General features: G+C 33.1%; 70 protein-coding genes and 1 tRNA gene (1 of these 71 running past the window's edge). 39 read left to right on the top strand and 32 right to left on the bottom strand.

Features of this window, described 5'->3' with window-relative positions; genetic code table 11:
* Nucleotides 1-1,542: T9SS type A sorting domain-containing protein (locus tag IW18_RS23085; protein WP_131676012.1), on the top strand; the 1,542-nt coding region annotated here is incomplete at its 5' end.
* Nucleotides 1,543-1,646: 104 nt separating this feature from the next.
* Here the strand turns inward: IW18_RS23085 and IW18_RS22520 are convergent.
* Entirely contained in the window at nt 1,647-3,770 is a 2,124-nt protein-coding gene (locus tag IW18_RS22520) for a Tex family protein (RefSeq protein ID WP_041520456.1), read from the bottom strand.
* 115 nt (nt 3,771-3,885) lie between these two features.
* Between IW18_RS22520 and IW18_RS22515 the strand changes: the two genes are divergently transcribed.
* Nucleotides 3,886-4,155 carry a DUF1294 domain-containing protein gene (locus tag IW18_RS22515; RefSeq protein ID WP_041520455.1) on the top strand — a complete coding sequence of 90 codons (270 nt, stop codon included), beginning with the start codon at nt 3,886-3,888 and terminating at the stop codon, nt 4,153-4,155.
* A gap of 139 nt (nt 4,156-4,294) precedes the next feature.
* Here IW18_RS22515 and rpiB read toward each other — a convergent pair whose 3' ends face one another.
* On the bottom strand, nt 4,295-4,726 hold the full coding sequence (gene rpiB, locus IW18_RS22510) for a ribose 5-phosphate isomerase B (protein WP_041520454.1): 432 nt from the start codon (nt 4,724-4,726) through the stop codon (nt 4,295-4,297).
* A gap of 907 nt (nt 4,727-5,633) precedes the next feature.
* The gene (locus tag IW18_RS22505; protein WP_041520453.1) at nt 5,634-5,867 is read right to left on the bottom strand and encodes a putative signal transducing protein; all 234 of its coding nucleotides are present in this window, start codon (nt 5,865-5,867) and stop codon (nt 5,634-5,636) included.
* Between the two features lie 198 nt (nt 5,868-6,065).
* On the opposite strand from IW18_RS22505, the gene rnr reads away from it, so the two are divergent.
* From rnr to IW18_RS22485, 4 genes are read left to right on the top strand one after another with little or no spacing between them, the layout of a single operon-like run.
* Entirely contained in the window at nt 6,066-8,246 is a 2,181-nt protein-coding gene (rnr, locus tag IW18_RS22500; protein ID WP_041520452.1) for a ribonuclease R, read from the top strand.
* A 24-nt stretch (nt 8,247-8,270) separates the two neighbouring features.
* Nucleotides 8,271-8,939: a head GIN domain-containing protein gene (locus tag IW18_RS22495; RefSeq protein WP_041520451.1), complete on the top strand. Its 669-nt coding sequence runs from the start codon at nt 8,271-8,273 to the stop codon at nt 8,937-8,939.
* 14 nt (nt 8,940-8,953) lie between these two features.
* Nucleotides 8,954-9,631: a LysE family translocator gene (locus tag IW18_RS22490; RefSeq protein WP_041520450.1), complete on the top strand. Its 678-nt coding sequence runs from the start codon at nt 8,954-8,956 to the stop codon at nt 9,629-9,631.
* A gap of 14 nt (nt 9,632-9,645) precedes the next feature.
* A complete protein-coding gene (locus IW18_RS22485; protein WP_041520449.1) occupies nt 9,646-10,221 on the top strand; it encodes a hypothetical protein in 576 nt (191 codons plus the stop codon).
* A 369-nt stretch (nt 10,222-10,590) separates the two neighbouring features.
* On the opposite strand, the gene IW18_RS23275 is transcribed toward IW18_RS22485, so the two are convergent.
* A tRNA-Cys gene (locus IW18_RS23275) sits at nt 10,591-10,661 on the bottom strand.
* A 94-nt stretch (nt 10,662-10,755) separates the two neighbouring features.
* Nucleotides 10,756-11,115, bottom strand: a complete 360-nt coding sequence (gene folB, locus IW18_RS22480) for a dihydroneopterin aldolase (protein WP_041520448.1) — start codon at nt 11,113-11,115, stop codon at nt 10,756-10,758.
* Nucleotides 11,116-11,233: 118 nt separating this feature from the next.
* Here folB and IW18_RS22475 point away from each other — a divergent pair, with 118 nt between their 5' ends.
* The 5 genes from IW18_RS22475 (at nt 11,234) to IW18_RS22455 (ending at nt 15,898) form a co-directional block, all read left to right on the top strand.
* Nucleotides 11,234-13,351, top strand: coding sequence for a glutamine--tRNA ligase/YqeY domain fusion protein (locus tag IW18_RS22475; protein ID WP_041520447.1), 2,118 nt, complete (start codon nt 11,234-11,236; stop codon nt 13,349-13,351).
* Between the two features lie 908 nt (nt 13,352-14,259).
* The gene (locus IW18_RS22470; RefSeq protein WP_041520446.1) at nt 14,260-14,739 is read left to right on the top strand and encodes a hypothetical protein; all 480 of its coding nucleotides are present in this window, start codon (nt 14,260-14,262) and stop codon (nt 14,737-14,739) included.
* 91 nt (nt 14,740-14,830) lie between these two features.
* Nucleotides 14,831-15,157, top strand: a complete 327-nt coding sequence (locus IW18_RS22465) for a YtxH domain-containing protein (RefSeq protein ID WP_041520445.1) — start codon at nt 14,831-14,833, stop codon at nt 15,155-15,157.
* A gap of 133 nt (nt 15,158-15,290) precedes the next feature.
* Nucleotides 15,291-15,641: a hypothetical protein gene (locus tag IW18_RS22460; protein WP_041520444.1), complete on the top strand. Its 351-nt coding sequence runs from the start codon at nt 15,291-15,293 to the stop codon at nt 15,639-15,641.
* Between the two features lie 2 nt (nt 15,642-15,643).
* A complete protein-coding gene (locus tag IW18_RS22455; RefSeq protein WP_041520443.1) occupies nt 15,644-15,898 on the top strand; it encodes a DUF6327 family protein in 255 nt (84 codons plus the stop codon).
* Nucleotides 15,899-15,918: 20 nt separating this feature from the next.
* On the opposite strand, the gene IW18_RS22450 is transcribed toward IW18_RS22455, so the two are convergent.
* Together IW18_RS22450 and gltX are read right to left on the bottom strand one after the other, a co-directional pair.
* Nucleotides 15,919-16,902 carry an SPFH domain-containing protein gene (locus IW18_RS22450; protein WP_041520442.1) on the bottom strand — a complete coding sequence of 328 codons (984 nt, stop codon included), beginning with the start codon at nt 16,900-16,902 and terminating at the stop codon, nt 15,919-15,921.
* Nucleotides 16,903-17,037: 135 nt separating this feature from the next.
* Nucleotides 17,038-18,543, bottom strand: a complete 1,506-nt coding sequence (gltX, locus tag IW18_RS22445; RefSeq protein ID WP_041520441.1) for a glutamate--tRNA ligase — start codon at nt 18,541-18,543, stop codon at nt 17,038-17,040.
* 284 nt (nt 18,544-18,827) lie between these two features.
* On the opposite strand from gltX, the gene IW18_RS22440 reads away from it, so the two are divergent.
* The 8 genes from IW18_RS22440 (at nt 18,828) to IW18_RS22405 (ending at nt 30,779) form a co-directional block, all read left to right on the top strand.
* On the top strand, nt 18,828-22,214 hold the full coding sequence (locus IW18_RS22440; protein WP_041520440.1) for an O-antigen polymerase: 3,387 nt from the start codon (nt 18,828-18,830) through the stop codon (nt 22,212-22,214).
* A complete protein-coding gene (gene ybeY / locus IW18_RS22435) occupies nt 22,211-22,630 on the top strand; it encodes an rRNA maturation RNase YbeY (RefSeq protein ID WP_041520439.1) in 420 nt (139 codons plus the stop codon). Before IW18_RS22440 ends, ybeY begins: the two co-directional genes overlap by 4 nt.
* A gap of 434 nt (nt 22,631-23,064) precedes the next feature.
* Nucleotides 23,065-24,936, top strand: coding sequence for a tRNA uridine-5-carboxymethylaminomethyl(34) synthesis enzyme MnmG (gene mnmG / locus IW18_RS22430; RefSeq protein WP_041520438.1), 1,872 nt, complete (start codon nt 23,065-23,067; stop codon nt 24,934-24,936).
* A gap of 213 nt (nt 24,937-25,149) precedes the next feature.
* Nucleotides 25,150-25,617, top strand: a complete 468-nt coding sequence (locus IW18_RS22425; protein ID WP_041520437.1) for a hypothetical protein — start codon at nt 25,150-25,152, stop codon at nt 25,615-25,617.
* 88 nt (nt 25,618-25,705) lie between these two features.
* On the top strand, nt 25,706-26,554 hold the full coding sequence (locus IW18_RS22420; protein ID WP_041520436.1) for a class I SAM-dependent methyltransferase: 849 nt from the start codon (nt 25,706-25,708) through the stop codon (nt 26,552-26,554).
* Between the two features lie 245 nt (nt 26,555-26,799).
* The gene (locus tag IW18_RS22415; protein ID WP_041520435.1) at nt 26,800-27,381 is read left to right on the top strand and encodes an OmpH family outer membrane protein; all 582 of its coding nucleotides are present in this window, start codon (nt 26,800-26,802) and stop codon (nt 27,379-27,381) included.
* A 99-nt stretch (nt 27,382-27,480) separates the two neighbouring features.
* A complete protein-coding gene (locus IW18_RS22410) occupies nt 27,481-29,760 on the top strand; it encodes a helix-turn-helix domain-containing protein (protein WP_041520434.1) in 2,280 nt (759 codons plus the stop codon).
* 257 nt (nt 29,761-30,017) lie between these two features.
* Nucleotides 30,018-30,779 carry a hypothetical protein gene (locus IW18_RS22405; RefSeq protein WP_041520433.1) on the top strand — a complete coding sequence of 254 codons (762 nt, stop codon included), beginning with the start codon at nt 30,018-30,020 and terminating at the stop codon, nt 30,777-30,779.
* 44 nt (nt 30,780-30,823) lie between these two features.
* Here IW18_RS22405 and IW18_RS22400 read toward each other — a convergent pair whose 3' ends face one another.
* Entirely contained in the window at nt 30,824-31,789 is a 966-nt protein-coding gene (locus IW18_RS22400) for an HU domain-containing protein (RefSeq protein ID WP_041520432.1), read from the bottom strand.
* A 238-nt stretch (nt 31,790-32,027) separates the two neighbouring features.
* On the opposite strand from IW18_RS22400, the gene dprA reads away from it, so the two are divergent.
* On the top strand, nt 32,028-33,128 hold the full coding sequence (dprA, locus tag IW18_RS22395) for a DNA-processing protein DprA (protein WP_041520431.1): 1,101 nt from the start codon (nt 32,028-32,030) through the stop codon (nt 33,126-33,128).
* A gap of 481 nt (nt 33,129-33,609) precedes the next feature.
* Here dprA and trpS read toward each other — a convergent pair whose 3' ends face one another.
* Nucleotides 33,610-34,584, bottom strand: coding sequence for a tryptophan--tRNA ligase (trpS, locus tag IW18_RS22385; RefSeq protein WP_041520429.1), 975 nt, complete (start codon nt 34,582-34,584; stop codon nt 33,610-33,612).
* Nucleotides 34,585-34,863: 279 nt separating this feature from the next.
* Here trpS and IW18_RS22380 point away from each other — a divergent pair, with 279 nt between their 5' ends.
* Nucleotides 34,864-35,610, top strand: coding sequence for a lysophospholipid acyltransferase family protein (locus IW18_RS22380; protein WP_041520428.1), 747 nt, complete (start codon nt 34,864-34,866; stop codon nt 35,608-35,610).
* Between the two features lie 562 nt (nt 35,611-36,172).
* On the opposite strand, the gene recA is transcribed toward IW18_RS22380, so the two are convergent.
* The 4 genes from recA to IW18_RS22360 form a co-directional block, all read right to left on the bottom strand.
* Entirely contained in the window at nt 36,173-37,180 is a 1,008-nt protein-coding gene (recA, locus tag IW18_RS22375; RefSeq protein WP_089081940.1) for a recombinase RecA, read from the bottom strand.
* Between the two features lie 171 nt (nt 37,181-37,351).
* A complete protein-coding gene (locus tag IW18_RS22370; protein ID WP_041520426.1) occupies nt 37,352-37,861 on the bottom strand; it encodes an acyl-CoA thioesterase in 510 nt (169 codons plus the stop codon).
* Between the two features lie 117 nt (nt 37,862-37,978).
* A complete protein-coding gene (locus IW18_RS22365; RefSeq protein ID WP_041520425.1) occupies nt 37,979-38,362 on the bottom strand; it encodes a hypothetical protein in 384 nt (127 codons plus the stop codon).
* A gap of 8 nt (nt 38,363-38,370) precedes the next feature.
* On the bottom strand, nt 38,371-39,519 hold the full coding sequence (locus IW18_RS22360) for a DNA polymerase III subunit (RefSeq protein WP_041520424.1): 1,149 nt from the start codon (nt 39,517-39,519) through the stop codon (nt 38,371-38,373).
* Between the two features lie 434 nt (nt 39,520-39,953).
* On the opposite strand from IW18_RS22360, the gene IW18_RS22355 reads away from it, so the two are divergent.
* From IW18_RS22355 to IW18_RS22305, 11 genes are all read left to right on the top strand, one after another.
* Complete coding sequence (locus tag IW18_RS22355; RefSeq protein WP_041520423.1) at nt 39,954-40,406, top strand: hypothetical protein; 453 nt, start codon at nt 39,954-39,956, stop codon at nt 40,404-40,406.
* 202 nt (nt 40,407-40,608) lie between these two features.
* Complete coding sequence (locus IW18_RS22350) at nt 40,609-41,901, top strand: hypothetical protein (RefSeq protein ID WP_041520422.1); 1,293 nt, start codon at nt 40,609-40,611, stop codon at nt 41,899-41,901.
* 103 nt (nt 41,902-42,004) lie between these two features.
* On the top strand, nt 42,005-42,409 hold the full coding sequence (locus IW18_RS22345; protein ID WP_041520421.1) for a hypothetical protein: 405 nt from the start codon (nt 42,005-42,007) through the stop codon (nt 42,407-42,409).
* Nucleotides 42,406-43,842, top strand: coding sequence for a gliding motility protein SprC (gene sprC, locus IW18_RS22340; protein ID WP_041520420.1), 1,437 nt, complete (start codon nt 42,406-42,408; stop codon nt 43,840-43,842). The genes IW18_RS22345 and sprC overlap by 4 nt, the downstream gene beginning before the upstream one ends.
* Before the next feature lies 1 nt (nt 43,843).
* Nucleotides 43,844-47,713 (top strand): PorP/SprF family type IX secretion system membrane protein, encoded by a 3,870-nt coding sequence (locus IW18_RS22335; RefSeq protein ID WP_041520419.1) that lies wholly within the window; start codon nt 43,844-43,846, stop codon nt 47,711-47,713.
* Between the two features lie 125 nt (nt 47,714-47,838).
* Entirely contained in the window at nt 47,839-64,488 is a 16,650-nt protein-coding gene (locus tag IW18_RS22330) for a T9SS type B sorting domain-containing protein (RefSeq protein WP_041520418.1), read from the top strand.
* A gap of 43 nt (nt 64,489-64,531) precedes the next feature.
* Complete coding sequence (locus IW18_RS22325; protein ID WP_041520465.1) at nt 64,532-65,506, top strand: PorP/SprF family type IX secretion system membrane protein; 975 nt, start codon at nt 64,532-64,534, stop codon at nt 65,504-65,506.
* 159 nt (nt 65,507-65,665) lie between these two features.
* On the top strand, nt 65,666-66,853 hold the full coding sequence (locus IW18_RS22320) for a phosphoglycerate kinase (protein WP_041520417.1): 1,188 nt from the start codon (nt 65,666-65,668) through the stop codon (nt 66,851-66,853).
* Between the two features lie 111 nt (nt 66,854-66,964).
* On the top strand, nt 66,965-68,809 hold the full coding sequence (locus IW18_RS22315) for a LysM peptidoglycan-binding domain-containing protein (protein ID WP_041520416.1): 1,845 nt from the start codon (nt 66,965-66,967) through the stop codon (nt 68,807-68,809).
* A gap of 46 nt (nt 68,810-68,855) precedes the next feature.
* Entirely contained in the window at nt 68,856-69,824 is a 969-nt protein-coding gene (locus IW18_RS22310) for a DUF4837 family protein (RefSeq protein ID WP_041520415.1), read from the top strand.
* Between the two features lie 24 nt (nt 69,825-69,848).
* Nucleotides 69,849-70,295, top strand: a complete 447-nt coding sequence (locus IW18_RS22305; protein WP_041520414.1) for a GNAT family N-acetyltransferase — start codon at nt 69,849-69,851, stop codon at nt 70,293-70,295.
* A 108-nt stretch (nt 70,296-70,403) separates the two neighbouring features.
* On the opposite strand, the gene IW18_RS22300 is transcribed toward IW18_RS22305, so the two are convergent.
* The 3 genes from IW18_RS22300 to rnpA all read right to left on the bottom strand — a co-directional run bounded on the left by IW18_RS22300 (nt 70,404) and on the right by rnpA (nt 73,333).
* Entirely contained in the window at nt 70,404-72,041 is a 1,638-nt protein-coding gene (locus IW18_RS22300; protein WP_041520413.1) for a S41 family peptidase, read from the bottom strand.
* Nucleotides 72,042-72,043: 2 nt separating this feature from the next.
* Nucleotides 72,044-72,847 (bottom strand): DUF4349 domain-containing protein, encoded by an 804-nt coding sequence (locus tag IW18_RS22295; protein WP_041520412.1) that lies wholly within the window; start codon nt 72,845-72,847, stop codon nt 72,044-72,046.
* Between the two features lie 81 nt (nt 72,848-72,928).
* Complete coding sequence (gene rnpA / locus IW18_RS22290; RefSeq protein WP_041520411.1) at nt 72,929-73,333, bottom strand: ribonuclease P protein component; 405 nt, start codon at nt 73,331-73,333, stop codon at nt 72,929-72,931.
* A 125-nt stretch (nt 73,334-73,458) separates the two neighbouring features.
* Here rnpA and IW18_RS22285 point away from each other — a divergent pair, with 125 nt between their 5' ends.
* The 3 genes from IW18_RS22285 to IW18_RS22275 all read left to right on the top strand — a co-directional run bounded on the left by IW18_RS22285 (nt 73,459) and on the right by IW18_RS22275 (nt 76,116).
* Nucleotides 73,459-74,199 carry a lysophospholipid acyltransferase family protein gene (locus IW18_RS22285; RefSeq protein WP_041520410.1) on the top strand — a complete coding sequence of 247 codons (741 nt, stop codon included), beginning with the start codon at nt 73,459-73,461 and terminating at the stop codon, nt 74,197-74,199.
* Between the two features lie 52 nt (nt 74,200-74,251).
* The gene (locus tag IW18_RS22280) at nt 74,252-75,244 is read left to right on the top strand and encodes an acyl-ACP desaturase (protein ID WP_041520409.1); all 993 of its coding nucleotides are present in this window, start codon (nt 74,252-74,254) and stop codon (nt 75,242-75,244) included.
* A gap of 218 nt (nt 75,245-75,462) precedes the next feature.
* Complete coding sequence (locus IW18_RS22275; RefSeq protein WP_041520408.1) at nt 75,463-76,116, top strand: HD domain-containing protein; 654 nt, start codon at nt 75,463-75,465, stop codon at nt 76,114-76,116.
* A 173-nt stretch (nt 76,117-76,289) separates the two neighbouring features.
* Here IW18_RS22275 and IW18_RS23020 read toward each other — a convergent pair whose 3' ends face one another.
* The 4 genes from IW18_RS23020 to IW18_RS22260 form a co-directional block, all read right to left on the bottom strand.
* Entirely contained in the window at nt 76,290-76,412 is a 123-nt protein-coding gene (locus IW18_RS23020; RefSeq protein WP_084608008.1) for a FeoB-associated Cys-rich membrane protein, read from the bottom strand.
* Nucleotides 76,413-76,418: 6 nt separating this feature from the next.
* Nucleotides 76,419-78,518, bottom strand: coding sequence for a ferrous iron transport protein B (gene feoB / locus IW18_RS22270; protein ID WP_041520407.1), 2,100 nt, complete (start codon nt 78,516-78,518; stop codon nt 76,419-76,421).
* Entirely contained in the window at nt 78,518-78,757 is a 240-nt protein-coding gene (locus tag IW18_RS22265) for a FeoA family protein (RefSeq protein WP_017495803.1), read from the bottom strand. Before IW18_RS22265 ends, feoB begins: the two co-directional genes overlap by 1 nt.
* Nucleotides 78,758-78,861: 104 nt before the next feature.
* Nucleotides 78,862-79,527 (bottom strand): SCO family protein, encoded by a 666-nt coding sequence (locus IW18_RS22260; RefSeq protein ID WP_041520406.1) that lies wholly within the window; start codon nt 79,525-79,527, stop codon nt 78,862-78,864.
* A gap of 354 nt (nt 79,528-79,881) precedes the next feature.
* Here IW18_RS22260 and IW18_RS22255 point away from each other — a divergent pair, with 354 nt between their 5' ends.
* Both IW18_RS22255 and IW18_RS22250 read left to right on the top strand, forming a co-directional pair.
* Entirely contained in the window at nt 79,882-81,942 is a 2,061-nt protein-coding gene (locus tag IW18_RS22255; protein WP_041520405.1) for a M13 family metallopeptidase, read from the top strand.
* Between the two features lie 188 nt (nt 81,943-82,130).
* On the top strand, nt 82,131-84,191 hold the full coding sequence (locus IW18_RS22250) for a M13 family metallopeptidase (protein ID WP_041520404.1): 2,061 nt from the start codon (nt 82,131-82,133) through the stop codon (nt 84,189-84,191).
* A gap of 45 nt (nt 84,192-84,236) precedes the next feature.
* On the opposite strand, the gene IW18_RS22245 is transcribed toward IW18_RS22250, so the two are convergent.
* From IW18_RS22245 to hemA, 12 genes are all read right to left on the bottom strand, one after another.
* The gene (locus tag IW18_RS22245; RefSeq protein ID WP_041520403.1) at nt 84,237-84,689 is read right to left on the bottom strand and encodes a GyrI-like domain-containing protein; all 453 of its coding nucleotides are present in this window, start codon (nt 84,687-84,689) and stop codon (nt 84,237-84,239) included.
* A gap of 92 nt (nt 84,690-84,781) precedes the next feature.
* Nucleotides 84,782-85,192, bottom strand: coding sequence for a c-type cytochrome (locus IW18_RS22240; protein WP_041520402.1), 411 nt, complete (start codon nt 85,190-85,192; stop codon nt 84,782-84,784).
* A 1-nt stretch (nt 85,193) separates the two neighbouring features.
* Entirely contained in the window at nt 85,194-86,186 is a 993-nt protein-coding gene (gene hemB, locus IW18_RS22235; RefSeq protein WP_041520401.1) for a porphobilinogen synthase, read from the bottom strand.
* Nucleotides 86,187-86,306: 120 nt separating this feature from the next.
* Nucleotides 86,307-87,209, bottom strand: a complete 903-nt coding sequence (locus tag IW18_RS22230) for a fructose bisphosphate aldolase (protein WP_041520400.1) — start codon at nt 87,207-87,209, stop codon at nt 86,307-86,309.
* Nucleotides 87,210-87,294: 85 nt separating this feature from the next.
* Nucleotides 87,295-88,221 carry a DUF4421 family protein gene (locus IW18_RS22225; protein WP_240475594.1) on the bottom strand — a complete coding sequence of 309 codons (927 nt, stop codon included), beginning with the start codon at nt 88,219-88,221 and terminating at the stop codon, nt 87,295-87,297.
* 124 nt (nt 88,222-88,345) lie between these two features.
* Nucleotides 88,346-89,254, bottom strand: a complete 909-nt coding sequence (gene hemF, locus IW18_RS22220) for an oxygen-dependent coproporphyrinogen oxidase (RefSeq protein WP_041520399.1) — start codon at nt 89,252-89,254, stop codon at nt 88,346-88,348.
* Nucleotides 89,244-89,795, bottom strand: coding sequence for a GNAT family N-acetyltransferase (locus IW18_RS22215; RefSeq protein ID WP_041520398.1), 552 nt, complete (start codon nt 89,793-89,795; stop codon nt 89,244-89,246). Before IW18_RS22215 ends, hemF begins: the two co-directional genes overlap by 11 nt.
* A gap of 2 nt (nt 89,796-89,797) precedes the next feature.
* Complete coding sequence (locus tag IW18_RS22210) at nt 89,798-90,175, bottom strand: hypothetical protein (RefSeq protein ID WP_041520397.1); 378 nt, start codon at nt 90,173-90,175, stop codon at nt 89,798-89,800.
* A gap of 78 nt (nt 90,176-90,253) precedes the next feature.
* On the bottom strand, nt 90,254-91,279 hold the full coding sequence (gene hemE / locus IW18_RS22205; RefSeq protein ID WP_041520396.1) for a uroporphyrinogen decarboxylase: 1,026 nt from the start codon (nt 91,277-91,279) through the stop codon (nt 90,254-90,256).
* A 58-nt stretch (nt 91,280-91,337) separates the two neighbouring features.
* Nucleotides 91,338-92,003: a uroporphyrinogen-III synthase gene (locus IW18_RS22200; RefSeq protein ID WP_041520395.1), complete on the bottom strand. Its 666-nt coding sequence runs from the start codon at nt 92,001-92,003 to the stop codon at nt 91,338-91,340.
* Nucleotides 92,003-92,926 (bottom strand): hydroxymethylbilane synthase, encoded by a 924-nt coding sequence (hemC, locus tag IW18_RS22195; protein WP_041520394.1) that lies wholly within the window; start codon nt 92,924-92,926, stop codon nt 92,003-92,005. Before hemC ends, IW18_RS22200 begins: the two co-directional genes overlap by 1 nt.
* Nucleotides 92,927-93,039: 113 nt before the next feature.
* Nucleotides 93,040-94,290, bottom strand: a complete 1,251-nt coding sequence (hemA, locus tag IW18_RS22190) for a glutamyl-tRNA reductase (protein ID WP_041520393.1) — start codon at nt 94,288-94,290, stop codon at nt 93,040-93,042.
* Nucleotides 94,291-94,518: 228 nt separating this feature from the next.
* On the opposite strand from hemA, the gene IW18_RS22185 reads away from it, so the two are divergent.
* Both IW18_RS22185 and hemH read left to right on the top strand, forming a co-directional pair.
* The gene (locus IW18_RS22185; protein WP_041520392.1) at nt 94,519-95,391 is read left to right on the top strand and encodes an AraC family transcriptional regulator; all 873 of its coding nucleotides are present in this window, start codon (nt 94,519-94,521) and stop codon (nt 95,389-95,391) included.
* 226 nt (nt 95,392-95,617) lie between these two features.
* Nucleotides 95,618-95,698: the beginning of a ferrochelatase gene (hemH, locus tag IW18_RS22180; RefSeq protein ID WP_041520391.1), read on the top strand. It continues 933 nt past the right edge of the window; 81 of the gene's 1,014 nt are visible here — the first part of the coding sequence; the start codon lies at nt 95,618-95,620; its stop codon lies off the right edge, out of view.

Below are 95,698 nucleotides of genomic sequence, written 5' to 3'. Positions count from 1 at the left end.
GCTTGCGGAAGTTATAAGTGGGCTGCAAATGGAATTACTTATACTAGTTCTGGAACTTATCCTTACACTGTAGGATGTGATACGAAAACTTTAGATTTAACCATTACTCCAATCACAACATCTACGCAAACGGAAACAGCTTGCGGAAGTTATAAGTGGGCTGCAAATGGAATTACTTATACTAGTTCTGGAACTTATCTTTACACCGTAGGATGTGATACGAAAACTTTAAATTTAACGATTACTCCAATCACAACATCTACGCAAACTGAAACGGCATGCGGAAGTTATAAATGGTCAGCAAATGGAATTACTTATACTAATTCTGGAATTTATCCTTATACCGTAGGTTGTGATACAAAGACTTTAGATTTAACTATTACTCCAATAACTTCTTCTATACAAACAGAAACGGCTTGTGGAAGTTATAAATGGTCTGTAAATAACATTACCTATACAAGTTCTGGAATTTACCCTTATACTGTAGGTTGTGATACGAAAACTTTAGATTTAACCATTACACCAATAACTTCATCAACACAAACTGAAACGGCGTGCGGAAGTTATAAATGGTCAGTAAATAACATTACCTATACAAGTTCTGGAATTTACCCTTATACTGTGGGATGTAATACCAAGACTTTAGATTTAACCATTACTCCAATAACTTCTTCTACTCAAACAGAAATGGCTTGCGGAAGTTTTAAATGGTTAGTAAATAACATTACCTATACAAATTCTGGAATTTATCCTTACACTGTAGGATGTGATACAAAAACTTTAGATTTAACTATTACACCAATAACTTCTTCTACTCAAACAGAAACGGCATGTGGAAGTTATAAATGGTCTGTAAATGGTAATACTTATACAAGTTCTGGAATTTATCCTTACACTGTAGGATGTGATACAAAAACTTTAAATCTAACTATTACTCCTATAACTTCTTCTTCTCAAACAGAAACAGCTTGTAATAGCTATTATTGGCCAATTAATGGTACAACCTATACTACTTCAGGAACTTATTATAATACTGTAGGTTGTGATACGAAAACTTTAAATCTAACAATAAACAATTCTTCTAGTATTAACAATACTGTAAGCTTAAATTCAGGTTTATTAACATCAAATCATTCGGGTGCTACTTACCAATGGTATAAATGTCCAAATACTTTACTTAGCAATGAAACAAATCAATCTTATACTCCACTAGAAGCTGGAGATTACAAAGTAGAAGTTTCTATAGGAGATTGCAAAGTCATGTCTGATTGTATTACAATAAGTCGCTTGGGTATTAATGAGCCAAACAAAACTGAGTTTAAAATTTACCCTAATCCAAGTAAAGGAATAATTAATGTTGTGACTGCCAATAAAGGTAATTATAGCATAATCGATCAATCTGGAAAAACTATAAAATCGATTCACCTTACTGAAGATGTAATCAATACAATAAATTTAGAAAATTTATCAGATGGTATGTATTTTATAAAAAGCACCAGCGATAATAAGGTAAAAGTTCAAAAGTTTATAATCAAGAAGTAATTCTTTAAAAAAACAAAACTCCCAAATTACAAATGTAGTTTGGGAGTTTTTTTATTTAATAATTCCAGCAATTTTGGAATTTGGAATTTATTTTTTTTGAATTTTTATAAAACCATCGTCAACTGGATTCTCTTTCGATCTTCGTCAACCTCAGTAACTTTTACATCAACATGCTGATGAAGTTTTACAACCTCATTTACATCGCTCACAAAACCGGCTTTTAGTTGAGAAATGTGAACCAATCCGCTTTCTTTGATTCCAATATCAACAAAACAACCAAAATTGGTGATGTTATTAACAATTCCTGGCAAAATCATTCCAGTTTTCAAATCTTTGATAGATTTTACATTCGCATCAAATTCAAAAACCTTAGCCGACTTTCTTGGGTCTAATCCAGGCTTTTCAAGCTCTTTTATGATATCTTTTAAGGTTAGTAAACCAATTTCAGGTGTAATATAATTTTCGGCCTTAATTAAGGCTGTTTTCTCTTTGTTAGCAATTAAGTCGTTTACCGAAAGTTTTAAATCTTTAGCCATCTTTTCAACAACCGGATATGCTTCTGGGTGTACAGCCGAATTATCTAATGGATTTTTTGCATTCGAAATTCTAATAAAAGCCGCACCTTGCTGATATGCTTTCTCGCCTAAGCGAGGCACTTTTTTTAGCTGCTTTCGATCTTCAAACGGACCATTTTCAGATCGGTATTGAACAATGTTTTCCGCCAGCTTCTCTCCTATTCCACTCACATAACTTAATAAATGTTTACTGGCAGTGTTAATATTAATTCCAACCGAGTTCACACAACGAATTACCGTATTATCAAGTTCTTCTTTAAGTTTTGTTTGATCAACATCATGTTGGTATTGTCCTACTCCAATCGCTTTTGGGTCAATTTTTACCAACTCAGCCAAAGGATCTGAAAGTCGTCTTCCAATAGAAACTGAACCACGAACCGTTACATCATAATTTGGAAATTCTTCTCTCGCTATTTTTGAAGCCGAATAAACCGACGCTCCAGCCTCCGAAACTATAAAAACCTGCAAAGGCTTATCAAATGCTATTTTTTTGATAAAAAATTCCGTTTCTCTCGAAGCAGTTCCATTTCCAATAGAAATCGCATCAATTTGATACGCATTTACCATCGAACGAATTTTTTTGATCGCCATAGTTTCCTCGTTTTGAGGTGCGTGCGGATAAATGGTTTCGTTATATAATAAATCTCCTTTTTCGTCAAGACAAACTACTTTACAACCACTTCTAAATCCTGGATCAATTGCCAAAATTCTTTTTTCACCCAAAGGTGGCGCTAATAATAACTGACCTAAATTGTTAGCAAATACTTGAATAGAATTGGCATCAGCCTTAGCTTTTGCTTCTTGCAAAGTTTCGTTTCCAATTGCCGGATTCAACAATCGTTTATAACTGTCTTCGATCGCTAATTGTAAATGTGCCGTTGTACTATTTTGTTTTTTAATGACTATTTCATCAATAATATCGTAAGCCTCATCAATATCAACATCAACTTTCATTTTAACAAAACCTTCATTTTCAGCACGAAGCATTGCCAATAATCTATGTGAAGGTGCTTTTGTTAAAGGTTCTTCCCAATCAAAATACTGACTGAATTTTTGAGCTCCTTCTTCTTCCGCTTTCTTTTTTACAACCTTAGTCCCAATAGTTGCTTTTCGTTGATACAATCTACGCAGTTGTTTACGAACATAAATATTCTCGTTAATCCACTCAGCAACAATATCTCTTGCGCCTTGCATGGCAGCTTCTTCGTTAATAACATTTTCATTAAGATATTGTGTTGAAACAAAATCTACATCAACATCATTTTCAGACATAATAATTTTTGCCAATGGCTCTAAACCAAATTCGCGTGCAACATCTGCCTTTGTTTTTTTCTTCTTTTTGTACGGAAGATAAAAATCTTCAATTTCTTGCAAATCAAAACTCTGTTCAATTTTCTGTTTCAATTCTGGCGTAAGTGCTTTTTGCTCTTCAATTGATTTAAGAACTGCATCTTTACGTTTTACAATTGCTTCATAATCTTTTTGAAGTTTTGCAATTTGCTCAATCTGAACTTCATCCAGATTTCCTGTAGTATCTTTTCGGTAACGTGAAATAAACGGAATCGTACAATCTTCCTCTAATAATTTTACCGTATTTTGAATGTTAATTGCTGCTGTTTGAACAGTTTTAGCAATAAATTGAATATTAGTCATACTTTTAATGAAATAATTTCTTGATTACAAAATGAGATAATTTGTCTTTTAAAACCGTAGACAGATTAATCAATCACTCCGCTAAAATAATATCTTTGTTTTTAATTTTAAGCCAATGGAAGTTTTATTACTGTATTTTTTATTTGTAAATATCATCGTTTTTTTTCTTGCCGGATATGATAAATATCAAGCCCGAAAAAATAAACAAAGGATTCCTGAAAACACCTTATTTTTTCTAGAAGCAATTGGCGGAACAGTAGGTTTGTTATTGGCAATGTTACTTTTTAGACATAAAACGAGTAAAACTTCATTTATTGTCAAGTTCACTCTTATTTTTTTAATTCAGATAGTATTGGTTTATCTCAAAATGACTCATAAAGTTTAAAACAATTACATTGTTAACAACTCTATAAATACCTATTTACCAAACAATTAAAAGTAATATTTTTAAACAATAAGCCGGATGAATTTTAAAAATTCATCCGGCTTATTTATATTATATTGGTGCGAAGCACCTGTAATTTTTATTGACAAGCAATTTTATTCACTCTATTTTGGTGTCTTCCACCTTCAAAAGCAGTTGTTAAAAATGTTTCAACAATTTCAACAGCTTGAGGAATAGATGTAAAACGCGCTGGAATACTCACAATATTTGCATCATTATGTAAACGTGTTAAATACGCAATTTCTTTAGTCCAACATAAACCTGCTCTTACTTTTGGGTGTTTATTAACCGTCATTGCAATTCCGTTTCCGCTTCCGCAGATAACAATTCCAAAATCAGCCTTTCCCTCAGATACATCATTCGCCACAGGATGTCCATAATCTGGATAATCAACAGAATCTTCAGAATCTGTCCCGTAATTAGTTACCTCATATCCTTTTGCTTTAAGCATCGCTACGATTGCTTTTTTATAATCTGGTCCTGCGTGGTCGTTTCCTATCGAAATTTTCATTGTAATACTATTAAGTTGTGTACTGCAAATTTAATTAAACAATTTCTTAGCAACACACGAAAACTAAAAAACTTAGCTATGAATTTTAAAACGTTTCAAACGGCTTAAATTCTGCAACATAAAATTGATAAAAATCACCAATTCAGGTAATTAAAACTAATGAACATTCTATGCTGAAAAAACGCTAATAACAAACACTTCTATTCAATTGATGTACATTACAAATCTTCTACTTTTGAAATAAAAATTAGTCTCGTTTTATTCATTTTAATACCTAAAATGCGGTTAATTATAACTCGCTTTATATCAAAAAGTTAACGTTATTAACAATTTTAATATCTATATAAATAGCTGAATATCAATAAATAATAATCATAGATTTTGTTAAAATTTTATATTGTTAATAGCAAAACCTAATTCGTTGATATTCAATTAACTTTAAGTTAACATTATTTGTTAATAAGTTGAGATAGAAAATTAGAAGTTTTTTTTGGTTGTGTCAAAAAAAAACCTAATCCAAAACCGGAATGAAATAACCTAATAAAGTTTGAGGAATTTTTGGAAAAGTTATCAATATCAAAAATGCCATTTTCAACAAAAATCAACATATGAACTTATCTACAAAATGAATTACTTTTTGGTTGTTAACCATTGTTAATTAAAATACAAAAACTCTTAGAAATTAATCCTTTAACAAAATATAAGTATGTTGATAACTCAAGATAAGTAAGAGAAACTTCATTTCAATACTTTTAAAAATAAATTTATAGCACATATTAACAAGCTATAATAACAAACAAAAATTAATTTAATTTAAATTTTTCTTTTTGTTGTATTTAATATATGTTGACAACTTTGAAAGAATAAAAGAAAATTTAATTTTTTGAATTTGAAAAAATAGAATGGTTTAAACGATTTTCAATGGACTGTTTAGATTGTCCAGAATTTGCTGAACTTCTTCGAAATCGTTTGGATGAACTTTGAGTTTAATTCCACCCAGTGCCGAAGTGTACATTGGAACAACAGAAAGCGTCATTTCGTTTTCAAAAAAATAAGGAATCTCTTCTTGTTCCAATAAGTGTTTTAGAACAACAGTTTCGTGCTGATAATTGAATATTGCAATGGTTTTAAAGCTTTCCATGAAGGGTCTTTTTTATAAAGATACGAAATGAGTATTACTAAAGATTTTTCGCTAACACAATTTTAGACATGCTAATTACAAATGACCTTTGAAAATCAATATATACCTATTTCTGAAAGTTATATTTTTAATAATTTATTTGTTAAAATCTATAATCTGATATCTTATTTGTAATTTTAACTTTTTAAGAAAAGATATATGAGTAAGAAAATTAGAAAGCCGATAAAAAATGAGAAAGATTTCTCTAGCAAGATTTTAAAAATTTTATCGCAAAGCCCTAATAAAGCATTCAATTACAAACAAATAGGAGCAAAGCTCGAACTAGACGATACAAAAAGCAGAAATGAGATTATAAAAGATTTAAAAATTCTGGCTGCTTCAAAGAAAATTATAGAATCTGAACCTGGTAAATATTTAGTAAAAGCAGTAAGTCAGGATTATTACGAAGGAACAATTGACATGACGAGCCGAAAAACGGCTTATTTTATTTGTCCTGATTTTGCCGAAGATGTTTTTATCCCTACAAATAACCTGAACCGTGCCTTAGACAAAGACAAAGTAAAAGTTTATGTTTATAATAGAAGAAAAGGTAAAAGACCTGAAGGTGAGGTTATTGAAGTTATAGAAAGAAACAAAACTGAATTTGTTGGAGTTATTGACATTCAAGCTAATTTTGCTTTTGTATCTACCGCAAACCCTAAAATGTATACCGATATTTTTATTCCAAAAGATAAAATTGGAGAAGCAGAAAATGGTGATGTTGTTTTAGTTACGATCGAAGATTGGCCAAAAAGAGCCGATAGTCCGTTTGGATCTGTGATTAGAGTTTTAGGAAAACCAGGAGAACACAATACTGAGATTCATGCTATTTTGGCCGAATATGGTTTACCATCAGATTTTCCGGTAGAAGTAGAGGTCTATGCTCAAAAAATAGATACATCAATACAAGAATCTGAAATTGCAAAACGCCGTGATATGCGTGATACACTCACGTTTACGATTGATCCAAAAGATGCAAAAGATTTTGATGATGCTTTGTCTTTCAAAAAGTTAGAAAACGGAAATTACGAAATTGGTATTCATATTGCCGATGTTTCGTATTATCTTGAAGAAGGAACAATCCTCGATGATGAAGCGTATCAACGTGCAACTTCGGTTTATTTAGTCGATAGAGTAGTGCCAATGCTTCCCGAAGTTTTATCTAATTTTGCCTGTTCATTACGACCAAATGAAGAGAAATATACATTCTCAGCCATTTTTGAAGTTTCAGAAAATGCACAAGTTATTAACCAATGGTTTGGTAGAACAGTAATTTATTCAGATCAGCGTTTTGCATACGAAGAAGCACAATATATCATTGAAACAAAAGACAATACAATTCCTGTTGATATTTCAATAACAGGAGAATCTTATGTTGTTTCCGATGAAATTACGCAGGCAACTTTAAAATTAGATGAATTAGCTAAGATTCTAAGAAAGAAAAGAATGGCAAATGGAGCTATTTCTTTTGATAAAGTCGAAGTAAAATTCAACCTGGATGAGCAAGGAGAACCAGAAGGAGTTTATTTTAAAGTTTCAAAAGATGCCAATCATCTTATTGAAGAATTCATGCTTTTGGCCAATAGAAAAGTGGCAGAATACATTGGTAAACAAAAGAAAACATTTGTTTACAGGATTCACGATGAACCAAATGAAGATAAGTTAATTGCAATGGCGGGAGTAATTGCTAAGTTTGGTTATAAAATAGATTTTAGAAACAAAGGAGATATTTCGAAATCATTGAATGCTTTGATGGAAGAAGTAAACGGTAAAAAAGAGCAAAATCTTATCGATACGCTTGCGATTAGAAGTATGAGTAAGGCAAAGTACTCGACAGAGAATATTGGCCATTACGGATTAGCTTTTGACTATTATAGCCATTTTACATCGCCAATTCGTCGTTACCCAGACGTTATGGTACACCGTTTGCTACAATATTACCTTGACGGAGGTAAATCTGTAGATGAAGAAATATACGAAACAAAATGTTTACATTGTTCGAATATGGAAGGTTTAGCAACAAATGCTGAGCGAGATAGTATTAAATACATGCAGGTTAAATACATGCAAGATCACCAGGACGAAGAATTTTTGGGAGTTATTTCAGGAGTTACAGAATGGGGAATTTATGTTGAAATTGTGTCTAACAAATGCGAAGGAATGGTAAGAATCAGAGAAATTAAAGATGATTATTATACTTTCGATGAAAAGCAATACGCTTTGGTTGGAGCGACTTCAAACAGTATTTTGCAATTAGGAGATGAAATTTACGTTAAAGTAAAAAATGCCGATTTAGTTAAAAAACAATTAGATTTTCATTTTTTAAGAAGAGCAGAATAAAAGTAAAATTTAAAAAATAAAAGTATGAAAAAGTTAATTATAGGAGCTGCAATTTTATTAGTTCAAATGTCTTTTGGTCAGGTTACTAAAGAGTTGGGTGATTTTGATACCGTAAAAGTTTACGACAAATTGAGTGTCAAATTAGTTCAATCGTCAGAAAATAAAGTTGTTATAAAAGGAGCTAGAGAAGCAGAAGTTGAAGCTGTAAATAAAAATGGAATATTAAAATTAAGAATGCCTTTTCCAAAGCTATTATCAGGAAATGATCTGGATATTACTTTATATTACAAACATTTAGAACTAATTGATGTAAATGAAGGTGCAAATGTTAGCAGTAAAGAAGCTATAAAAGCAACTAGTTTTAAAGTTAGTGCGCAAGAAGGTGCAACAATTAATGTAGATTTGGATGTTGATAAACTAAAAGTAAGTTCAGTTTCTGGAGGTTCGATCACTTTAACCGGTAAGGCAGATAATCAAGTTGCAAGTTTAGGAGCTGGAGGATATCTTCTGGCAAGTAAATTAAATACTTCTCAAACAACTGTAAGCGTTTCTGCGGGAGGAAAAGCAGATGTGAATGCTTCTACTCTTGTAGATGCAAAAGTAAGCGCAGGAGGCTCTATTTACATTTATGGAAAACCGAAACAAATTAATCAAAAAACAGTTTTTGGAGGAAAAATTGAAGAAGTAAAATAAGAAATTCTATTTGAATGATAAATGATATTTTGGCTGGACTGCCATGGGGACTTTTTTTAAGTTTTATGGTAGGTCCAGTATTTTTTGTACTATTAGAAACCAGTATTACAAAAGGATTCAGAGCCGCATTAGTCTTTGATCTTGGTGTAGTATTAGGTGATGTTTTTTTTATAGCTATTGCTTATTTAGGTAGTTATAGACTTATTCAGAGTTTAAAAGATAAACCGGCACTTTTTATTTTTGGAGGTATAATAATGCTGGCATATGGTATAATTTCTTTTGTGAAATTAAAAAAAGAAGAAAAGATTAACGACGAAGAAATTGATCGCGATATTATAAAACGAAACTATGCAAGTTTGTTTGTAAAAGGTTTTTTATTGAACGTTATTAACATTGGAGTTCTAGGTTTTTGGTTGGCAGTTATTATTTCTATCGGACCAAAATTAGAGATGCAAAATTCAAGAATGTTTACTTTTTTTACTGCAGTTATCGTAACTTATTTAGTAGTAGATTGTATTAAAATACTATTAGCTAAGCAATTAAAATCTAAAATGACCCCAACCAATATTCTTAAAATCAAAAAAGGAATTAGTATTGTTCTAATGGTTTTTGGTTTTGTTTTGATAGTTCAAGGCTGGTTTCCTAAAGAAAAAGAAATGGTTAGAAATGCTTTTGAGAAGATTGAAAAATAATCAGATTTAATTATATGAAGAGACTTTTACTTATTTTAATTGTGATTCTTGTTAGTTGTAATAATTCTAATAAGACTGTTGTAAAAAAAGAAAAAGTTGTGGATGATGTTCATGACGTTGAAAGAATCGTAAGAAAAGAATACAAACCTTTTTTTACTTCAGATAAAATTGATCATTATTATTTAAAAATCTCTGATGATTCAGTTTTAAAAGTCCTTGGAGGAGATACAATTGTAAAAGATCAAAAGAAATTAAGTATGATATTATCAGGATATTATCCAGATTCAATTTCAAGACCTAATTTCGAATCAGATTTACTTCTTAATAATTTTGTAAAGACAGAATTGAGTAAGCAAAAGAAAAGAGAAGTTGAACAAATATTTACTCAAAAAGATTCTATTCAGATGACATTTTCAGGTTGTATTCCAATGTATAGAGATATTTTTATTTTTAAAAGAAATGATTCAATAACTGGAATAGCGAAGATTTGTTTTGGTTGTGGAGTCGCCTATTTTTATGGAACTAAAGTTGATACAGAAGGTTTTGGAACAAGATCTGAACTTAAAAAGCTAGAAAAAATAATTCGATAATAATTGAATCATAAATTTAAAACCTCTGAATTTCAGAGGTTTTTTTATGTTTATAAGTGTAAGTTTGTCCTTGTGAGGAACGAAGCAATCACACTAACTGCTACACTAACTATTACACAAAGTTTGTCATTTCGAGGAACGAGAAATCTTCGCGACAATTATCGATAAAGTACATCAATCTTTGTAGAGCTACTTGCGAAGATTTCTCGTTCCTCGAAATGACAAGATTGAGGAAATTTTAATCATAAAAAAAACTGTAAATTTCTTTAGAGGTTTTGAATCATTGTTCGGATTCGAACGTAATCTTTATCTAATTTTTTCTAAAAATTAACCATAAAAAAAACCTCTAAATTTCTTTAGAGGTTTTTGAGGCATCGTCCGGATTCGAACCGGAGTAGGAGCTTTTGCAGAGCCCAGCCTAGCCGCTCGGCCACGACGCCATTACTTGAACGGATGGCAAAAGTAACTAAAATCTTTAAATTTCAAAACTTTAAAATGAAGTATTTTAAAATTTTTCCCTTTTTTTAGAAAAAATTACTTTCTAATTTCCGTCATTTTTATAGTAACTGTTTCAACATCACCACCAATAGGAGGATTTATTTTAGAAACCCAAACAGTTGTTTTTTCTACACTTTCTATTTCGGCAAGTACACGAATATTGATTCTTTTGGCTACATGTTCTAATAAATGCGAACGAATTGCCATTTCTTCTTCAACAATTTTGTTTAAATGTACATAATCTACTGTATCTGCTAATTGATCAGTTTGTGCTGATTGCTGTAAATTTGCTTTAATTTTTAGATCAACTGTATAGTCAGATCCAATTTTTCCTTCTTCAATTAAACATCCGTGGTACGAAAAAGTTCGAATGTTTTTTAGTTTAATAACTCCCATTTTAAATTTAGTTTCAGGTTCTAAGTTTCAGGTTTACTGAGAAGTTTGTAAAGAAAACTATAAACTGTAAACCGAAAACTCTAAACTTTTTTATCTTTGCTAAAATTACTATAAAATAATGGCATCAGAAGAGAAATCACTCAATTTTATTGAACAAATCATAGAAGAAGATTTAAAATCAGGTCTTTCAAAAAATAAGCTTCATTTTCGTTTTCCACCAGAACCAAACGGTTATTTACACATTGGTCATGCAAGTGCTATTGCATTAAATTTTGGTTTAGGAATTGATTATCAATCTCCTGTGAATTTACGTTTTGATGATACAAATCCTGAAAAAGAAGAGCAGGAATTTGTTGACGCAATTAAAAAAGACGTCGAATGGCTTGGATATACTTGGGCCGAGGAACGTTATGCTTCTGATTATTTTCAGCAATTATACGATTGGGCAGTTTTATTAATTAAAAATAATAAAGCATATGTTGATAGTCAATCTTCTGAAGATATGGCAATTCAAAAAGGAACCCCATCTACAACGGGAACAGATAGTCCATACAGAAATCGTTCTATTGAAGAAAATTTAGATTTATTCGAAAGAATGAAAAACGGTGAATTTGAGGCTGGAACTCATATTCTTCGTGCAAAAATAGACATGAAATCTACTAATATGTTGATGCGTGATCCTATTATGTATAGAATCTTACATAGAGATCATCATAGAACCGGAGATGCCTGGAAGATTTATCCAATGTACGATTGGGCACACGGACAAAGTGATTATTTAGAAGAGATTTCACATTCATTTTGTACACTAGAATTTTTGCCACATCGCGAATTATACGATTGGTTTTTAGATCAAATATTAGAGGAGAACAAGCTGCGTCCAAAACAAAGAGAATTTGCAAGACGTAACTTATCACATACCGTTGTTAGTAAAAGAAAATTACAGCAACTAGTTAAAGAAAAGCATGTTAATGGTTGGGATGATCCTAGAATGTCTACCATTTCAGGATTAAGAAGAAGAGGTTTTACAGCTGCTTCATTACGTAATTTTGCCAATACAACCGGAATTGCAAAACGTGATAATTTAATTAATATATCGGTTTTAGAGTTTTGTATTCGCGAAGATTTAAACAAAATTGCACCTCGTGTAATGGCTGTTTTAGATCCTGTAAAAGTAATTATTGCAAATTATCCTGAAGGAAAAGAAGAGTGGCTTGAAGCTGAAAATAATCAGGAAGATGAAAATGCAGGATTCAGAAAAGTACCTTTTTCTCGCGAATTATACATCGAGAGAGAAGACTTTCTTGAAGAAGCTCCTGCGAAGTTTTTCCGATTAACTTTAGGAAAAGAAGTACGTCTTAAAAATGCTTATATCATTAAAGGTGAAAGTGTTGTAAAAGATGCTGAAGGAAATATTACAGAGATTCATGTAACTTATGATACCGATTCTTTGAGCGGAAGTGGGACAGAAGCAAGCCAAAGAAAAGTATCTGGAACATTGCATTGGGTTTCTATCTCGCATGCAATTGAAGCCGAAGTTCGTATGTACGATCGTTTGTTTACAGATGAAGCTCCGGACAGTTATAAAGACAAAAATTTCTTAGATTTTGTTAATCCAAATTCTTTAGAAATTATAAAAGGTTTTGTTGAACCAAGTTTATCAACAGTTCAAAATGAAGATAAATTTCAGTTCCAACGTTTAGGTTATTTTACTGTTGATAAAGATTCAACTCCTTCAAAATTAGTGTTTAACAAAACTGTTGGTTTGAAAGATGCTTGGGAAGAAAAAGGTAAAAAAGAAGAAAACAGCATTAATAACTCTTTAAAAGATATCAACAAATACTTTAAAGTCGAAACTAAAGCAGAGCGTATTGCAATCGAAAGTGCAATAGGAGCAAGCATTGCAACTATTTCTACTTTTTCACTTTTGCAAAATTCATTAAAGAAGAATATCAACAACAATAAAGCATCATTGTTATTTTCTCAATTTCTTTTAAAATACTCTCATTTAAAATCCAAGGATTTTGAAGAAGACGATATTAAAAAATTATATACAATGTCTCTTAGAAGTGAATCGACTTATGTTCGATCTAAAGCACTTTTAAATTTGAGAGATTTAGAAAATGAAAGTTTAAGAAATCAGTTTGAAGATGATATTTTAAAATTATATTCAAATTCTCCAAAAAATGCATCGGAGCGAGAAATTGAAATTCTTGCCGAGATGGTAAAAAAATAATATCATTAAAATCTATTAAAAAGCGCTTTTTATAAGCGCTTTTTTTATTATTTATATTTTCTATTATTTTTTAAAAATATATAGATTTATTATATTAAAATTGGCTTCAATAAATTTAATTTAAGCTAATTTTTCATTTCTTCCACCTCATTAATCATCTTTTAAAAAATCGTTTATTAGAAGCTTTTATTTTAATTTTAGACCTTAAATTCTCTTGTTTTTCTCGTTGTTAACATACAATTGTTTATAAAGTTGAAATCAACTTAATTTGAATTTGTATTTTAAATTTTGGGTTGTAGTTTTCAAATTTGTTTTTTTGACTGCTTTTAATAAATAAGTTTTAAATATGATATTTTAATTTTTAATTGTTTTTAATTATAATATATAAAAACTATCATTTTTAATTTTTAAATAGATATTTTATGTTAAAAACAACCTTCATAAATCAATTTTAAGCTAATTTTTTATCTCTTTTATATCGTAAGACGTTTTTTGAATTATTGTTGTTTTTTGAGCTTTATTTTAATTTTTAGTGTCGTTTTTGTTAGTTTAACGGGTTGTTAACATACAATTGTTTATAAAGTTGCTATATTTATCAAAAGGTCAAATATGAAAAGTAATTTTTCAATAATTTGAAATGTAGGTTAAGAATCTCGACTGAGTTTGCTAAAGTTTAAAAATGTTTCATTTTTGATTTTAGTTTAATTCTAATTATAGATTTTTGATAATCATTTTATGTTCTAATTTTTATTGTGAATTGATTTTGATAATACTTATAGCGTGAAAGTATTTTTTCAAAGTGATTTCATAATGTTAAATATCATAGAATTATTTTTTGCTGGTAGTTTCAAATTTTGAATTTCATTTTTTGACTATGAACAATTTAAAAATTTAAAATTTATTTACTTATGAAAAATATCATTTTAACGCTAGGAATTTTATTTGCTAACATCGCAATTTCTCAAACACATCAAATTACCAAACATAATGGTGAACAACTTGATGTTAATTTTATTAAAGTAGAAAAAGACATGGTTTATTATTCTTTAAACGGAAGTGCCGAAGAACATAAAATTAGCAAATATGCAGTTTCGCAATTAACGAATAAACAAACTAATCAAACAAAAAAAATATCTGATAAAATAATAGTAGATTCAAAATCAGATTATAAATTCGTAACAGTATTATCTCAAGACAAAACAATTGGTCTGAAAGAAGTAGCTAATTTTTCTGGAGTCTCGACAAAGACAAAAGGAGAACCGCCAATTGCTAATCAAAATCATACAGCTATGAGAATCAAAACACAATCAGCTTCAAATGGATATCCGTTTGTTAGTATCGTTGAAAAAGGAGATGGAAAGTATGAAGCAGTAGCTTATGTGTATTAAATTTAGTGTTAAAATTAATTAAATAACATCAAGTCAGTATTTTATAATTTAAAAAAAGAGTATCTTTATTAATCATTTAAAAAATAATATTATGTCTAAGAACTTAAATACTGTTGCAGCAATTTTAGGTGCTGCTGCTGCTGGTGCAGCAATCGGAATTTTATTTGCTCCTGACAAAGGATCTAAAACTCGTGCTAAACTAAAAGAAGGTTTAGATGATGCAACTCACAACCTGAAGGATTCACTTTCAGCAAGTTCAGATGTTTTGCGTCAAAAATTCACACATGCAAAAGAAAATTTAGATGGAACTTACGGTGAATTACTTTCTAATATGAGTTATAAAACTGAAGAAGTAATTAGTTTTTTAGAAACTAAACTGGCTGATTTAAAAGCACAAAACGCAAAACTTCAAAAATAAAAATAGAAGAAAGCACAAAGCTCGCTTTGATTTTAATGATTGCTTAGATTATTTTAATTAATTTTAAGATAGTTAAAATGCAAGAATTCAATCTGCGCGTTTTGTGCTTCTTTTTTTAATTAAAATTACAATTATGGCTTTTGAAGAATTAAAAGAAAATACTGAAAATATTCAAGATCAGGCTAAGGTTTATTTAGAGAGCCAAATGGCGTATTATAAACTTTGGGGTTTTAAGGTTGCGATGAAATCAACAACTTTGATTTTTAAGTTTACTTTAATTTTACTTGGTTTGAGTATGGTTTTACTTTTTGGATCAGTTGCTGCGGGTTTTGCTTTCAGCGCTTTATTCGAAAGTTATACTTTAGGATTTTTGACAGTAGGAGGGATCTATCTTGTAATCACCGTTTTACTATTCTTTGTTAAAGATAAATTTGTTGAAGGTCCAATTTTAGAGAAATTTTCAGAAATCTTTTTTAACGATTAATTATGGAAACAAAAAAATACTCATCATACGCAGAAATCGAAAGAGATTTAGAAATTTTAAAATTGGAGAAAGATATTAATTATCAAAAATTAGTTTTAAGTTTTCAAAAAACAAAAGAAAGTATTACACCGCAAAATATTATAGGTGGAGTTTTTTCATCTTACAAGGATTATATTTCACATTCGTATCCTAAGATTTTACAAACAATTTTACCGTATATAATTGGCTGGTTTGTCAATAAAAAAAGAGGCAATTAAGCCTCTTTTTTATTTTATAATTATTGTTGTGTTTCTGGTTGAGTATCGTCTTCATAACCATGTTGTGGTTCAATAGGTTTTTGTTTCACGATTTTTTTATTGTTTTTCTTCATCATTTCACCAACTTGATTTGATGCTGTAAAAGATGCAACCATATTGTTCAACATATCACTTCCGGCTTGTGGCGAATTAGGCAATAAAATTAAGTTAGAATTTGCGTCGGCACCAATTGCTTGTAAGGTATCATAATGTTGAGTAACAACAATCAAAGCCGACGCTTCTTGAGAATTGATTCCAACATTGTTCAAAACTTCAACACTTTCTACAAGACCTCTGGCAATTTCACGACGTTGATCTGCAATACCTTGACCTTGTAAACGTTTACTTTCAGCTTCAGCTTTTGCTTTTGCAACAATTCTAATTCTGGAACTTTCAGCTTCAAATTCAGCAGCAGTTTTTTCTCTGTCAGCAGCATTAATTCTGTTCATTGCATTTTTTACTTGAATATCCGGATCGATATCCGTTACCAAAGTATTGATAATATCATATCCATAAGTAGTCATTGCTTCGTTTAATTCTCTTTTTACTGCAATGGCGATATCGTCTTTTCTTTCAAAAACATCATCCAATTTTAGTTTAGGAACTTCGGCACGAACCACATCAAAAACATAAGCAGTAATTTGATCGTGTGGATATTCTAATTTATAAAAAGCATCATATACTTTTTCCTGAATCACTTTAAATTGAACCGAAACTTTCATTTTAATAAAAACGTTGTCTTTAGTTTTGGTTTCGATAATAACATCAAGTTGTTGAATTTTTAGATTAACACGTCCGGCCAATCTATCAACAATCGGAATTTTTAATTGTAAACCCGAGTTTCTCACACTGTGAAATTTTCCAAATCTTTCGATAATTACAGAAGATTGTTGTTTAACGGTAAAAAAAGATGACATTAAAATAAATAGTCCTATGACTATAATAATAATAAATGCTGTACCCATAATGATATTGATTTAGTTTTTATGATCTGGTAAATTACGAAAATTCTGCCAATTTCAATTTTTTAAAACATAAAAAAAACGCTAAGAACATTTTATCAATGTGTCTTAGCGCTTAAATTATTTATGATTTTTTGATTATAGAGTTGCTATTGCTTTTTGAATTCTAGAAATAGTTTCTTCTTTTCCAATGATTTCAACAATGTCAAATAGGTGAGGACCTTTTAATGCTCCAACCAAACTTAAACGGAAAGGTTGCATAACTTTACCCATACCAATTTCGTTTTTAGTTAACCAATCTTTTACAATCGCTTCGATATTTGCTGAATCAAAACCATCGATATATTCAAGAGTCGAAATCAATTCCTGCATTAAAGCTGGAGTTTCTTCCTTCCAGTTTTTGCTTGCTTTTTCATCATAAGATGTTGGCGCCTGGAAAAAGAAATCAGTTAAATCCCAAAATTCTGAAACAAAATGAGCTCTTTCTTTAATCAAAGAAACAATTCTTGTTATGTCATATTTAGATGTATCAATACCTTTTTCAACTAAAATAGGAGAGAAGCTTGTCGCTAAATCTTCATTATTTTGTTTGATAAGATATTGATGATTGAACCATTTATTTTTTTCAGGATCAAATTTAGCTCCTGATTTATGAACTCTGTTCAAGTCAAAAGATTCAACTAATTCTTCTAATGAAAATAATTCTTTATCAGTTCCGTCATTCCAACCTAAAAGAGCAAGGAAGTTAATAACCGCTTCCGGAAAAAATCCTTTCTCTCTGTAACCAGATGAAATTCCTTCTTCAGTTTTCCATTCTAATGGAAACACAGGAAACCCTAATTTATCACCATCTCTTTTAGATAATTTTCCGTTACCAACAGGTTTTAAAATTAAAGGTAAATGTGCAAATTCCGGAGCATCCCAGCCAAAAGCTCTGTACAATAAAACGTGAAGAGGCATCGATGGCAACCATTCTTCACCACGAATTACATGCGAAGTTTCCATTAAATGATCATCAACAATATTGGCTAAATGATATGTTGGCATTCCGTCACTTTTAAATAAAACTTTATCATCAAGTAAACTAGTTTCGAATTTTACATCACCACGAATAATATCTTTTAAATGTAAAGTTTCGTCAACCGGAGTTTTGAAACGAATAACATAATGTTCTCCATTTGCAATTCTTTTTGCAACTTCTTCAGTTGAAATTACTAAAGAAGTATCTAACTTTTCACGAATTGTATGATTGTAAATAAATGTTTTTCCTTTAGCTTCTTGTTCTTTTCTCAAAGCATCAAGAGTTTCTGGAGTATCAAAAGCATAATATGCCCAACCAGAATTGATCAATTGATCAGCATAAGTTTGGTATAAATCTTTACGATCACTTTGTCTGTACGGACCAAATTTTTCATTTTTACCAACAGTTTCGTCAGGAGAAATTCCTAACCATTCTAATGCTTCCATAATATAAGCTTCTGCACCAGGAACAAAACGAGTTTGGTCAGTATCTTCAATTCTTAAATAAAAAACACCATTATTTTTTTTGGCAAATAAATAATTAAATAGGGCAGTACGAACTCCGCCAATATGTAAAGGTCCTGTTGGACTTGGTGCAAAACGCACACGAACTTGCTTTGACATTTGTATAAATTTTGATGCAAAGATACAATTCTAATTAGAGAATTAGGAAATGTGTTTAATTAGATAATTACCTTGTTTCTGGTCTAATTTTTTTGTTACCATTTTTTAATTATTGGAGAAGTTTAAGTGGATAATGTTTTCCTATGGCTCAATTTTCTAATTATCTAATTGATCATTTTCTAATTAGGAATGTCTTGCTTGTAGCTTAATTGACTAATTTTCTCATTGATTATTATCTAATTAAAATTAGTACTTTTATAGGTTATAAATAAAAGAGATTCATTTTGAAAACAACATCTGCTATATATCAAAAACTAGAAGCATTTATAAAGAAATATTATATGAATGAACTGATAAAAGGAGGACTTCTTTTTATTGGTTTTGGATTATTGTACTTTCTGTTTACGCTTTTTATTGAATATTTTCTTTGGTTAAAACCATTTGGGAGAACACTGTTGTTTTGGATATTTATTGGAGTAGAAGTTTTTCTGTTGTTTCGATTTATATTATTTCCAATTTTTAAGTTATTTAAACTTCAAAAAGGAATCGATTATAATCAGGCATCAACTATTATTGGAAATCATTTTACAGAAGTAAGTGATAAGCTAACTAACTTTTTGCAACTTTCAGCGGCTGAGATTTCGACAGAAAGTTCAGAGTTGATGTTAGCTTCAATAGAGCAAAAGGCAAATTCATTGCAACCAATTCCTTTTGGAAATGCGATCAATTTTAAATCTAATAAGAAATATTTGCCATTAGCAATTATTCCAATTTTGCTTTTTGCAGTGTTTTATATTTCTGGAAATAGTAATATCATTTCTCAAAGTTTAAATAGAGTAGTGCATTTTAATGCTACATTTTTACCTCCGGCTCCTTTTAAATTTGTGGTTTTAAATTCGAATTTACAAACAGAACAGAATAAAGATTTTGTTGTCAAGATGGAATCAGTAGGAAACGTTGTTCCAGAAAATGTAATGATACATATTGGGAACGAAAGTTATTTTATGGAGTCATCTCAACCTGGAAAGTTTGAATTTAAAATTGAAAAACCAACAGGTAATATTCAGTTTTCTTTTGAAGGAAATTCAGTTTCATCTGATGAATATGAATTGAAAGTAATCACGGTTCCATCAATTGCGAACTTCGAAATGGTATTGAATTTTCCATCTTATTTAAAAAAGAAATCAGAAACAATTCAAGGAACAGGAAATGCAATTGTACCAGAAGGAACTTTAGTTACTTGGAAAATGAACACGCAATCTACTCAGGAAATTGTGTGGAAAGATGATCATGCAAGTTTTAAGTTCAATAAGGCAGAAAACGAGTTTAAATTGGCTAAAAATATTAGTCAAAATACAGAATATCAAATTCTTACGTCAAATAATAAGGTCAAAAACTACGAAAAGCTAGATTATCAGCTATCAGTTATCAAAGACCAGCATCCAACCATTACAGTGAGCCCTGCGCCTGACAGTTTAAAGCTAGATAAGAACTATGTTTTGGGTAGATTGGGTGATGATTATGGCTTGTCAAAACTGCAAGTTGTCTATTACGAACGTAACAAACCTAACACTGCCAAGCGTGGAACAATACCTGTGAAGCAAGCCGTTTTTGATCAGTTTGTTTTTAACTTCCCGAGTAATTTGGCAGTAGAAGAAGGAGTATCTTATGAATACTATTTTGAGGTTTTTGATAACGATGCACCTCATGGATTTAAGAGTACAAAGTCTTCTGTCTTTTCAGATAGAGTTTCTACAACAGATGAAGTTCACGATCTGGAATTGCAGCAGCAAAATCAAAACATAAATAGTCTTGAAAAGTCCTTAAAGAATCAAGCGAAGCAGTTTTCTGAAATGGATAAAATTCAAAAATCCGGAAAAGAGAAAGATAATTTAGAGTTTAAAGATCAGCAAAAGATAAACGATTTCATCAAACGTCAGAAACAACAAGACGAAATGATGAAACAATTTGCTGAGAAAATGAATAAGAATCTGGATAAATTTCAATCTGAAAAGAAAGATAAAACAGCTGACGATTTACAAAAGCGTTTGGATAATGCAGAGAAAGATTTAGAAAAGAATCAGAAGTTAATGGACGAATTGAAGAACTTAAACGACAAATTGAATAGCGAAGATTTGTTTGATAAGATGGAAAAATTTAAACAAATTAGTAAAAATCAATCTCGTAATTTAGAGCAGTTAGTTGAATTAACGAAACGTTTTTATGTATCTAAAAAAGCAGAACAAGTTGCTGAGAAATTAAACAAATTAGCAGATCAGCAAGAACAGCTTTCAAACAAAGACAAAGAAAACACACAAGAGAAACAAGAGGATATTAATAAAACCTTTGATAAAATTCAGGAAGATTTAAAAGATTTGAAAGATGAAAATAAGACTTTAAAAGCACCTTTGGATATTCCGTCTGATGCATCAAAAGAGAAAGATGTAAAGGATGATTTAAAAAAAGCATCTGAAGAATTGAGTAAAAAGAATGCATCTTCGGCTAAGCCAAAACAGAAAAGTGCTGCCAAGAAAATGAAAAGCATGGCTGAGAAAATGGATTCTAGTATGGAAGGTGGAGAGCAAGAACAATTGGAAGAAGATGTTGCAATGCTACGTCAGGTTTTAGATAATCTTTTGGCTTATTCATTATCTCAGGAGGATGTGATGAAGCAATTTAAAACAATGAAATTAGGTTCTTCGGCTTTCACAAAGAATATTAAAATACAACAAAATTTAAAACAACAGTTTAAACATGTCGATGATAGTTTGTTTGCGTTGTCACTTCGAAACCCAAAAGTAGCCGAAGATGTAACCAAAGAAATTGGAAATGTGCAGTACAATATTGATAAAGCGATTGAAACTTTAAGTGATGTTCAAGTTCCTAAAGGAGTTTCTCACCAGCAATATGCAGTTTCATCTGCTAATAAATTAGCTGATTTTTTGAGTGATTTATTAAACAATATGCAAATGTCAATGTCTAAACCTGGGTCAGGAAAACCAAAACCGGGTGATGGACAAGGAATGCAGTTGCCTGATATTATTCAGAAGCAAAAAGGATTGGCTGATAAAATGAAGGAAGGAATGAAAGCCGGAGATAAGGCAGGTGATAAAGCTGGTGATAAACCAGGAGAGGGACAACAAGGGAAATCTGGAGATGGAAAGCAAGGACAAGGGAAAGATGGACAGGGTAAAAGTGGAGATGGTAAAGGTGATAAAAATAAAGGCAAAGGAAATGATGGTAAAGATGGTGATGACGGAGAAGGAGATGCTGAAGCTATTATGGAAATCTATAAAGAACAAGTAAGACTTCGTGAAGCATTACAAAAGGAATTAGCCAAACAAGGTTTAGATTCTCAAGGAAGATCTGTACTAGATCAGATGAAAGCTTCAGAAAAACAACTTTTAAACAAAGGATTTAAGAATGAGAACTTGCAACGTATACTTAATATTCAGCAAGAATTATTAAAGTTAAATAATGCAGTACAGCAACAGGGGCAAGATACAAAACGTCAATCAGAAACTAATAAAGCAGAATTTTCTAATAGAACAAATGCATTACCAAGTTCCTTATTGGATTATTTAAACAGTGTAGAGATATTAAACAGACAATCACTACCTTTGCGCTCGAATTTTAATCAAAAGGTTCAAGAATATTTTAATACAAAATGATCAATTTTAATTACGAAACCGAATTTACTTTAGATAACGAACAAGCCTTTGCAGATTGGTTAAGTGCTGTAATCGAATCTGAAAATAAAAACGAAGGAGAGATAAATTACATTTTTTGTGATGATGAATATCTTCATAAAATAAATGTAGAATATCTAAATCATGATACACTAACAGATATTATCAGTTTTGATTATACAGTTGGTAACGAAATAAACGGAGATATATTTGTTTCTGTTGAAAGAGTAGAGGATAATGCTAAGGATTTTAATGTTCCTTTTGCAGAAGAAATCAAACGTGTTCTTGCCCACGGTATATTACATTACTGTGGTTATAAAGATAAATCTGATTCTGAAGCCGAACTTATGCGTTCAAAGGAGGATGAAAAAATCGCAATGTTTCACGTGGAACAGTAATTAAATAACTCTTTTGATTTGATAATAATTATGTTCCACGTGAAGCATAATTTAATCTAAAGTTAGAAATAGTATAATTGTTTCACGTGAAACGTTTGATGATTTTGTTTTGAAAAACAAATAGTTTTGTTTCATGTGAAACATTTCTGAAAGTTCGTTTTGATATTTTGAAATGCTTATGATAGATGTTTCACGTGGAACATGAAAATTACTTTGAAGATTTTATCGAGAACTTGTCAAAGTATAGTGATTTAATCTGTTCCACGTGGAACAGGTTTTTGTGGTTTAGGAAGTGTTTGATGTTTCTAGATTGCGTTTTTTTTGAATTTGAAGAGTTTGAATTTGCGCGTTAGCGCCGTTCCACGTGGAACAAAAGAATGAAAAAATAATTCTGAGGATCGCCTTAAACGGTTTGCAGAGAATAATAAAACAAAATGTTTTTAGAAGAATACGATGTTATTGTAGTTGGTGCAGGTCATGCTGGATCTGAAGCCGCGGCAGCGGCCGCAAATTTGGGATCGAAAACTTTATTGGTTACCATGAGTCTGCAGAACATTGCACAGATGTCTTGCAACCCAGCGATGGGAGGAATTGCAAAAGGACAAATTGTACGTGAGATTGATGCACTTGGAGGATATTCGGGAATTGTTTCCGACCGCACGGCAATTCAATTTAAAATGTTGAACAAGTCAAAAGGACCGGCAATGTGGTCGCCGAGAGTTCAAAGTGATCGAATGCGTTTTGCTGAAGAATGGAGAATGATGTTGGAGGGAACTCCAAATTTGGATTTCTATCAGGAGATGGTAAAGGGTTTGATCATCGAGGACGGAAAGATAAAGGGAATCAGAACTTCGCTTGGAGTAGAGATTCTATCTAAATCTGTTGTGTTGACAAATGGAACTTTTTTGAATGGTTTGATTCATATCGGAGAAAAACAATTTGGAGGAGGAAGAGCAGGTGAAAGTGCTGCAACAGGAATCACCGAAGATTTGGTGAAAGCCGGATTTGAATCAGGAAGAATGAAAACAGGAACGCCACCACGAGTTGATGGACGTTCTTTGGATTATTCGAAAATGAACGAAGAAAAAGGAGATGCAAAACCGGATAAGTTTTCTTATTCGGATTTAACCGTTCCGTTAACAAATCAAAGATCATGTTACATGACGTACACGTCATTGAATGTTCATGATATTTTGAGAGAAGGATTTGATCGTTCTCCAATGTTTAACGGAAGAATCAAAAGTCTCGGACCAAGATATTGTCCTTCGATAGAAGATAAGATAAATCGTTTTGCAGATAAAGAGCGTCACCAGTTATTTGTGGAGCCTGAAGGTTGGAATACTTGTGAAGTTTATGTAAACGGATTTTCGACTTCGCTTCCGGAGGATATTCAGTTTAAAGCGTTGCGTTCTGTTGTTGGTTTTGAAAAAGTGAAATTTTTCCGTCCAGGTTACGCAATCGAATATGATTATTTCCCGCCGACACAATTAAAACATACTTTGGAAACGAAGCTTGTCGAAGGTTTATATTTTGCAGGACAAATAAACGGAACTACAGGTTATGAAGAAGCAGCTTCGCAAGGTTTGATGGCTGGAATAAATGCGCATTTAAAAGTGCACGAAAAAGCGCCATTAATTTTAAAACGTGACGAAGCATATATCGGAGTGTTGATTGACGACTTGATTACAAAAGGAACCGAAGAACCATATCGAATGTTTACGTCAAGAGCAGAATATAGAACTTTGCTTCGTCAAGATAATGCTGATTTTAGATTAACGCCAATGTCGCATGAAATTGGTTTGGCTTCTGAAGCTCGTTTGCGCCGAATGGAAAAGAAATTAAACGAATCTGAAAAGATGGTTGCCTTCTTTAGAGAAACGAGTGTTTCGGTTGCAGAAACAAATCCAATTCTGGAAGCAAAGGAAACAGCTCCAATTACACAAGGAGATAAAATGTTTAAAGTATTCTCACGTCCTCAAATTGATTTGGAGGATATGATGAAATTTGAAAAAGTAAAAGAGTATATCGAATCGAATGATGTAGATCAAGAAATTTTAGAACAAGCCGAAATTCAGGTTAAGTATTCAGGTTATATTGAAAAGGAAAGAAACAACGCTGATAAACTAACTCGTTTAGAAGAAGTGAAGATTCCAGAGAATTTCGATTACAATAAAATTAAATCAATGTCGATTGAAGCAAAACAAAAATTAAGCAAGATTCGTCCTGTAACAATTTCTCAAGCTTCGAGAATAAGTGGAGTTTCACCAAGTGATATTTCTGTTTTGTTGATTTACATGGGAAGATAAAAAGCAAACAAGTCTCAGTAGACAGTTTTCAGTGAATGCCGAAAATTTTTTACTGAGACTGTTCCACGTGAAACAAGTTTGGAAAAGTATAATATATTTATGCTTAATTAGAAATTTAGATTTTGATATATTTTATTATTCCGAGGAACGAAGAATGATAAAAAAGCTAAATTCTAATGTTTGACGAAAAGTCGAGAATTAAAACTTTGTATTATGAGAATTGTTGAAAAAGAAGCTTTATCCCTGGAAGAGAAAGTTATTTTAATAGAACTTTGGAATAATGAATATCCTATGCGATTGCATTTGAAAACTATTGATGATTTTGAAATTTATCTAAATGAGCTTTTAAATGTGAATCATTATTTATTGTTAGATTCGTTTAATAAAATTATGGGTTGGGCTTTTACTTTTGTAAGGGATGATGAAGATTGGTTTGCTATAATTTTACAAAGTAAAATTCAAGGTAAAGGAAATGGTTCACGCTTGTTGAATGAAATTAAAAAGTATAGAGATAATTTGAGCGGTTGGGTTGTTGATCAGGATAACGAGAAAAAACTTAATGCAACAATGTATAAATCGCCGATGCAGTTTTATATTAAAAATGATTTTAGAATTTGTTCGGAAATTAGAATAGAAAATGAAAAGATCTCGGCTGTCAAAATAAATTGGAAAGCTAAATAAAAGATTAAAAATATAATTAACCCTAAAAACAGAATTTCTGATTTTAGGGTTTGCCTTTAAATTAAACCAAATACCTATAAAATTAAAAATGGACGTTTTAAATAAAAAACACTTTCTTACTGTAAAAGACCATTCTGTATCTAAAGAAATTTTTGAATTGTATCATGATGAAAGTTTGGATATGTTGATTACATCTCCGCAGCCGGATTTGGAAAATCTTGGAAAATATTATGAAAGCGAAGATTATATTTCGCACACGGACAACAAACGTTCTATATTTGAAAAAGCCTATCATTTTGTAAAAAATATTGCTTTAAAAAATAAATTGAATTTAATTAATTCTGAACAATCTCATAAAGGAAGAATTCTAGATATTGGAGCCGGAACCGGCGATTTTTTATTGACAGCAAAAAATGATGGTTGGGAAACCGTTGGAGTGGAACCAAGTGAGAGAGCAAAAAATATCGCGATTCAAAAAGGAATTTCTTTTGTAAATGAAATTAGTGATCTTGCCAATAATTCTTTCGATGTGATTACAATGTGGCACGTTTTAGAACATGTTCCTAATCTTGAATTGCAAATTGAAGAATTAAAGCGATTATTAAAGCCAACTGGAACTTTAATTGTTGCTGTTCCAAATTTTAAATCATACGACGCAAAATATTACAAAGAGTTTTGGGCAGCTTTTGATGTGCCAATTCATTTTTGGCATTTCTCAAAAAAAGCCATTCAATCACTTTTTGAAAAAGTAGATATGAAATTAGAAAAAGTACTTCCGATGAAATTTGATTCTTTTTATGTGAGTTTATTGTCTGAAAAATACAAAACCGGAAAAATGAATTATATCAGTGCTTTTTTCGTTGGTTTAAAATCAAATCTGCAAGCGGGAAGCACAAAAGAGTATTCATCGCACATTTACGTCCTAAAAAACAAGTAAAACGCAATTTAAGTACATTTAAGACGTTTTCTCTCTATAATCGAGGGTTGAATATGTCTTTTTTGAGAAGATGTTTTTAATAAAAGCTATGAATGTCAGTTTTGATAGCGTTAAATTATTGACAATTTTCTTTCCATAAATAAAAACAATATGATAAAATTCTAGCATTTTTTAAACTTTATGTTGATGCTATTTATTTTTTTATATTTTTGTCTTCAATACATTAAAAAATAGAAATTCAAAAAATGAAAAAAGCATTAGTAATTATCGCACTTTCAATTTTCGCCGTTTCATGTAACAAAACTGCAGAAGTTAAGGAAGTAAAAACAGCTTACGTAGATACTTCGGTTTTAATGAAAGAGTACACTGAAGCAAAAGACCTTGAAGCTAAATACAAAGCTCAAGCAGAAGAAAAGGGAAGACAACTACAAGCTGAAATTACACGTTTTAAACAAGACGCTGCTAATTTTCAAAGTCAGGCACAAGCAAACGGTCAAGCGTGGGCACAACAAAAAGGAGCTGAGTTACAAAAAAGAGAACAACAGTTGGGTTATGCACAACAAGCTTTGTCTCAACAATTACAGCAAGAAAGTGGTGTTGAAATGGATTCTCTAGTAAGTGGAGTTAAAAAATTCATCAAAGATTACGGTAAGAAAAACGGTTATTCTTATATCTATGGAACTGGAGATGCAGCTTCTATTTTATATGCAGAAGAGAAATATGATATCACAAAAGACATCATTAAAGCTTTGAATGATAAGTATAAAGCTGAACCAAAAACAGACGAAAAAGCTGCAGTAAAAGAAGGCGAAGCGGCTAAAAAATAATACCAAACTAACTACATTTTAAAAACCTAAATCTAACATTAGATTTAGGTTTTTTCTTTTATAAAAATGCCATACTTTTAGTTTTTCAATACAAGTCCAATGCAAAACGTTTCAGAAGCAGCTGCTTACACATTACAATTCATCAATCAGACTCAAAAATCTATTTTTCTGACCGGTAAAGCAGGAACAGGAAAAACGACGCTTTTGCGTGAAATAATTGCGACAACCCACAAAAACACTGTAGTTGTTGCGCCCACTGGTATTGCGGCTTTGAATGCCGGTGGAGTTACCATTCATTCCATGTTTCAATTGCCGTTTTCGGCTTTTATACCAACATATCAAGAAGCTTCTCAGTTTACCGAAACAGTGAAATTCGAGAATAAGGAAACATTACGCAGGCATTTTAAAATGAACAGTGTTAAGCGTAACGTAATTCGCAATATGGAATTGCTAATTATTGATGAAGTCAGTATGCTTCGTGCTGATTTACTGGATGCTATCGATTTTATGATGCAAACCGTTCGTAAAAATACGCGAGCTTTTGGTGGAGTTCAAGTACTTTTTATTGGCGATTTGTTGCAACTTCCGCCAGTTATTCGGGACGAAGAATGGCGTACTTTGCGTAATTATTATAAAGGAAAATTCTTTTTTCACTCACATGTAATACAGCAAAATCCTCCGTTATATATCGAGTTATCAAAGATTTATCGCCAAACAGATGATGCTTTTATCTCTGTTTTAAATAATCTTCGAAACAATCAAATTACACCACAAGACATTGTTGTTTTAAACGAATATGTAAAGCCAGATTTTGATTTAAAAAATAATCCGGGTTATATAACACTTACAACCCATAACGCAAAAGCCGATTCTATTAACGCTGAGGCAATTGCAGATTTGGCAGGAAATGAATTCTCGTATCAGCCTTTTGTAGTGGGAGATTTTCCCGAGAAAATTTTTCCGGTAGAAGAGAACCTAAAACTAAAAGTTGGTGCTCAGGTAATGTTTGTTAAAAACGATTTATCATTCGAGAAACGTTATTTCAACGGTAAAATGGGCGTTATAAAATCACTTTCGCCCGAAGAAATTTTTGTCCATTTTCCAGAAGAAAACAAAACCATCGAAGTTGAAAAATACGAATGGAAAAATATTCGCTATAAAGTAAATGATCTCACCAAAGAAGTTGAAGAAGAAGTTTTGGGAACATTTGCACACTATCCGTTAAAATTGGCCTGGGCAATTACAGTTCATAAAAGCCAAGGCCTAACTTTTGAGAAAGCTGCGCTTGATGTATCGCAAGTTTTTCTTCCTGGACAAGCATATGTTGCATTGTCACGTTTAACGTCCTTAAACGGGCTAATTTTGCTTTCTCCGCTGCAAATGAATGGTATTTCGAACGATCAGGATGTAATGGATTACGCATTAAACAAAGCAACAGAAGATGTTTTAAAACATTCTTTGCATTTTGAAACCAAAAATTTTATTCATAACTATTTGATTAACAGTTTTAACTGGAGCGATTTGGCTCAGGAATGGCGTAACCATAGATTTAGTTATAACGAAAATGCTGCTGGATCAGAAAAATCGAAACATTCAGTTTGGGCGCACAAACGTTTAGAAACAATAGATGATTTGATAGATCCATCACAAAAATTTGTTCATCAGCTTAATAAAATTTTCAACAAAGAAACTGTCGATTTGCTTTTTGTGCAGGAAAGAGTAGTAGCGGCCTATGATTATTTCTTTAAACCAATGGACAAATTGGTTACTGATCTTTTGCAAAAAATGGCCGAAATTCAGAAATTCAAAAAAGTAAAAGAATTCTACGAAGAATTGGCTTTTCTGGACGATTTACAAACAAAAGCTGTTTTACGCTTAATGAAGGCTAAATTGCTAATAGAAATTGTTGTTGCAGGTGAAACCATCTGTAAAGAGAAATTGTCGTCTACAGCGATTAAAAATTACAAATTAGACAAGGTTGCCAAGATTCGCGAGGATTTTAATATGAGCAACACAGATATATTTAAATCTGATGAACCTGCGGTGCGTTATACTGCCAAAAAATTGGATAAAAATTTACCAAAGGCCGAGAAGAAAACTACCGTAGAAGAAACTCATGATTTGTGGCTCGAGAAAAATTCGATTCAGGATATTGCCAGAATACGTAAGTTGACCGTGCAAACTGTTGAAATGCATTTGGTTAAATTAATTCAGGCGAAGAAAGTTGAAATTTCGGATGTGTTACCATATGATAAAATTTTGGCGCTTCGGGATGCTTTTCAGTTTTATCAGGAGGAATCTTTAAACGGTTTAAAAGAAAAACATGGGGACGAATTTACTTGGGATGAACTTAAAATGTTCAAGGCCAGTATAAATTGATTCTGAGGTTGATGCTAACTTCTATTTTAAAAGCAAACGCTTTTAACATTATGTAAAATAGAAAATAATAAAAGAATATTTTAGCAGATTATGATGCTGAAATTGTTCCACGATAACCAAAGAAACCTACGCTGAGTAGGTTTCTTTGGTTATAGTATTTTTTGAAGAAGCCAAAAATGTTTAGGAAAAGAATAAATTAATTACTTTTATAGTAAGATGTAAGGTTCAAATTAATAATCAATTAAAAGTATTTTAAGATGAAAAATATAAATTTAATTTTAGTATTATTGATTTTTTGCAACAGTTTTATGAATGCGCAAGACAGTAAAACAGATTATAAAAAACTTGCTAAAGCTTTTATAGATAATGTTAAAAGTGATAATAAAGAAGCGATTGGAAATTTGGTTGTTTACCCGCTAGAAAGAGAATATCCAATTCCGGATATTAAAAATAAGCCTGAATTTGTAAAACGCTACAATGAGATATTTGATGCTAATTTGAAAAATGAAATTATAAAATCTGACCCTGCAAAAAACTGGTCTGATATGGGTTGGCGGGGAATAATGCTCAATCAGGGAAACATTTGGCTGGATTTTGATGGGCGTTTGATTGCGGTTAACTATCAATCAAAATTTGAATCAGATCTTAAAAAATCACTTATAGCCGCTCAAAAAAAAGGTCTCGATCCTAGTATTGCTTTCTTTCAAACGCCAATTTGTGTTTTGGAAACGTCTAAATTTAAAATTCGTATTGATGATTTAGGATATAATAATTACCGATATGCGTCGTGGTCAATCAACAAAGAAATGAATGAAAAGCCTGATTTAGTGATTAATGGTGGAAACTTGATTGTTGAAGGAACAGGTGGTAATCATCAGTATGAATTTAAAAAAGATAATTATACTTACGAATGTGCGATTATAGTTTTGGGCGAAAAAAATTCGCCTCCGGCAAAATTGACTATTTATCAAGGCAAAAAAGTGATTCTTTCTCAAAATGCTAAGATTGTTTCACGATGAACAAAAAAAAATCCTATTCATTTCGAATAGGATTTTGATGATTTTTATAATGTTTCGACTAGAATCCAAGCCTGTGGATTTTCGCCTTTATGTATTTCTCTTTGAGCCTTTTCTGCCTCGGCCATTGTAGCATAGCTTCCGTACAAAACAGGAAATAATCCGTGTTTGTTTTCCCCTAACATTCTAGCGCTATAACCATCTTTAATTAATTGGTTATAAGCTTTTCTAGCATTTTTTTCGCTTCTAAAAGCGCCCGCCATAATATGATATGACAATGCTTTTTCGGCAACAACTTCTACTTTTGCAGAATCTACAGAAAGTGTTACTGCTGGTAACGGATTCTCAATAAAAAATGTAGCTTCCTGTATTTTGTTTTGTACTTTTTTCTGAACAGCGCTTTCAACAATTAGAGTTTTTGTAGCAATGTTATTTTGATATAATGGATAACCAATACTTCCAGTAATACCAAGTCCTAAAACAAGAATCGCAGCATATTTTAAAAACGGATTAGACGATCTTCCTTCTTCGTTTTCGTATAAAGAAATTGCATCGTTTTCTATAGTTTCTTCAATTTTTTTCTCGAATATCTCTTTTTTAACAAGTGGAGAAACAAACGGACTTAATCCAAAAGAACTTGTTAGGAAATTTGTTTGATCACTAGGAGTAAAAATAATATTCTGATCAGCGTTAAAACGTAAATCACCAATGTTTTTTAGAGATATTACTCCATTTTCTTCTAAGGTTTTTCTCCAACTTAAAACTTCAAAAGCAATAGCGCTCACAGCAAAACCATATGAAGTTTTTTCTGCTTGAGCAATATGATTTGCCAATAGACCATCGTTGTTTTTTAGATGGCTATTAAAAGAGATCATTTTTTTAGGTGGAAAAAACGAATTTGTACTTTCATTCAGCTGTGCCGATTGAATTTCTGTCAAGAATGCTCCAAACCCTGGAACCGTTACACACTGATAACGATACAATAACTGTGCTATATAGTTTTCGATTTTCATAGTAACAAAGTTATGCAACGAATATAGTTATCAAAATTTTATTCACAATTTTTATTAACAATTCGGATTATTTTATAGACAATTAGTAATCAGTAATTTAAATAATACGTCGCTAGTTTTCAAAAATACATAAAAATCTAAATTGTCTATTTTATTAAGAAATTACTTTATTTTAACCATATTTGCAACATTTAAATGTTTAGGATTTTATATTCTATTTTACATAATATTTTAGCAAATGACAGATCAGGATTTATTTTATTTATTAGCCCTATTAAAAGTGGATGGAGTAGGTGATATTATGGCTAAAAAATTACTTACACATTTTGGAAATGCTGAAGCGATTTTTAAAGCTAAAACCAATCTAATTGCTGCTATTGATGGTGTTGGTTCTGTTTTATTAAAGAATCTAAAAGATAATTCGGTTTTTGAAAAAGCCAATCAGGAACTCGAGTTCATTAAATCTAATAACATAAAAGTGTCTTTTTTTCAGGAAGAAGATTATCCGGATCGTTTAAAACACTGTATAGATTCTCCTGTTTTGATTTTTTCAGCTGGCAATATAAATTTGAAAAACAAAAAAATAATAAGTATTGTTGGCACGCGTCAAGTAACTTCATATGGAATGGAGTTTTGCAGGAAGTTAATTGAAGATTTAGCGCCACTTGACCCAGTAATAGTAAGTGGCTTTGCATACGGAGTTGATATTGTCGCGCACCAATTGGCAATGGAACATAATTTGCAAACGATTGGAGTTTTGGCACATGGTCTAAACCAAATTTATCCAAAGACACATAAAAAGTACGTTGTCAAAATGGAAGAAAATGGTGGTTTTATGACTGAGTTTTGGAGTTCTTCAAATCCGGATAAAGAGAATTTTGTACGACGAAATCGTATTGTTGCCGGTATGACCGAAGCTACAATTGTCATTGAATCTGCAGATAAAGGGGGGTCGCTTATTACCGCAAATATTGCTAATGATTATAACCGTGATGTGTTTGCTGTTCCTGGTCGTGTTACTGATAAATACAGTCAAGGCTGTAATGACTTAATTAAGACGCAAAAAGCAAATGTTCTAACCTCTGCAGCCGATTTGGTTTATATTTTGAACTGGGACATCGAAAACAAGCCTAAAACGGTACAAAAGCAATTGTTTGTAGAATTAGAACCAGATGAGCAAAAGATTTACGACTTTCTCGTAAAAAATGGAAAAGAATTATTGGATATAATCGCTTTGCAATGTGATTATCCTATTTATAGAATTTCAGGAATCCTTTTAAATATGGAGCTTAAAGGAGTAATTAGGCCTTTGCCGGGGAAACTTTTTGAAGCAATTTAAATTTAAGAATCTAGAATTTTTTATTTCTGAGATTTATAGATATTAATAAAAAACAGGATTATAGATATTGCACCTAAAACGACTGAGACGATAAAATTTTTGAATGATATTGAATAAAATGCTACTAAAATAATCTCAAAATGGGCAAGAGAAATGTAATAATTTGTCTTTCGTTTCAGAAGGAATATTATTAAATAACCAAAAATGAAAAGAATTTGAGAGATTGTTAAGAAGACATTTAGCATCGCTTCGTTAGAAATACTATAAGCCCAACCTACAGTTTTGTTTACAGCGAAAGATTGCTCATCTCCAAATAAATAGGCTAGTAGGAAGCCTAATAAAAAAAATGATATTAGGAGAAGAAACATGTAATTTGTAAAAACTTTCTTCATGTTTTAATTTGAAAAAATATCAATTTTAAAGAGTTGTTATGAACATAAAAAACCCGACAGGTTTTTAAAACCTGTCGGGTTTGGAATATCTATTTACTAAATCCAAGAACCTCTCGAACTTTTGCTAAAACGCCATCGGCAATAACAGAAGCTTTTGCGGCACCTTTTTTCAAAAGAGCATCAACTTCTTCAAGGTTATTGATGTAGTAAGTATATTTTTCTCTTTCTGTTTTAAATTTTTCTGTAATCAGTTCAAACAAAGCTTGTTTTGCGTGACCATAACCGTAATTTCCACCTAAATAAAGTGCTCTCATTTCGGCAATTTGAGCTTCAGTTCCTAATAACGAGTAGATTGCAAAAGCATTACAAGTATCGGGATTTTTAGGATCTTCAAGCGGAGTACTATCTGTTTCGATGCTCATAACTTGTTTACGGAGCGTTTTATCATCAAGGAAAATATTGATAATATTATTGGCAGATTTACTCATTTTTCCGCCATTAGTTCCAGGAATTAATCTTCCTTCTTCCTGAGTTATAGCTTCAGGTATTACAAAAGTTTCTCCCATTTGGTGATTAAAACGAGAAGCCACATCGCGCGTAATTTCTAAATGTTGTAGTTGGTCTTTTCCAACTGGAACAAATTCAGCATCATATAGTAAAATATCGGCAGCCATTAACATCGGATAAGTGAAAAGTCCGGCATTAACATCATCTAAACGATCTGCTTTATCTTTAAAAGAATGCGCTAAAGTCAAACGTTGAAATGGGAAAAAACAGCTTAAGTACCAAGTCAATTCAGTAGTTTGAACAACATCAGATTGTCTGTAAAAAGTAACTTTTTCAGGATTTAAACCACAAGCAAGCCAAGCTGCTGCAGTGCTGTATGTATTTTCTCTTAATGTTTTCCCGTCTTTAATTTGAGTAATCGAGTGTAAATCAGCGATAAACAAATAAGATTCGTTTTTCGGATTATTCGATAACTCTATTGCAGGAATAATTGCTCCTAATAAATTTCCCAAGTGTGGCGTTCCAGTACTCTGAACACCAGTAAGTATTTTTGCCATTCTAGTTTTTTCTTATTTACTAAATGCAAAGTTCGTTTTTTTACAGCAAAGTACATAAACTTTACCAAGCTGTTTTATTTTAATCTCGCAAAGTCGCAAAGTCGCAAGGAAAAAAACTTTGCGACTTTGCGACTTCGCGAGAAATAAGTTGGAGCTCTTTGCGAAAAACCTTTGCACATTTAACGGTAAAAACCTTTGAGAATTTTTAAAAAGCGTAATATTCTAAAAATCTAACGATCTAAAATCTAAATTCAGTGTGGTTTTATTACTTTTGAAACTATGAAAGGAATTAAAATTGTTTTTTGGGTTTTATGGCGCATTTGGTTTTATGTTTTGATGGCTATCCCAATATTGATTATGCTACCGTTTTTACTGATTTCTATTATATCAGAGAGAGGTTATCCCTATTTCTTTAAAATGGCTCGCATTTGGTCTAAATTTATCCTTTTTGGGATGGGTTTTTATTACAAAGTAAAGCGCGAGCAGAAGCTTGTTAAAAATAAAAGCTACATGATTGTGGCCAATCATACTTCAATGACAGATATTATGCTGATGTTGGCGGTGATTAAGAATCCTTTTGTTTTTGTAGGTAAAAAAGAACTTTCGAAAATTCCGTTATTTGGATTTTTTTATAAAAGAACTTGTATTTTGGTAGATCGAAATTCTTCGAGAAGTAAAAATGAAGTTTTCAAAAGAGCACAAGATCGCTTGAATCAAGGATTAAGTATTTGTATTTTTCCCGAGGGAGGTGTTCCAGACGACGAAAGTGTTTTGTTGGATGAGTTTAAAGATGGTGCTTTTCGTTTAGCAATCGAACATCAAATTCCGATAGTTCCAATTGTTTTTGCAGATAACAAAGAACGTTTTTCATACACGTTTTTTAGCGGAAGTCCTGGAAAAATGCGCGTAAAGATTCTCCCTTTTGTAGAAACAAATGGATTAAAAAGTGAAAACCGAAAGGCACTTAGAGATCAAGTCAGAGAAATAATTTATAACGGATTACTTGATTTCAATAAGAAGCATTAAATAAATACAACTTTAAAACCCGACAAATTTTCGAAATTGTCGGGTTTTCTTTTGAATTAAAAACCCCCAGTTTTAGATTCAAAAAGTTTATCGATGAATGATTTTTTCTGAGATAAATCGTAATACTTTTCTAAATTTCAGTTTGGTTTTCCGGCGGTTTTTATTGTACAACACTTCTATTTTCTCTTTCATGGCTAAAATATTAACGGTTGATAATAAAGAGTTTGGTTAGAACTCAAGTTAATGTCATACTACTATAGAGAGCAAAAAATGAAAAAGGTTGCGTGTAGATCCAAAAAAAAACATAAAAAAATAATAAAAACCCGCTAGCAGCTAAAAACTAACGGATTTTTATTGAACAAACCAACCAAATTTATTCTAGAAAAAAGCCTTGAATATGGTACTTATGGCAAATACCATTCAAAATTATGTCTGTTTATAAGATGGTATAGTTTGAAAAAGGTTGCGTCAATTTTTTTATTTTTTTGAAAATAAAAAACCCGAACGATTTTAATTTCGTTCGGGTCTTTGTAAAGTATTCAATATTAAGACTTTTAAAGATTTATGCGTTTGCTAATTCTTTAATATGAGTTTTAATTTTAGCTTCTAATTCATCTGCCAATTCTGGATTATCTTTAATTAGAGATTTTACAGCATCACGTCCTTGACCTAATTTTGTATCTCCGTAGCTAAACCAAGATCCTGCTTTTTTAACGATTTCAAATTCAACCGCTAAGTCAAGAATTTCTCCTGTTTTAGAAACTCCTTCTCCATACATAATGTCGAATTCGGCAGTTTTAAAAGGCGGAGCTACTTTATTTTTTACGATTTTAACTTTGGTTCTGTTTCCAATAACATTTTCACCGTCTTTAATTTGAGAAGAACGACGAATATCGATACGAACAGATGCGTAGAATTTTAACGCGTTACCACCGGTTGTAGTTTCAGGATTACCAAACATTACTCCAATTTTCTCTCTCAACTGGTTGATGAAGAAAACAGTACAATTTGTTTTACTAATAGTTCCTGTTAATTTTCTTAAAGCTTGAGACATCAAACGTGCGTGAAGACCCATTTTAGAATCTCCCATTTCGCCTTCAATTTCACTTTTTGGAGTCAATGCAGCAACCGAGTCAATTACAACAATATCAATTGCGCCTGAACGAATTAAGTTTTCGGCAATTTCCAATGCTTGTTCTCCGTTGTCTGGTTGAGAAATGATCAGGTTTTCGATATCTACACCTAATTTTTCGGCATAATTTCTATCAAAAGCATGTTCAGCATCTATAAAAGCAGCAATTCCACCAGCTTTTTGAGCTTCGGCAATTGCGTGTAATGTTAATGTGGTTTTTCCAGAAGATTCTGGACCGTATATTTCAATAATTCTTCCTCTAGGATATCCATTTACTCCAAGAGCTAAATCCACACCAAGAGAACCTGAAGAAATAGTTTCAACTTCTACAATGGCTTTATCGCCCATTTTCATTACAGTTCCTTTACCGTAAGTCTTATCTAGTTTGTCAAGCGTAAGTTGTAGCGCTTTTAGTTTGGCATCTTTCTCTGAACTCATCTCTTTTTTTTCTTTTTCTTTCATGTAAATTTTTATAATTCATTCTCAAAAACAAATCAGAAATTAGTAACTTACTGACTTAGATTTGTATCAGGCTTGTAATTTTGTAAAATTAGTTCTTTTTTTGAAGTTTGATTCTCTGAAATTGTTCCAAATTGTCACAAATTTCGATTACAAAAATAAAGCCTTTAATTCTGTAGCATCAGAAGGTTTTATTTTTCCAGCCAATAACAAACTCAATTGTTTGCGACGCAAAGCGGCATCAAAACGCTGTATTTCAAGTTCAGTTTCGGGTGCAATTGCCGGTACTTCAACAGGTCTTCCGGTATCGTCTACAGCAACAAAAGTATAAATGGCTTCATTTGCTTTAGTTCTGTTTCCAGATTCGCGATCTTCTACCCAAACGTCGATAAAAACTTCCATAGAACTTTTAAAAGATCTTGACACTTTTGCTTCGACAGTTACAACACTTCCTAATGAAATGGCTCTATTAAAAGCAACGTGATTTACAGATGCTGTAACTACAATTCGGCGTGAATGTCTGCGTGCCGCTATACTTGCTGCGCGATCCATTCGGGCTAATAATTCGCCGCCAAAAAGGTTATTTAAAGGATTTGTTTCACTTGGTAAAACTAAATCAGTTAATATCGTTAAAGATTCTGAAGGGTGTTTTGCATTCATTTTTTTAATGTAAAAATTTATTTTTCATGTCCGCTCTGCGAACTTTTTTTGCCAAAGATTAAAAGGATTTTAATGATTTTTTTAATCCTTATTAATCTGTCAAATCTGTGGCTTATTTTAATTCAACCAATAAACAGCCATTACAGCTGGAATAAAATAGATAACAATGGTTCTCGCGCCATCATAATCTTTAGCAAGCCGTTGCCCAAAAAGCATCATTAACAAAGATATACATGAAAAAATAGCTCCGTAAAAACCAAATTCACGACCACTATCTGTTAATAATTGTATGGCACCAACAACGCATAAAATTCCAGATATTAATTCTAAAACTAAAAGGTGGAAAAGAGCGAGTGGCACTTGATTTTTTAATGCTGTTTTTGCGAAATGTCCTTTGAGCCATTCGACATTATCTTTCCAATAAAATATTTTTTCGTATCCTGATTGCAAGAATGTTAAGGCTAAAAATGCTAGTAGTAAAATAGAGGCAACATTATTCATTTGGTAAACTATTTTTTATGAATTAAACGAGTCAATTTTATAGATAAATCAGTTAAAATTATTTTTGCATTTCCGTTTCTTTCAATGTGATACATAGCATCTGAAAGTTCTTTAAAAATTTCGTGAATGTTGTTTCCGTTCACAAATGGAGCAAAATTTTCGAGCTTGAATTTATCGACTTTAGGTTCGATATAAACTAATGTTGGTGCCTGATAATTAAGCAAAAGTGCCTGACGAAACATCTCGATACAAAACTGAATGAATTTTTTCTGGCTTTCGCGACCTAGCGATGCGATTTCTTCACTCCAGGTAATTAAATCCTGAATGGCAGCTGCATTACCTTTGGCTCTAAAAGCGGCACGAACCCAATTAACAAACCATTGCTCAAAGGGATATTCAGAATCATCTTCTTTTAAAAGATGAATGGCTTTATTGAAATTTCCTTGCGCTTGGTGTGCAATTTTAAATGCCATTTTTTCGTCGATATTTTCTTTAGAAACTAAAGCTTCGGCGATTACTTTCTCTGGTAATCCGTTAAAGTGAATTACTTGACAACGAGAGCGTATGGTTTGTATAATATCTTCTTCATTTTCGGAAATCAGAATAAAAATGGTTTTATCTGAGGGTTCTTCAAGAAGTTTCAAGAGTTTATTTGATGCTGCAATATTCATTTTATCGGCCATCCAAATAATCATAATTTTATAACCACCTTCGTACGATTTTAACGCAAGAGATTTTAAAACTTCTGTAGCGTCTTCAACACGAATTTCTCCTTGTTTGTTTTGAACGCCCAAAATTTTGTACCAGTCAAATAATCCGCCGTAAGGCATTTCCTGAATAAAAGTGCGCCAATCTTGAATAAAGTCTAAACTTTTGGGTTTGGTTTTTACGTCTTCGGTTGTAACTGTGGGATAAATGAAATGTAGATCAGGATGTGATAGGTTTTGAAATTTCAAATTGCAGGAATCATTTCCGTTCGAATTTTCGTCTCCGGTATTGCTGCAAAGAATGTATTGCGCGTAAGCAATTGCAGTTGATAATGTGCCACTTCCTTCTGGCCCAATGAATAATTGTGCGTGTGGAATTCGTCCGGAAGCTGCACTTTTTATCAAGTGACTTTTGATGTACTCTTGACCTAAAATTTGAGAAAATTGCATGAAGCAAAGATAGAAGAAAATGATGTAGTCAAAAATTTTCGATCAAAAGTTTATGCAACGCTCTTCATTTCTGATATTATTTGTGTTTTGAGTTGAATTTTTTGAAGTTTATTAACTAAGTTTTGTTAATAAAGAGATGAATTTGATGAGATATTAAGATTTTTTTGTTAATAGTTTTTTGCAAAAACAGATAAACGTAAGGTTTTTTTTGTTATTAAATTTTGTATTTTAATTTTTTTTATAAACAATTACTTACAGTATTAGTTTTGGGAATTTTAACAAAAAATTCGTTAAAACGCACATTTTCTCGACATAACACTGATTTTTAAGCTTTCTTTAAGCTTTTTTTTCGAAAAAAAAAATCAATAAAGTTGCAATTTAAGTTAATTTCTATATTTTTGTTTTCATCAAGAACCAATTATAAATAAGAATCTATGAAAGGGAAAATTATTTTATTTAGTGCACTTTTTTTATTGACAACTGGTGCTATTTCGGCACAAGCAAAAAATGCTCCAAGAAGTATTATTAGTACAACAGCTCTTATTCGTAAATACCATGATCAAAAAGAATTAAGTGGTATGCAAAAAGGTGAATTGTTGGAATTATACATTGAGCGTATTAAAGTTTTAGTAAAAACTCTCCCTTACATTGCGTTGGTTACTAAACCAGGAGTTACGATGGCAGACTTAGGTATCCCAGACGATAACGAGCACAAAAAAGTATTAGATGCTCAGGCAGTTGGTACAACAACATTCTTAGACACAACAGTAGAATTTCAAAGAAAAATGATGCCATATTCTGATAAAGGAAACTTAATCGCGGCAATTTTATTTTATGAAAGTACATTGAAATCTTTACATGAGTTCAACGAATTGAATGAAATGTAATAAAAGTATATTTTTTAAAACCTTTTTTGAAATGATTTCGTAGATGACTTAAATTTTTTACGTCATTTTGAAAAAGAGATAAAAAAACACAACTCGTTCTCGATGTATCTGGTAGTATCAGAAAAGTCGGGATGAGTTTCTATCATTTACGCATACCCTAAACAAATACCCGAATTTATTATTAACCTAATACCCCCTTATCATGAAAAAAATTACTCAAATGATCTGTGTTCTTTTGACAGTTACGAGTATGAGTGCGCAACAAGAGAAAGGAATTATGGGCTACACCAATTGGTTGAACAACTGGACAGAATTTAAGCCTAACAAAGTTGACTATGGAGAAGCAAACCAAATTTTGGCAGGAAATATTTCTGTTAATACTAAATTGCTGAAGAGGAATATTTATGTTTTGCAAGGAAACGTTTACGTTACAAATAATGCTGTTTTAACAATCGAACCAGGAACTTTGATTATTGGTGATTTTGAAACAAAAGGAACATTGGTAGTTACAAAAGGTGCACAACTTATTGCAGATGGTTTAGAGACTGACCCAATTGTATTTACATCTAACCGTAGCCAGAAAAAAGCTGGAGACTGGGGTGGTGTTGTAGTTCTTGGTGATGCTCCAATCAATAAATTTGGAAATGTTGGTTCTTATAATTTAGATCTTGATCCTACATTAACTACTTACGGTGGTGATAATGCAGCTTCAAACTCTGGAATTTTAAGATTTGTTAGAATAGAATTTGCAGGAAAAAAAGTTAAAGGTGTTGACACTTTCAACGGTTTAACTATTGCAGGTGTTGGATCTAAAACTACTCTAGATAACATTATGGTAAGCTACTCTGGTGGTGATTCATTTGCTTTCTTTGGAGGTGATTTAAATGCTACAAAATTAGTTTCTTATAAATCTATCAACGACGATTTTAAATTTACTCAAGGTGTTCAATGTCGTTTATACAACTCATTGGCAGTAAGATCTTCTTATTTATCTAGTAATAAAGATGGATCTCGTTGTATGGAAGTAAAATCATATGAAAAGAAAAATGAAACTGATTTTACTAAAAAACAAACTTTAGTTGTTGCTACTAATATTACAATGCTTAATGATAGTGAAAATATTAAAGCTGATATTCAATCAGGTTTAGTTAAAGAGGCTGTTTATGTTGCTGAAAATGCTTCGCTAGAAATGAAACGTAGTGTAATATCAGGATTTAATCCAGCTGTTTTATTAGATAGTAAAACAGAAATTAATGATGCTAGTCTTAAGAAAATCAAATTTGAAGAAATGTACTTTAACCTATGTAACGGAAATATCTTTACAGAGTACAATGCAAACAATGAAGATTTAGAGAGCTGGTATGGAAACCCTGTGTTTTTCAATGTTATGGCACAAAGTGATAACAAAGAAACGTTTATCGATATTTTCAATGCTAAAAAACCAGATTTCAGATTGCAATTAGGAAAAATTACAGCGTCTAGCAGCAACAAGTAAATAGATTTCGATTTTTATTTCAAAGCGTAAATTTTATTAATAAAGTCCCCAGACACAATTTATGTATTCGTCTTAAAGCGGACCAAATAAAGATCAAGACATAATGGCTCTATCTAGAAAAAAATATTTTATATATATAATATTTTTGGTTTCACCTATTACGTTAAGTCTATATGCCCAAAGTTCAGTAGAAAAACCTACAGTTTCTATTGATTTAAGCATAGTGACAGCGTCAAACAACCAAAATAATGACAAAGCTGATGCTATCAGCAAATTAGATAATTCTAATGATTTTGTAGTGGGACTATCCAACCCCAAGGATAGTCTTACTATTATATCTGAAACGAATAATCAAACTTCAAAATGTGAAGAAAACACATTTATAACTGCTACTTATTCTGCTCTTGCAAAAGACATTATAGAGAATTATAAATATGATTTTTCGGAAACATTTATTGATATTTTGTTTTTTGAAAACATAGATTTAGCAAGAACGCGCACTATATGATTCAAAAAACTACCCCAAATTATACCACACTTTTTCTATTATTTAGTATTTTCTTTTTTACTAAATCGAATGTGCATTCCCAAACAATAGTTCCTCAGCCATTAAATGGTGTCGAGAAACTTTGTGCTGGAGTTACTTTCAATGAATTTTACGCAACATTTAGTTATGTTAATTTTCCTGCCGGAACAACATTTGCGGTAGAACTTTTAGACAACGCAAATACTCCAATTGCTACAACTCCGCTGGGAACTCCAGTAGATGTTTCAGCAAGTCAACAAACTTTAAAATTTGCTGTCCCTGTTACTTTGATAGGTTCAGATACTTATGGGTTAAGAATCAAAAGCTCGACTGGTGCTACCAGTGTACGATTTAAAAACAATCTAGGTGCTACTTCTTTCCCTGTACATTATAAAGATTACGAAGCTCCATTTTCTGTCAATAACAAAGGTACTAGTGCAATAATTTGCTCTGCTGGAAGTATAACGCTTTCAGTAGATAATGCTACTCCAAATGACAAGCCTTCTTCTCCTGCAAATTATCCAAATATTAAATACATCTGGTATAAAGATAATGTTGTTATTGCAGGACAAAGTGCTAAAGCGTTAACTGTAAATGCTGTTGGCGATTATTACGCAACTATAGATTATGGTGCTTGTACTGATGTGAATTTTAGTTCAAATCATGTAAATGTTACCAGTACATCTTCAGGCTCTGCAGTTGTAATTAGTTCTAGTTTAGGGAATCCTTTTTGCTCGAATGGAACAGGAACAGTTTTAACGGCAACTCAGGGACAAACCTACAAATGGTATAAAGACAATATTTTAATAACGACAGCAACTACAAGAAGTATTACAACAAATGAATCTGGAGTTTATAAGGCCGAAGTTGATTTTGGAGGTTGTAACGCTACAGGAACAATTACTTTGACAAGTAACAGTTTTAATGCAAGTATTGATGTAGCAGAAGAGTTTCAACTTGGAGAAGGCGAAACTTTAAATGTTACTGTAACTACAGACGCTACCAATCCAACTTACGAATGGTATTTGAATAACGCTCTTATTACAGGTGCGGTAAATAATACTTATTTAGTAGCAGTAAAAGGAGTTTATAAAGTAAAACTTTCTCAGGCTACAGGTTGTATATCTACTAAGGAATTAACTTTTAAAGCGACAGGACCTCCAACCGCGGCAACCGTTATACCAAACATAGTAAGTTTGAGTAGCCATCCGTATTGGGACTTGCCCGATGAATATCAAAACTCAAATACGAATGTTATGATAATTAGCTCACAAGGAGAAATGGTTTTCCAAGGCGTTAATTATGATTCTTCGAAGTGGGTTATAAAAGATTTTAACAATGTAAATCCGGTCTATTACTATGTCATTAAATCCGACACAGGTGAAAAAAAAGGATCAATAACTGTGATAAAATAATATGAAGAAAATTTTACTATTCATAACTTTATTTTACGGTTTTTCAAATACACTCTATTCTCAAACTACACAAGAGGATGGAGTTGTTTCGTTTTCATTACCTATCAGAAATTCTTTAAAGTTTAATAGATATTTAATTAACCCAGCGTTTAGTTTTGTTCGCGAAACAAATGCATATGCAAGTTTTTATAATAAAAGACAATGGGTACAATTTGAGAACGCACCAAACACTTATTTAGCCAATTATTCTGGACGTTTTAGAGAGAACGAAGCATTTGCTTTTGGTCTATTTCAACAAAATTACGGTCTAATGACAGTTTTTGGAGGAATAGGAAACTTTGCACATAACATCGTTTTAGAGCAAGACAGTAACTTAACTTTTGGTATGAACGTTGGTGTTTACCAAAGCGGATTAAACAAAGGAAAAATCATAACAGATGATCCTAATATCTTAAACGGAGATTATCCTTCAAGTACTTTATTGACCATTAATCCTGGTGTAAACTACGGAACAGCTTTTCTTGATTTCGGTTTATCCGTAAACAATTTAATACTTTACAATTTTGGATCAGGAATTGTAAAAAAAGACCCGGAAAGAGCGATAGAATTACACGCAATGTATACAGGATACATTGATAGTTATGGTTTTTTTGACAGAAGTAAATTTTCTGGAATTGTAAAAACAGAAATTAAACAAGACAAAACCATAATTTCCGGATTAGCCATGATCACAATTCCGAAAGGAGTTTGGGCACAAGCAGGATACAATTCGTTGTACGGAGTTTCTGCAGGTCTGGGAATAAATATCTCTCCAAGTATTGCCATAGAATATAACTACGAAAGAGGCATGGGTAACTTTACCAATATGGGAGGTTCTCATGAATTTGCTATTGCTTACAAATTCAAAAACAAAAATTATTACTACGGTGATGACGAAGAAGGTTCATTAATTGATCCTGCAAAACCAAAAGCAGTTCCAGCTAAGAAAACGACAAGTGCTCCAATAACCAGAGTAAGTGGTGCCGAAACAGCTAGACTAGCTGCCGAAGCAAAAGCAAAAGCCGATGCTGAAGCAATTAAAATAAGACTTGCTGCAGCAGAAAAAGTAAAAGCTGATGCCGAAGCCGCTGCAAAAGCAAAATTAGAAGCTGACAATAAAGCTAAGGCAGATGCTGAAGCCTTAAAGATTAAGTTAGCGGCAGATGCTAAAGCCAAAGCCGATGCACAAGCCAATGCAAAAGCAAAACCAGTTGCTGCAAGTAAACCAGCACCACAAAAAACACAAGCACAATTAGCGGCAGATAAAGCAAGAGCTGATGCCGAAGCTTTGAAAGTTAAACTAGCTGCAGATGCAAAAGCGAAAGCGGATGCAGAAGCCAATAAAGCTAAAGTTGCTGCAAGCAAACCAGCACCACAAAAAACACAAGCACAATTAGCTGCTGATAAAGCAAAGGCCGATGCCGAAGCTTTAAAAGTAAAACTAGCTGCTGATGCAAAAGCTAAAGCTGATGCAGAAGCGTTGAAAATTAAGTTAGCTGCTGATGCTAAAACGAAAGCAGATGCTGCAGAAGCAAAACGTAAAGCCGATGCAAAAGCAAAAGCTGAAGCTGCAGATTTACAATCGATTTTAGCTGCAGATGCGAAAGCGAAAGCCGATTCAGATGCTCTTCAGGCGAGATTGGCTGCAGATGCAAAAGTCGCTGCTGCTGCTGCTGCAAAAACAAAAGCAAGTATAGATGCTGCTAATAAAGCGAAGTTAGCTGCCGATGCAAAAGCAAAAGCTGCCGAAGATGCTGCATTAAAAGAAAAACTAGCTGCCGATGCTAAAGCGAAAGCTGATGCTGAAGCAAGACAAGCAAGAATAGCTGCAGATGCAAAAGCGAAAGCGGATGCTGAAGCTCTAAAAATAAAATTAGCTGCTGATGCCAAAGCTAAAGCCGATGCCGAAGCACTACAAGCAAAATTAGCTGCCGATGCCAAAGCGAAAGCTGATGCAGAAGCATTACAAGCAAAACTAGCCGCAGATGCTAAAGCGAAAGCCGATGCAGAAGCACTACAAGCAAAATTAGTTGCAGATGCTAGAGCAAAAGCCGATGCGCAAGCATTACAGGCAAAATTAGCGGCAGATGCCAAAGCTAAAGCTGATGCAGAAGCACTGCAAGCAAAATTAGCGGCAGATGCTAAAGCGAAAGCTGATGCAGAAGCTCTTCAGGCAAAATTAGCTGCCGATGCAAAAGCAAAAGCGGATATGGAAGCTTTGCAAGCAAAATTAATAGCTGATGCTAGAGTAAAAGCAGATGCAGAAGCTACTGCTAAAGCCAAGGCAGATGCCGAAGCAAAACAATTAAAAGAAGCAGAAGATGCTCGCGTTGCTAAATTAGCAGCAGATGCTAAAGCAAAAGCCGATGCAGACGCCCTAAAAGCTAAACTAGCTGCAGATGCTAAAGCAAAAGCTGACGCAGACGCCCTAAAAGCTAAACTAGCAGCAGATGCTAAAGCCAAAGCTGACGCAGATGCACTTAAAGCAAAATTAGCTGCTGATGCCAAAGCAAAAGCCGATGCAGACGCATTGCAAGCGAAATTAGCTGCTGACGCTAAAGCCAAAGCTGATGCTGAGGCGTTAAAAGCAAGACAAGTTGCTGAAGAAAAAGCTAGAGTTGATGCTCAAGCACTTCAAGCAAAATTAGCTGCCGATGCTAAAGCCAAAGCCGATGCTGAAGCCTTACAAGCAAAATTAGCTGCAGATACAAAAGCCAAAGCTGATGCAGAAGCTTTACAAGCAAAACTGGCTGCCGATGCTAAAGCAAAAGCAGACATGCAAGCGGCGCAAGCTAAGTTATTGGCAGATCAAAGAGCCAAAGCGGACGCAGAAGCAACCGAAAAATTAAAAGCTGAAGAAGAAATTAGACAATTAAGACTTGCCGAAGAAGCACGCGAAGCTAAATTATTAGCAGATGCAAAATTAGCTGCCGATGCCGCAGCAAAAGCCGCTTCAGCTCCAAAAGACGATAGTGCAAAAGCGATTGATAACTTAACGTTCTCAATTGAAACCGGAAGTAAAATTCAAAAGGATTTATTATCGCAGTTTAATACAACTGTGGCTAATAAACAAAGAGATTTGAATGACTTAAGAGAAGAGAATGATTTAAGTGAAAAAGGAATTTACAAAGAGCCAAAACCATTTAAAAGTGTTGCGGCAGAAAACAGTCAATTAGAAGCTTTGAAAGCACAACTTGCTGAAGCGAACAAAGCTCAGAAAGATGAAATCACGAAGTTGACTGATTTGTATAACGAAAGACTTAAAAAATTCCCGAATAAAAACGATGCTTTAAACAAAGCTTATCTTGAAAAAATCAACGAGTTAAAAGCTGCTCAATTGAAAATGGAACAAGACAGCGCGGTATTAATTTCGAATTTAGAACGCATTAAAGCAGAAACTGAAATCGAAAAGAAACGTAGAATTAAACGTGCTGCTTACGAAAATGATCAAGGAAGATATGCACAGGACGTTGCTGCTCTTAAACGTATCAAGGAAACAACAAAATTAAGCAGTACACCATTAACCGCAAGTGATTTTGATTTTGGTGAAGATCAATCGAATATGCAAATTATCAAGAATATTAAAAATTCGGATAATGGTTATTATTTAATTATTGCGGTTCACAGCAGTGCTGAAAAACGTGATCAATTCCTGGCAAAAGCAGTGGCTGCAGGTCGTACAGATGTTAATTTCTTTTACAACGTAACAACAAGTAAGTATTACATCTACTACCAGAAATTTGATGGCTTACCAGAAGCAACTAAAGCATTAGAAGCAAAAGGAAGCAAGCCATATAACGGAAAAATGGCCATTGTAAAAGTTGAGAATTAAGAGATATATAATAAAATAAAAGGCATTTTTTTAAAAAATGCCTATAAGATAAATATTTAAAAAAGCCGAAAATTCTATGCTTTAAAGCCCCTTAAAGTATAGAATGAAGCTAAAAAGTGATTGTTATGAAAAACCCTACTATTCTAAAATTTGGATTAATGTCTTTGATTTTCTTGCAGAGCATTATTTCCTACTCTCAAAATTTGGTGTCAAATGTTGACAGGACTAACCAAGGATTAAGAACCGAAAAGTTTTTAATGGGCAGTTTTGCATCAAATGAGCAGTTTGGTACTTATACTAATGATGACACAAATAAAGTTAGTAGTGCTGCAGTACTTGAAAATCCAGTAATTCCATATGCACAATTACCTTATGCGGGACAAGTAGCAGAATGTCCAAATGATGGAAAAAAATTGCCAAAATTATTCTTGTGTGGAGGAAATGATTCTCGCCCAATCGATACTAAAATAACAGATGCGAAATCTATTATTTGGGAAAGATTTATATCCGGAGGTAGTTGTGTAACAGTTTCAAATAGTGATTGTGCTAACGATAATGCATCGCCATCGTGTTGGGTAAAAGTAGCCGAAGGAAAAGATTATTTGGCAAATTCAGCAGGTCAATTTAGAATTAAGATCATAGACAATGCTGGAAATCCTTATACTTTTTATTTTAATGTTTATCAAAATACTTTAATACCTACCGCTATTACCAAAAGCGATATTATTAAAAATGCCAGCGGAACTTGCCAAATTCCCGGTAAAATCACTGTTGGTGGATTTGGAAGCGGATATGAATATAGTTTTACTACAACAGGAGCTCCAGGAAGTTGGGATGTAAACAATACTTTTACAACAATGACTCCGGGTAATTACACAGCATTTATTAGAATAAAAGATGTAGTTGGTTCATGTGAATTTAAGGTTTTAAATCAAGATATTAAAAGTGTAACATTAGCAGTCACTACAGAAGTGGTTGCGCCAAGATGTTTTAATGGAAAAGGAAGTATAAAAGTAATTAAAAACGATAATAGCAAAGCCTACACTTTTAATGTATATAAGCCAGCAAGTAGTACAACTCGTTTAGCATTTTATGATGTAGAAGTAGGTAAGGAATTAGAATACACATTTAAAGATCTAGATCCTGGTACCTACAGAGTTGAAACCGTGATTCAAGAAACAAAATGTGTAGTTGATAATAAAACGAGTGTAATTATACCAAATGCACCTGCACAATTAACATCGAATCCTGTAATTACTAAAGCATTGTCTCCATGTAATCCGGGGACTATTACTGTTGGTACCGGAGGAGGAACAACCCCTTACAGATATTTAGTAAGTATAAATAGTGCGCCATTTTTTCAAAATGCTAATAATGTTATAACAACAGTTCTTTCAGGAAGTTATTTAATTCGTATTGAAGATGCAAATGGTTGTGCTGTCGAAAAAACAATTCCTGTTCCTGATGTAAATAAACCTACTTATACGGTTAGTAAAACAGATGGAGATTGTGCTAATCCTAATGGAAAAATTACGATCAATGTTACGGATAATAAAGGATATACTATTGAAACCAGATTACTTGGAGAAAACAGCTATACGTTATTAACTTATGACAAAATGGCGCTTACAGGTATTACAGGAAATAGGGATTATAGTAATGTTCCTCCTGAAAATTATATTGTAAGTGTTAAGTATACTAAATCAGGTACTACATGTACAGATCCAGATTTTCCTATTGCAATAGGACTAACAACTGCTTTGACAGCATCTGTGGGAGTTGCAGAATTATCTGGTTGTGGTATTGCACCAAACACACTTCAGGGAAAAGTTAGAATTACGAATGCTGAAGGTGGAGTTCCTATTACAGGAGTTAATGGGCCTTATCAATATAGTTATGATGATAGAAAAACTTGGACAACCGACAAAGAAGCTTATGTTGATCCGGGAAAACATGTATTTTATATCAAAGATGCAAAATGCGAAATTCCATTACCAGCGATAACATTATTAACAAAACCTGATGCACCAACAATAAAGGTTGATGATCCGGTTTTTAATTGCGATGGATCGGCAACAACTACTGTAACCGTTACAAATAGCGGAAGTGGAAGTCCTCAATTTACTTATGATTATTTTATGGATGGTGTTCTTAATACTAGTACACCAACAAATATTTTTAAAAACGTACCACAAGGAGATCATACCATATCAGTAAGCTATAATGTAGTAAGTGTTCCTACTGAAAGTGTTTTGCTAAACGAAACTTTTGGTTCAGGACCAGACGTTAGCTCACCTGGAATTAATCCTAATTTTTGTTGGGAAAGACAGGTAGAAGCAACAAAATGTAATAACAATAAGTTATTTGGTAATGGGGAATATACAGTTACCAATTCATTAAAAAACAATCCTTACGGTGGATGGTGGAGTCCTAAAGATAATACGAGCAAAGGGACGAACTCAAACGGAAGGTTTTTGGCAGTCGATGCAGGAAATGCAATCCCTAATAATGCCGTTCTTTATAGAAAAACCATTAACGACATTATTCCAAATGTACCAATCAAAGTTACCTTTGTTGCTACCAATTTACTTATAAAAACTAATACTCAACCAGATGCTTCACTTACTGTCGAATTACAAAATGGTTCTGGAGTAGCATTATCGTCCCAATCTACAGGTAAAATACCAAAAACAGAAGGTTGGGTACCGTATACAAGAACTATTGATCCAGGTAATAATACGAGTTTGGATTTTGTACTGCGATTAGAGCTATCTCAGGTAAATGGTATTGACTTTGCAGTTGATGATTTAGTTGTTACTCAAATGCCAAAAGCATGTAACACTGTAGCTAATTTTCCAATATTTGTTGATGGAAGTAAGGCTTTCTCTGCGGGTATTACAGGATACAAAGATGTAAGATGTAGTGGTGAGCAAAATGGAGAAATTACATTATCTGCCAAAAATTTTGATGCGACAAAAGGATTCCAATATTTAGTAACAGGAGATCCTGCTGGATGGCAAACAGTAATTCCGGTTCCAGCTGCTACAAGTGGTAGTATAACTTTGAAAAATTTACCAAGTAAAATTTATAACATAAGTATTCGTTATGATGATAAAGCTGGTAGCTGTGTTTTTCCGGTAGCGCAGGAAATTAAATCTCCAAAAAAATTAAAAGTAGATGCTTGGGTAGATCAAGTATTAAAATGTTCTGGTGGAGCAATTATTAAGGCTAAAGCTAGTGATGGAACTCCTGGTTATCAATATGAATTAAGAGAAACGGATGGTGTAACAGTTGTAAAAGCTTTTCAAGATTCTGATACATTTCTTGATATTAAAAAAACGGGAAATTATAAAGTTGTAGCCAAAGATTTAAATGAATGTCAGACAGAAGTTTTGGCATCTGTAGATATTGTTGCCCCAGTTAAACCAAAATTAGAAATTGTTCCGTCAAGTGTTTGTTTTGATAAAAATACAGGAACAAATATTACAATAAAAGTTACAGATGGAGTACCAGACTATACCTATACTGTAAGATATAATGGAGGTACACCAAGCGGACCAAGCGCAACATTTACCGGACCTAATTTTACTTATAAAGCTTTAAACGAAGGAACTTACGAATTTTTAGTTACAGATAGTTATGGATGTACCTCTGTAGATCCAGTTACTCAAGTCATAACCGCTCAATTACTTGCAGCAACTCCAGTTACAAGTCCACTTGATTGTGATCCTGCACCAGCAAATCTTGCAGTAATTACAGGAACAATCGAAGGCGGTAAAGCACCATTTTCAGTAACAATTACTACTGGAGATAAAACAGGAACTTTGGTGCCACCTACTATAACAGGAAATACCTTTACATACACAACAGCAGTGTCTGGTGATTATACTTTTACAATAAAAGATGGAAATAATTGTACAACAACTAGTGATGCTAAAATTAATGCATTAGTTCCTATTACATTATCTTCAACAGATGTAAATCCAAAATGTAGTGGTTCTTCAGACGGAACAATATTATTGAAACCAGGTGGAGGAACTGGCAAATTTACTTACAGTAGAGATGGAATTTTTTATGATGATACTTCATATTATACAGGTCTTAGTGCAGGAGTAGAATATACTTTTTATGTAAAAGACGACAATAGATGTACAAAAAGTATAAAAGTCACTTTAGTGGCGCCAAATCCAATTAGTGGTACTGCAACAATAACAACTGCTTACACTTGTCTAGACCCTGCAACAATAACCGTAGGTGCTGTAGTAACAGGTGGAAATGGTGTTTACAAGTACACTTTGAATAGAGATGGAGTTGCATTAATTACTCAGCCTACAAAGGTTTTTAATAATATTTCTGTAGCAGGAGATTACACGGTAACTATTACGGATAGTAATTCATGTACATTTACAACAACACCAAAATTGACTATTGTAGATTTGAATCCTCCAAAAGGAATGACGATCACTACAACGACTGATGCTACCTGTCCAAATAATACAGGAAGTGTTACAATTACAAATGTGGTGAACGCTGCTAATGTTCCTGTTTCAACTACAGGTTTAGAATATAGAATTGTTTCGCCAACCGCGACACCATTCCAACTAAGTAACGTATTCGATAATATCAAAGCTGATATTACTTATAAATTTGAAGTAAGAGATGCTAATAAATGTACGTTTGAAAAAACGCATTTAATTGATTTGCCTAAAGTCTTTACAGTAGTAGGTACTCCAACTAGTATAAAATGTTTTGGCGCTTCTGATGGTTCTGCTACATTTACGGTTAGCGGAATTGCTGTAGGTACAAGTTACTCATATTCAGTAGATACAACACCACCAATAACAGGATCGGGTACTTCGACTACCGATCCTTTTGATATTACTGTTTCTGGATTAGGTGCAGGTTTACATACTATTGCCGTTACAAATTCAGTTACAAAATGTATAGTTATAGAAAAGGTAACAGTAGCAGGCCCGGCATCTGCATTAAAATTAAATCCGTCAGATCTTACACATGTTACCTGTAAGGTTTTAGGAACAGCAAAAATTAATGCTGTAGGAGGATCAGGAACTTATACATACACTGTTACACAAAAAACACCAGTTGTTGGAACAGCAATTAATCAAACGAATGACAATCTGTTTAAAAACTTAGTGGCAGGAACTTATAGTGTTTCTGTGACCGATGGTACAGGATGTAATGTAGCTGGTACAGATTTTACAATTAACCCTGAAGTAAAACCAATAGCAAGTATTGATGGATCTTCGGTTTACTGTGCTGGTGGAAGTGGAGCAACTTTAAAAGTAAATCCTAATACACAAACAAATTACACGTATAGCATTAACAAAGGTACAGCAAAAGCTGATGGAACTTTCTCAGGATTAACACCTGGAAAATATACGATTAGAGTTACAGACACATCTACGGGATGTTTTATAGATTTAGATGAAGAAATTATTGCTATTCCAATTTCAGCTTCAACTAAATTACTTGCAGATCTAGATTGTGATGTAGCGCCAGCTTCTTCGGATGCATCAATTGAGGTAACAATTCTAGACGGATATCCGGATTATAAATACAGACATAATACATCAGGAGTTTTTACAACAGAAGCATATACTGATGTTGCTGCAGGATCAAATAAATTTACTTTCGATACTGGAGCTTCTGGAACTCATTATTTTGAAATTACAGATAAAAAAGGTTGTACTACTATTGTTTCGAGAGTAATTAATGTAAAAGAAACACCTACGGCTATTGCTACACCAACAAATCCTAAGTGTTATAACGGAACTGATGGTTCAATTGTAGTAACGGCAAGTTTAGGTCTATCGCCTTATTCTTATGAAGTTTCAACTACTTCTGCAACAACTGGTTTTAGTACAATGCTAACAAATAAACTTAGTAATGTTGGTGCCGGAACTTATTGGATTAGAGTTACTGACTCTAAAAAATGTTTTGTTGTAGTTTCAAAAACACTAACGAATCCAACAGAATTAACAGCTCATGCAGATGTTACAATTCCATTAACTTGTGGAGCTTTAAATGCACCACAATCGGCAACAATTACTGTAACAATTGATAAACCAGGAACGCCATTTACGGGTCCTAATAAATATTTATACAGTTATAATGGTGTATTACCAGCTGTAAGTTCAAATACGTATACAACAACTACTTCAGGTCCTGTTAGTGTTGTGGTATATGATGCCAATAACTGTCCATTTACCGTGGTTGATTCGCCAGATATTAAGGCATTAGATGCACCACAGAACATGACATTTGATGCACCAGTAGCGGTTACTTGTGCGCCGGGTTCTGATAAAACTAGTTTAACAGTAAAAGTAGATAAAGGTGTTCCTCCATTTAAATTTGAAATAACAGATACAGATGCAGCAGTTACACCACCAACTCCAGTAGCAACTAATATTCTTACGCAGGATCATACTTTTAATGGTTTGGCACCAGGTAAATACTATTTTAAAGTTACCGATAATAATAAATGTACCACTGAGGGAGAATTTACAATTGATAAACCATTACCAGTTTTGGTAGACGGTTCATTAGTTTCGAATGTAGTTTGTCAAGGATCATCTGATGGTAAACTTACCTTTACAGTTTCAGGTAATTCTGGAGCATTTTCATATGAGCTTAGAAATAGTGCAAACGTACTTGTACCTATAATTCAATCTACCCAAACATTAAATGTGATCGATTATACAGGTTTACCGGCAGAAACTTATACTATTACAATTACAAACCCGGGAACTAAATGTACAGCTTCAAAAACCATAGGAGTAAAAGAAGCGACAGTAAAACTTGCATTTATATTACCTACAATAACAGCTATTACTTGTTCGCCTAATAATGGTAAAGTAGTTATCAATACTGTTGGTGGATGGGGTAATAACAGATACACACTTACATTGCCAAATGGTACTAAAGTAGGACCGCAATCGAATTCAACATTTAACAATTTGACTCAGTCAGGAACGTACGGTATCTCTGTTACAGATTTAAGTGGAACAGGATGTACTATTACAGATACTTTTGATGTTGATGCACCAGTACAACCAGATGCAAGTATTGATCTGGTTGCTTCAGATTTGTGTTTTGATGAAACTGGAAAAGCAGAAATAGTTGTAACTCCAGCTGCTACGTCGCCATCGTACAGATATAATATAAATGATGGAAATTATCAGGTAAGCGGTACTTTTAGTAATTTAAATCCAGGTTCTTATATTGTAAAGGTAAAAGATATTACTACAGGTTGTATTTTAACATTAGCTGCACAAACGATTGAAACAGAATTAAAATTTAATGCTGATTTGAATATAGCAGCAGATTGTAATGGTCAGAATACCGAAATTAAAGGTACAGTTTCAGGAGGAAAAACACCTTATACGTATACTGTAACTACAAATGGTGTGTTAGATGCAACTGTTAGAACGGTAATAGGGACAACATTTTTGTACACAGATCCAGATGCTGCAAATGCATCGTTAAACACCACTTATATATTTACTTTAAAAGATGCTTCTACCACTAAGTGTAGTCTAACTTCTACAGTAAATGTAGCAGCAAAAACAAAACCTGTATTTACAGCTACTCCAAACTCTACTATTTTATGTAATGGAGATGCAAGAGGTTCTATAACTGTAGCCATTGATCAAAGTAAAGGAATAGGTCCTTATGTTACAAAGGTTGTAAAAGACAATTCGGCTTTAGTTCCTGCAACTGCTGATGTTGATTATGGCTCAAAAACAACTGGATTACCAGCAGGAGACTATAAAATTAGAGTTACAGATAGTAAAGGTTGTTTTTCAGATGAAATCGCTAAAATTGAAGAACCAACTAAAATTGATTTTAAATTAGTTGATACTCAAATTACGTGTATTGGTGGTACTACAGGTACTACTTTTGGTTCTATTGCAGTAACATTATTAACAGGAGGTTCGAAGAACGCTGCTCCTGCGGCATCAGGTTATGTTTATACTTTGACAAGTAACACCAGCCCAACTCAAGTTTATAATGCTACTGGAAATGAAAACCACACATTTCAAATCTTAAATTTTGGTTCTTACGAATTAACAGTTTCTGATATAAATGGTTGTTCAGTTACAAAGAAAGTAAACATGGCATCTCCAGTAGATGAAATGGAGATTGTAGTGGCACCTGGAACTCCATCATGTACCACTGCAAGCCTAATCGTAACGGCTAAACCAAAAATAGCTGGTGGGCCTTATTATTTTGCCAAATATCCATTAGATCCATTAGATCCAAATAAATATGATTATGCAACATATTCTGCATTATATCAAAAAGCAGATGCTGTTGCTCCTCCAGCCTTACCAGGAGATCCACTTTTATTACAATCAACGTTTAATAATCTAAATCCGGGGGTAATCTATTCGTTTATTGTTTATGATGATACAACGAAATGTTATTACTTCAAACAGGCAGAAGTTGCTACAGAAACAGCATCTACATTAGAAAGTGATGTAAAATCAGCAAATGTAACGTGTACAGGATTGGGGAATGGAAATGTTTCCTTCACTTTTGATAAAGTGCAAGCTGGTACAGAAAAAGTTAAATATGAAATTTACAATTCGCTAACCAATACGTTGGTTTCTCCAGCGGTAAGCGGAACGGTGGTTTTACCACTTAAAGGTGCAAATAACGTAGGACCTCTTAAACCAGGTACTTATTATATTTTATTTACAGAACAAGATCTTGCGGGAACTACGGTTTGTATAAATTCATCAAAACCATTTACAATATCGCAATCTGTTGTTCCATTAGGGCTAGAGGCTAAATCTAATGTAAATGATAATTGCGGATTGAATAAAGGTTTAGTTGAAGCATTTGCTAAAGGAGGAACTGTTAGAGCTGCAGATGTAGCATTAGGGATAACAGCGCATCCTTATTTGTATCAAATTTATCCTGATACAGGCACATTAGGAGCAATTGACGCTGCAGATCCGGATCCTACAGATGAAACAACTTTCACGACAGCGTTTGATGTAGCTACTCAAACTAGTAATACTTTCAATAAAGAATTTGGTCATTATATCGTGTATGTAAGAGATGCAAATGGTTGTATTCAGAATGCATTTGTAGAAGTAAAATTAGATGCAGAACCTTTTATAACTGCTGTAGTAAACAGTTTTTGTGCTAATGAAGGTTCTTTTGCTATCGATGTTGAGTTAACAACAACAGGTATTGGTACTCATTATTATAATTTAGACAATACAGGATTTGTTCAAATACCTTCGGCTAAATTCTCTATTCCAAATCTTTCGTCAGGAAATCATACTATAAAGATTAAAGATTTTAACGGATGTGGTAACACAGTAAATTTACCTTTTATTGCTGAGCCTCTTACTATCAAAGCAAGCTTCACAACTCCTCCTAACTGTGAGGATACAAAAGGTGAAATTACTGCTGTTGTGACAGGAGGTGCTTTGCCAAACAATTTAGAATATACTTTAGAAAAGACTTCATTGCCTGCGATTACAAATATTGTACAAAACAATGACCCTAAATTTGTAGGCATTGGAGCAGGAAATTATAAGATTACAGTTAAAGATCTTACTACAACATGTACAAGATCAACGACTGTTGATTTAGTACTTCCAACACTTGTAGATTTGGAAGCAACAGATATAAGTACTACTCCTGTAGATTGTACTGGTGCACAAGGAACAAGTGATAACGGAACACTTACTGTAAATTTAAAAACTAGTAATAATAACCCTGATTATACGTATACAATAACAGCTGTTTTACCAGCAGTAGGTACCAAAACACAAGTTAATAATAATGTATTTACAGGATTAAGTGCAGGAGATTATGATGTAACTGTTAAATCTGGAAGAGGTTGTGATAATACAGTACGTGTAAATGTACCAGCTCCACTTGCAGTTGTCGCTAGTGCAGTTGCAACACCATTTAGTTGTGCAATAGATCCAGCTATAACTAAAGTTGTTGTGACAGGTTTAGGTGGTACCGGAAGTTATAATTTTAGTAAAAATGGAACAGACTACTTTCCAAGTAACAGTACACCAGCAGATAATAAATATACTTTTGAAATAGGAGATACAGGAAGCGTGCAAAATCCGACTTATTGGTTAAAAGATTCAAATGGATGTGTACAAACAACAACTCTGACAACAGCATTGCAACCGTTACCAAAATTAATATCTGCAATTGCGAAAAGATCTATTCTTCCAGGTTCTCAAATTGATTGTTTAAACAATCAAGAGTTAATTGAGGTTACTGTAGTAGGAGGTTCAGTACCAACTAATTTGAAATATGAAGTTTCTGTAAACGCTACTCCATATTCACTTATTTCGGCATCTTCAACATCACTGACTATTAACTATCCTGCCACAACAGCTGGTGCGACTTATAGATTTAGAATAACAGATAATGTAACTGGTTGCCAAATTTTGAGCAATTTATACAACGTGCCATTATTTGATGCTATCAATGTAGTAGCTACTACAGTTGCAGATGTTCAATGTAAATTGGAGAAAAACGGAAGTATTCAAATTACTGTATCAGGTTATTCAGGACCATATACATATGAAGTTTTTGATGGAGCAACTGCTGTAGCAGGATCTGCCGGATCTCATGATACAGCAACTTCAAATCCGTTCATAATTCCATTCGGATTGGGCGAAGGAACAAATTATACAGTTAAAGTTGTAGAACAAGCTTACCCAAACTGTAATACAACTTCAACTGCTGTAATTATAAAAGAGCCAGCAGTTTCTTTAAATTTAGATCCTTTAGATGTTACACCGTTAGGTTGTTCAACTGATGGTTCAGTTACAGTTACCGCTCAAGGCGGATGGGGTAATAATGTTTATACACTTACACCTCCATCGGGTCCTGCAATCGTTAACAATGATGGTATTTTTGTAAACCTTAGACTTGATGGACCTTATGGAGTATCTGTTAAAGATGCTAATGGTTGTGTCGATACAGACTCATTTACTTTAGTTCTTCCAACTCCTCCAATAGCGACTATTACTGCAACATCTGACTATTGTTATGATAGTACAAATAAGGCAACATTGGTAGTAAAAGCTTCATTAGGAGTAGGTCCTTACCTTTTCAGTATTGATAATGGTGATACATTCTTGCCAAGTAATACTTTGCCTTTACCAGATGATACTTATACCTTTAGTAATTTATCTCCTGGAAGTTATGATGTTTTTGTAAAAGATGCTTACGGATGTCAATCTTTAGTTTCTGTAAAAGCAGATATCAAATCTCAACTTTTTGCTTCAGCAACAAACGAGAAAGATATTTTTTGTACAGGTACTACAGTTGATGGAACTATTAAAATTATCGCTGTAGGTGGTTATGGTTCTTATACTTATACCGTTAAGAATCCTGCTGGCGTAGTATCTGCACCAATAGCATTCCCAGCAGGATTAGACACTGCTTATTATACAGTTCCGTCTACAGATTCAGGAAACTATGAAATCGTAGTTTATGATGCGAGAAATTGTTCTTATGTAATTACAAACGAAGTTGTTATGAATCCGCCAACTCCGGTAGATTTGTTAATAACAGATATTGATATTACACCAGTAGATTGTAATGCTCCACAAGGAACAAATAACAACGGTACTATTACTGTAAATTTAAGACCAGTAAATAATAGCGATAGTTATAATTATACGCTTACACCAACGTTACCAGCTGGTCCAGCCAAAACGCAAGGTATTAGTGTATTTAGTGGATTAGCTCCTGGAAAATATAATATAAGTGTTACCTCAAACTTAAATTGCGAAGCAAATGTGGATGTTGAAATATTAGATCCAGTTGCAGTAACTGCTACAGCTAGTGCAGTACCATTTAGTTGTGCTGTAAATCCAACTAAAACAACGGCAGTTGTTACTGGCGGAGGAGGTACAGGTACTTATACTTTCAGTATAGACGGTATTCGTTATTTTGCAAGTAATAGTGTACCTGTAGACAATAAATACACATTTGAGTTGACGGATAATGGAAGTATTCAAAATCCAACGTTTTATGTAAAAGACTCAAAAGGTTGTATACAAACAACAACATTGACTACGGCACTAGATCCATTGCCTAAATTAAGTTCTGTTGTTGGTCTTTTTGGTCCTGACATGGATTGTGTTAATAATAAACAAGAAATAAATGTGGCCATCAGTGGTGGAAGTAATCTACCAAATCCGTTTACTTATAATGTATACAAAGACGGTACATTAATTGCGGGACCGATTCCAGTTACAGGAAATACATTTACTTATGATGCTTTATCAGTAGGTAGTTATTATGAGTTTGAAGTTTTGGATAATAATACAAAATGTAGTTTAAAATCTACTTCATACGAAATTCCAGTTTTCGACAAAGTAAAAGTTGTGGCAAGCACTTTTGCAAACGTAGATTGTAAGGGTAATGCTTCGGGTGCAATTGAAATTAATATCTTAAATTATTCTGGAACATATGATTATGCAGTTTATAAAGGAGCAACGGCAGTAGCTGGAGCTTCAGGTTCTCATGATACTGCTACTTCTAATCCATTTGTCATTCCTTTTGGATTACTTGAAGGAAACAATTATACGGTAAGAATTGTAGAAACTGGTTTCCCAAGTTGCCCTGCAACTTCAAATGCAGTTATTATTACTGAGCCAGATCCTTTAGATTTAAGTGGATTTAAAGTAAGCGTTAAGAATCAAAACTGTCATGATTTAAAAGCAGTTCTTACTATTGATGAAACGACAATTGTTGGCGGTACATCAGGATATATGTACACATATGTACCTACAACAACGCCACCAACAATTCCAGCAAGTGGAGATTATAAACCATTTACAACTATAGCAATTGCTACAAGTAAAATATCTCCAGCATTCGATTCTTATGATGTATATGTCAGAGATGCTCAAGGTTGTTTCGATCATGTGACAGTTAATATTTCACAAGATCCAATGCCAAGTATTACTTCGGCAATACCTACACAATGTCCAAGTACAGCAGGTACTTACGATATTCCTGTAATAGCAACTGGATTTACTGCAAATCTAGAGTATAGCCTAGACGGAAACAGCTGGGGTACAAATAATGTTTTGGTAGTAAAAACTACAGGAAATCATACAGTATATGTTCGCGACGAGAACAAATGTGAGGTTACCCGAGTAGTTAATATTTTAGAGCCATTAAAATTATTATATGATATTACAGGAAAACCTACATGTAATGGAAATCAAGGTGAAGTAACATTGATTCCATCTGGCGGTACAGTAACACCAAGTTATGAATACAGTAAAGACAATTGGGTAAGTTCTCAACCAACACCAGTTTTCAGCGGTTTGACTCCAGGAACTTATACATTTAGTGTTAGAGATACCGGAACAAATTGTACAAAAGATGTAGAAGTTGTTTTTGAAACTCCAAATACGCTGATTGACTTTAGCTTAACTCCATCAAAAGTACTTTGTAACGGAGGAAGCACAGGAAGTATTACTGTAAATATGGCTACTCAAACAGCAACAGTAAACAATAATCCAGTTTATACGTATGCAATTAATCCTTCTCCAACTGGAGTAGTTTTAGTGGGTAATGTATTTACAAACCTTCCTAAAGGAACGTATACAGTTACAGTAACTTCAGGAAAAGGTTGTCCAGTTGACAAAACTATTGACGTTGAAGAGCCATTGGCAATCACTGTTCCTAATCCTAATGTATTAGATTTTGGATGTACAACAATAAATAAAACGAATAATGCAACAATAACAGTGGGAATGCCATCTGGAGGTTCTAATGATTATAAAGTTTATGAATTTTTGAAAAACGGAAACCCTGTTCCAGTTCAAAGAGGAGATAATCCGGTTTATATCGAACCAGATTTATTAGGAGGTAACTATGTAATCAATGTTTATGATACAAATGGTTGTTTAGGAACAACAACTGCAACAATAAAACCATTCGTTGCTATCGATTTTGCAACTCCATCGGCAATTACAGTAACTAAAGAAATTACTTGTATTAATGACCAGGATATTCAGGTTAATGTTACCACAACAGGAACAACGACACCTATGCCAGTCTTGAGCTACAACGTAAAAGGAACTAGTGCTGGAAGCACTTATGATGTTACCAATAATAATGGCGCTTTCCCTGGATTAACGATAGGAAATTATTTAGTTACAGTAACTAATACTAGTACAGGATGTGTATTAACGATGATTCATTATGTTAACGATCCAAATACATTTGACTTAGTAGCAAGTAATGTTAATAATGTTGTTTGTTTTGGAACCGCAACAGGAAGTGTTGATTTAACTATCGTAGACAACGAAGTTAGTCCATCTAATGATGCAGGAGCATTTGATTACACTATTACTGGTCCAGTTAATGTTACTGGAAATTCAGGAGGCGCAACAATAAATATCTCTAATTTATTAGCAGGAACATATACTGTTAAAGCAAGATTAAGCGGTAAGCCAACTTGTGATGTCGAAACAACTTTCTTTATCGAAGGGCCAGCATCGGCATTGACATTGAAAGAAGTTCACACACCAATTTCATGTAATCCAGGTAACGATGGAACAATTTTAGCCATTGCAGAAGGTGGATGGGCAGGAGATTTACAATATGAATTAGTAGGTCCGGTAAGTTTTGCGTATTCGTCTCAACTATTATTTGAAGGCCTAACACCTGGATTCTACACTCTAAATGTAAAAGATGTAAACGGTTGTATTCAAACAGCAACAGTAACATTAAAAAATCCTGATCAAATAGTAGTTACAGCTCGTGCAACAGTAAGTGCTTTAATGTGTAACGGAGATAATAGTGGAGAAATTACAGTTGATCTTCCAACAGGAGGTCAGGGAAGTAACTATTCTTATATTTTAAATTATCTGTCACTTAATCCAGTTATTTCTTCAGAAGCACAAACTAGCCCAGTTTTCGCTGGTTTAGCTGCAGGAACATATTCTGTAACGGTAGTTGACGGACTTAATTGTACTTCACAACCAAGTGCAGACGTTGTAATTAGTGAGCCAGCAAGAGTTGAGCCTACATTAGTTATGGAAAGCAGAATTACATGTAAAACAGCTGCGACACTAACATTAAGTGCAATAGGTGGAACAGCTCCTTATGAATATAGCGCAGATCAAGCCTTTACAACAGTTTTAGGTCGATTTGCATCATCTACAACATTTGCTGTAGCAATAGGAGATCACCAATATTACGTTAGAGATTCTAAAGGATGCGTTGGAGCAATTTCTGGTAACATTACAGTAAATCCAATAACACCATTAAGTCTGGACTTAGACTTATCAGATGCTAAAGTTTATTGTAAAGGAAGTGCAACAGCTTCAATAGATGCATCTGGAATTGGAGGTTTAGGTGATTACATTTATACATTATTAAATAATTCTGGAACAGTAGTAAGAGCAGCACAACCAACAGGTTATTTTGACTTACTTCCTCAAGGAACTTATGTAGTACGTGTAGATAGTGGAGATTGTCAATATGACTCTGCTCCAATAACAATTAATGAGCCTAACACAGCATTGACAGTTAGTTCTGTAGCAACAGATGCATCTTGTTTTGCAGCAAACGACGGAAAAATCGTGATTACAGCATCAGGAGGAACAGGCGTAATTAAATATGCAATTTCTCCAAACTTAGGAATGTTTGATGACAAGTTTGTATTTGATCGTTTAGCACCAGGAGCGTACAAAGTTGTAGTTCAGGATGAAAATTCATGTTTCGAAATATTAGATCTTCAAATTAATGAACCGCCACTTTTAGGAGCCAAAGTAGTAGGACCAATTTTACAGGAAATTTGCGATGGCGATAAAGATGGATCATTTAGTGTTGAAATTTTTGGAGGAAAACCACCTTACAGTGTAAGTCTAGATAACGAAAACGGAACTTATTTACCAGTAACAGGTACAAATTACGATTTCACTAAACTTAAAGGTGGTTCACATACAGTATACATAAAAGATGCTACTTGTATAAGCACATTAAATGTGATGATGGACAATGCAGTTATTTTGAATCCAACTTTTGAAATCAATTACGATTGTGTAAACAATGCACAAACCAACATGATTACAGTAACAGTTGATCAAAGTAATACAGATCTTTCACTAGTAGATTATGCACTAGATAGTGATACAGGTCCATTCCAACCAAGTAATATTTTTACAAATGTTGCTCCGGGTAATCACTTTATCGTGGCTAGACATTTAAATGGTTGTAAAGTTCCAACGACAAGTTTTAACATAAAAGCATACGAGCCGTTATTACTTGTAGAAACACCGGGACAAGCAGAATTGAATATAATTTCAGTAACAGCATCTGGTGGAGCACCAGCGTACGAATATAGTTTCAACGGTGAGCCATTTACATCTTCTAACAAATACAAAATCTACAAATCTGGAAAATATATAGTAATAGTTAGAGATAAAAACGGATGTACTTTCGAAACGGTAGTACCAGCAATTTACGTTGATGTTTGTCTGGATAATTACTTTACTCCATCTGGTGCAACAAATACATCATGGGGTCCTGGTTGTACAAATATTTACAACAACCTTGAGTTCTCTATTTTTGACAGATACGGTCGTGTAATCGCTAAGTACCACTACGGTCAGAAATGGGATGGTAGGTACAATGGTGCCGAATTACCTTCAGGAGATTACTGGTATGTTCTTAAATTGAATGATGCGAAAGATGACAGAGAGTTTGTAGGACATTTCACTTTATACAGATAACAAAATATAGCCCCATATGATGTTGTCTAAAAAAATTATCACAATGAAAAAGTTTATTTTATCTTTAGTACTTATGGCTGTAACAACAAGTTACAGCCAGGAGTTAAACCTACCAGTATTTACACAATATTTGGCAGACAACCCGTTTGTTATTTCACCAGCCTTTGCCGGTATTGGAGATAATCTTAGAATTAGAGCCAACGGACTTACACAATGGGTTGGTATTAGAGATGCACCCGAAAATCAGTCGCTTTATGCAGATTTCAGGGTTTTAGATCGTTCAGGAGTTGGTATATCACTTTATAACGATAAAAACGGTTATACGCGCCAAACAGGAGCAAAAGTTTCCTTTGCGCATCACATCATTTTAGATTATTATTCAAAGCAATATCTTTCATTTGGTATCTCTTATAATTTTAACACGTTTAAAATAGATACCAACGAATTTGATACAACAATAGAACATCCAGTTATAGACCCTTCTGTAACAGATAATCGTTATAATGCCAATAATAACTTTGATATAAGCGCATTATATAGAAACAAAGGTTTTTATCTAAGTTTTAATGCCAACAACGTTTTAAGAAAAAACACCGACAAATACAGAGGAGTAGAGCCTAATTTACTTTCCAATTACCAAGTTTATACAGGATATACATTTAAAGACGGAGAAAACAGTCGTATCGAATACGAACCATCTCTTTATTACCAATATTTTGCAAGTGATAAACGTTCAACAACCGATTTCAACTTCAAGTACAGACGTTACAATCGTTACGAAGATTATTATTGGATTGGAGTTTCATATCGTTTCCTAAACGACCAATTTCCAAAACCATTATCAGTTGGGCCAATGGTTGGTTTCATGAAATCTAAATTCTATTTTGGATATTCATATCAGGTAATGTTCAACAACCTTGGAAATTATAATACAGGAACACACTCCATAACAATTGGATTCGATTTCCTACAATCAATTAGTAACTGTCCTTGTACTCAAGGTCCTGTTCATGATTAAGTAAGCTTTTTTAGCGTTTTTAATAGTTAATTTGTTTTTTTTTATAGTTTACATCGTTTTCGTAGTTTTAGCTCATTTATTTTTACATTTTTCAAATTTATTACTACTGTAAAAGTTCTATATTTGTTTTTCTTTCAAAAAAAACTAAAAAACTATCAAATGAAAACTTTAAACGATTTCGACTTTAAAAATAAAAAAGCAATTATCCGTGTTGACTTTAATGTACCATTGGATGAAAATTTTAATGTAACTGATGCTACACGTATTGAAGCTGCAAAACCTACAATTGATGCTATTTTAGCTCAAGGAGGAAGCGTAATTTTAATGTCGCATTTAGGAAGACCAAAAGGCGTTGAAGAAAAATATTCATTGAAGCATATTTTAAAAACAGCTTCTGAAATTTTAGGAGTTCAAGTTAAGTTTGCTGAAAACTGTGTTGGAGAAGTAGCCCAAACTGCTGCAAAAAATTTACAACCAGGAGAAGTACTATTACTTGAAAATTTACGTTTTCATGCAGAAGAAGAAGCTGGAGATGTTGCTTTTGCAAAAGAATTAGCTTCATTAGGAGATATTTATGTAAATGATGCTTTTGGAACAGCACACAGAGCACATGCATCGACAACTATCATTGCACAATTTTTTCCAACCGAAAAATGTTTTGGAACTCTATTGGCAAAAGAAATAGAAAGTTTAAACAAAGTATTAAAAAATAGCGAGAAACCAGTTACAGCAGTTCTTGGAGGTTCAAAAGTATCTTCAAAAATTACGGTTATCGAAAATATTCTAGACAAAGTAGATCACATGATCATTGGTGGTGGAATGACTTTTACGTTCATTAAAGCACAAGGTGGTAAAATTGGAGATTCTATTTGCGAAGATGATAAACAAGAATTAGCTCTTGAAATTTTGAGATTAGCTAAAGAAAAAGGAGTACAAATTCACATTCCAGTTGATGTAATTGCGGCAGATGATTTCTCAAATACAGCAAATACACAAGTGGTAGATGTAACAGCAATTCCTGACGGATGGCAAGGTCTTGATGCAGGTCCTAAATCTTTAGAAAACTTCAAAAAAGTTATTTTAGAGTCAAAAACTATTTTATGGAATGGTCCATTAGGAGTTTTTGAAATGGAAACATTCTCAAAAGGAACTATCGCTTTAGGTGATTATATTGCCGAAGCTACAGAAAATGGAGCATTTTCATTAGTTGGAGGAGGAGATTCTGTAGCAGCAGTAAAACAGTTCGGTTTTGAAGACAAAATGAGCTATGTTTCTACTGGTGGCGGGGCAATGTTAGAAATGTTAGAAGGAAAAGTTTTACCTGGAATCGCAGCGATTTTAGACTAAAAAATCACAATTAACATTTTTTTACATCGTTTTTATCAGTAATCTATTTAAGTTTGCAAAAATCAATGTTCTATAATTGTTTGAATTATAGGTTGTTAAAATAAATGTTATATGATTGTAAAAAAAATATCATTAGTCGTTTCGGTGTTTTTTTCTATGTCCATGTTCGCACAAGAAGATGTAAAAACAAATGTAGAAATTAAGCCAGAAGTAAAGATATCCTATTTAGATTCTGTTAAAAGTACATTCAAAAGAGACGAAGCCGCAACACGCGTTGATAGTCTTTGGATGAAAGAATTAACAAGTTTAGATATCTATGATGATCTAACAAAAGATATTCAAACCATCAATACAGATGTTACCGTTGATGAAGAGTTGCCTACAGAATTGCTAAAACAGCGCTTGCAGGCAATGAACGAGAAATCGCCTTTTGATATAGAATACAATCAAGGATTAGAAAATATTATAAAGTCATTTCTTAAGAATCGTAAAAAATCGTTTTCTCGATTAATGGCTTTATCAGAATATTATTTCCCAATTTTTGAGGACGCTTTTGCTAAACAAAACGTTCCATTGGAAATAAAGTATTTAGCCGTTGTAGAATCTGCTTTAAACCCTAAAGCAGTTTCTAAAATGGGTGCTACAGGTCTTTGGCAATTCATGTACGGAACAGGAAAACAATATGCACTTAAAATAGATTCGTATATTGATGAACGTAGCGATCCACTTAAAGCTACAGCCGCTGCCTCAGAGTACATGACCAAAATGTATAATATTTTTGGTGATTGGGAGCTAGTTCTAGCTTCATATAATTCAGGACCAGGAAATGTAACAAAAGCAATTCGCCGTTCTGGCGGAAAAAGTAAATATTGGGATATTCGTAGTTACCTTCCAAAAGAAACTCAAGGATATGTTCCTGCTTTTTTAGCAACAATGTACCTTTTTGAATATCACAAAGAACACGGAATAAACCCTGAAAGAGCAGTCGTTAAAAACTTCGAAACAGATACAATAAATGTGAAGAATGAAGTAACATTCAAGCAACTTGCAGATTTGTTAGACATGCCACAATCACAAATTCAGCTTTTAAACCCTTCATACAAATTAAACGTAGTGCCATATTATCAAGGAGAACAGCATTTCTTGCGTTTACCAAAAGATAAAATTGCCACCTTTGTTTCAAACGAAGATAAAATTTACAATTACGTAGCCTATCAATCAAAAACAAAATCATTGCCGGCACAGTTGGCTATGAAAGTTGCTCCAAAAGCAAAACCTATTGTAAGAGAAAAGTTAGAATTGTCCAAAGATCTTCAGCTATATAAAGTTCAAAAAGGAGATAATTTAGGAGCAATTGCGGACAAGTACAATGTAAATGTTTCTGATATAAAGAAATGGAATAATCTTAAATCAAATGCTGTTGCACTTGGAAGAACGTTAAAGATTAAATCAGATTTTGATCCATCAGTAAAAACAGCTAAAGACATTAAATCAACACTAGCAGTTGAGAAGAAAACAGAAGAAGCAATTGCTTCTACAGATGATAAAGACAAAAACAATGCACAGTCACAAGAGTATGTTGTAGCTGTAGGAGATAATTTAGGAAGCATTGCAAAGAAATTCGGTACGACTATTGCTGAGTTAAAAGAACTAAATAATCTCAATTCAAATAATATTGGTTTAGGAAAAACATTAATAGTTTCTAAAGCAGTACCTGAAATCATTGATGAAAGTGCGGTAACAACCGCTATAGCTTCAAACTCTTCGATCGATTCGTTCAAGAAAAAAGCTACTTCACCTAAAAGTCTTGGAGAAGATTATTTCGTAAAAAAAGGAGATTCGTTGTATAGTATTTCTAAAAAATATCCTGGAGTAACCATTTCAGATATTAAAAAATGGAACAATATTAAAGACGGAGACATTAAACCCGGAATGAAACTCAAAATAAACGGATAATAAAAAATCTTACCTAAATTTGGGTTTTATTTCATAAATTAATAAAATGAATAAAACCCATTTTTTATTTCTACTACTTCCGTTTTTATTAATTTCTTGTCTAAAGAATGATAAGCAGCCACAGCCAGTATCAGGTAAAACAAACTCGATTTCTATTATTATAGACGATCAGTTGTGGTATGGCGAAGTAGGAGACAGTATCCGAAATAAATTTGCGTCGCCCGTTTTAGGACTCACGCAAGAAGAACCTCTATTTACCATAAACCAATATCCTGCACGTTTGCTAGAAGGTTTCGTTACCGATAGTAGAAGTATTATAGTAGTTAAAAAAGCTGCGGTAGATAAGTTCGAAATTACACATAGCAAATCATTACCACACAATACATTTAGAATTTACGGAAAATCTGTCGATGATATTATTTGTACTATCGAACTCAATTCGGCACAAATCATAAAAACGATCCGTGACACCGAAATCAAGAAAATACAAGAAGACAACAGCAAATCATTATTAAATCCCGCTGTTATAAAAAACAAGTTCCATATTGATCTTCAAATTCCAACAGGATATGAATACATGTTGCACAAAAAGAATTTCATTTGGCTCAAAAAAAATATCATAAGTGGCAATACAAGTCTGCTTATTTATCAAATTCCAATCCGTAGTTTTGAAAAAAGTTCAGATGTAGTCGGGAATATTATCCGTATGCGAGATTCAATAGGTAGTTATATCCAAGGGAGCGAACCCAATACCAGAATGATTACCGGAGAAGCATACGCGCCTTATTTCTCGACTATAACCTTAGACGATAAAAAAGCGTACGAAACTAAAGGTACTTGGGAATTAAAAAATGATTTTATGGCCGGGCCTTTTATTAACTATGCAATTGTAGATAAAACCTATAATAGAGTTCTGGTAATCGAGGGATTTTGTTATTCACCGTCCAATCAGGAGCGTGATTTAATGTTAGAATTAGAAGCCATAATTAAATCCGTAAAAGTAGATAGAAGATAAATTTTAAGAATAGAATATTGTAGAATGGAATTAAAATGGAAAATAAAGCCTTTTGAGGCACTAACAGTTCATCAGTTATATGATTTGCTTAAACTAAGAAGTGAGATCTTTGTATTAGAGCAAAACTGCGTTTATTTGGATCTTGACGGTAAAGACAAGAAAGCATTACACCTAATTGGTGAATATGATAATAAAATTGTCGCTTATGTTCGTTTATTCGATGCCGGAATTAGTTTTGATAATGCTTCGATAGGGAGAGTAGTAGTCGATGCAAATTATCGCGACAGAAAATGGGGACATGATTTAATGCGAGAAGCCATTGTAGCCATAAAATCTAATTTTGATAAAGACGCAATTACAATTGGAGCTCAATTATATTTAAAGAAATTCTACGAAAGCCACGGATTTGTTCAGTCCAGCGAAATGTATCTGGAAGATGATATTCCGCATATCGAGATGATTAGAGAATAATAAAATAGTATTTCAATTATAGATTGTAAGATACAAATGCTAAATGCGCAATATAAAAAAGGCTTTATTGATAATATCAATAAAGCCTTTTTTATACTAAAACTTGAACTACATTTTTAAAATTGTTTTGTACTCCGTTTGATTATTTAAAACATTAACAGCTTTCTTAATTTCTGAATTGTTTTTAAGGTAATATTGATATAAACCTTCCTGATATTGATACCTTTTAATCAATTCTTCCTGAATCAGACCTTTTATCTCTTTTTGATTTTTATCTAATAAAGTGCTTTCACTTTTTTCAAGCGCAGCCAATAATTGTTGATATTCAGGTGCAATCGTTTCATCGATTTTTTCATTTTTAGCAGCAGCCAAAGTGTTTCTTAAAGCAATTTCAGTTTCAGTATCAAAACTAATTTTGTTTGCTTTTAAGTATTGCTTAAAACTTGTATAATCAGCGTCAGTAATAGTTGGAATTTTATCTCCTAAATTTGGATTTTTGTAATAATACGTAGTAGCATAATCAAAGATTCCATCGTTTTTCATCAAAGCAGTCGTAATAGGACTCATTTTAGTTTCATCCAATTCAATGTCTGGTAAAACACCACCACCGTCATAAACAGTTCTTCCTTTTCTGGTTTTAAAAGCATTAAAATTCTTAGCATCGGTTTTTTGAGCAACACCATTTTTATCTTTGTGAGCATAATCTAAAGCCTGAATACAACGACCAGAAGGCGTATAATACCTCGAAATCGTAACTTTTAATTGTGTACCATAAGTTAAATCAACAGAACGTTGAACCAAACCTTTTCCAAAACTGCGACTTCCTAAAATCACCGCACGATCTAAATCCTGCAAAGCACCAGACACAATTTCAGATGCAGAAGCGCTTCGTCCGTTTACTAAAATTGCCAAAGGAATTTCAGTATCAACAGGTTCTTTATTCGTTTTATAAGTATTATTATGTTTTTCTATTCTGGATTTCGTAGTAACAATAACTTCATTTTTAGGAACAAACAAATTACAAATATCAATAGCTTCGTTAAGTAAGCCACCCGGATTTCCTCTTAAATCAAGCACAATTTGTTTTGCTCCATCCGCTTTTAATTTTTCAAGAGCATCTTTTACCTCGATGGCAGCCTTTCTGCTAAAGTGAGCAAGAACAATATAACCCGTTTTGTCATCAATTTTTCCGTAAAAAGGAACCGATTTAATATCGACTTCATCTAAAATCAAATCCGTTGTAAAAGTTTTACCCTGACGAACATATTTTATAGTGATCTTAGTGTTTTTTGTCCCTTTTAATAATTGCGAAGCGTCATCTTTAAAATCGGCAATCATAACATCACCAATTTGAATAATTTCATCTCCCGCTTTTAATCCCGCTTTATCTGCAGGATAATTTTTATAAGGCTCACGAACAATTAAACGATCTTTTTTTCTCGAGATCAAAGCACCAATTCCGGTATATTCGCCCGTATTATTGATTTTGAAATTAACAACATCTTGTTCGTTAAAGTAAACCGTATAAGGATCTAAACTTCCCAACATACTCTTAATGGCTTTGTCCATTAAATCACCCGGATTAGTTTCGTCGACATAATTTGTATTAACAGCTTTAAACAAAGTCGTAAAAATTTCTATTTGCTTGGCAATCTCAAAAAAGTCGTCTTTGAAACTGGTTCCAATAAATAAAAATCCTGCCGCAACAGTTGGTATGATAAATTTCTTTTTGAAATAAGGATACATGATTATATTTTTTTTCTTTTAAATCTTTTTCTAATAAAATAGGCGAGTACGCAAAATATTATAATAAATGGCCAAACGCTAAGAGTCCAGAGTAAAAATCCCGAAAGACTATAAAATCCCGATTCAATTGAACTCCAGATTTTTGAGCCATAAGATGTTTTTACACCTTCTTTTTGAGCTATGGTTTTATAAAATTCGATTGTAACAGTACTTTCGGCAACACGGCTTTCCAAGTATTTAAGCTGACCTTGTTTTGCTTCGATTTCTTCCCGAATGGCCGAAATTTGTTTCTCGATCTCTAGAATCTCACTTACTTTCGTGGCTTTTTGTAATATTTCTATATAACGCGCTTCAAGCTTTTGTTTTGTACTTAATCTTGAAGTCAAGTCAATATATTGTTCGGTAACATTTGCCGAAGAAATGTCTTTTTGATCAAAATAAGAAACCCCTTTTGAGATTGATTGCAAGAAAGAATCAAAATTCTGACTTGGAATTCGAACCACAATATTTCGACTTATATTTTTGGAACTTTTTTGTTGAGAATCATTTTGTATATTTCCTTTGTTGGCTTTAATCGCATTTTGAATTTGATTAAAAGTTTCTTCCAGGTCATCTGTTTCAAACTTAAGATAAGCTTCTCGGATTATTTTTTGAGGAATAATAATGTTTTTATCTTCGTTTGGCTGACTTGGTGCTGAAAGTGTTACTGCCGAAATAGCCGTGTCATAAACAGGTTCATTTTCAGCATGCTTACTACAACCCGAAAAAGTGAAAGCAGTAAAGAATAAAAAGAAAATATATTTCATAATTATTTCAAATTAAATCTAAAACTACAATTTTTTTATAATTTTTCGTATAATTTGATTGACAAACTTGTTTTTGGAGATTTATGCTTCTGTTTTATTTTCAGAATCATCAATTTTATTCACTTGAGATAAGAATTTCTCGAACAATTGAATCGTTTTGGTATTGATTTCTTCGTAAGATAATCTGTCTTTGCTTTGGTAAAAAAACATCAAAGAATAGGGGTGTGGAATATTGTCTAAAAGCAAATGTTTGTTCAAACGATAGGTTTCACGCAAAACGCGTTTGAAATAATTGCGATCAACCGCTCTCTTAAAGTATTTTTTAGATACCGAAACGCCAATTTTAATTTTTTCTTCTGAATTTTCTTCCGCTTGACGGTAAACCAAACGCAACGGATATTTAGATGCCGATTTCCCTTCAGAAAACAGTAAACCAATTGTGGTTTTGCTCTTTAGGCGTTCATTTTTAGGGTAAGTAAAGTTCATTTAATTCAGAAAAAATTTGCAAATTTTAGGACAAAGGTACAATTAAACCATAAAAACAGTTATTGTTTTCGATTTTTATACGGCTAAAAATTTATTTATTACTTTTGGGCATTAATTTTTTAAGCATGCAAAAAATAATTTCCTATCCAATATCAGTAATATACTATCTAGTTTTTAGCTTGTGTTTGCTAGTATTTCATCCAATACAATGGATTTGCCTAAATGTTTTTGGTTATCAGGCTCATAAAAAAAGTGTTGATTATTTGAATTTTTTCCTGCTAAAGTGTACAAACTTGGTAGGAACAACATATAAAATCGAAAATAGAGAAACCATTCCAACAGGAGTTCCAATTATTTTTGTGTCAAATCACCAAAGTATGTACGATATCATTGCAATGATTTGGTACTTTAGACGTTTTCATTGTAAATTTGTAAGTAAGAAAGAGTTAGGTAGCGGAATTCCGAGTGTGTCATACAATTTACGTCACGGAGGTTCAGTGCTAATTGACCGTAAAGATCCAAAACAGGCTATACCAACAATCAAAGGCTTGTCTGAATATATTGAAAAAAACACAAGATCTGCTGTAATTTTTCCTGAAGGAACAAGAAGTAAAACTGGAAAACCTAAAGAATTTGCTCAAAATGGTTTAAAGATCTTATGTAAATACGCACCATCAGCATATGTAGTACCAGTGAGTATCAATAATTCATGGAAAATGGTAAGATATGGTTTTTTTCCGGTTGGTTTAGGAAATCGCCTTACCTTTACCGTTCATAAAGCTATGGCAGTAAAAGACTATAATTTTGCAGATTTGATGGAAATGACGGAGAAAGCAGTTGTAGAAGGAGTAAACGAGTATAAATAGATTTTTGTTTTTAGTGAAGAACTAAAACTTAAATCCCAATCTTAAATAAGTAATGTCTATAAAAAACATTAGATTAGAAGTAATGCAGTTTTTAGAAAAAAACGTGGATAGCTTCGTTGAACAGTATTTAATTCCAGTAGAAAAAATTTGGCAGCCGTCAGATTTTCTGCCTAATTCTGAAGGAGATAACTTCTTTGAGGAGGTTAGAGAATTACGTGAAATTGCTAAAGAATTACCATATGATTTCTGGGTTACGCTTGTTGGTGATACAATTACCGAAGAAGCTTTACCAACTTACGAATCTTGGTTGATGGATGTAGAAGGTATAAACCAAATAGAAAATGGTGGTAATGGCTGGTCAAAATGGATCAGGCAATGGACTGGAGAAGAAAACCGTCATGGTGATCTTTTAAATAAATACTTGTATTTGTCTGGTCGTGTTAATATGCGTGAAATCGAAATGACAACACAGCATTTAATCAACGACGGTTTTGATATTGGAACTGGATCTGACCCATACAAAAACTTTGTATACACGAGTTTCCAGGAATTAGCAACGTATGTATCGCACAATAGAGTAGCTCAAATGGCTAAGAAATTTGGTGATAATAAATTGTCTAAAATGTGTAAAATGATTGCGGGTGACGAAATGCGTCATCACCATGCATATAGCGAATTTGTTACACGTATTTTTGCAGTTGACCCAAGCGAAATGATGTTGGCGTTTCAATACATGATGAAACAAAAAATCGTTATGCCAGCTCATTTCTTGAGAGAATCTGGTCAAAAAATAAGTTCAGCATTTGAACAATTTTCAGATTCTGCACAACGTATCGGAGTTTATACAGCAAACGATTATGTTGATATCATGCAAAAATTAATCGATAAATGGGAAATTGATAAAATTTCTAATTTAACAGATGAAGCTGAAAAAGCACGTGATTACTTAATGAAATTACCGGCTCGTATGGCAAGAATCTCTGAGAGAATGGTTATTCCTCAAGAATCACACATCTTTAAATGGGTTGAGCCAGCTAGATTGTAAATTGCAGATTTCTGATTTTAGATTGATATTGTAATTGCAATTGATATTTAGCATTGAAAACATATTGTTGATTGTTGAGGTATTTAAAGCTTTGACAATCAACATTTTTTATTCAATAAAGATTTCAGAAACAGAAATTAAAAAATAATCTATGTAAACCCGTTTAACTCGTTAAATCTTTGTGCCATCCTCAACACAAGAAAATACCAACCACAACTATGAATAATTCTGATTTAATAAACAAAACAATCACTTTTGTAAAAGAAAAACTTAGCGACGCCGAAGGTGGACACGATTGGTTTCATATTGAGCGAGTGTATAAAAACGCACTTTTAATTGCAAAAGGAACAAATTGCGATTTAACAGTTGTAGAGTTAGGTGCTTTGCTTCATGATATTGCCGATAGTAAATTTCATAACGGAGACGAAACAATTGGGCCAAAAACAGCACGTTTATTTTTAGAATCTGAAAAGGTTTCAGAAGATATTATTCAGCATGTTGTAAATATCATCGAAAACATCTCATATAAAGGCGGAAATTTTGAAAAGAAGTTCAAGTCTGTAGAATTGGATATCGTTCAAGACGCGGATCGTTTAGATGCAATTGGAGCGATTGGAGTAGCAAGAGCGTTTAACTACGGAGGTTTTAAAAATAGAACCTTACATGACCCGGAAATTGCACCAATAACCAATATGAGCAAAGAAGAATACAAAAAGAATAATGCTCCAACGATAAATCATTTTTACGAAAAGCTATTACTCCTAAAAGATAAAATGAATACCGAAACCGGAAAACAAATTGCGGCAGAAAGACACCGATTCATGGAAGTTTTTCTAGCGCAGTTTTACGCAGAGTGGGAAGGAGAGAAATAAGTTTTCAGTCTCAGTCTCAGTTTTCAGTAAATAAAAATGGCTTCAAATTTTGAAGCCATTTTTTTATGTGTTTATATTTATTTTAGTTCGTGTAAATTAGAATGTCAAGCTGAGCGCAGTCCAAGCCTTTCAAACCTTTGTCCCTATGAACCTCTGCAACTTTGAACCTTTCCTTAAGAACACCCACAATTACCATCGCCACAGTCTTTTTTCTTTTTAGATTTCCAAAAGAACTTTTTGACCAAATAACCAACAGCGATAAGTAATATTCCAAAAGCAATAATTTCTTGTAACATGATTGTTTATTTTAAAAGTTGATACGCTAATAGCGCTACAAAATAAGCTAATCCACTCATTAAAATGAGTTGCATAGCAGGCCATTTCCAAGAGTTAGTTTCTTTTTTAGTAATAGCCAAAGTACTGGCACATTGCATCGCAAAAGCATAAAACAACAGTAAAGAAATTCCCGAAGCAAAATTAAAGATCTTCTCACCTGTTTGCGGGTTTATTTCTTCCTGCATTTTACTTTTTATAGTAGACTCGTTATCAGTATCTCCAACACTATAAATAGTGGCAAGTGTTCCAACGAAAACTTCACGTGCAGCAAATGAACTAATTAATGCAATTCCAATTTTCCAATCATAACCCAAAGGAGAAATAACAGGTTCAATAGCCCTACCCATAAGTCCGATATAAGAATTCTCTAATTTTTGTGAAGCCACTTCATTTTCAAATTGAACTTCATCAAGAGGCGTGTCAACAAATCTTTCCTTCACGATAGATTCAGCCTCATTAAAATCCTTTCCAGGTCCGTACGAAGCCAAAAACCATAAAATTACAGATATTGCCAGGATGATTTTACCCGCACCAACAACAAAAGCTTTTGTTTTTTCAACCACATTGATCCCAACATTTTTGAAAAGAGGTAATTTATAACTTGGCATTTCGACTACGAAATACGTTTTAGCACTTATTTTTAATATTTTGTTTAAGATATAAGCTGAAAGAATTGCTGTTACAAAACCTAGTAAATACAACAGCATCAGCGCTAATCCTTGCATATTAAGGATTCCAAAAATTCGCTCATTTGGTATAACTAACGAAATTATAATAGTATAAACAGGCAATCTTGCAGAACAAGTTGTGAAAGGCGTTACCAAGATCGTAATAAGGCGTTCTTTCCAGTTTTCGATATTTCTTGTCGCCATAATCGCCGGAATTGCACAAGCAGTTCCTGAAATTAGAGGGACAACACTTTTTCCGGAAAGACCAAACTTACGCATGATTTTGTCCATCAAAAAGACCACACGACTCATGTAGCCACTTTCTTCAAGAATAGAAATAAACAAAAACAAAAAGGCAATTTGCGGAATAAATATAATGACACCACCAATTCCGGGTACAATTCCCTGCGAAAGTAAATCCGTTAGAATTCCACTTGGTAGTTCCTTAGCAACCCAGGTACTTAAAGAAGCAAAAGTGCTGTCGATGAAATCCATCGGAATAGTTGACCAACTAAAAATCGATTGGAAAATTAAAAATAAAATCGCTAAGAAAATCACATATCCCCAAACCTTGTGAGTTAAAACGCGATCTAATTTAGCTCTGAAATCTGTAGCTACAGTCGTATCAACTTTTAAACCTTCTTTTAAAACATCATTTATAAACTGATATCTTTTGATCGTTTCTTTTTGTTGTAAACGCTTTAATTCTGAATGTGATTTGGTAAAAGTACTTCTGATTTCATTTCGATCTAAATTCGAAAAATTTACATCTTGCGTAATCACCAACCATAATTTATACAATAATTGATTGGGAAAAGCATGTTGTAATTTCATAAAATACTTTTCATCAATCACCGAAGCATTTAAGCAAGGCTCGTGCGGAATAGTTTTGTATGAAACAATAAGCTCTTTTAATTGTTCAATTCCGAAACCCTTTCGAGAACTCACCAAAGCAATTTTGGTTTTTAGTTTCTCTTCAAGATAAGGAATGTCTAAAGTAATTCCTTTACTTTCCATACGATCAGACATGTTGATAACAAGAATCGTTGGAATTTCAAGGTCTTTTATTTGAGTGTAAATCAGTAAATTTCGTTTCAGATTTTCAACATCTGTAACCACCACCGCTACATCAGGATATAATTTGTCATTTTTGTTTAACAAAAGCTCGATTACCACACTTTCGTCCATAGAACTGGCGTTCAGACTATAAGTTCCTGGTAAATCCAGAATGTTAGCTTTTATATTGTTAGGGAGCTTACAAAACCCGATTTTTTTCTCAACCGTAATTCCAGGGTAATTTCCAACTTGTTGATTTAAACCCGTAAGCTGATTGAAAACTGAAGTTTTTCCGGTATTTGGATTTCCGATAAGGGCAACATTGATATTTTGAATGCTCATTACAAATTGGTTTTGATAAGTTCAACTTCAATTTCACGAGCAGTTTCAACACGAATGGCTACGTGTGAACCATTAATGTCTAAATATAATGGGTCTCCAAAAGGAGCAATTTGAAGTAATTCGACTAAATTGCCCGGCAAACATCCCATCTCTAATAATTTTAAAGGAATCAAATCGATATCAAAATCTTTGATAATGGCTTTTTCGCCTTTTTTTAGGGTATGAATTGTATTTTGCAAAGCTTATTTAGATTGAATTTAGATTGCAAAAATAGACAATTATTCTTTATTTCAAGGTATTTAACAGTTTTCTAAATGCTAAATCTTTCTAAAAATAAGGGATTTTACTCCTGAGACAAGAAATTAATGTCTTCTAAAAGACGTTTGATTTCTTCTTTATTCGTTCCGTCATAAAAACCACGAACGCGACGTTTTTGATCTACTAAAACAAAATTTTCGGTATGGACCATATCATACAATTGATCAGGGCGTCCTAGTTTTACCGCCAGATACGATTTTCTGGCCATAGTATAAATTTCCTTTTTGTCGCCAGTAACCAAGTTCCATTTACTATCTACAACATGATGTTTTACGGCGTATTCTTTAAGAACCGGAATACTGTCAACCTCAGGAAAAACAGTATGCGAAAGCAACATTACTTTTGGATTGTTTAAAACGGCTTTTTGAACTTCTTCTAGATTTGTTGTCATTTTTGGACAAATAGATCCACAAGTAGTGAAGAAGAAATCAGCAACATAAATTTTTCCTTCGTAGTTTTTTTGAGTAATTGTATCTCCGTTTTGATTGACAAACGAAAAATCGGCAATGGTGTGATACTTACTTTTGTATTGAACCGTGCTATCCACTAATTCAGGATTTACATCGGCCGGATTGTAGATTGGTAACGTTTTTTGTGGCTTTAAGGCCGAATAAAATAAAGATATAGTTACAGCCGAAAATACAATTAAGACAATAAAGAATTTTCGGTATTTGTATAGAAGCGATTTCATAAAAACAATTTGGCGCAAAAATACGAAAAGAGCATTTTAAAAGTCACAATTATAACGCTTTTTAACAAAGTGTATTTGTTTTTTACCACCACGAATTTCACGAATCTTCGCGAATTCGAACTGTTGTTTTATTGTTATCGTGAGCTCAGGAAAATGTAATTCGTGAAAATTTGTGCAATTCGTGGCAAAATGAAGGAATAAATTGTGTAAACCAAGCGATTAATTGATGCGTTTTTCTAAGACATGTTACGAATTATTTACATCAATATAACGCCCTTAATTATTCCTATAATTTTAACATAAAGTTCCAAATATTAACAATACGTTTGTATATACACAAAAACACACTCGAAAATGAATAAAAAGCTTACTAAACCCTTATTTTGTGTCTTTTCTGTAATGTTTTCACTAACTGCAGTTAAAGCTCAAAATGCAACAACAAAAGAACCAGGTATTAATGTTTCGTACATGAATACAAAAGTAAGTCCAGGTCAGGACTTTTTTCAATACGTAAACGGAACTTGGTTGAGTAAAACCGAAATTCCTAGTGATCGTACAACTTGGGGAAGTTTTAATGAGTTAATCAAAAAAACAGACAAAGATGCAATGTCTATCTTGAAAGAAGCATCTAAAAATCCAAAGTACAAATCGAATACAGATCAAGGAAAAGCAGTTAATTTATTCTCGACTATTTTAGATACAGTTGGAAGAAATAAAGCTGGGATAAAACCATTACTTCCTTACTTTAAAAAGATTGATGCAATTAAAAATGTTGCAGATCTTCAAAAATTTCTAGTTGAAATGGAGCCGGAAGGTAGTTCTGGTTTTTTTGGAATCTATGTTGGAGCTGACGAAAAAAACAGTTCTAAAAACTCTGTAAGTCTTGGTGTAAGTTCATTAGGATTGCCAGACCAAGATTATTATATCTCTCAAGACAAAGATTCTAAAGAAAAACGTGCAAAGTACGAACTTCATGTAGCAAAGATGTTACAGTTTATTGGCGAATCTCCAGAGAAAGCTAAGCAAAATGCAGCTGGAATTTTAGCTTTAGAAACAGAACTATCTAAACCAAGATTAAATCGTGTTGAAAGTAGAGACAGTCGTTTGATGTATAATCCAATGACAGTTGCTGAACTTCAAAAGCTAACACCGGCAATTAAGTGGGATGCTTATTTTACAGGTATTGGGTTAGCAAAGTTAGATACAGTTGTAGTAATGGAGCCTAAATACATGAAAGCTCTACAAACTATTTTTACTGAAAACAAAGTAGCACAATGGAAAGAATATTTGAAATGGGATTTGTTAAACTCAGCTGCATCAAAATTATCGACAGATATCGAAACAGCTAATTTTGACTTTTATAGCAAAACATTAAGAGGCGCTGTAAAACAATTGCCACGTGAAGAAAAAGCGTTGCAAGTTGTGAATAATACCGTTGGTGAAGCACTTGGTAAATTATATGTAGAAAAAGTATTTCCTGCTGAAGCAAAAACAAAAGCAGTCGATATGATTCAGAACGTTATTTTGGCGTACAAAAATCGTATTAATAATTTAACTTGGATGTCTGCCGCTACAAAAGTAAAAGCGATCGAAAAATTAGATAAAATCACTATAAAAGTTGGTTATCCTGATAAGTGGAAAGACTACTCGGCACTTGAAATTAAAAGTATCGCTGAAGGAGGAAGTTATTTTGAAAATTCACGCAATCTTGCAAAATGGAATTTCAAAAAAGGAATTGAAAAATTAAACAAACCAGTTGATAAAACAGAGTGGGGAATGTCTCCACAAACTGTAAATGCATATTACAACCCGTCTTACAACGAGATTGTTTTCCCTGCTGCAATTTTACAACCACCTTTCTACAATTACCAAGCTGACGAAGCTGTAAATTATGGTGGAATTGGTGCTGTTATTGGACATGAGATTTCTCATGGATTTGATGATTCAGGAGCACGTTACAACGCAGATGGAAATCTTGTTGATTGGTGGACAGCCGAAGATTTAAAACAATTTACGGCACTTGGTACTGCATTAGCAGATCAATACAGTGCTTTAGAGCCTTTACCTGGAATTCACGTAGATGGTAAATTTACTTTAGGTGAAAACATTGGAGATTTGGGTGGAATTAATGCTGCATACGATGGTTTACAATTGTATTTGAAAAAGCATGGAAATCCAGGTTTAATCGACGGATTTACACCAGAGCAACGTTTCTTTATATCTTGGGCTACAGTTTGGAGAACAAAATCTAGAGACGAAGCAATTAAAAATCAAGTAAAAACTGATCCGCATTCTCCAGGAATGTACAGAGCAGTAGTTCCAGTTCAGAACGTAGATGCTTTTTATCAAGCCTTTGGAATTAAAAAAGGAGATAAAATGTATATCGAACCAGAAAAGAGAGTTAAAATCTGGTAAGAACAAAATAATAAAAACGGCGCTAATTTTAGCGCCGTTTTTTATTTGAATAATATCGAGTGTTATTTTAATATAAAAACACATCCAATAATTATATTATAATCCTTAGCTTAATTATTGGTAAAATTTAACATATAATTCAAAATAATAGCAATATGTTTGTATATATACTAAAACCATAAATTAAAATGATTAAACAGCTAAGAAAACCTGTGTTTTGTGTTGTTTCTGCAATGTTCACAATTACTGCAGCTCAAGCTCAAGACGCAAAACCGAAAGAACCAGGTATCAATCTTTCATACATGGATACTAAAGTAAGTCCGGGGCAGGACTTTTTTCGTTACGTAAACGGAACTTGGTTAGACAAAACAGAAATCCCGAGTGACAGAAATTCATGGGGAAGTTTTAACGAATTACGTCAAAAGACAGATAACAATTCGCTTGCGATCTTAAAAGAAGCATCAAAAAATCCAAAATATAAATCAAATACAGATCAAGGTAAAGCAGTAGCTTTATTCAATACTATATTAGATACTGTTGGAAGAAATAAAAGAGGAATTACACCGCTTCAGCCTACTTTGAAAAAAATTGATGCAATAAAAAATGTTGCCGATTTGCAAAACTTCCTAACAGAAATGGAAACTCAGGGAGGTGTTGGTTTCTTTGGTGTTTATATTGGAGCCGATGCTAAAAACAGTAACGCATATGCTGTAAATTTAGGACCGGGACGTTTAGGATTGTCAGACAAAGATTATTATAACGCAGACGATAAAGATTCTAAAGAAAAACGCGAAAAATATCAGGTTCACGTGGCAAGAATGATGCAGTTTATTGGAGAATCTCCAGCAAAAGCAAAAGAAAGCGCTGCTCAAATCGTGGCATTAGAGATAGAAATGTCTGCGCCAAGATTAGACCGTGTTGAACGTAGAGATCGTAGAAAACAATACAACCCAACTGCTATTGCCGATTTAAAGAAAACGACTCCATCAATTCAATGGGAGAAGTATTTCGCAGGAATTGGAATCACAAAAATAGATTCAGTAAATGTAACGCAACCACGTTATATGGCGGCATTAGAAAAAACTTTTACGGAGAAGAAAGTAGGAGCGTGGAAAGAATATTTGAAATGGTGTGTGTTGAACGGATCAACTTCTTCATTGACAACTCAAATCGAAGCTGCTAATTTTGATTTCTACGGAAAAACATTAACAGGTGCTTTAAAACAACGTCCTCGTGAAGAAATGGCTTTGCAAGTGATTAACAATGCAACCGGCGAAGCTTTAGGAAAATTGTATGTAGAGAAATTATTTCCTGCTGAAGCAAAAGATAAAGCAAAAAACATGATTCAAAATGTGATTTTGGCTTATGAAAACAGAATCAATGCTTTGCCTTGGATGTCTGCGACTACAAAAGTAAAAGCAATCGAAAAGTTAAAGAAACTTACCATAAAAATTGGATATCCTGATAAATGGAAAGATTATTCTGCTTTACAAATTAAAGATGTTGCCGAAGGCGGAACGTATTTTGACAACTCTGTAAATTTATCAAAATGGGATTTTAAAGAGGATTTAGCCAAATTAGGTAAACCAGTTGATAAAACAGAATGGGGAATGTCTCCACAAACTGTAAATGCATATTTCAATCCATCTTACAATGAGATTGTTTTCCCAGCTGCAATCCTACAACCACCTTTCTACAATTATCAAGCTGACGAAGCTGTAAATTATGGTGGAATTGGAGCTGTTATTGGACATGAAATTTCTCATGGATTTGATGATTCTGGTGCACGCTACAACGCAGATGGTAATCTTGTTGATTGGTGGACAGCCGAAGATTTAAAACAATTTACAGCACTTGGTGCTAAGCTTGCAGATCAATACAGTGCTTTAGAGCCTTTACCTGGAATTCACGTAGATGGTAAATTTACCTTAGGTGAAAACATTGGAGATTTAGGTGGAATTAATGCTGCATACGACGGATTACAATTGTATTTAAAAGCAAACGGAAATCCAGGTTTAATTGATGGATTTACACCTGAGCAACGTTTCTTTATATCTTGGGCTACAGTTTGGAGAACAAAATCAAGAGATGAAGCAATTAAAAGTCAAGTAAAAACTGATCCACATTCTCCAGGAATGTATAGAGCAGTAGTTCCAATTCAGAACGTAGATGCTTTTTATCAAGCTTTTGGAATTAAAAAAGGAGATAAAATGTATATCGAACCAGAAAAGAGAGTTAAAATCTGGTAATATTAAAACATAAAAAACGGCGCTAATTGTAGCGCCGTTTTTGTTTTATCTATTTATTGCGATGAAAATATCGACTTCTGCATTTTCTGGATTCTGGGCTTTCTCTCCATAAATCTCAAAATCTGAAGTAAAACTTCTGTTCAAATCTGAGTTCCAAATTTTTATCCATTCATTGATAACGATGCCGTCATTTAGATTTCCTTTAGCAATGAATTTTTCATAATACGCTGTTTCAATAGTTATACCAACCATTTCTTCCGGAATTAAATCTAAACTTTCTACCGCACATCCTAAAATCGTTGTATAAGGCTTAGTATGATCTTTTTCGTAATCTGTGTAAACTGAATAAATCGAATGGTTTATTTTATTCGGAATTTTTTCAGCAATACCTTCTGATATAAATCTATCCCAAAGAGCAGGAATATCCTTTCCTGATTGCTCATTCTCATTCGTTGTTCGTATCGAAATTCCAATTATGTTGAATTTTTGAATATCCATTTTGCTTAAATTTTATTGTTTACAGCAAATTTAAAATGGCGCCATGACAACAGTATGTCAGCAGTAAAACATATTTAGCCTTATTTAAGGCATTATTTTGAGTTACTGTAGATGTAAGCTTCCAGAGCCTTTAATTCTTCGTCAGACATTGCCTGAGTTATCGGAATGTTTGTTTTCATTACCGCAAACTGACTTGGGTCAACAATAGGGTCTGCATTTCCTTTCAAGAAAGTAACAATATCCCCTTTTTTGTCAAGGTATATTTTTCCAATTTCCTTAATACTCGGTCCAATTACTTTTTGGTCTACCTGATGACAAGAAACACAATTTCCTTTTCCTTCAAAAATTTCTTTTCCCAGCACTTCCGGAGTTGCAGCTTTTGCAGTTTCTCCTTCTGTATAAGTTTCGGTTGTGCTTTCAGTTGATTTTCCAAAAGGTTCCTGACTTTCTTTTTTACAAGATGCCAATGCTAAAAGAGCAGATAAGAATAATATTTTTTTCATTTTATTTATTTAAAATTACAGCAGCTTCTTTTGCAAAGTAAGTCGAGATAATACTTGCACCAGCGCGCTTAATGCAATAAAGTTGCTCTATCATAATTTTGTCATGATCTAACCATCCTCTTTCGGCTGCGGCCTTTACCATAGCATACTCACCAGAAACTTGATATACTGCAACAGGTACGTGAACGGCATTTTTTACTTCGCGAACAATATCTAAATAAGCCATTCCTGGTTTTACCATAACAATATCTGCACCTTCTTCAACATCTAATAATGCTTCACGAATTCCTTCAATTCTATTTGCATAATCCATTTGATACGTTTTTTTGTCTTTGGGAATATTTTGAGAATCTACCGGAGCTGAATCTAGAGCATCACGAAAAGGACCATAAAATGCCGAAGCATACTTGGCGCTATAACTCATAATTCCAACATTATGATGTCCGTTTTCTTCTAGTGCTTTTCTAATTGCTAAAACTCGTCCATCCATCATATCGCTTGGTGCCACAAAATCGGCTCCAGCTTCGGCATGGCTTAAACTCATCCTTGTTAAAGCATCAACAGTTGCATCATTTACCAATAAACCGTTTTCGATAATTCCGTCATGACCATAAATAGAATAAGGATCAAGAGCCACATCTGGCATTACAATCATTTCTGGTACAGCATCTTTTATAGCGCGAATAGTTTGTTGCATTAAACCATCTTTATTCCAAGCTTCAACACCTTTATTGTCTTTTAGATTGTCGCTAACTTTTACGTAAATATTTACCGCTTTGATACCTAAATCCCAAGCTTCTTTTACTTCTTTAATCGTATTATCTAACGAATGACGATAAATTCCCGGCATGGATGGAATAGCAACTTTTACATCTTTTCCTTCGGCCACAAACATTGGAAGCATAAAATCCTGTGGACTTAAACTGGTTTCACGAACTAAAGAACGAATTGATTCATTGGTTCTTAAACGGCGATTTCTTTGTAATGGAAACATGGTATTTTAAATTTTAGATTTTTGACTATAGATTTTAGATCTTCTACAATCTTATTTTTTAATTTCTATATAATTGATTGTGAGTTTTTTTGACTTTACGACTTTAAACTTTCGATCTAATTATGTAATCGAGGCCACATAAATTTCTTTAATTGTGTGTTCTAGTATTGTATTAAATTCAACATTAGATTGATCAGCAAAAAGTCCTTCAGATAATGCTCGCGAAAAACTAGCAATTAATCCGTGATTTTGTGACAGTTTTTGATTGGCATCTTCGCGTGTATAACCACCAGATAATGCAACAACACGCACAACACGTGGGTCAGATATTAATTCCTTGTAAAAATCATTAATAGTCGGAATAGATAATTTCAACATCACTTTTACATCTTTATCCAGAGCATTAAGTTGTTTTAAAATTTCTTCTTTCAAAATTTCTTCACATTTTTCTTTGTCCGCGCTATAAATATCAACTTCAGGTTCAATAATTGGAATAAGTCCTTTTTCAAAAATTTGTAAACCAACAGAAAATTGTTGTTCAACTATTTGACGAATTCCTATTGTATTTGCTTCTTTAATTACCGAACGCATTTTAGTTCCAAAAACATTTCGTTCTACAGCACGCGTCAATAGTTCATCTAAATTAGAGATAGGTTTCATCAATTGAACACCATTTGCAAGATCAGCAAGTCCTTTATCTACTTTTAAAAACGGAACGATATTTTTTTTCTCCCACAGATAGTCAGCCGTGTATTGTTCGTCAATTTTGCGATCCATGGTATTTTCAAACAAAATAGCACCTAGAATATATTTGCTATCAAATGCAGGGCTTTTAATAATTCTCGTTCTCATTTCATGTACAAGTGTGTACATTTCTTCTTCATTTGTATAACTGCTTTCTTCTACACCATATTGCGATAATGCTTTTGGTGTACTTCCACCACTTTGATCTAATGCAGCAATAAAACCTTTTCCAGAATGCATACGATTTAATTGCGCGATGTATCTTTCTCTATTTTTCATAATAATAAATTTTTTTCTTTACTATAAATACTCAGTTATTGTGAACACTCACTTGGTGTTTATTACATGCAAAAATTTAAAGTCTTTAAAGCCCTATTTTTTTGTTTACTTTATCGTAAACTTCTGTTACTTTTTTTGGAGTATTAAAACGATACCCTACAGATATTTTTAAGCTCGAAATGTTTTCATTTAATTTAGCATCTGCCGCAGAACCCTGCAAAAAACTAATATTGTTTAAAGTTGCATAGGCAAAAAAACGATCCGTATTATAGGCTAATTTTAAATTAAGATCTACTTGATATAAACCAGAAACAACACCATCGTTATCATTAATTCCGGCACCAAATGCAATTCCTGACCCTACTAAAACTTTTTTGCTTATAACCCAGTTATAAAAATAAGATGGTGCTACAGAAAAAACATACATATTACTATTAGACGATTCATCGGGAATATTTAAAGTTAGATTAGTATAATAAAATGAAAAGGTGGGAATAAAACTTCCTGCACTTTTAGTCTGCCATTCATTTTGATCAATCAGAGCTTTAAATGAGAACTTATCATTAAAAATATAGGAGGTAGATCCGCCGACTTTAGTCGTGCGCATTCTAGGAAAATCGACTTGTATTTTCTCTGTAATGGCATGAAAACCTTTTTGGTTTATAAAAGTAAAAGACTGCATCCATTTTTTATAATAAAAACGGGTTCCAAAATTAAAATGTTTAGATTTTGGATTATTATTAACGTCAAAGAACTTTGGTGCAAAACCTAGCGAAATATCAATAAATTTATAACTTGCGGTTACACCAATCTGTTCTCGTCGGTCAGGGATAAGTTCTAGAGACGTTTTCTGTCCTTCAACATTTGACTCAATTTGAAAATTATTTGATGTAGCTAAATAATATAAGTTCGTTGTAATTTTATCGTTATAAGATTTTTTATAGCTATTTTGAAGCGTGTCGTTTTGAGCAAAACACCCAGACATGCTTGCGAAAAAAAATATGCTAATCATTTTTAAATTCATTTTCAGAGTCATCTTCATTAATTTATAAGTTACATATCAGATAGTATAAAACTACAGACCGTTAACTTAGTAAAAATAAACCTACAAAATAATCAAATGCTATTTTCTAACCTTAATTTAAAATCCAATCAATAGGATTTTCCAACACCTTTACCAATTTTTCTTCCTCACTTCCGGCTTCTGCATGATGATCATAAACCCATTGAACGTGTGGAGGTAAACTCATTAAAATACTTTCAATTCTTCCGTTGGTTTTTAATCCGAATAAAGTTCCTTTGTCATGAACTAGATTAAATTCAACATAACGACCACGACGGATTTCCTGCCAGTTTCTATTTTCAGGAGAATATTCTAAATTCTTTCTTCTTTCCACAATTGGCACATAAGCTTCAAGGAAACTATTACCAACTTCGGTTACAAAGCTATACCAATCTTCCATTGACATTTGCTCATTTGCTTTGCAATAATCAAAGAACAAACCTCCAATTCCGCGGGCTTCGTTTCTGTGCGCATTCCAGAAATAAGCGTCGCATTGTTTTTTATATTTAGGATAAAACTCCGAATTATGTTTATCGCAAGCCGTTTTGCAAGTTTGGTGAAAGTGTTTTGCATCTTCTTCAAACAAATAATAAGGCGTTAAATCCTGTCCGCCACCAAACCATTGTTCGATAACTTTTCCAGATTCATCATACATTTCAAAGTAACGCCAGTTGGCGTGAACCGTTGGAGTCATTGGGTTTTTTGGATGTAAAACCAAACTTAATCCACACGCAAAAAAGTCTGCTTCGCCAACGCCAAACATCTTTTGCATTGCTTCCGGTAATTTTCCGTGAACAGCTGAAATGTTTACACCACCTTTTTCAAAAACAGCTCCATTTTCGATAACGCGTGTTCTTCCGCCGCCGCCCTCTGGACGTTTCCAAAGATCTTCGCGGAATTTTGTAGTTCCGTCGACAGCTTCTAATCCAGCACAAATTTGGTCTTGTAACTTTTGTATGTATGAGTAAAATTTATCTTTCATGAGTATTATATTCTGATTTAAGTAATCCAAAATAAACGATATCTTCTAGTGTTCCGTCGCCGCTTTTAAATTCCTCGCGTAATATTCCTTCTTGTTTAAAATGATGTTTCAGTGCTATTTGCTGACTTGCGATGTTGATTTTTGAAGTACAAATAAAAACCTTGTTCATTTTTAAAGTATTGAAACAAAAATCTAAAGTTTCTGAAACTACTTTTGAAGTAATTCCTTTTCCCTGATAATCTTCATCAATAAAATAGCCCAATTCGCATTTTGAAATGCGATAATCAATGCTTTTTACACACAAGTAGCCTATTAAATTTTTGGTTTTAATATCTCTTGTAAAAAAATAAAACCACTCGTTATTTTTTTCTTTTTCTTGATTGAAAGTAATAAACTGTTTTGTTTTTTCTAAGTCTAAACAATTTTCGAGTGTAACTGGAAAAGTTTTTTCGATGTGTTTCGTATTCTTTTCAATGAGATTGTAAAATTCCTCAGGAAGAATATCGTTAATCGTTTCTATTTTCCAATCTGTAAAACTCATGATTATTTGTTTTTTAGAGAAGCAATTTTAGTGTTTATTCCAAACGAAAAAACCTTGCTTTCTTGTTGAATGTATTGGTAAATAGCAAGTGCTTTTCCTAAAAAATCAAATTGCTTTTCTTGAGATAAACCAATTAAAATATCTGCAAATTGTTCTTGTTGATTCCAGTCCAGATGACATTGTTGTAACAGAACAATTAATTCTTCTTCTGGAATTTCAATAGTTCTTTGTAAACTTAAACCAAAACTTTTTAGTTGTTCGTCTATAAGGCTTGTATCCTCTGCATTCCAGAACTTAGGCACAAAAATCAGGGAATGCAAAGTTCTTAGAGTATTCTCTATTCTGATGCTTTCTTCGTCTCTTAGGCCTTTGTTGAGCATAATTTTGAGTTTTTTAGTTTCGGTCGCAGTTTTTAGTTTTAAAGTAAAGACTGAAAACTGCGACTCAATACTATATATTTAATTCCCGTATTCCTTAACCGCGTCAATAAACGCTTTTGCGTGATCTACAGGTATATTTGGTAAAATTCCGTGACCTAAATTTACAACATATTTATCTTTTCCGAACTCGTCGATCATTTCGTGAACCATTTTCTTGATAGTAGGAATTGGAGAAAGTAATCTTGACGGATCAAAGTTTCCTTGCAACGTGATGTTTCCACCAGACAAATAACGAGCATTTCTTGCAGAACATGTCCAATCTACACCAAGTGCAGAAGCTCTACTTTTACCCATTTCGCCAAGAGCAAACCAACATCCTTTTCCGAAAACAATAACCGGCGCGTGATCAGCCAAAGCCTCAACGATTTGGTTAATATATTTCCATGAAAATTCTTGATAATCAACAGGAGAAAGCATTCCGCCCCAAGAATCAAAAATCTGAACGGCATCAACTCCCGCTTTTACTTTTTCTTTTAAATATAAAATAGTAGTATCTGTAATTTTTTGTAATAAAGTATGCGCTGCCGCAGGGTTTGAAAAACAGAATCCTTTTGCGGTATCAAAACTTTTAGAACCTTTTCCTTCAACAGCGTAACAGAAAATTGTCCAAGGTGAACCTGCGAAACCAATTAACGGCACTTCGTCGTTCAACATTTCTTTAGTCAACTTAATAGCATCCATTACATATCCTAAACTTTCCTGAATATCCGGAACATAAACTCTGTGAACATCTGCAAGCGAACGAATAGGATTTGGTAAAAATGGACCAAAATTCTCTTTCATTAAAACTTCGATTCCCATTGCTTGAGGCACAACTAAAATATCCGAAAATAAAATAGCAGCATCAGGGGCAATTCTACGAATAGGTTGAACTGTAATTTCAGCAGCCAATTCTGGAGTTTGACAACGCGTAAAGAAATCATATTTATCACGCAAAGCGATAAATTCCGGTAAATATCTTCCGGCTTGACGCATCATCCATACTGGCGGACGTTGAACTGTTTCTCCTTTTAATGCTTTTAAAAATAGGTCGTTTTTTAACATGAGTTTCTATATTTTAAACCCGACAGGTTTTTAAAACCTGTCGGGTTTATTTGTTATCTTATTTATATTCGTTAATTACATCTTCGATCACGTCTTCAATTGTTGGTTGATCTGCAATAATGATGTTTTTTGTTATTTTATGTAAAGCATCGGCAGTGGTTTCTCCAATGCAAAAGCAAGTTTCTTTCTTGATTGTGTTGTCTTTCAAATAACTTTCAACGCCAGAAGGACTAAAAAATAGAATTCCATTGACTGAAGTTTTTACTTTCTGAGGCGTTAATGACGTATCGTAAACCTGAATTTCATTGAATTTTACCTCAGAATCTTTTAAGGCTTGCGGTAAAGTTTCTCTGCGAAGATTTCCGCTGAAAAAAGTATAGCTTTCGTTACGGTAAATCAAAGTAATAATTTCAGCTAAATCTGCGGCATAACCTGTATAAGCCACAACATTAAATCCGTTTTCAGATAAAAGAATTTTTGTTTTTAAACCAACGCAAAAGACGTTTTTGTTTTTTAATTCTTCCCATTTAGGATCCGCCAAAACACTATGAACTGCATTTTGACTCGTGAAAATCAAATTTTCGTTGAGGTCTTTTAGTTCGAAAGATTTATTTTGAGTTTGAATGAAATCAGCTTCGGTAACTTCAATATTGGCTTTCACCAATGCTTGTTTTTGTTCGCCCGATAGCTTTTTTGTAGATAATATTTGAATTGATTTTGCCATTATTTTTTTAAAGATTCTTTAATAGATGCCATCAATTCAGCTCCGCCATTGTTCAGGATTTCCTGAGCAGCAAAGAATCCTAATTTTTTCCATTCAGAAATGTCAACTTTTTTGTTGATTTGTAGTTTTTGTTTTCCATCAACCGAAAGTAAAACACCTTGAAAATGTAGCGTATCTTCATCTTCGTTGTAGTTTACTAAAGCTCCAATTGGTGCAGTACAACCGCCTTCAAGCGTTCTTAAAAACTGACGTTCAATATACGTGCAAATTTCAGTTTCGATATGATTTAATTGCGAAAGTGCATCAAGCGTATAATTGTCATTTTCCATCGCCACAACCATCATCGCTCCTTGTGCCGGCGCAGGAATCATCCAATCAAGATCAATAAAATTTCCTGGTTTTAAGTTAATGCGCTCCAAACCTGCAGCTGCAAAAACGGCACCATCCCAGTTATTGTCTTGTAATTTTTGCATACGAGTGTTTACGTTTCCACGTAAATCAACTACGGTATGATTGGGGTATTTATTAAACCATTGAGCCTGACGACGTAAACTTCCAGTTGCAATCGTGCTTGGGGTTGTAAAATCAGGATTTCCTTTATGAACTAAAATATCCAAAACATTGGCTCTTTCCAGAACAGCTGCCTGAACAATACCTTTTGGTAAAGCCGTTGGAACATCTTTCATAGAGTGAACGGCAATGTCGATATCACCATTAATCATGGCAATGTCTAGCGTTTTGGTAAAAATTCCTGTAATTCCAAGTTCGTAAAGCGGTTTGTCAAGAATAATATCACCTTGAGATTTTACGGCAACAATCGAGGTTTTATAACCTAAATCGTTTAGTTTTTTCTCGACAGTGTGTGCTTGCCAAAGTGCTAATTCGCTATCTCGAGTTCCAATTCTGATTGTTTTTTCAGCCATTTTTTGTTTCTTGTACCATATAAGTTATATAAGTAAATTTAAGCAGTTTGTGTAAAAACATCAGTTTTATTAAATGAACTTATATAACTTATATGGTTTAAAATTTGATTTTATTAGGATGCTTTTATCTTAAAGACTTTTTCAATCCATTCGATGCTTTCATCCACCATAGTATCGTCGTCTTTTAAATGATTTGCAAAATGTGTAGTGATTTTTTGAATGATTCTATTGCTGATGATTTCAGCTTGTTCTTCGTTGAAATCAGTGATTTTTTTGCTTTGGAAATTTAATTCTGAAGTTTTAATAGCATTCAGTTTTTCCTTTAAAGCATTGATCGTTGGAGCAAATTTTCTTCCTTTAGTCCAGGTGATAAATTCCTCTTTTACTTCCTCAATAATAGCTTCGGCAGCAGGAATATGTAGTTTTCTGTTTTCAAGAGTTTCATCTGTCAATTGCGACAAATAATCCATATGAATTAAAGTTACACCTTCTAGTTCTTCTACATTTTCATGAACATTTTTAGGAATCGATAAATCTAAAATCAATAAAGGCTTTTTTAGATTTAAAATCGCTTTGTCAACCGTTGGGTTTTGAGCGCCCGTAGCAACAACAACAACATCAGCTTTTTGAAGTTCCAGATGTAATTCAGAATAATCTTTAACAATCAAATTTAGTTTTCCTGCCAATTTCTCAGCTTTATCCTTTGTTCTGTTAATTAAAGTAATATGTTCGTTTTTGGTGTGTTTTACAAGATTCTCACAAGTATTTCTTCCAATTTTTCCTGTACCAAAAAGTAAAATGTTTTTATTTCCAATATCTTCTACATTTTTAATAATGTATTGTACTGATGCAAAAGAAACTGAAGTCGCTCCAGAACTAATTTCTGTTTCGTTCTTAATTTTTTTACTAGCCTGAATCACTGCATTTACCAATCTTTCCAGAAAAGCATTAGCTAACCCAAAAGATTTTGAATGTGCAAAGCTTGTTTTAATTTGAGAAATAATCTCAAAATCGCCTAAGATCTGACTATCTAAACCTGTTCCTACGCGAAACATATGATTAATTGCTTCTTGATTTTTATATACGAATCCTACTTTTTGAAAAGCATCGACAGAACCGTTGCTATTATCGCATATTAATTTGATTAATTGAAAAGGGTGTTCAGCAAAACCGTAAATCTCGGTTCTATTACAAGTCGAAGTAACTATTAAACTTTCTATTCCCTCGCTTTTAGCTTGTTCCAGTAAACGCGTTTTGGCAACTGCATCTAAACTAAATTGACCTCTAACCTCAGCATCAGCTTTTTTATAACTCAGACCAACTGAATAAAAATATAGGTGTTTCGGTACGTTATTGTTTTCCATAAATTCACTTTCATAAAAGTGTCAACAAAATTATTACTATAGTGGTTATAAAAGTAACGCTCAAAGTACTTTTTGTATCGCTACATGTTTTTTTGTTTCTAAACATCTGTTTTTATGCAAAAAGAAGTACTTTTGTAGCAAAATCAGCTCGTTAGAAAGAGTTTGTTTAGAGTGATTCTAAATAAGGGATTGCGATCGTCCTGATTTTTGTACTAAAAAAATATCGCTATGAGTTCTCAAGAAATTATAAAAATTGAAGACGACTTTACGCTTATCCGTTTTCAAAACGACAGTCCAGAACCTTTTTCTGCACAGAGAGAAGTAGGTAGTGGCCTGATACAGTTTCACTTTGGGATAAAAGGCAACGCCAAATTTTTATTCAATCAAGGAAATTATGCTCTTGAATTGAAGGAAGAAAAATCGCTGCTTTTGTATAATCCGCAAAAAGAATTACCACTGAATTTAGAATTATCTCCAAATTCTTGGGTAATATCTGTAATAGTATCGATCAAAAAATTTCACGCGTTGTTTTCTGCAGAAGCAGATTATATTACTTTTTTAAGTCCTGATAATAAGGACAAAAAATATTATAACGAAGGAAATATTAGTCCTTCTATGGCTATTGTGTTGAGTCAGCTCTTTCATTATAACCTTCATCCATCGATAAAAAACCTTTATTATAAAGGAAAAGGATACGAATTGTTGAGTTTATATTTTAATAGAACCGAAGATCCAAATGCAGAACAATGTCCGTTTTTGATTGATGAGGATAACGTTCTAAAAATTAGAAAAGCCAAAGAGATTATCATCGCCAATATGGCCGAACCACCTGGATTACAAGAACTGGCGGATGAAATTGGTTTGAATTTGAAGAAACTGAAAATGGGTTTCAAACAAATTTATGGCGATACCGTTTACGGTTTTCTTTTCGATTACAAAATGGATTTCGCCCGAAAACTTCTTGACAGCGGATCTTATAATGTAAACGAAGTTGGATTGAAAATTGGCTACAGCACCGGAAGTCATTTTATAGCAGCTTTTAAGAAAAAGTTTGCTACAACTCCAAAAAAGTATTTGATGTCGATTAACACGAATGTTTAGATTGTTTTCGCCACGAATTTCACAAATTAGCACGAATTAAAAAATCTGCAAGATCTGCGAAATCTGAGTGAAAATTTTTAAAAGATCAATTTTCGATATTCAACAATAAATAAAAAGTAATAATTATCATATTTCTAAAAAGCAGCAAGTTCTACTTTTGACGAAATTTTTTTAAAACAAATAAAATGCTTCAAGCCAAAAGCTTCAAGCCAAAAGCAAAAATATAATGAAAGGCGTATTATTAGTAAATCTAGGATCTCCAGAAAGTCCAACAACAAAAGATGTAAAACCTTATTTAGACGAATTT

Origin of the sequence: Flavobacterium hibernum (genome assembly GCF_000832125.1) — a bacterium.
Taxonomy (GTDB): domain Bacteria; phylum Bacteroidota; class Bacteroidia; order Flavobacteriales; family Flavobacteriaceae; genus Flavobacterium; species Flavobacterium hibernum.
Note: the sequence above shows the minus strand (reverse complement) of the source record. Positions and strands in the feature narration are given on the sequence as shown.

Coding starts and splice junctions, on each gene's coding strand:
- IW18_RS22520 (WP_041520456.1), bottom strand. CDS start 3,770: ATGACTAATATTCAATTTATTGCTAAAACTGTTCAAACAGCAGCAATT.
- IW18_RS22515 (WP_041520455.1), top strand. CDS start 3,886: ATGGAAGTTTTATTACTGTATTTTTTATTTGTAAATATCATCGTTTTT.
- rpiB (WP_041520454.1), bottom strand. CDS start 4,726: ATGAAAATTTCGATAGGAAACGACCACGCAGGACCAGATTATAAAAAA.
- IW18_RS22505 (WP_041520453.1), bottom strand. CDS start 5,867: ATGGAAAGCTTTAAAACCATTGCAATATTCAATTATCAGCACGAAACT.
- rnr (WP_041520452.1), top strand. CDS start 6,066: ATGAGTAAGAAAATTAGAAAGCCGATAAAAAATGAGAAAGATTTCTCT.
- IW18_RS22495 (WP_041520451.1), top strand. CDS start 8,271: ATGAAAAAGTTAATTATAGGAGCTGCAATTTTATTAGTTCAAATGTCT.
- IW18_RS22490 (WP_041520450.1), top strand. CDS start 8,954: ATGATAAATGATATTTTGGCTGGACTGCCATGGGGACTTTTTTTAAGT.
- IW18_RS22485 (WP_041520449.1), top strand. CDS start 9,646: ATGAAGAGACTTTTACTTATTTTAATTGTGATTCTTGTTAGTTGTAAT.
- folB (WP_041520448.1), bottom strand. CDS start 11,115: ATGGGAGTTATTAAACTAAAAAACATTCGAACTTTTTCGTACCACGGA.
- IW18_RS22475 (WP_041520447.1), top strand. CDS start 11,234: ATGGCATCAGAAGAGAAATCACTCAATTTTATTGAACAAATCATAGAA.
- IW18_RS22470 (WP_041520446.1), top strand. CDS start 14,260: ATGAAAAATATCATTTTAACGCTAGGAATTTTATTTGCTAACATCGCA.
- IW18_RS22465 (WP_041520445.1), top strand. CDS start 14,831: ATGTCTAAGAACTTAAATACTGTTGCAGCAATTTTAGGTGCTGCTGCT.
- IW18_RS22460 (WP_041520444.1), top strand. CDS start 15,291: ATGGCTTTTGAAGAATTAAAAGAAAATACTGAAAATATTCAAGATCAG.
- IW18_RS22455 (WP_041520443.1), top strand. CDS start 15,644: ATGGAAACAAAAAAATACTCATCATACGCAGAAATCGAAAGAGATTTA.
- IW18_RS22450 (WP_041520442.1), bottom strand. CDS start 16,902: ATGGGTACAGCATTTATTATTATTATAGTCATAGGACTATTTATTTTA.
- gltX (WP_041520441.1), bottom strand. CDS start 18,543: ATGTCAAAGCAAGTTCGTGTGCGTTTTGCACCAAGTCCAACAGGACCT.
- ybeY (WP_041520439.1), top strand. CDS start 22,211: ATGATCAATTTTAATTACGAAACCGAATTTACTTTAGATAACGAACAA.
- mnmG (WP_041520438.1), top strand. CDS start 23,065: ATGTTTTTAGAAGAATACGATGTTATTGTAGTTGGTGCAGGTCATGCT.
- IW18_RS22425 (WP_041520437.1), top strand. CDS start 25,150: ATGAGAATTGTTGAAAAAGAAGCTTTATCCCTGGAAGAGAAAGTTATT.
- IW18_RS22420 (WP_041520436.1), top strand. CDS start 25,706: ATGGACGTTTTAAATAAAAAACACTTTCTTACTGTAAAAGACCATTCT.
- IW18_RS22415 (WP_041520435.1), top strand. CDS start 26,800: ATGAAAAAAGCATTAGTAATTATCGCACTTTCAATTTTCGCCGTTTCA.
- IW18_RS22410 (WP_041520434.1), top strand. CDS start 27,481: ATGCAAAACGTTTCAGAAGCAGCTGCTTACACATTACAATTCATCAAT.
- IW18_RS22405 (WP_041520433.1), top strand. CDS start 30,018: ATGAAAAATATAAATTTAATTTTAGTATTATTGATTTTTTGCAACAGT.
- IW18_RS22400 (WP_041520432.1), bottom strand. CDS start 31,789: ATGAAAATCGAAAACTATATAGCACAGTTATTGTATCGTTATCAGTGT.
- dprA (WP_041520431.1), top strand. CDS start 32,028: ATGACAGATCAGGATTTATTTTATTTATTAGCCCTATTAAAAGTGGAT.
- trpS (WP_041520429.1), bottom strand. CDS start 34,584: ATGGCAAAAATACTTACTGGTGTTCAGAGTACTGGAACGCCACACTTG.
- IW18_RS22380 (WP_041520428.1), top strand. CDS start 34,864: ATGAAAGGAATTAAAATTGTTTTTTGGGTTTTATGGCGCATTTGGTTT.
- recA (WP_089081940.1), bottom strand. CDS start 37,180: ATGAGTTCAGAGAAAGATGCCAAACTAAAAGCGCTACAACTTACGCTT.
- IW18_RS22370 (WP_041520426.1), bottom strand. CDS start 37,861: ATGAATGCAAAACACCCTTCAGAATCTTTAACGATATTAACTGATTTA.
- IW18_RS22365 (WP_041520425.1), bottom strand. CDS start 38,362: ATGAATAATGTTGCCTCTATTTTACTACTAGCATTTTTAGCCTTAACA.
- IW18_RS22360 (WP_041520424.1), bottom strand. CDS start 39,519: ATGCAATTTTCTCAAATTTTAGGTCAAGAGTACATCAAAAGTCACTTG.
- IW18_RS22355 (WP_041520423.1), top strand. CDS start 39,954: ATGAAAGGGAAAATTATTTTATTTAGTGCACTTTTTTTATTGACAACT.
- IW18_RS22350 (WP_041520422.1), top strand. CDS start 40,609: ATGAAAAAAATTACTCAAATGATCTGTGTTCTTTTGACAGTTACGAGT.
- IW18_RS22345 (WP_041520421.1), top strand. CDS start 42,005: ATGGCTCTATCTAGAAAAAAATATTTTATATATATAATATTTTTGGTT.
- sprC (WP_041520420.1), top strand. CDS start 42,406: ATGATTCAAAAAACTACCCCAAATTATACCACACTTTTTCTATTATTT.
- IW18_RS22335 (WP_041520419.1), top strand. CDS start 43,844: ATGAAGAAAATTTTACTATTCATAACTTTATTTTACGGTTTTTCAAAT.
- IW18_RS22330 (WP_041520418.1), top strand. CDS start 47,839: ATGAAAAACCCTACTATTCTAAAATTTGGATTAATGTCTTTGATTTTC.
- IW18_RS22325 (WP_041520465.1), top strand. CDS start 64,532: ATGAAAAAGTTTATTTTATCTTTAGTACTTATGGCTGTAACAACAAGT.
- IW18_RS22320 (WP_041520417.1), top strand. CDS start 65,666: ATGAAAACTTTAAACGATTTCGACTTTAAAAATAAAAAAGCAATTATC.
- IW18_RS22315 (WP_041520416.1), top strand. CDS start 66,965: ATGATTGTAAAAAAAATATCATTAGTCGTTTCGGTGTTTTTTTCTATG.
- IW18_RS22310 (WP_041520415.1), top strand. CDS start 68,856: ATGAATAAAACCCATTTTTTATTTCTACTACTTCCGTTTTTATTAATT.
- IW18_RS22305 (WP_041520414.1), top strand. CDS start 69,849: ATGGAATTAAAATGGAAAATAAAGCCTTTTGAGGCACTAACAGTTCAT.
- IW18_RS22300 (WP_041520413.1), bottom strand. CDS start 72,041: ATGTATCCTTATTTCAAAAAGAAATTTATCATACCAACTGTTGCGGCA.
- IW18_RS22295 (WP_041520412.1), bottom strand. CDS start 72,847: ATGAAATATATTTTCTTTTTATTCTTTACTGCTTTCACTTTTTCGGGT.
- rnpA (WP_041520411.1), bottom strand. CDS start 73,333: ATGAACTTTACTTACCCTAAAAATGAACGCCTAAAGAGCAAAACCACA.
- IW18_RS22285 (WP_041520410.1), top strand. CDS start 73,459: ATGCAAAAAATAATTTCCTATCCAATATCAGTAATATACTATCTAGTT.
- IW18_RS22280 (WP_041520409.1), top strand. CDS start 74,252: ATGTCTATAAAAAACATTAGATTAGAAGTAATGCAGTTTTTAGAAAAA.
- IW18_RS22275 (WP_041520408.1), top strand. CDS start 75,463: ATGAATAATTCTGATTTAATAAACAAAACAATCACTTTTGTAAAAGAA.
- IW18_RS23020 (WP_084608008.1), bottom strand. CDS start 76,412: ATGTTACAAGAAATTATTGCTTTTGGAATATTACTTATCGCTGTTGGT.
- feoB (WP_041520407.1), bottom strand. CDS start 78,518: ATGAGCATTCAAAATATCAATGTTGCCCTTATCGGAAATCCAAATACC.
- IW18_RS22260 (WP_041520406.1), bottom strand. CDS start 79,527: ATGAAATCGCTTCTATACAAATACCGAAAATTCTTTATTGTCTTAATT.
- IW18_RS22255 (WP_041520405.1), top strand. CDS start 79,882: ATGAATAAAAAGCTTACTAAACCCTTATTTTGTGTCTTTTCTGTAATG.
- IW18_RS22250 (WP_041520404.1), top strand. CDS start 82,131: ATGATTAAACAGCTAAGAAAACCTGTGTTTTGTGTTGTTTCTGCAATG.
- IW18_RS22245 (WP_041520403.1), bottom strand. CDS start 84,689: ATGGATATTCAAAAATTCAACATAATTGGAATTTCGATACGAACAACG.
- IW18_RS22240 (WP_041520402.1), bottom strand. CDS start 85,192: ATGAAAAAAATATTATTCTTATCTGCTCTTTTAGCATTGGCATCTTGT.
- hemB (WP_041520401.1), bottom strand. CDS start 86,186: ATGTTTCCATTACAAAGAAATCGCCGTTTAAGAACCAATGAATCAATT.
- IW18_RS22230 (WP_041520400.1), bottom strand. CDS start 87,209: ATGAAAAATAGAGAAAGATACATCGCGCAATTAAATCGTATGCATTCT.
- IW18_RS22225 (WP_240475594.1), bottom strand. CDS start 88,221: ATGATTAGCATATTTTTTTTCGCAAGCATGTCTGGGTGTTTTGCTCAA.
- hemF (WP_041520399.1), bottom strand. CDS start 89,254: ATGAAAGATAAATTTTACTCATACATACAAAAGTTACAAGACCAAATT.
- IW18_RS22215 (WP_041520398.1), bottom strand. CDS start 89,795: ATGAGTTTTACAGATTGGAAAATAGAAACGATTAACGATATTCTTCCT.
- IW18_RS22210 (WP_041520397.1), bottom strand. CDS start 90,175: ATGCTCAACAAAGGCCTAAGAGACGAAGAAAGCATCAGAATAGAGAAT.
- hemE (WP_041520396.1), bottom strand. CDS start 91,279: ATGTTAAAAAACGACCTATTTTTAAAAGCATTAAAAGGAGAAACAGTT.
- IW18_RS22200 (WP_041520395.1), bottom strand. CDS start 92,003: ATGGCAAAATCAATTCAAATATTATCTACAAAAAAGCTATCGGGCGAA.
- hemC (WP_041520394.1), bottom strand. CDS start 92,926: ATGGCTGAAAAAACAATCAGAATTGGAACTCGAGATAGCGAATTAGCA.
- hemA (WP_041520393.1), bottom strand. CDS start 94,290: ATGGAAAACAATAACGTACCGAAACACCTATATTTTTATTCAGTTGGT.
- IW18_RS22185 (WP_041520392.1), top strand. CDS start 94,519: ATGAGTTCTCAAGAAATTATAAAAATTGAAGACGACTTTACGCTTATC.